80 protein-coding genes are annotated in these 82986 nt (G+C 52.2%); 45 read left to right on the plus strand and 35 right to left on the minus strand.

Annotated elements, in window-relative coordinates:
- Positions 1-167: 167 nt before the first annotated feature.
- From ACLQ3M_RS02145 to ACLQ3M_RS02160, 4 genes are all read right to left on the minus strand, one after another.
- Positions 168-1685 carry an ABC transporter substrate-binding protein gene (locus tag ACLQ3M_RS02145; protein ID WP_411676064.1) on the minus strand — a complete coding sequence of 506 codons (1518 nt, stop codon included), beginning with the start codon at positions 1683-1685 and terminating at the stop codon, positions 168-170.
- Positions 1686-1734: 49 nt separating this feature from the next.
- Positions 1735-2673: a carbohydrate ABC transporter permease gene (locus tag ACLQ3M_RS02150; RefSeq protein WP_411676065.1), complete on the minus strand. Its 939-nt coding sequence runs from the start codon at positions 2671-2673 to the stop codon at positions 1735-1737.
- A gap of 58 nt (positions 2674-2731) precedes the next feature.
- A complete protein-coding gene (locus tag ACLQ3M_RS02155; RefSeq protein WP_411676066.1) occupies positions 2732-3748 on the minus strand; it encodes an ABC transporter permease in 1017 nt (338 codons plus the stop codon).
- Between the two features lie 98 nt (positions 3749-3846).
- Positions 3847-4860, minus strand: coding sequence for a LacI family DNA-binding transcriptional regulator (locus tag ACLQ3M_RS02160; protein ID WP_411676067.1), 1014 nt, complete (start codon positions 4858-4860; stop codon positions 3847-3849).
- A gap of 460 nt (positions 4861-5320) precedes the next feature.
- Between ACLQ3M_RS02160 and ACLQ3M_RS02165 the strand changes: the two genes are divergently transcribed.
- The 10 genes from ACLQ3M_RS02165 to ACLQ3M_RS02210 all read left to right on the plus strand — a co-directional run bounded on the left by ACLQ3M_RS02165 (position 5321) and on the right by ACLQ3M_RS02210 (position 15574).
- Entirely contained in the window at positions 5321-7756 is a 2436-nt protein-coding gene (locus ACLQ3M_RS02165) for a GH36-type glycosyl hydrolase domain-containing protein (protein ID WP_411676068.1), read from the plus strand.
- Positions 7757-7886: 130 nt separating this feature from the next.
- Entirely contained in the window at positions 7887-8189 is a 303-nt protein-coding gene (locus tag ACLQ3M_RS02170; RefSeq protein WP_411676069.1) for a hypothetical protein, read from the plus strand.
- A gap of 23 nt (positions 8190-8212) precedes the next feature.
- Positions 8213-8413: a YwbE family protein gene (locus ACLQ3M_RS02175; protein WP_411676070.1), complete on the plus strand. Its 201-nt coding sequence runs from the start codon at positions 8213-8215 to the stop codon at positions 8411-8413.
- An 18-nt stretch (positions 8414-8431) separates the two neighbouring features.
- Positions 8432-9376: a peptide-methionine (R)-S-oxide reductase MsrB gene (gene msrB / locus ACLQ3M_RS02180; protein WP_411676071.1), complete on the plus strand. Its 945-nt coding sequence runs from the start codon at positions 8432-8434 to the stop codon at positions 9374-9376.
- Between the two features lie 197 nt (positions 9377-9573).
- The gene (locus ACLQ3M_RS02185; RefSeq protein WP_411676072.1) at positions 9574-10302 is read left to right on the plus strand and encodes a sulfite exporter TauE/SafE family protein; all 729 of its coding nucleotides are present in this window, start codon (positions 9574-9576) and stop codon (positions 10300-10302) included.
- Positions 10303-10548: 246 nt separating this feature from the next.
- Complete coding sequence (locus ACLQ3M_RS02190) at positions 10549-11328, plus strand: ABC transporter permease (protein WP_411676073.1); 780 nt, start codon at positions 10549-10551, stop codon at positions 11326-11328.
- Positions 11310-12095, plus strand: a complete 786-nt coding sequence (locus ACLQ3M_RS02195) for an ABC transporter ATP-binding protein (protein ID WP_411676074.1) — start codon at positions 11310-11312, stop codon at positions 12093-12095. Before ACLQ3M_RS02190 ends, ACLQ3M_RS02195 begins: the two co-directional genes overlap by 19 nt.
- Positions 12096-12115: 20 nt before the next feature.
- The gene (locus ACLQ3M_RS02200) at positions 12116-13168 is read left to right on the plus strand and encodes an ABC transporter substrate-binding protein (RefSeq protein ID WP_411676075.1); all 1053 of its coding nucleotides are present in this window, start codon (positions 12116-12118) and stop codon (positions 13166-13168) included.
- Between the two features lie 137 nt (positions 13169-13305).
- Entirely contained in the window at positions 13306-14832 is a 1527-nt protein-coding gene (locus ACLQ3M_RS02205) for a sensor histidine kinase (protein ID WP_411676076.1), read from the plus strand.
- Between the two features lie 52 nt (positions 14833-14884).
- A complete protein-coding gene (locus tag ACLQ3M_RS02210; RefSeq protein ID WP_411676077.1) occupies positions 14885-15574 on the plus strand; it encodes a response regulator in 690 nt (229 codons plus the stop codon).
- A 53-nt stretch (positions 15575-15627) separates the two neighbouring features.
- Here the strand turns inward: ACLQ3M_RS02210 and ACLQ3M_RS02215 are convergent, their stop codons facing one another.
- The gene (locus ACLQ3M_RS02215; protein WP_411676079.1) at positions 15628-16668 is read right to left on the minus strand and encodes a LacI family DNA-binding transcriptional regulator; all 1041 of its coding nucleotides are present in this window, start codon (positions 16666-16668) and stop codon (positions 15628-15630) included.
- Positions 16669-16816: 148 nt separating this feature from the next.
- Here ACLQ3M_RS02215 and ACLQ3M_RS02220 point away from each other — a divergent pair, with 148 nt between their 5' ends.
- The 4 genes from ACLQ3M_RS02220 (at position 16817) to ACLQ3M_RS02235 (ending at position 21647) form a co-directional block, all read left to right on the plus strand.
- A complete protein-coding gene (locus tag ACLQ3M_RS02220; protein ID WP_411676080.1) occupies positions 16817-17974 on the plus strand; it encodes a class II fructose-bisphosphate aldolase in 1158 nt (385 codons plus the stop codon).
- A gap of 16 nt (positions 17975-17990) precedes the next feature.
- Complete coding sequence (locus ACLQ3M_RS02225) at positions 17991-19151, plus strand: diphosphate--fructose-6-phosphate 1-phosphotransferase (RefSeq protein WP_411676081.1); 1161 nt, start codon at positions 17991-17993, stop codon at positions 19149-19151.
- Positions 19152-19212: 61 nt separating this feature from the next.
- Positions 19213-20166: a triose-phosphate isomerase family protein gene (locus tag ACLQ3M_RS02230; RefSeq protein ID WP_411676082.1), complete on the plus strand. Its 954-nt coding sequence runs from the start codon at positions 19213-19215 to the stop codon at positions 20164-20166.
- A complete protein-coding gene (locus ACLQ3M_RS02235) occupies positions 20163-21647 on the plus strand; it encodes a lactate racemase domain-containing protein (protein WP_066645339.1) in 1485 nt (494 codons plus the stop codon). Before ACLQ3M_RS02230 ends, ACLQ3M_RS02235 begins: the two co-directional genes overlap by 4 nt.
- 109 nt (positions 21648-21756) lie before the next feature.
- Here the strand turns inward: ACLQ3M_RS02235 and ACLQ3M_RS02240 are convergent, their stop codons facing one another.
- The 6 genes from ACLQ3M_RS02240 to ACLQ3M_RS02265 all read right to left on the minus strand — a co-directional run bounded on the left by ACLQ3M_RS02240 (position 21757) and on the right by ACLQ3M_RS02265 (position 29104).
- Complete coding sequence (locus tag ACLQ3M_RS02240) at positions 21757-22887, minus strand: anaerobic sulfatase maturase (RefSeq protein ID WP_411676083.1); 1131 nt, start codon at positions 22885-22887, stop codon at positions 21757-21759.
- A 6-nt stretch (positions 22888-22893) separates the two neighbouring features.
- Positions 22894-23973 (minus strand): hypothetical protein, encoded by a 1080-nt coding sequence (locus ACLQ3M_RS02245; RefSeq protein ID WP_411676084.1) that lies wholly within the window; start codon positions 23971-23973, stop codon positions 22894-22896.
- A 131-nt stretch (positions 23974-24104) separates the two neighbouring features.
- Positions 24105-24920: a hypothetical protein gene (locus tag ACLQ3M_RS02250; RefSeq protein ID WP_411676085.1), complete on the minus strand. Its 816-nt coding sequence runs from the start codon at positions 24918-24920 to the stop codon at positions 24105-24107.
- A 51-nt stretch (positions 24921-24971) separates the two neighbouring features.
- Positions 24972-26237, minus strand: coding sequence for a glucose-6-phosphate isomerase (locus ACLQ3M_RS02255; protein WP_411676087.1), 1266 nt, complete (start codon positions 26235-26237; stop codon positions 24972-24974).
- A 41-nt stretch (positions 26238-26278) separates the two neighbouring features.
- Positions 26279-27619 carry a sulfatase gene (locus ACLQ3M_RS02260; protein ID WP_411676088.1) on the minus strand — a complete coding sequence of 447 codons (1341 nt, stop codon included), beginning with the start codon at positions 27617-27619 and terminating at the stop codon, positions 26279-26281.
- Between the two features lie 123 nt (positions 27620-27742).
- On the minus strand, positions 27743-29104 hold the full coding sequence (locus ACLQ3M_RS02265) for a sulfatase (RefSeq protein ID WP_411676089.1): 1362 nt from the start codon (positions 29102-29104) through the stop codon (positions 27743-27745).
- A 97-nt stretch (positions 29105-29201) separates the two neighbouring features.
- Between ACLQ3M_RS02265 and ACLQ3M_RS02270 the strand changes: the two genes are divergently transcribed.
- A complete protein-coding gene (locus ACLQ3M_RS02270; protein WP_411676090.1) occupies positions 29202-29420 on the plus strand; it encodes a hypothetical protein in 219 nt (72 codons plus the stop codon).
- Positions 29421-29581: 161 nt separating this feature from the next.
- Here ACLQ3M_RS02270 and ACLQ3M_RS02275 read toward each other — a convergent pair whose 3' ends face one another.
- Positions 29582-30592: a LacI family DNA-binding transcriptional regulator gene (locus ACLQ3M_RS02275; protein ID WP_411676092.1), complete on the minus strand. Its 1011-nt coding sequence runs from the start codon at positions 30590-30592 to the stop codon at positions 29582-29584.
- 295 nt (positions 30593-30887) lie between these two features.
- Between ACLQ3M_RS02275 and ACLQ3M_RS02280 the strand changes: the two genes are divergently transcribed.
- The 14 genes from ACLQ3M_RS02280 to ACLQ3M_RS02345 all read left to right on the plus strand — a co-directional run bounded on the left by ACLQ3M_RS02280 (position 30888) and on the right by ACLQ3M_RS02345 (position 45732).
- Positions 30888-32345 carry a sulfatase-like hydrolase/transferase gene (locus tag ACLQ3M_RS02280; RefSeq protein WP_411676093.1) on the plus strand — a complete coding sequence of 486 codons (1458 nt, stop codon included), beginning with the start codon at positions 30888-30890 and terminating at the stop codon, positions 32343-32345.
- A gap of 16 nt (positions 32346-32361) precedes the next feature.
- The gene (locus ACLQ3M_RS02285) at positions 32362-33399 is read left to right on the plus strand and encodes a LacI family DNA-binding transcriptional regulator (protein WP_411676094.1); all 1038 of its coding nucleotides are present in this window, start codon (positions 32362-32364) and stop codon (positions 33397-33399) included.
- 62 nt (positions 33400-33461) lie between these two features.
- A complete protein-coding gene (locus ACLQ3M_RS02290; protein WP_411676095.1) occupies positions 33462-34496 on the plus strand; it encodes a tripartite tricarboxylate transporter substrate-binding protein in 1035 nt (344 codons plus the stop codon).
- A 103-nt stretch (positions 34497-34599) separates the two neighbouring features.
- Entirely contained in the window at positions 34600-35043 is a 444-nt protein-coding gene (locus ACLQ3M_RS02295; RefSeq protein WP_411676096.1) for a tripartite tricarboxylate transporter TctB family protein, read from the plus strand.
- A 12-nt stretch (positions 35044-35055) separates the two neighbouring features.
- Complete coding sequence (locus ACLQ3M_RS02300) at positions 35056-36585, plus strand: tripartite tricarboxylate transporter permease (RefSeq protein ID WP_411676097.1); 1530 nt, start codon at positions 35056-35058, stop codon at positions 36583-36585.
- A 346-nt stretch (positions 36586-36931) separates the two neighbouring features.
- Positions 36932-37720 (plus strand): IclR family transcriptional regulator, encoded by a 789-nt coding sequence (locus ACLQ3M_RS02305; RefSeq protein WP_411676098.1) that lies wholly within the window; start codon positions 36932-36934, stop codon positions 37718-37720.
- 40 nt (positions 37721-37760) lie between these two features.
- A complete protein-coding gene (gene ilvD, locus ACLQ3M_RS02310) occupies positions 37761-39440 on the plus strand; it encodes a dihydroxy-acid dehydratase (RefSeq protein ID WP_411676099.1) in 1680 nt (559 codons plus the stop codon).
- Positions 39441-39470: 30 nt separating this feature from the next.
- Complete coding sequence (locus ACLQ3M_RS02315) at positions 39471-40370, plus strand: dihydrodipicolinate synthase family protein (RefSeq protein WP_411676100.1); 900 nt, start codon at positions 39471-39473, stop codon at positions 40368-40370.
- A 20-nt stretch (positions 40371-40390) separates the two neighbouring features.
- Entirely contained in the window at positions 40391-41431 is a 1041-nt protein-coding gene (locus ACLQ3M_RS02320; RefSeq protein WP_411676101.1) for a mannonate dehydratase, read from the plus strand.
- Positions 41432-41484: 53 nt separating this feature from the next.
- Entirely contained in the window at positions 41485-42504 is a 1020-nt protein-coding gene (locus ACLQ3M_RS02325; protein WP_411676102.1) for a tripartite tricarboxylate transporter substrate binding protein, read from the plus strand.
- 141 nt (positions 42505-42645) lie between these two features.
- Positions 42646-43110, plus strand: a complete 465-nt coding sequence (locus tag ACLQ3M_RS02330) for a tripartite tricarboxylate transporter TctB family protein (protein WP_411676103.1) — start codon at positions 42646-42648, stop codon at positions 43108-43110.
- A gap of 83 nt (positions 43111-43193) precedes the next feature.
- The gene (locus ACLQ3M_RS02335; protein WP_411676104.1) at positions 43194-44627 is read left to right on the plus strand and encodes a tripartite tricarboxylate transporter permease; all 1434 of its coding nucleotides are present in this window, start codon (positions 43194-43196) and stop codon (positions 44625-44627) included.
- A complete protein-coding gene (locus ACLQ3M_RS02340) occupies positions 44624-45361 on the plus strand; it encodes an iron-containing alcohol dehydrogenase (protein WP_411676105.1) in 738 nt (245 codons plus the stop codon). The genes ACLQ3M_RS02335 and ACLQ3M_RS02340 overlap by 4 nt, the downstream gene beginning before the upstream one ends.
- Entirely contained in the window at positions 45292-45732 is a 441-nt protein-coding gene (locus ACLQ3M_RS02345) for a hypothetical protein (protein WP_411676106.1), read from the plus strand. Before ACLQ3M_RS02340 ends, ACLQ3M_RS02345 begins: the two co-directional genes overlap by 70 nt.
- Before the next feature lie 202 nt (positions 45733-45934).
- Here ACLQ3M_RS02345 and gatB read toward each other — a convergent pair whose 3' ends face one another.
- The 7 genes from gatB to ACLQ3M_RS02380 all read right to left on the minus strand — a co-directional run bounded on the left by gatB (position 45935) and on the right by ACLQ3M_RS02380 (position 54207).
- Complete coding sequence (gene gatB, locus ACLQ3M_RS02350; protein ID WP_411676107.1) at positions 45935-47353, minus strand: Asp-tRNA(Asn)/Glu-tRNA(Gln) amidotransferase subunit GatB; 1419 nt, start codon at positions 47351-47353, stop codon at positions 45935-45937.
- The gene (gatA, locus tag ACLQ3M_RS02355) at positions 47350-48816 is read right to left on the minus strand and encodes an Asp-tRNA(Asn)/Glu-tRNA(Gln) amidotransferase subunit GatA (RefSeq protein ID WP_411676108.1); all 1467 of its coding nucleotides are present in this window, start codon (positions 48814-48816) and stop codon (positions 47350-47352) included. Before gatA ends, gatB begins: the two co-directional genes overlap by 4 nt.
- A gap of 10 nt (positions 48817-48826) precedes the next feature.
- Positions 48827-49105: an Asp-tRNA(Asn)/Glu-tRNA(Gln) amidotransferase subunit GatC gene (gene gatC, locus ACLQ3M_RS02360; RefSeq protein ID WP_411676109.1), complete on the minus strand. Its 279-nt coding sequence runs from the start codon at positions 49103-49105 to the stop codon at positions 48827-48829.
- Positions 49106-49124: 19 nt separating this feature from the next.
- On the minus strand, positions 49125-50876 hold the full coding sequence (gene aspS / locus ACLQ3M_RS02365) for an aspartate--tRNA ligase (protein WP_411676110.1): 1752 nt from the start codon (positions 50874-50876) through the stop codon (positions 49125-49127).
- Positions 50877-51082: 206 nt separating this feature from the next.
- Complete coding sequence (locus ACLQ3M_RS02370) at positions 51083-51592, minus strand: GNAT family N-acetyltransferase (protein ID WP_411676111.1); 510 nt, start codon at positions 51590-51592, stop codon at positions 51083-51085.
- Positions 51589-52812 carry a peptidase T gene (gene pepT, locus ACLQ3M_RS02375; RefSeq protein ID WP_411676112.1) on the minus strand — a complete coding sequence of 408 codons (1224 nt, stop codon included), beginning with the start codon at positions 52810-52812 and terminating at the stop codon, positions 51589-51591. The genes ACLQ3M_RS02370 and pepT overlap by 4 nt, the downstream gene beginning before the upstream one ends.
- A gap of 18 nt (positions 52813-52830) precedes the next feature.
- On the minus strand, positions 52831-54207 hold the full coding sequence (locus ACLQ3M_RS02380) for a PLP-dependent aminotransferase family protein (protein WP_411676113.1): 1377 nt from the start codon (positions 54205-54207) through the stop codon (positions 52831-52833).
- 118 nt (positions 54208-54325) lie between these two features.
- Here ACLQ3M_RS02380 and ACLQ3M_RS02385 point away from each other — a divergent pair, with 118 nt between their 5' ends.
- From ACLQ3M_RS02385 to ACLQ3M_RS02395, 3 genes are all read left to right on the plus strand, one after another.
- Positions 54326-54853 carry a TIGR04002 family protein gene (locus ACLQ3M_RS02385; RefSeq protein ID WP_411676114.1) on the plus strand — a complete coding sequence of 176 codons (528 nt, stop codon included), beginning with the start codon at positions 54326-54328 and terminating at the stop codon, positions 54851-54853.
- 27 nt (positions 54854-54880) lie between these two features.
- Entirely contained in the window at positions 54881-55447 is a 567-nt protein-coding gene (locus ACLQ3M_RS02390; protein ID WP_411676115.1) for an ECF transporter S component, read from the plus strand.
- 81 nt (positions 55448-55528) lie between these two features.
- Positions 55529-56851: a lipopolysaccharide biosynthesis protein gene (locus ACLQ3M_RS02395; RefSeq protein WP_411676116.1), complete on the plus strand. Its 1323-nt coding sequence runs from the start codon at positions 55529-55531 to the stop codon at positions 56849-56851.
- A 54-nt stretch (positions 56852-56905) separates the two neighbouring features.
- Here the strand turns inward: ACLQ3M_RS02395 and ACLQ3M_RS02400 are convergent, their stop codons facing one another.
- A complete protein-coding gene (locus ACLQ3M_RS02400; RefSeq protein ID WP_411676117.1) occupies positions 56906-57751 on the minus strand; it encodes a YitT family protein in 846 nt (281 codons plus the stop codon).
- Between the two features lie 164 nt (positions 57752-57915).
- On the opposite strand from ACLQ3M_RS02400, the gene ACLQ3M_RS02405 reads away from it, so the two are divergent.
- The 3 genes from ACLQ3M_RS02405 (at position 57916) to dcd (ending at position 59706) form a co-directional block, all read left to right on the plus strand.
- Positions 57916-58314 (plus strand): transcriptional repressor, encoded by a 399-nt coding sequence (locus ACLQ3M_RS02405; RefSeq protein WP_411676118.1) that lies wholly within the window; start codon positions 57916-57918, stop codon positions 58312-58314.
- Positions 58315-58733: 419 nt separating this feature from the next.
- Entirely contained in the window at positions 58734-59012 is a 279-nt protein-coding gene (locus tag ACLQ3M_RS02410; protein WP_411676119.1) for a zinc-ribbon domain containing protein, read from the plus strand.
- Positions 59013-59178: 166 nt separating this feature from the next.
- On the plus strand, positions 59179-59706 hold the full coding sequence (dcd, locus tag ACLQ3M_RS02415; protein ID WP_411676120.1) for a dCTP deaminase: 528 nt from the start codon (positions 59179-59181) through the stop codon (positions 59704-59706).
- 38 nt (positions 59707-59744) lie between these two features.
- Here the strand turns inward: dcd and ACLQ3M_RS02420 are convergent, their stop codons facing one another.
- The 6 genes from ACLQ3M_RS02420 to ACLQ3M_RS02445 form a co-directional block, all read right to left on the minus strand.
- Entirely contained in the window at positions 59745-60437 is a 693-nt protein-coding gene (locus tag ACLQ3M_RS02420) for an anaerobic ribonucleoside-triphosphate reductase activating protein (RefSeq protein WP_411676121.1), read from the minus strand.
- Entirely contained in the window at positions 60434-62530 is a 2097-nt protein-coding gene (locus tag ACLQ3M_RS02425; RefSeq protein WP_411676122.1) for a ribonucleoside triphosphate reductase, read from the minus strand. The genes ACLQ3M_RS02420 and ACLQ3M_RS02425 overlap by 4 nt, the downstream gene beginning before the upstream one ends.
- A gap of 121 nt (positions 62531-62651) precedes the next feature.
- Positions 62652-63077 (minus strand): Fur family transcriptional regulator, encoded by a 426-nt coding sequence (locus tag ACLQ3M_RS02430; RefSeq protein WP_411676123.1) that lies wholly within the window; start codon positions 63075-63077, stop codon positions 62652-62654.
- Positions 63078-63106: 29 nt separating this feature from the next.
- Complete coding sequence (locus tag ACLQ3M_RS02435) at positions 63107-63925, minus strand: metal ABC transporter permease (protein WP_411676124.1); 819 nt, start codon at positions 63923-63925, stop codon at positions 63107-63109.
- A complete protein-coding gene (locus ACLQ3M_RS02440) occupies positions 63926-64705 on the minus strand; it encodes a metal ABC transporter ATP-binding protein (protein WP_411676125.1) in 780 nt (259 codons plus the stop codon).
- On the minus strand, positions 64702-65598 hold the full coding sequence (locus ACLQ3M_RS02445; protein ID WP_411676126.1) for a metal ABC transporter solute-binding protein, Zn/Mn family: 897 nt from the start codon (positions 65596-65598) through the stop codon (positions 64702-64704). Before ACLQ3M_RS02445 ends, ACLQ3M_RS02440 begins: the two co-directional genes overlap by 4 nt.
- A gap of 276 nt (positions 65599-65874) precedes the next feature.
- Between ACLQ3M_RS02445 and ACLQ3M_RS02450 the strand changes: the two genes are divergently transcribed.
- Positions 65875-66084 carry a DUF378 domain-containing protein gene (locus ACLQ3M_RS02450; protein WP_066645265.1) on the plus strand — a complete coding sequence of 70 codons (210 nt, stop codon included), beginning with the start codon at positions 65875-65877 and terminating at the stop codon, positions 66082-66084.
- An 81-nt stretch (positions 66085-66165) separates the two neighbouring features.
- Here ACLQ3M_RS02450 and ACLQ3M_RS02455 read toward each other — a convergent pair whose 3' ends face one another.
- Positions 66166-66933 (minus strand): type III pantothenate kinase, encoded by a 768-nt coding sequence (locus ACLQ3M_RS02455; protein ID WP_411676127.1) that lies wholly within the window; start codon positions 66931-66933, stop codon positions 66166-66168.
- A 172-nt stretch (positions 66934-67105) separates the two neighbouring features.
- Between ACLQ3M_RS02455 and ACLQ3M_RS02460 the strand changes: the two genes are divergently transcribed.
- Positions 67106-68005: a hypothetical protein gene (locus ACLQ3M_RS02460; protein ID WP_411676128.1), complete on the plus strand. Its 900-nt coding sequence runs from the start codon at positions 67106-67108 to the stop codon at positions 68003-68005.
- Between the two features lie 6 nt (positions 68006-68011).
- Here ACLQ3M_RS02460 and feoB read toward each other — a convergent pair whose 3' ends face one another.
- From feoB to ACLQ3M_RS02475, 3 genes are read right to left on the minus strand one after another with little or no spacing between them, the layout of a single operon-like run.
- Positions 68012-69853 (minus strand): ferrous iron transport protein B, encoded by a 1842-nt coding sequence (feoB, locus tag ACLQ3M_RS02465; protein WP_411676129.1) that lies wholly within the window; start codon positions 69851-69853, stop codon positions 68012-68014.
- 1 nt (position 69854) lies between these two features.
- On the minus strand, positions 69855-70376 hold the full coding sequence (locus ACLQ3M_RS02470) for a spore maturation protein (RefSeq protein WP_411676130.1): 522 nt from the start codon (positions 70374-70376) through the stop codon (positions 69855-69857).
- Complete coding sequence (locus ACLQ3M_RS02475) at positions 70369-70956, minus strand: nucleoside recognition domain-containing protein (RefSeq protein ID WP_411676131.1); 588 nt, start codon at positions 70954-70956, stop codon at positions 70369-70371. The genes ACLQ3M_RS02470 and ACLQ3M_RS02475 overlap by 8 nt, the downstream gene beginning before the upstream one ends.
- 175 nt (positions 70957-71131) lie before the next feature.
- On the opposite strand from ACLQ3M_RS02475, the gene ACLQ3M_RS02480 reads away from it, so the two are divergent.
- Positions 71132-71395, plus strand: coding sequence for an AbrB/MazE/SpoVT family DNA-binding domain-containing protein (locus tag ACLQ3M_RS02480; RefSeq protein WP_411676132.1), 264 nt, complete (start codon positions 71132-71134; stop codon positions 71393-71395).
- 77 nt (positions 71396-71472) lie between these two features.
- On the plus strand, positions 71473-71949 hold the full coding sequence (locus tag ACLQ3M_RS02485) for an HD domain-containing protein (protein WP_411676133.1): 477 nt from the start codon (positions 71473-71475) through the stop codon (positions 71947-71949).
- Between the two features lie 80 nt (positions 71950-72029).
- On the opposite strand, the gene ACLQ3M_RS02490 is transcribed toward ACLQ3M_RS02485, so the two are convergent.
- The 3 genes from ACLQ3M_RS02490 to ACLQ3M_RS02500 are packed head-to-tail and all read right to left on the minus strand — an operon-like array spanning position 72030 to position 73790.
- Entirely contained in the window at positions 72030-72239 is a 210-nt protein-coding gene (locus ACLQ3M_RS02490) for a hypothetical protein (protein WP_411676144.1), read from the minus strand.
- Positions 72217-72564: an isochorismatase family protein gene (locus ACLQ3M_RS02495; protein ID WP_411676134.1), complete on the minus strand. Its 348-nt coding sequence runs from the start codon at positions 72562-72564 to the stop codon at positions 72217-72219. The genes ACLQ3M_RS02490 and ACLQ3M_RS02495 overlap by 23 nt, the downstream gene beginning before the upstream one ends.
- A gap of 47 nt (positions 72565-72611) precedes the next feature.
- Positions 72612-73790, minus strand: a complete 1179-nt coding sequence (locus ACLQ3M_RS02500) for a DegT/DnrJ/EryC1/StrS family aminotransferase (protein ID WP_411676135.1) — start codon at positions 73788-73790, stop codon at positions 72612-72614.
- 296 nt (positions 73791-74086) lie between these two features.
- On the opposite strand from ACLQ3M_RS02500, the gene ACLQ3M_RS02505 reads away from it, so the two are divergent.
- The 6 genes from ACLQ3M_RS02505 to ACLQ3M_RS02530 all read left to right on the plus strand — a co-directional run bounded on the left by ACLQ3M_RS02505 (position 74087) and on the right by ACLQ3M_RS02530 (position 80732).
- On the plus strand, positions 74087-74668 hold the full coding sequence (locus tag ACLQ3M_RS02505) for an acyltransferase (RefSeq protein WP_411676136.1): 582 nt from the start codon (positions 74087-74089) through the stop codon (positions 74666-74668).
- Positions 74668-75795, plus strand: a complete 1128-nt coding sequence (locus ACLQ3M_RS02510) for a DegT/DnrJ/EryC1/StrS family aminotransferase (RefSeq protein ID WP_411676137.1) — start codon at positions 74668-74670, stop codon at positions 75793-75795. The genes ACLQ3M_RS02505 and ACLQ3M_RS02510 overlap by 1 nt, the downstream gene beginning before the upstream one ends.
- A 22-nt stretch (positions 75796-75817) precedes the next feature.
- Positions 75818-77137 (plus strand): nucleotide sugar dehydrogenase, encoded by a 1320-nt coding sequence (locus tag ACLQ3M_RS02515; RefSeq protein WP_411676138.1) that lies wholly within the window; start codon positions 75818-75820, stop codon positions 77135-77137.
- A 167-nt stretch (positions 77138-77304) separates the two neighbouring features.
- Complete coding sequence (locus ACLQ3M_RS02520) at positions 77305-78405, plus strand: Gfo/Idh/MocA family protein (protein WP_411676139.1); 1101 nt, start codon at positions 77305-77307, stop codon at positions 78403-78405.
- A 12-nt stretch (positions 78406-78417) separates the two neighbouring features.
- Positions 78418-79509 carry a non-hydrolyzing UDP-N-acetylglucosamine 2-epimerase gene (gene wecB / locus ACLQ3M_RS02525; RefSeq protein WP_411676140.1) on the plus strand — a complete coding sequence of 364 codons (1092 nt, stop codon included), beginning with the start codon at positions 78418-78420 and terminating at the stop codon, positions 79507-79509.
- Positions 79506-80732, plus strand: a complete 1227-nt coding sequence (locus ACLQ3M_RS02530; RefSeq protein WP_411676141.1) for a glycosyltransferase family 4 protein — start codon at positions 79506-79508, stop codon at positions 80730-80732. Before wecB ends, ACLQ3M_RS02530 begins: the two co-directional genes overlap by 4 nt.
- Before the next feature lie 45 nt (positions 80733-80777).
- On the opposite strand, the gene ACLQ3M_RS02535 is transcribed toward ACLQ3M_RS02530, so the two are convergent.
- Both ACLQ3M_RS02535 and ACLQ3M_RS02540 read right to left on the minus strand, forming a co-directional pair.
- The gene (locus ACLQ3M_RS02535; protein WP_411676142.1) at positions 80778-82058 is read right to left on the minus strand and encodes a LysM peptidoglycan-binding domain-containing protein; all 1281 of its coding nucleotides are present in this window, start codon (positions 82056-82058) and stop codon (positions 80778-80780) included.
- 144 nt (positions 82059-82202) lie between these two features.
- Positions 82203-82646 (minus strand): hypothetical protein, encoded by a 444-nt coding sequence (locus ACLQ3M_RS02540; protein WP_411676143.1) that lies wholly within the window; start codon positions 82644-82646, stop codon positions 82203-82205.
- Positions 82647-82986: the final 340 nt, after the last annotated feature.

An 82986-nucleotide genomic window follows, 5' to 3' on the forward strand; every position in this document is an offset into this window, starting at 1 on the left:
TGGAAGTGGCGGGATCGTCATTCTTCCGGCTTTATGTTGATTTTTCGTTTTCTATTTTCTCTTCACGCAAATTGTAAAAAGAGCCCATCCTTCGCTTAACGCGTCAGGTGGGTTCTTCGACAATCTGTGCCGGTGCCGTTTAACGGCACCGGCAAATTATTGAGAAGCTATTTACTCTTTACCCATGCGTCGTACTGAGACTGAACGTCGGCAAGCAAGGTGTCGATGCCGGCTGTTTTAAATTCATTCTTCATTTGAGCAACTGTGGAATCGACGTCGCAGGTGCCGTAGAAGAGCTGCGGATAATACTTGGTAACTACAGCTTGGCAGGCCGCGTATTCCGTCTTGCATTTTGATGTGTCATAAACAAAGCCGAGGTCGTCAAGAACCTTTGCGCTTTTGTTATATGCTTCAATGTCCGTGAACAGGGTCGGGGACTGCAGGTCGGTCAGATAATTGTTAAATTCATTGCCCATAATCCAGCCACCGGCGGAAGTGAAGTCTGAATCCTTGCTGACTGTGATCACATTGTCCGATTTCTTTGTGTAATCTGTTCCTTCAACACCGTAGGTCATCAGGTTAATCAGAGTCTTATCCGTGTAAAGCATCGAAATAAATTTGAAGGCTTCGTCCGGATGCTTGGAGGAAGAAGGAATCGCCAACAACGCGCCGAGAGTTTCGCGGTTTGTTTTTTCAACCGGCGTAATGTCGATCTGAGTCAGGTCAAGTTTCAGCGACGCGGATTCCGTCTGAGCTTTGCCCGGCATTACAGACCAGGATCCACAGAAATACTTTCCGGTTGCCATATCGGTTTCCTGACCTTTTGAAGTAAGAACGTCAGGGCTGAAATAGCCTTTGTCATGCCATTTTTTCATTTCTTTATAGAATGCGATTGTTTTGTTTGCCGTAAACGGGTTTACGATTGTTTTCTCGTCGTTCGGGTCAAAGGCGAACGGAGAATTATCGGCGTCAAAAGCATCCCAGTCAAGGAACTTGTAGGGGCTATCCATTTGAGCCGCGCAGACCGGGATTAGACCGTCGGCCTTAACCTTGTCAAAGTATTTTGCCAAATCGTCCATCGTTTTAATGGACGACGGGTCGATGTTCAGTTTCTTGAGCTCTGCGGTCTGGCAGAGGAATCCGAAGTTGTGAGCCTTTTCCTTATTGGTCGGCATTCCGTAATATTTGCCGTTGACTTTGGTACCGTCAAGGAAATCTTTTCCGATGATATTGACGACGTCCTGATACTGAGAGTCGTTGACATACTTTGTGATATCAGTGAATTCACCTCTCTGGCAATGCGCGACATAACCCGGCGTAATCCAGCTTGAGGTGTTCATGATGTCGGCTTCCTGTCCGGTCTGAAGCATTGTGGCTGTTTTCTGCTTCAGATCATCCCAGGAATAGGTTTCCCAATCGATCTGGAGTCCGGTATTCTTTTGCGCCAGATAATCGTTAACCGCTTTTTCCACGCGGTCAAGTCCCTGAATCTTCTTGTCACCGGTCATCAGCTTTAATGTTACCGTTTCTTTCGGAGCTGCGCTGCTTTCCCCGGAAGCTGCGCTTGCGGTACTGCTGCTTTGTGTTGCGTCAGCTGGAGCCGGTTTTGTGCAGCCTGACAGCGTGAACGGAACAACAGTGGCCAATGCCAGAGTAAAACTCAGGATTTTTTTTACACCATGCATAAAAATTGCCTCCCCATAATTTAAAATTTTACTAACCGATTTCTCGGTATTAGCCTTTTACAGCACCGACAATGATGCCTTTGACAAAAAATTTGCGGAAAAACGGGTAGGAAAATACAACGGGTCCAACGGCAATCACAGCAAGAGCCATCCTCGCGCCTTCACTTGGAAGATTCCGCCGGGCTTCCGCCGGAACATTGGGACTTGTCAGAACGTAATTGATATTGTCAAGCATGGAGTATAAATAGTATTGAATGGTATAGAGATGGTGGTCATTAATGAAGATTAGTGAAAGGTAATAGTCGTTCCAGAACTTGACAAGGCAGAACAGGAAGATGGTCGCGAGCCCCGCTTTACAAAGCGGAAGGGCCACGCTGAAAAAGATTCTGAATTCGCCTGCCCCGTCGATTCTTGCGGCCTCAACGAGGTCCTCCGGGACCGACTGCTTCATAAAGGTGCGCATAATGATGATCCACCAGGCATTCACCAAATAGGGGATAATCAGGATCAAAAGTGAATTGTTGATTTTTAACAGCTGTGCGTAAACAAATACCCAGGGGACCAAGCCGCCGCCGAAAATCGTGGTGAAAAATGCGAAAAACGCAAATCCGTTTCGATGCTGGAAATTGCTTCTGGAAAGAGGATATGCATACAGGGCGATAATCGATGTTGCGGTAATGGAACCGATGCTTGTGACAATGATGGAATTCGAGTAGGAGTGGATCAAGTCATAGCTGTATTTAAAAATGTACTGATATGCTTTTAAATCAAAAGCCGCCGGCCAGAACTGATAGCCGTATGTATCAAGGGACTCCTTTGAACTGAAAGAAACCATGACTACAAGAATCAATGGCGCAAGGAAAAGGATACAGATCAATACGAAAATCAAGTTTATGGTAAAATTGGAACGCGCAGTGACTTTATTAAATTCGTAATTTTTTGATTTTTCCAAGAAATTCAAATGTTTCTTGTTAATTGCATTAACCATTGCCAACCTCCCTGCCGCACTCATGCAGCGAATATAAAATCCGGATCATGATCGATTGTTAAAACAATGCGGAATCCGGGTCGGCTTTTCTGACGACGAAATTGCACAGGAACACAATGACACAGCCAACGGTCGCCTGGTACAAACCTGCCGCAGCGGACATTCCGATATCGCCCAGATTAATCAGCTCATTGTACACAAATGTGTCGATGATACTGGTGGTGCTGTAAATCTGGGGAATGTTTCTGGGTACGTTGTAGAAAAGGTCGAAGTCGCCGTTGAAAATGCGTCCCACCGCGAGCAGCGAAAGGATGATGGCGGTTGTTTTGAGCATGGGCAGCGTCACATAGCGAATCTGCTGCCATTTTGTAGCTCCGTCCAGCGCTGCGGCTTCGTAGTATTCGCTGCTGATCCCTGAAATTGCGGCAATATAAATAATCAGATTATATCCGGTGTAATGCCACAAATGAAAGAAAATGATGATCGCCGGCCAATAACCGGGCTTTGTGTAAAAATCGATGTTCTGCATGCCAAACAGCGGCAGCATGGTTTTGTCGATAAAACCGGCGTTGCACAGAAAGGCGTAGGCCACGTAACTGACTGCCGACCATGAGATAAAATAAGGCAGGAACATCATTGTCTGGTAGGTGTTGGCCTTTTTCTGGTTCCACATTTCGGACATGCATATCGCGAGCGCAATTGGCACAATCAGGTCAAGCGCAATAAATACGAGGTTGTAAACCACCGTGTTTACCGTTGCTGTAATACAGTCGACGGATTTGAATAGAAATTGAAAATTTTGAAAACCGACGAATTGGCTGGTAAATAAACTTTTGAAGAAACCGGCGTTTACATTATACCTGTAATCTTCAAACGGGATTACTACCCCAATCATCGGAAGATAGTTGTTGATGACTAAGATAAGAACGCCGGGCAGGAGCATCAGGTAAAATGCAAGATCCCTCCGCCTTGCCCCTTTGCTCTTTTTCCTTAAACCGACAGCTGCATCTGACGGTTTGCCAATCCTGCCGATTCGTTTGCCTGGTTTTGTGCCGGCGGCTTGTTCTGCTGCCATTTTGCAAATCCCCCTTTGCTTACTTTAGTGGATTGTTTTTATTGGCTTCTTATAAGAATTGTAATAAGACGTTTGATTTCTCATCGGGCAGGCAAAAATCATATTTCCGCAACGGACTGCCCGTGAATCAGCGTACCTGTCAGGGTTACGGATTCTACGATTGTGGTCAGCGGGTTTTCAATCTGAGCGATCAGCCTTCTGGCGGCTTCGCGGCCCATGCGATCCGTATCCTGCTGCAGCGTGGTCAGCTGGGGCTTGATGACCTGAGAAAGCGCAATGCCGTCGTAACCCGCGATGGAGATGTCTTCCGGGATTTTCAAGCCGGCTGCTTCAATTGCTTCAATCCCGCCCAAAGCGGCGTAGTCATCCGGCATGACAATACAGGTCGGACGGTTCGGCAGCTCCAAAAGTCTTCTGACGCAGTCCCTGGTGGTTTGTGTGTCGTGATAGGCGGAAAGAACAAGGTATTCGGAAGGAACCTCCACGCCCAGTTCCATCAGCGTTCTGCAGAAGCTGGTAACGCGCTGTTCCGTGACGGCCGACTTCTTGCCGTGGACATATGCGATCTTCCTGTGCCCCATTTGATATATGTAAGTTACCAGGTCCCGCATTCCAATCACGTTGTTGGAGTTTATGTTGGTGCGGTTGTTAAAAATATGGTCGATCGTCACAACCGGGAGACTGCCGTTAATCAGCTCCAGAACTTCCGGCTGAAGAAAATTAACGCAAGCGATGCAGACTCCGTCAACATTCCGGTATTTGCAGTGCTCCAGATAGGACATCGGATGGCTGCCGGCATTCATGTTGTGGTTGATGAACGTGATATCGTAAGAGCGGGACTCTGCCTCTTCCTTGAAACCGTTCAAAACAGCGGCGAAATAATCCTGCTTTAAACCGCTGTTGGCTTCGTCCGTAAATAAGACTCCCAGGTTGTACGTCCGGTTTGTTTTCAGAGCGCGGGCGAGCGAGTTCGGGAAATAGCCGAATTCTTCGGCAACTTTCAGGACGCGCTGTTTAGTAGAACTGCTGACGTCGCTGTAGCTGTTCAGGGCCTTGCTTACAGTTGAAACGGAGAGTCCGCATTTTGCCGCAATGTCTTTGATGTTAGCCACAGAAATTCCTCCGATTGTTCCTAAATCGTTTTCGCATTCTTAGTATAATCTACAATACACAATTTTGCAAGATTAAATTTCAAAAAAATATGTAATTTAATTTTTTGAAAGCCATATTATAAAAATAATGTGCTTTTACTGCGGACAATGATCAGAATATTTTCCTTAATTTATATTATTAACGAAAATGTTTTCGCTAACCTCGGCAAGTCAATGCAGGTTATTGAAAAACGAAAAAAGTGGGCGGTGTCAAGAGAAATCTTGGTTTTATTACCTACAAAACAGAAAAGAAATCCTTGTGTGAATTGACAAATTTATAAAATGTACTTGATTTTGGGGCGAAATACATCTAAACTAAAAAATGCTAAGTAATAAGGAGTAGTACGCCTTTAATTCGAAAACGTTTTCGGTTTAAAGACTGTTTAACCTAAATTTCTGGCGGAAATGAGGAAATATTTTTATGAAGTTCGGTTATTTTGACGATGTTCAAAGGGAATATGTCATTGAAAGGCCGGATACTCCCTATCCTTGGATCAATTACCTTGGGAATGAAAAATTCTTTTCCCTGATCTCTAATACGTCCGGCGGCTATTGCTTTTACAGAGACGCCCGGCTGATGCGCCTGACGCGGTACCGGTACAATTCCGTTCCGACCGACGCGGGCGGAAGGTATTTTTACCTCCGTGACGGGAATGATGTCTGGAATCCAGGATGGGCGCCGGTGAAAGCGAAGCCGGACCGTTACCGCTGCCGCCATGGGCTGGGATATACCGTCATTGAATCGGAGAGAAATCAACTTACGGCCCGCCAGCTTTCCTTTGTCCCGATCGGCGCGGACTGTGAAGTCCACAGGGTAACGCTGAAAAATCAGAGCGGCGCGGTGAAAGAAATCAAGCTGTTTTCCTTTGTGGAGTTTTGCGTTTGGAACGCCTACGATGACATGACGAATTTCCAGCGCAATTTTAATACCGGGGAAGTAGAAATCGATGGCAGCGCCATTTACCATAAGACTGAGTACCGTGAGCGCCGCAACCATTATGCCGTCTTCAGCGTCAACGCGCCGATTCAGGGCTATGACACGGACCGCGAAAGCTTCCTGGGCCTGTATAACGGATTTGACCGCCCGGACGCCGTCTTCAACGGCAAACCGGGCAATTCGGTCGCGAGCGGCTGGTCGCCGATCGGGTCGCACTGCCTTGGGGTCACGCTCGCTCCCGGCGAGGAAAAAAGCTACATTTTTGTGCTTGGCTACTGCGAAAACCCGGAGGATCAAAAATGGGAAGCGCACGGAGTGATCAATAAAGAACCCGCGCGCAGGCTGCTGGACCGTTTCCATACGGACCGGCAGGTGGAAATTGCCTTTGATGAACTGAAAAATTACTGGGAGGGGCTGCTTTCACGCTTTTGCCTGCAAAGCGAAGACCCGAAGCTGGACCGCATGGTCAGCGTCTGGAACCAGTATCAGTGTATGATAACGTTCAACATGTCCCGCTCAGCGTCCTATTTTGAATCGGGAATCGGTCGCGGCATGGGGTTCCGCGACTCCACTCAGGATCTTCTTGGTTTTGTACATTTGATTCCGTCGCGGGCCAAAGCGCGGATTCTTGATATTGCTGCCACGCAGATGGCGGACGGCAGCGCCTATCACCAGTACCAGCCGCTGACCAAACGCGGAAACATGGAGGTTGGCAGCGGGTTTAACGACGATCCCCTGTGGCTGATTTTCGGCGTTACCGCTTATTTGAAGGAGACGGGGGACTGGTCCATTCTGAAGGAATCGGTTCCGTTTGACAATGATGAGAAAAAATCGGCTTCCCTGCTGGAGCATCTTCGCCGCTCGTTTGGCCATGTGCTCGACAATCTTGGTCCCCATGGCCTGCCGCTGATCGGCCGTGCCGATTGGAACGACTGCCTGAACCTCAACTGTTTTTCAAAAAAGCCGGGAGAATCCTTTCAGACGGTGGAAAACAGGGAAAGCGGTGTGGCGGAATCCGTGTTCATTGCGGGAATGCTTGTGTACATAGCGCCTTCTTATGCGGAGATTTTGCGCCGCGGCGGTCTTACGTCGGAGGCGGAAGTCGTTCTGAAAGCGGCAAAGGATATGGAGCAGGCGGTGATTCGTTACGGATGGGACGGCGAATGGTACCTGCGCGCGTATGATGCGATGGGAAACAAGGTGGGCTCCAGAGAATGCGATGAGGGAAAATTGTTTATTGAACCGCAGGGGTTCTGTGCAATGGCCGGAATCGGAATGGATCAGGGCCTGCCGGAACGCGCGCTTGATTCGGTGAAAGAGCATCTGGATACCAAATACGGCATTGTTCTGAACTGGCCGTCTTACACGACTTACCGCCTGAATCTGGGAGAGATCTCTTCTTATCCGCCCGGATATAAGGAAAACGGGGGTATCTTCTGCCACAACAACCCGTGGATCTCCATTGCGGAAACCATGGTCGGGCACGGAGAACGCGCGTTTGAGGTGTACCGCAAAACCTGTCCGGCGTATCTGGAAGACATCAGTGAAATTCATCGCACGGAGCCATACGTGTACGCACAGATGATTGCGGGCCGGGATGCGCCGCGCTTCGGCGAAGCGAAAAATTCCTGGCTGACCGGTACGGCGGCCTGGACGTTCTATGACGTTTCCCAGTTTATTCTGGGAATCCGTCCGCAGTTTGACGGGCTTCAGATTGACCCGTGTGTTCCCTCCGCTCTGAAAGGCTTTACGGTGACCCGGCGTTTTCGCGGGGCGGATTATGTGATCGAGGTCCGGAATCCGGACGGCGTTGAGAAGGGCATCAAGACGATGACGCTCGACGGGATGCTGATCACGGGCAATCTTTTGCCGGACTGCTCCGACGGAAAGACGCATCGGGTGGTAGCGGTAATGGGCTAAGGATTAAATTTCAACCTTGCAGGACGGGACGGACGCGGAATGGCGTCCGTCCCGTTTTGTCTGCGGAGCCTTCCTTGACATCCATTTCAAAATTCATTACAGTAGAGGAAGAACCAGAGGTGAATTAAGAATGAATCAGGCAAATCGAAGGAAAATATCCATGAGGCTGCTTCAGCTTGCGGCGGCGGTTTTCGGTTTCGTCACGCTGGCGGAGCTTGCTGCCGCCGGAATTCTCGCGGTTCGGCAAATGAACTTTTTGCGGGGATCGGCTGCGGTCATCGGCGGGGCGGACGTGCCGACGGCAATTTATGTTACGTCGAAATCGCCGTTGACAATTCTGGTGCCGCTTGTTTTCGCACTGCCGCCGGTTTTTACGGCGGTGACACTCTTTTTGCTGCATCGGCGAAAAAAGAGAAAAGCCGACGAATCATAGCGTCAATACGGGAGGTAAGACCGATGAACGGTCAAACAAGAAGCAAGATCAAGATCGGCGCGCTGGTCGATATCGTACTGAAAAGAGACCAGCCGACCGGCAAACTGACGCGCGGGCATGTGAAACGGATTTTGACGAAAAGCCCGACGCATCCTCATGGAATTAAGGTGATGCTGGAGGAGGATGACCAGGTCGGACGGGTGCAGAATATTGTGGAAGAATAAGACGTCGGAGGAACTAAAATGGCTGAAATTTTTTTGGCGGGCGGATGTTTCTGGGGAATGCAGAAATACATCTCGTCCGTTCACGGGGTAACGAAAACCGAAACAGGCTATGCGAACGGGCCGACCGATAGCCCGACTTATGAACAGGTATGCGGAAATTCCGGACACGCGGAGACGGTTCGCGTGGAGTATGATTCCAATGAGGTCTCGCTCGGTTTTTTACTGCGCCTTTATTTCGACGCGATCGATCCGACAGCGGTGAATCGTCAGGGCGGGGACAGCGGAATTCAATACCGTACCGGAATTTATTACACGGAGGAATCGGATTTGCCGGTGATTCGCTCCGAAATCGACCGGCTTCAAAAAACACTTTCAAACCCGGTCGCGATCGAAGTCCTGCCGCTTGTGAATTTTTATCCGGCGGAAGAGTACCATCAGGAATATCTGGACAAAAACCCGGGCGGCTACTGTCATATCAGCCCGGCGAAAATTCAGAAAGCCGCACAGGCGTCCGATCCGGCCGTGCGGTTCTCCGCGCCGGACGCGGTGGCACTGAAAGAAAAACTGACTCCGATGCAGTTTGATGTGACGCAGAACGCGGCGACGGAACCGCCGTTTGAAAATGAATACTGGGATTCGGACCGACCGGGCATATATGTGGACGTAACCACCGGAGAGCCGCTGTTTACGGCAGAGGATAAATTCGATTCCGGCTGCGGCTGGCCCAGCTTTTCAAAGCCGCTTTCTCAGGAGTTGGTCACGGAACGCAGGGATATGAGCCACGGGATGATTCGCACGGAAATACGCAGTAAGAAAGGAAACGCCCACCTGGGGCATGTGTTTCCGGACGGGCCGCGGGAGCGCGGCGGCCTGCGGTACTGCATCAACAGCGCGGCGCTCCGGTTTATTCCGAAAGAGGATATGGAAAAAGAGGGCTACGGCGAGTGGATTGACCGGGTCTGAAAAAAGTTGGATGATCCGTTGCCCAGATCCAGCGGCCTGTTTTAAGCAGTGACGGGGCGGTTGCTTTCAAGAGCAACCGCCCCGTCCGTCTTTAGTTCAGGCTTGGCGGCCTTCACAAAGTTGCAGGTTGCCCGGTGGCATGCTAAGATTAAAAAGCTTATCATTCTTTAATTTTTGAAAATGGGGTTATTAAGAGGATGCAATTCAATGTTAATATCCTGCTGGTTCTAATTGCGCTGCTTGCTTCTATTCTCCAGGGAAGTACCGGCTTTGGCTATTCCATTTTGTCGATGTCTCTGATGCCGCTGCTTTTGCCTTACAGAACCGCGGTGACTGTCACGGCCACCAGCGGCGTCGCAATCATGCTGTTGTTTGCAGTCAAACTGCGCAGGCAGATTAATTTAAAGTTGATGCTTTATCCTTTCCTTTCCTCGACTGCTACCAGCCTGGCGGGCATCGTTCTTTTGATGGCGACGCCTGACGTGTGGATGCGCCGGGCTTTGGGAGGGGTTCTGTTTCTGCTGTCCCTGTACTTTATCTTTTTCAGCAGCCGTCTCCGGATCGCGCGGTCGCGCAAGAATGGCCTGATCGCAGGGGCGGTCAGCGGATTGATGAGCGGGCTGTTCAATCTCGGCGGCCCGCCGATGGTGGTATACTTCCTGTCGGCGGCAGAGGATAAGCTGGAATACCACGCTACTCTGCAGTGCTATTTTGCCGCCAACGGTATTCTGATTCTGCTGCTGCACGCCTTGATCGGCGACTATAATCCGGAGGTCTTCCGGTTCAGCTCCGTTTCTCTGGCGGGGGCGGCGGTGGGATGCCTTGCCGGGTATGCCCTTTTTCGAAGGATGACCATGAATATGATCCGCCGGCTGGTCTATTTCTTCATGGCGGCGTTTGGAATTTATCTGCTTCTGGGAGGGTGAACGGAAAAAATCGATGGAAACCGGAGAGTAAAAGTAGGATAAAAAATCATACTAGCGAAAGTGCTTTTTCAATAGTATGATTAAACCAAAGCTCATTGAACAAGATGTGAGAAATGATAAAACGCGCTGAGCCATCTTATCGTCGTATCAGCCGGATAAGATGTTGGCAAAACCGGTGAAGGCAGCGAAAACGGGTTTGAATAACGAATCAATTACATTTCTGAGAACAGGAGTAAAACGCAATCTATGAAACAGAAGAGAATTCCGAAAGTGAAAAAGGTGAGCGGCCGTATCTGGCTGTTGGTTTCTTTCCTGCTCGCTTTGGCGGTTTTGCAGCTATTGTCCGCTCTTCCTTCCACCTCAATAGTCTTTTCCTCTCCGGCGCAAGTCGTTCAGTCCTTTGCCTCAAAAGCCGAAAGCGGAGTGATCTGGCTCAATACCGGAATGAGTCTTTTCCGTGTTCTCTGCGGCTTTCTGCTTGGATTTTTAATCTCAATTCCGGTGGCTTTTCTGATGAGCTGGTACAAAGTGTTCCGGAACCTGGTTGAGCCGTGGATTCAGTTCATCCGCAATATTCCGCCTCTGGCCTATATCCCCCTCGTGATCGCCGGGGTGGGAGTGGGAGAATCCGCGAAGGTCGTTGTCATTTTCATCGCGACTTTTCTGGTTAATGTTATTACCGTCTATCAGGGGATACGCGATGTGGATGTGACGCTCATTAAAGCGGCAAGGGTTCTCGGTGCGAACGACAAAGATATTTTTCTAAAGGTAATCATTCCCGCTTCCGTTCCTTTCCTGTTGGTCGGCATGCGCCTGGGGCTTTCGACTGCCCTGACCACCCTGATCGCGGCGGAGATGACGGGTGCTTCCAGCGGGCTTGGAATGATGATTACGGCGGCCGGCGAATATTACGACATGCCGACGGTCCTGATGGGCATCCTCGTTATCGGTGTGATCGGGCTTATGTTTGAGCAGATTGTAAAATTCCTTGAAAGGAAATTAACCTCATGGCAGGAAACGCAGTAAAAGTAAAAATCGACAATGTCAAGAAGTCTTTTTCGGGGGTAAAAGGGGAAACAATAGCCCTGAACGGGGTAAGCATGGACATTGCGGAAAACGAATTTGTCTGTGTGATCGGCCCCTCCGGATGCGGAAAATCCACCTTGCTGAATTTGATTGCAGGATTAAAGGAGCCCACTTCGGGGAAAATCTATCTTGACGGAAGGGAAATCACCGCCCCCGGCCCGGAGCGCGGCGTCGTATTCCAACAATACGCGCTGTTTCCGTGGCTGACTGTCCGTAAAAACGTTGAGTTTGGGCTGAAACTAAAAGGTATGTCAAAGTCTGAGATGGGCGCGGTGGCGGACAAATATCTTCGGATGGTGGAGCTGCAGGATTTTGCGGACAATTTTCCAAAAGAGCTTTCGGGCGGGATGAAACAGAGAGTCGCGATCGCGAGAGCCTATGCGATGAATCCGGAGATTTTGCTGATGGATGAGCCCTTCGGTGCGCTGGACGCGCAGACGCGGGCACAGCTGCAGGAGGATCTGTTGGAAACATGGGAGAAAGAACAGAAAACCTGCTTCTTTATCACGCATGATGTGGAAGAAGCGATTCTTCTCGCGCAGACTGTCGTGATCATGAGCGCGCGCCCGGGACGCATCAAGGAGAGCGTTGCAATCGACATTCCTTACCCGCGCAATCAGGCGACCAAGATGATGCCTGAATTTATCGAGCTGAAAAATTACATTTGGGGAAAAGTTTATAAGGAGTATCTCGAGGTTAAAAAATAAAACATTAGGAGGAGTACTTTATGAAAAGGTTTATCAGCACCATGGTCAGTGTTTTGATGATCGCGGCCGTGTTTACGGGCTGCGGTGGAAACAGCGCCTCCCAGGCGGGCTCATCCGGCACGGCGGCAGGCTCGTCCGCCTCATCGGCGGCTCCGGCCATTACCATGCGGGTGGCGTACATGCCGAACATGAGCAGCGCGGGAGCGGTAATCACCGGTATCCAAATGGGCTATTTTAAGGAACAGGGTATCAATGTTGAGACGGTAAAGTTCTCGAAGGGACCTGATGAAATCGCCGCCATGGGCAGCGGGAACATCGACGTTGCCCAGATTGGTACCGGCGCTCACGTGCTTTGCGCCAAAGGCCAGGCCAAAATTTTCGCTTACGATGATTCTTCCATTAACGATGAGGTAATGGTGAACAAGGAAAAGGGAATTACAAAGGCCGCAGATTTGAAGGGCAAGACGATTGCCGCAACGCTGGGCACGTCGAGCGAACAGATTTTGAAGCTTGTTCTGGAATCGGCGGGGATGACGGAAAAGGATGTCAAAGTCGTACAGATGGATGCTTCCGCCGCCGCCACCGCCATGATCAGCGGTAAAGTGGACGCCTGCGCAACATGGTCGCCTTCCACGATTACCATTCAGGAAAAAATGGGAGACAAAGTCATGGTCCTCGCAAATAATAAGACATTTGCAGACAAAACGACATCTCCGTCCAGCTTTATTTGCACCAATGATTACTACGCAAAGAATCAGGATAATCTTGTTCGGTTCACAAGAGCTCTTTTAAAGGCTCAGGATTACAGGGCCAATCACTTAAAACAGGTGGCTGACTGGGTTGCGGACCTGATCCAGCAGGATAAAGCAACGATTGAAAAGACAACCGGCGACAGCGAATGGTCGACCGCGGAGCAGATTTACAGTGAGGCAAAGAGCGGAAACATGAAGAAGATGTATGAAGTTCAGCAGAAAAATTTTATTTCCAGCGGCTCTTTGGCATCGCCTGTGGATGTGGATAATTATTTCAGCCCGGACATCATAATCAAAGCGTACGAAGCAAACAAGAAATAAATCGGTTAGAATCAAAATTATTAAATATTTGCGCAGAACGGCCGGAAGTTTTCTTTCAGCCGTTCTGCGCATATTTGACGTTGAATCTTGGAAAAGGTATAGTAAGATTTGACATCATCTGTTAAAAGGAGTTTCGTATGCTGATACTCATACTGGTGATTTTGTTTTTGGATTCCGTGATTCTGGCCGTTATGAGAAAAAATGTCCATTCTTTTCTGTTCCTCGGCCTTTGCACCAGCCTGGTTCTCATGCTTTCGGGGATCATTCTGTATACGGCAAAAATCGGCGGACTCAGCCATGCTCAGTATATCTTTCTGTTTTTGTCGGTCCGGATTCAGACAAGATTGCAGTATGCCCTCATCACGCTGGACAAACTGGGGTATATGATTGCCGTCGGACGCTATCTGTTTCCCTATTTTCTGCTGATGATTTCCATCAAATATTCTACGATCCCGTTTGTTTCCCGCAACAGGAAATGGATGAATCTGTTTTGTTTGCCGCCCGCCGCCTCACTGATACTCTATTATCCGCAGGTGTTTTATGTGGTTGTCTGCAATCGGTTTGCTCTTCAGACCTTACTGATGACGCTCACGCTGGTCTGGATTCTGCTTTACCTTGCGGCTGGCATACTTCTGATGATCCGCGAGTATTTTGCGACCCCGGTTGCCTATTTTCGCAGGCAATTTCGCAATATCCTGTTTCTGCACATCAGTCTGGCGTTCCTGTATGGGATCGACTGCTTTCAGGACCCGATTCAGATCTATCAGCTTTACGGTTCGGAATATCTCTGGGTCAGCGGATTTTCTTACTCCAACCCGGCGATGCCCCTCTTCGGATGGGTTCTGCTTACGGCCGTCACCATCGTTTCCTCTTTTATAGGGCTGTGGAACCTCATCCGCTACACGCAGATTAATTATCAGTTGAATCTGGAAGACGTAGTGCTGCAGCGAAAATTCGAGATTACTAACGCGGGAATATCGGTCTTTGTGCACAGCATTAAAAACCAGATTCTTTCCTGCGGCGTGGTGCATAAAAGAATCCAGAAGATTTTAGATTCAGATTCCCCGGACCTCGCGGCTCTGCGGGAAAATTTTGATTTACTCAGAAAGCTTAATGAAAACATGCTGACCCATATCAACCGGCTGAACGCGAATACAAAGTCGCACTCCATTGTTTTGCGGCCGGTCGCCGTGGAACACATCGCCGGGCTTGCAGTGCAGCGGTTTCACGGCAAATATCCGGAGGCCGAGGTCCGGATGGACCTCGTTCCCCAAATGCTGATTCTGGCGGACGAGGAGAGCCTTTCGGAGGCCCTGTGCAACCTGCTGATGAACGCGCAGGAGGCGATCCTTGCCGTTGGCAGAGGACCCCAGGGTAAAATCAAACTGAAAACGTACAACGGGAGAATTTACACATTCTTTGAAGTGGACGACAACGGCGGCGGTATTCCGAAGAACGAACAGAAAAAAATAGTGGATCCGTTCTACACAACGAAGAACACAAATTACAACTGGGGAATGGGGCTGCATTATGTCAAACGGATTGCCAAGAGCCATTTTGGCATGCTCCGCTTCGAGAGTTTTCCCGGACAGGGAAGCAGTTTTTTCCTGGTCCTTCCCCGGTACGAGCCCCGCGCGAGAAAAGACTATTTTCCATTGGATTGAGAATCCGCAGAGTCGGTGGTTTCCTGCATAAAATACAAAGGAGAGAAACGCCATGGCGGACAAAATCAGAATCGCAATCGCGGAAGATTTTAAGCTGCTTTGCGATGATTTGGGCGAATTTATCAACGGGCAAAGAGACATGACCGTTGTCGGCACGGCGCATTCCAAAGAAGAAATCGTGAAACTTTCTGAGCGGATTGATTGCGACATTATCTTAATGGATATTGAGATGGAAACCCTGAATTCCGGAATTGAAGCGGCTGAAATTATTCGCGACAAAAAGCACGATCAGAAAATCATTTACCTGACCGCGCACGACACGGACGACATGATACTGACCGCCATGGGTACCGGAGCCGTCGATTACGTTGTCAAGGGACAGGATTACGAAGAGCTTTTGAGACACGTCCGGGCGGCTTACCGCGGAGAGCCAATCATGGAAGTGAATATCCAGCAAAAAATTATAGGGGAGTATTCCAGGCTCCGCCGCTCCGAGCGCAGCCTGCTGTTTTTTATTAATAATATCGCACAGCTGACTCCGGCAGAGCGGCAGCTCATTCAACTGCTGCTCAAAGAAAAATCGGTCAGGGAAATCGCGGAGATTCGCTGTGTCGAACTGGTTACGGTGAAGACCCAAATCAAAAGTTTGCTGAGAAAGTTCCAATGCAGAAGAACGAAAGAAATCGTCAAGCTCATCAATGAACTGAATATCGGGTATCTTTTCGATTCGGAGCCGATTTAGGAAAATGGCGGAAAAATTAAGTAAAGACTTGAATGGAGCCTATACGTGGCCCGTCAGTGCATTGGACTCGCACAGCTTTCGCGGGTAACCAGAGTAAATGGTATTTCAATTTTCATGGGAAGGGAATGTCCGCCCTCCATGCGGTCAATCAGTATTTTTGCTGCGATTTTCCCCAGCTCGTCCTTCGGAATGTGAATGGCAGTGAGCATGGGGGAGGTGAACTGGCAGATCTCGGTGTTATCTATGCTGATAATGGAGATTTCTTTTGGAACCCGGACTCCTTCCTCGTGAAATGCCTTCATAACTCCCATGGCGGTACTGTCGTTTGCGCAGAAGATTGCGGTCGGTCTTGTTGCAACGAATTCGGATGAGCTATGCACGGCTGTCAGAATTCTTTTTCCGCCCAGGTATCCGCCCTGCATGGTTTGCTCCGCCTCAACAATGTGCTCCCGCCGCAGCGGAAGACGAAGCTCCTGAATCGCGTCGTAGTATCCGCGGTAGCGGATTTCATCCGACTTTTCCCCCAGATAACCGATGCAGGTATGCCCCAGCGTGTGAAGGTAACGCACGGCGGCCTTTGCCGTTTCGTAGCCGTCACAGATGATCTGATCGTAAGGGTCGCAGATGGGGTTTAGACCGGTATACACGATGTTTTTTGAGCATCTTTTGATTTGGTTCATCAGGGAACGGGAATACCTGCCCAGCACGACGATCCCATCGTAACGGATATCCGAAAGGCTCTGAACGGTGCTTCTCAGATTCAGGGCGGTGTAGACGCCGGTCATTTCATACCGGTTTTTCATGCACTCATATTCGATTGAACGGAAAATCTGAGAAAAAAAGGGGTCGGATTTTCCATTCGGCGTGCGTGCAAAAATGCAGGCGATATGCCGCCCGGCCTCCGTTTGAGGAGGCCGGTTTCCGAGCTTCAGATTCTGTGCGGACCGGTTTGGAACGTAGCCCGTCTGCCGCGCCAGGTCCCAGATTCTGTCACGGACTTCTTTGCTTGCGACGCTGGAATCGTTCTTGTTGACGACCCGTGAAACGGTGGAGATGGAAACACCGGCAAGCTGAGCAAGATTTTTTAAAGTCATCACTTGGCCTCCTTTCATGAAATTTATCATACCATAGTGTTTTTAGTAACGCAAACGTTTTAGTAAAATTAGCGTTTAAAGAGATGAAACGGTGGTAAAATTTAAGTAATCAAAGGACGTTTTCGTCTGAAAAGAAAGGGTGTTTTGTGTGGCACTGGTTCCATTACGGCCCGTGTTGGAGGTAACAAAAAAATATGGGTACGCTCAGGGAGCGTTTAACGTCAATGCGGTTTCACAAGCGAAAGCGGCCATCGAGGTGCATGAAATGTTCCGCTCCGCGGCGATTTTGCAGGGAGCCGACCTCGCCAACGGCTTCATGGGAGGTCGCACGGACTTCATGAATGCAACTTTGGAGGATAAAAAGGCCGGAGCAAAACGGATTGCCGACGCGGTGAAAAAATATGGGCAGGATTCCCCGATTCCGGTCGTTCTGCATCTGGACCATGGAAGGGATTTTGACTCCTGCAAGGCCGCGATTGACAACGGCTATACCTCCGTTATGATTGACGGTTCTTCGCTTTCGTTTGAGAAGAACATGGAACTGACGAGGGAGGTTGTCAAATACGCTCATGAAAGAGGCATCACCGTCGAAGGTGAACTCGGGGTTCTCGCCGGCGTGGAAGACCATGTTTTTGCTCAGAATTCCACCTATACCAACCCGATGAAAGTGGTTGAGTTCGTGAAGAAGACCGGTGCTGACTGCCTGGCAATTTCCTACGGAACGATGCACGGCGCTTCCAAGGGTAAAAACGTTAAGCTGCGTAAGGAAATTGCGATTGCGGCGAATGAATGCCTGATGCATGAAAACCTCTTCGCCGTTCTGGTATCCCACGGTTCTTCCACCGTGCCACAGTATATTGTCAACGAAATTAACGAGCTGGGCGGGAACGTTCAAAACGCTCATGGAATTCCGATTGAGGAGCTGAAAGCGGCCATTCCGTGCGGGATCGGCAAGATTAACGTGGACACGGATATCCGACTTGCGGTTACCCGGAACATGAGAGAGCTGTTTTACAACAGACCGGAACTTCGCGAAAGTAAATCAATCGGTTCGGTCTGGAAAATTCTGGAAGAAAAGAAAGGCCAGTTCGACCCGCGCGTTTTCTTCCCGCCGGTGATGGACACCGTAATGTTTGGTACGATTCCGGATCAGGATGTCGCCGTGCTGATGGACTGCGTCGAACGCGGAGTCAAGGAAGCTATCGGCACGCTGATCGTTGAGTTCGGCTCCGTGGGCAAAGCTCCGCTGGTCGAGCGTGTGTCGCTGGATGAAATGGCCGAGCGGTATCGGAAAGGGCAGTGCTAAGAAAGGGAGAGAAGACATGAGTGAAAATTTGCTGATCCTCCATGGCGGCGGCCCGACGGCTGTAATCAACGCATCCCTTTACGGTTCTGTGATGGAAGCAAAAAAACATCGGGAAATCGGTGCGGTTTACGGTGCGGTAGGAGGGACGGCCGGGCTTCTGGCGGAGCGTTTTGTCGATTTTTCCAAAGTGCCGGCGTCCGAGCTGGAATTGCTCAAGCAGACGCCCGCGAGCGCGATCGGAACCTCGCGAACCCACCTTCAGGAGGATGATTATCTGAAGATGGTCTCTATTCTCAAAAAGCACCATATCCGTTATGTGCTGCTCAACGGCGGAAACGGAACCATGGATACTTGCGGAAAGCTTTATCGCGCGGCGCGCAGCGAAGATATCCGCGTGATCGGTATTCCCAAAACGGTGGATAACGACATCGCCATCACGGACCACTGCCCGGGTTACGGCAGCGCCGCGCGCTTTTTAGCGCAGACTACGGCGGAGATCGTGCAGGACGTGCGTTCCATGCCGATCCATGTCTGCATTATTGAGGCTATGGGCCGCAACGCGGGCTGGATTACCGCCGCTTCTGTCCTGGCAAGACAAAAAGGGCAAAAAGGACCGGATCGGATCTATCTACCGGAATTCTCTTTCGACGAAGAGGCGTTTCTTGCGGATACTCAAAATCTGTTTACAAAGCACGGCTGTGCCGTTATCGTGGCAAGCGAGGGACTCAAAAAGGCGGACGGCTCCCCGATTGTTCCCCCAATTTTGCAAAGAGGCAGGGACACCTACTTCGGCGACGTTGGCGCTTACCTAGCGGAGCTGGTGATTAAAAAGCTTGGCATCAAGGCGAGAAGTGAAAAGCCAGGCATTCTCGGCAGAGCCTCGGCGCTGTGCCAGTCCACGGTTGACCGCGACGAGGCGGTTCTGGCGGGCGAAATGGCGTGCAAAGCGGCTCTGGAGGGCAGGACGGGAATCATGATTGGATTTGAACGGGTCGAAACCTCGCCCTATTCCATCCGGGTCATCGAAATCCCGGTGGAGGAAGTCATGATGCATGAGCGCCCCATGCCGAAAGAGTTTATCTCCGAAGAGGGGCTTGGCGTTACCGATCGGTTTATTGAGTGGTGCCGGCCGCTGATCGGCGGGGATCTGCTGGATTTTGCCTGGTTCGGCGACTGATACCGCGGCGAAGGTTGTGCTTAGGCCCGCTTCACGTGGCAATACTGGAAGGAGACAAAGAATGAGAGATATTTTCATTAACCTGAAACGGTTTGACGTCCCCAGAGAAAAGGGCGGCGTTTGCCCCTCGGAACAGCCGGGGAAATGGATCGAAGGAGTCATGAAAGACAGCGTGGAACTCGGAATCGGCTCTTTCCCGGGCGTAAACGTCGTTTATTTCGTGCCGGAGGCGTTAATCCTGCCGGCTCAGGAGGCGCTTGGCTGCTTCCCGGCGGAACGGCGGGGCCGGCTCTCGGTCGGCTGCCAGAGCGTGTTCCGCGACAATATCAAAAAGGGTAAGAATTTTGGCGCTTTCACGACGAATCTGCCGGCGGCCAGCGCCTATCAGATGGGATGCCGCTGGTCGATCATCGGGCACTCCGAAGAGCGGCGAGACAAGCAGGAGATCATCGGGGCTTTTCAGCCGGATTGGAATCAAAACGAATCTTCCCGCGAAAAATGCGCGGCGGCGGTGGATGGACTGATCAACCGGGAAGTCCTTTCCGCAATGGAGCAGGGGATGGACGTACTGCTCTGCATGGGAGAAACGGCCGAAGAGCGCGGCGGCGGCAGCATGGAGGAACAGCAGGACCGGGTCCGCGCGGTTTTATCCGCCCAGCTCACGCACGGCTTGAAAGGCGTTGCGGGTTATCTGCCGAAGCGGAAGGTCGCAATCGGTTATGAGCCGATCTGGGCAATCGGGCCGGGAAAGACGCCTCCTGGGGAAGAATATATCTCGTATGTATCGTCAATGATTAAAAGAATCGTGCGGGAACAGTTCGGCTTTGAGATTCCCGTGGTGTACGGTGGCGGTCTGAAGGAAGAAAACGCCGAGATACTCGGCGGAATCGAAAGCGTCGACGGCGGACTGGTGGCTTTGACCCGTTTTTCCGGTGAAATCGGATTTTTCACCGAGGATTTGAAAAAAATCGTGGAAAAATATCTTTCTGGCAACAGGAAAGGAGAAACAGCATGAAACTTGATTTTGAATATGGACAGGGGCTTATGTCCGCGAATTTACCGGATGATACGGACGTATTCATTCCCGGCGTGACGGTGCCCGACCCGCCGTATATCCCGGAGGACAAGCTGGTTGAGGCGACAAGGGAATCCATCCTTCACCCGATCGGCATGGAGCCACTTTCAGAGCTGGCCCATAAGGGCTCCAAAGTGACCATCGTGTTCCCGGACCGCGTCAAGGGCGGCGAGCAGCCGACCGCGCACCGCAAGGTCTGCATTCCAATCATTCTGGACGAGCTTTACAAAGCGGGCGTGGAGAAGAAGGATGTCCTCCTGATCTGCTCAAATGGACTGCACCGCAAAAATACGCAGCAGGAAATTTACAACGTGCTGGGGCCGGAGATTTTCCACCAATTCTGGTATACCCACCAGATCATCAACCACGACAGCGAGGATTACGACCATCTGGTCGACCTGGGCACCACGGACCGCGGCGATCCCGTTTTAATGAACAAATATGTCTATGACTCCGACGTCGCGATTCTGATCGGCCATACGCAGGGCAACCCGTACGGCGGCTATTCCGGGGGTTATAAGCACTGTGCGACCGGCATTACCCACTGGCGCAGCATCGCTTCCCACCATGTGCCGGAAGTCATGCACCGCGCGGATTTCACCCCGGTGAGCGGTCATTCGCTGATGCGCACCAAGTTTAACGAAATCGGCATGTATATGGAAAAATGCATGGGCAAAAAGTTCTTCTGCTGCGACGCGGTGCTGGATTCCAAATCCCGCCAGATCGAAATCAACAGCGGCTATGCGAGGGAAATGCAGCCCATTTCCTGGAAGACGGCGGACAAGCGCACTTATGTTAACTGGGCGGAGAAAAAGTACGATGTGCTGGTGTTCGGCATGCCCCAATTTTTCCACTACGGCGACGGCATGGGGACCAATCCGATCATGCTGATGCAGGCGCTGTCGGCTCAGGTGATCCGCTTCAAGCGTATCATGAGCGACCACTGTGTTATCATCTGCTCCTCCATCTGCAACGGATATTTCCACGAGGAGCTCTGGCCGTACCTGCCGGAACTTTATAAAATGTTCCAGCACGACCATATGAACACGCTGGCCGACATGAACCGCTACGGCGATTATTTTGCGACCAATGAGGAATATATCCGCAAGTATCGCTTCTGCAACGCTTTCCATCCGTTCCACGGCTTCTCGATGATGAGCTGCGGGGACATCGCGGAGCAGAACACTTCCGCCATCTACCTTGTGGGGGCGCAGGAGCCGGGCATCGCAAGGGGAATGGGGCTAAAAACCCGCGCTACCTTTGAGGAAGCCCTTGCCGACGCTGAGAAGAAGTACGTCGGCGGCCATCCGAATATTCTGGCGCTCCCGCAGACGTTCAAGATTGCTTCCGTCCATCTCTGCATGAAGGATGAACCCTATGATGGGACCAATGGACATGCGGACTGCGGATTTAAGCTCTAAGAACTGATCTGGCAAAAATTTTCTTTTTAAAGAGGACTGCCTCCCGCGTCAAACGGGAGGCAGTCCTCTTTGCGGTTTATTAGCGGGCTGACCCTTTAATGGTCGTGCCTTAAATTCCGCCGCGGTAACTTGCTTCCGTATGGGCTATTTCCGACAGCCGTGGGGCGGCATACTCGAAGAAGCGGCGTAAACCCTCGCAGTAATAATTTTCCAGACGACCGTCGACTGTCTGCCAGTCCCGTTTGCATCCGCCGAAACAGATTGGAAGCCATTTGCATTCCGCGCAGGCGTCCGGTTTTTTTCGTCCGTCGCTCTGAAACCGCTCTGCAAGAGCGCACTGACCGGCGTCGGCCAAAGAGATGTCGACCAATTTTCCCAGCCGCCACTCGTCCAGAACATAAAAGTCGCACGGGTACAGGCTGCCGTCGCTTTCCACTACAAAGTAGCCGCCGCAGGAGCCGGAGGTGGCGCAGGAGCCGGAAGGCAGCCCCATCATCAGATGAACGTAGTCGTCGAAGAGCCGGATGCTGACATACTGCCCGCTTTTCCAATCCAGGTACCAGGCGTCGAACAGGCCGCAGAGGAATTTGCCATAGGCTTCCGGCAGGAGCGAATAGGGAGCTTTTCCCCTCTCCTTTTTTAACGGATCGAGGCACGGAATGAATTGAAGATAATTTACTCCAAGCTTTTTCAGCGTATGGTAGACTTTTTGCGGACTGCGGGCACACTGCCCCGTCACAACGCAGAGAAGATTGACCTCCACCTGATTTTTTTGCAGGAGATGCAGAACCTTTGTAACCCGGTTCCAGGTCCCTTCGCTTTCACGGTCTTTCCGGTACAGGTCGTGAATCTCTTTGATTCCGTCCACGGAAAGGCCGACCAGAAACTGATGTTCCCGAAGAAAAGCCGCCCACTTCTCATCTAAGACCATTCCGTTGGTCTGGATTGCGTGACTGACCCGGATGCCGGGCCGCGCGTATTTCTTTTCGGCAGCCACAAATTTTTGAAAAAAGTTCAGGCCTGCCAAAGTAGGTTCTCCACCCTGAAAGGCGAAGGAAATTGCTCCGCCCGGTCCCACGGCCTCGAAGGCGGATTGGATCAGGCGCTCCGCCGTTGCCTCGGACATGAGCCCCATGCTTTTGACGGAACGGTTCCCGGAGACGTCGTCGTAAAAGCAGTAGCGGCAGCACAGGTTGCACAGGCTGGAGGCGGGTTTGATCAGCAAACTGACGTTTTTCAAAGCGAATTACCCCTTTGCGTTTTGAACCAGTGATTGAATTTCAGAAATGTTTTCCATGCTTGAAATGGTAAGGATCAGATTTTGGTTCAAGTAGATTGCCGCGCCGCCGGGGATTCTGCGGACGGCCTTCATATCGGAAAGCGGGAAGGAGATGCAGTAAACCGAACCGACCGCGACCATTTGCCCTTTGGCTTTATCGAGGTATATTTTGATTTTTCCATCCGGGAAATACGGACGAAGCTCCCGTGCGTCCCTTCGGATACGCCGACCGATCAAAGGGGAGAAAATCCGAATGTAGTGAAAGTTTAACAGGACAGCCGCCGCCACGGCCGTCAGAATGGAAAGGACACGTCCGCTTGATATGGCGTAAGCGAGAAGAAAACAGGAGGCGGCGAGCAACAGGATGGTCAGCGGCGTCCATGCCAGCTTCGTCGTGAACATCCGCCGGAATGCGCTTTGCTGGTCTTTTAGGTAGGAGTCTTCGTCATAGGAAAATTCCGCAAGGACCCGCGCGTCGGGGGGAATCGAATCACGGACGGCTTCGCTGCCGCGCAGACTGACTTGAATCGCCGCTTGGCGGAGCCTTTCCGCAAACCCTGCGCGCTGCGGTTCGCTTCCGAACGCAGAATAGGGGACAATATCGAAAACCGATTGACTTTTGCCCAAGGATAGAAGATAAGCGTTGGTCTTGTTGTCAGTTACCCTGATCTGTGTGATTTCGCAGGAATTTGAATAGGAACCGAATTGTATGGAGATGGTTTCATCTTCTAGCTTCAGGGTGTGGAGCTTCCAGAATTCCTCCGAAATCCTTCCTTTGGAACGAAGCATGGAAAGGTATTTTTTGGCGCGGGGACGCGTGCTGAAAAAATTAAGCAGGGAGAGCCCTGTCAGAGAAACGGACAAGACCAGCAGACCGGCAATACCTGCCGCGGAAGGTGTGGAGGACAGAAGCAGATAGATGACGAACAACGTTTGTCCAGCCGTGCTGAACAAAAACAGAAACAAGGGAACGGGCCTTTTCCGTTTTTGCTTTAGCTGTTGTTCCAGAACGGTAATATATTCTTCTTCAGAGACTTTATAGTTCATCAGAGCCTGTTATCCTCCAATTAAAAAAATTGCCGTATTCCCCGTTCTCATTCGGAATACGGCGTTTATCTATATTCTATTATATATAAAAGCTTTCCCGAGTGCAAGATGTGAGACTGCACCGGGATTTTTTAGAAAACAGGGAACAGGATTCTCTGTGTGCGCTGAAGAGCTTCCCGTGAGGGAAGAAGGAGAGCTCCCGGCCTTTTGGCCGGATCATGCCCCGGACCGGAGCAGCCGGTCCAGGGTTCGATGCACAGAAATCCCGGAATTCCGGGTTTGCTCCACAGAAGGAGATAGGGCGAGTCCTTTGTCTCTATGCGGATGAAACGCCCGGTTTTTAAATCCTCAAGCTGGACCCACTCGGATTTCAAAGGGTGAAAAAGAGCATTGCCGTTTTCAAACGTATGCTCCGCGAGGCGAAAAAGAGAGCCGCCGCCCGGCAGTTCAGGTTGCTGGAAGCGGACCGCATAATCCTCTGTCCTTTCTCCGGGAGAGAAAGGGCAGCGAAATCCGGTGTGGAATCCGAGCTGAACGGGCATGGGGCGCTCACTCAGGTTTACGGCTTTACAGGTGACGGTTACGGCGTTTTCTTCCAGTAAATAACGAGTCTCAAAAGAGAATCCCCAGGGCCATCGCTTTTCGTCTTCCCGCCAGCTTAGTCGGAACGTAAGAGACCTTTCACTTTGGTCAACCAGCTCATATTCCAGATCCCGCACAAAGCCGTGCTGATCCGCTTGGTATCGCCTGCCCCTGTCCTCAAACCACCCGCCTTCGATTTTTCCGCACCAGGGAAAGCAAATCGGCGAGCGCCGGGGCCAGATTTCCGGCGCTCCGTCCCAGAGGTAATTGCTTTTGGAATCCGAAGGGCTTCGAAGCGACCAGAGTTCTGCGCCGAGGGAGTTTACCGAAAGGGTAAGTTTTTCATTCTGAATGGTATAAAGCATGATATTTCCTCGTTTGCCGCATTTTAGAATGGCCCGTCTGCAAGACGGTGCTTATTTGCCGAGAATGCGGAACATTTGATTTTTATAGGCTTCCACGCCCGGCTGGTCAAACGGATTGACGCCGAGCATCTTGCCGGAGAGATAGCAGGCGAACGGGAAGAAATAAAAAAGCTGACCGAAGGTATCCTCGTCCAGGGCGGGTATGCTCAGGACCCCACAGGGAAACCGTTCGCTGTGGGCGGACACGGTGGCCTGAAACGCGGCCCGGTTGATCTCGTCGAAGTCCTTGCCGTCCAGGTAGCCGAAGGCATCGTCCACTTCGTCGGCCGGAAGAGCCGGGGAAGCTTCCCGCTTGCGCACCTCGAGAAAATTCTCGAACAGCACGGGAGTACCCTGCTGAATGAATTGGCCGATGGAATGCAGATCCTCGGAGAAACTGCCGATTACAGGATAAAGTCCTCTGTTGTCCTTTCCTTCACTTTCCGCAAAAAGCTGGGTCCACCATTTGGCGAAGCGGAATAGCCTTGGTTCGAAGAAAGACAGCATCTCGATGCGATATCCTTTCCGGTACATCCAATTCCTTACGGCGGCAAAGCGCAGCGCCATGTTGCTTTCAGCGGGCTCGTGCAGAAGCCGCTCTCTCATCCGATGCGCTCCTGCCGCGATGGCGCGCAGATCCAGCCCGGCAACTGCCGCCGGGAACAGGCCGATGGGGGTAAGAGCGGTGTAACGGCCGCCGACGTCCTCTGGGAACGGCAAAAACGTAAAGCCGTGTTTTGTGCAGAGCTGCTCTAAGTGACTGCCGCGTGTGCCTGTCGCGATCACCCGCTCCGCGTATTTCTCTCCGTACTGCTCTTTCAGAAAACTTCTAAGCGCGCGGAAAGCGATTCCGGGCTCAAGCGTTTCAAAGTTCTTGGCGATCACGTCGATATAGACCGATTTCCCCCTTAAATGGTTCAGCACTTCCTTGACACTGTGTGCGGAAATCGTATTCCCCGCCCAGATAATTTCCGTTCCGCTTTTGCTGCCCATTGCGCTCACCATGGCGCGGGCCGCCTGATTCGATCCTCCGATGCCGACGACGACAAGAGCGTCCGCATTGCGGTTCACTTTGCGGGCAAGTTCCTCATAACGGGCCAGCCAGGCGTCTCCGGCCCATTCGTCCACATCCAGCCAACCAAGGCTGTCTTTGTACTGCTTTTCACCTTTCCGGACGGCGTCCAGAATCCCTGCGTTTTCGCGCAGATAGGACGTCAGCTCCGCTTCCGGGAGCATTCCGCTTTTGTTGACAAGAGAATACGTAATTGTTTGGTCCATAGGTTTTTTCCTCCTTACTGTGGGCTTGTAACTTTATTTTGTCAGTGAAGTTCATCAAAATTCCGGATAAATACTTTTTCCTTAGCGGACATACTGTCGGGATAATTAACCAGAGCCGTTTCCGGCGGGATCATCACGCCGAGGCGAAGGGGGTCTTCGGTTCTTTCCATCCAGCCGTCCAACCGCCGCGCGAGTTTCTCCGCCGTTTCGGCAAAATCGGGATTCCCCATCAGGTTAATTCGCTCCATCGGATCGCAGACCAGATCAAACAGAAGCTCTCTGGGCTGGGGACGCTGGTAGTATCCCGCTTCGGTTCGAAGAGATTTGTCGGGGGAATCGTCGGTATTGGAGGGCATTGGCTTTTCATAGGAGCTGTACCTGCGGATGTACTTGAATCGTTCGGTGCGCACACAGCGTTTTGGTTCGTAGGCCACATGAAAGTTGACTTCCGAATAAACGCTGTCCCGGATGCTTTCCTTTTTGCCGTTTAAAACCGGAAGGAGGGAAATGCCCTGCAGCCCTTCCGGCTTTGGAACCCCGGCCAGCTCGCACAGAGTCGGGTACAGGTCCAAGTGGGAAACGAGGCAGTCCAGCGCGCGGCCGGCCATTTGATTTCCCTGATATTTCATAATCAGGGAAACTCCGATGCCGGTGTCGTAAAGGGTGCATTTCATTTCCGAAAACGCGATGCCGTGATCGGTCGTAAACAGAACCAGAGTATCCTTCTCCCGCCCGCTTTCCCGCAGAGCATCCAGCACAATGCCGGCAGCCTCATCGGCAATTTTCAGGCTTTCAATAAAGGCTGCCATGTCCATCCGATTTTCCGGCGTGTCGCAAATCGGAGGCGGAACCTGTACATACTGTGCTGCTTTCGGGTCGGGCACTTCGGGAAATACCCGGTGGGTGTTGAACAGCCCCATGGAAAGGAAAAACGGCTTGTCATGCGTGCCTTTCAGATAATCTGCCGCCGCGTGTGCATTGCCGAGATCGAAGACCTTCCAGTCCCGCTTGCACTTTCCCATAGAATAGTTTGCGTCACCCAGAATTTTCTGGTAGCCGAAAGCACGGGGATTCTCTCCCTCGTGCTGGATTCCGCACAGAGCGGTCTCAAAGCCGTTGATTCCCAGCCAGGCCGCCAGATGGTCTTCAGGGTGAAATAGCGAAAATCCGCGGTGCGCAAGACCCCACATGCCGTTGGTGTGGGGCATTTTTCCGGTTAGCAGGCCCGCCCGGCTGGGCGAACAGGTGGGGCAGGTGCAGTATGCCTGACGGAACAGAGTCCCTTCCTCTGCCAAACGCTGCAAATTGGGTGTAGGGAGTCCGCATCCATACGGCTGAATAAAACGTCCGGTATCATGAGTATGGAGATACAGTATATTCATTTATAAAATCCTTTCGAAGGTATCCTTACTGTTCGGTTAAAGTGAACGCCGCCGCTTTCAAAAGTGCGGCGGCGTTGATTAATCGCGATTTGTTTCTCCAAGGCTTTGTCGTGTTCCGGGTGGTTAGTCCCCGAAAACAAATTTGCGGTAAGCAGGCAAAACGGGATCCTTTGTTTCCTCCATGGATTTGAGAAGGTCCGCACGGAATTTCCCAATCTGCTCCCGATATACCGGATCGTTAATCAAATTATACAGCGCATTCGGATCCTTTGTAAAGTCATAGAATTCCTCGCGGCAACGGTAATCAAAGAAGCGTACCCGCTCGGCCACTTTGGAATCCGTTTCTCCGGCGGCTTTCATCGCCTTGTAGGTCAGGCCGGATTTGGATTCGTTCTTGTAAAGCCTTTCCCCGTTGGCCCAGGCGTTGAAAATGTAGCCGAAGTGCCGGCTCTGTATGCAGCGCATGGGGAAGGAATCTTTCGCATGCGTTGTGTTGAACTGGGTAAAGACCGTGTCGCGGTTCTCCTGCTCTTCTCCCAGAAGAAGAGACAGGTAGCTGCAGCCGTCCGTTTTCAACTCTCCCTCCAAACCCAGAGCTTCCAAAATGGTAGGAGTATAGTCGATACCGGAAATGTAATCCTTACGGTTCCATTCGCCGGCTTTGAAGTGTCCCGGCCAGCGTGCGATCAGCGGAGTCTTCGTGCTGTTCAGGTAGCAGTTGGCTTTGGAAAACGGAAACGCCATGCCGTTATCACTCATAAAAATGATTAGCGTGTTGTCCGCCTGGCCTGCCTCGTCCAGAGACTTGAGAACATTTCCCATCGTCTCGTCGCATCGGTGGCAGCTCGAATAGTATTGTGCGAGTTCTTTGCGCACATCGGGCAGGTCTGGCAGGAATCCTGGAACCCACGCTTCCTCCGGCCTGTAATAGCGCGACGCATAGGTGTGGTAGCCGTAGAACCGCGTCAGCTCGTCATCGCTCCCGGCGAAGGGGCGGTGCGGGTCGTGGGAATTGGCCATCAGGAAGAACGGTTTCCCGCTCTCCTTTGCGCGGCGGAAGAATTCAGCCGAATCACGCCCGTAAATGTAGGGGCTTCGGCCGTTGCCGTTCTGCGGATTGAAGACGTCGTCGCAGAAATCCCAGGCAAATTTGTACTCCGGCTGACAGTGTTCCACTTTGCCGATAATGCCGTTGTAATATCCATGTTTCCGCAAGATCTCTGTCAGCGTTGTCACGTCCTCGCGGATCGGATCGAATCCCAACGCGCCGTTGTGGTGAGGATAAAGTCCGGTCAGCAGGCACTGCCGCGACGGTTGGCAGACCGCAATAGTCACATGCGCGTTGTCGAACCGGATTCCTTCCGAAGCCAACCGGTCCAGGTTGGGGGAGATATTGTCCACCGGGCAGCCGAAGCACCCGATGGTGTTATAGTTCATGTCGTCCGCCAGCATTAAAAGAATGTTAGGTTTTGTGTTTGTATTCATGAGTGGGTTCCTGTTCCTCCTTTGTGTTGCGTTTTTCGTTATTTTTTGAAAGAACAAATATTGCAATTAAAATAAGAAGAAGGGCAACACAGACCGGGTGTTGAAAAAATCCGAGCCAGTTGCCCTTCAGCACAACCATGCTGTTCCTCAGATAGGCTTCTGCCATGGAACCGAGTATCATGCCGAGCAAGCTGTGAAAGAAAGGATCATTGCTGCTGTAAGTGCAAGGGATAATATTCTTTCATTGATTTCCTCTCCTTTTTTCATGAAATATGAAAACGTTTTCATTGTTAACTTAAAAGGTTTTTATCGCTAATAATAGTATAAACTTTTCAATATCTTGATGTCAATTACTATAAACGTTAATATAATAGAAAATTTTTGCACCAAATAACTAAATAAATCGTAAGTATTATTAGATTAAAAATAGAAACGTTTTCATAAAAACTGCAATACTTCTTATTAAAAGATAAAAAGCTACCTTCCATCTTCGAGATGATAAACCGGCGGGACGCAGATCTTTTCTTGCCCGTTGGAGTCAATCTTGCCGTTGATTTTTTTGTAGAGATGTTCCGCCAGGATGATTCCGATTTTTTTAGAGTCCCGGATCATGCACGGGATGGAAACACCGAGCTTATTCAGCGTATCCTGCTCCGCAAAACCGACCATATCCACTTGATGGAGCAATTTTCTGTCGCGTTTATTCATCAACATGACGGCAGATTCGAGAAAATTTGCTCCGTAGAAAATTAACGCCGGGTGCTTTCTGTTTCTTATGTCTTCCTGAATCTTGTGAATCGTGCGGTCCATATTGTCGATGACGGCACAGTTGTAAACATGGTGAAGGTCAGAAGCGTCGCGCCCCGCGTCTTCGAAGGCCTGCTCGGTTCCCTTGGTCATCATCTGAATACTGGATGCCTGTTCAAAACCATACATGGCATAAAGTGGACGGCATTCGTATTTTTTTACGGCAAAGCTGATGAGAGTATACGCGATCTGATCATAGTCTCCTGTGATCACGGCATCGCAGCCGATGTCATAATACCGGTCAAACAGAACTATGTTTTTGAAATTCTGGGCGACGGACCGCAGATAAGCGGTATTCTGGCCGATCGGCGCTATAATCAGCCCGGCGACTCCCTGACTGAGCAGTTCCCTGACGATAAACCGTTCCTTGTCTCCGTCGTTGTCACTCCTGCAAATAAAAGTGACATATCCGCGCTCATAGAAATAGTCGCTGACAACCGCGCAGACATCACCAAAGAAAAATTCCGTATGAGGGATGACGATTCCGATATTTTTCGAATGCCCGCGTTTTAGACTCTGGGCAAAGACATTTGGCTCATAGTTCATTTCCCGAATTGCATTCTTAATATTGTAAGCAGTCAGGGGGCGGACGCTTTTGGGGTTTTCCAGGTACCGTGACACGGTACTGATAGAGACCCCCGCTGCGGAGGCAACTTCACGAATTGTTACTTTTTTAGACAAAATATCACGTTCCTTTTCTTTCGAATGCAGCAAATTTTCATTTCCAATCCCTATTATTACTCTTCCTGGGCACTGCTGTCAACCGGAAAGGCCTGTACACTGCGTCGTGTTAATGATAACGCAAATTAGTTGTTATAATACATAAAAAATTGCGTTTATTAATAGAAAAACTTGCAAAAATTTTAAAATGATCTTGACGAAACCCCTAGAATGGCATAAACTCATGTTAAAAGAAGTGTTAACATTAACGCAATAGAAGGGATGGAGCAAATCGATGCCGGAGGCACAAACTGAGATGGATGGTTTTGAGGTGCTGATTTTTTGCAGCGATCAACATACGGCGGGCGTGGCGGGTTTTATGGGGGATCGCATAGCCCGCACGCCACATTTGGACGCCATAGCCAGTCGTGGCATCGTTTTTGAAAATGCCTATACGTCCTGCCCGCTCTGTGCGCCGGCCCGTGCTTCGTTTATGACAGCCAGGGTCCCTTCCCGGATTGGAATGTTCAATAACTCCTGTGATTTTCGCAGCAGCGAAGTCACCTTTGCCCATCTTCATGCGATGAAAGGGTACGACTCGGTTTTGATTGGGCGGATGCACTTCAATGGGATGGATTTTTTTCACGGCTTCACCAAACGAGTCAGCAAGGATATTACCGGCAGCTACTGGGGATTCAGCGCTGAAAACCGTGCCGATCTGAAAAATTATGCCAGAAGTATGCGGCAGGAGAGCTGCCTGGAACTGCTTGGAAGCGGAGACACACCGGTACGGGAGTATGATCGCCGGGTCGTTGCCAACGCGATGGAGTACCTTGCGCATGACTATGAAAGACCTCAGCTTATGGTAGTCGGAACCTATGGTCCCCATTTTCCCTATGTGGCCGATGGCGCCCGGATGGAGAAATACAGGGAGGCCCTGCGCGGGGTATACCGGGAAAGCAGGCCGGATTTTACAGTTCCGCCCCTTCTGAACCGGGTGCAAAAAGCGTCAGCGGAGGATATTATTGAACTGCGTGCCGCTTATTATGCCCTGGTGGAAGAGATGGACGATGAAGTCGGGCAAGTCTATCTAGCGTTTCAAAAATATCTTGTACGCCGGGGCAGACCAGGAATTTTTATCTATATGTCGGACCACGGGGATCAGCTCGGATATAAGGGACTGTACGGGAAACAGACTTTTTTCGAAAGATCAGTGAAAATCCCCCTCGTCTTTTCTATGAGTGGCGTTGGCCCTCGAAGAGTGCGGGAGTCAGTCAGCATTATGGATGTCGGGCCGACCCTGTGCAGCTTAAATGGAACGGAGAATTATCCGGATGCGGACGGGAAGAGCTTTGCTGCCGCTCTGGACGGAATCGAGATGCCCGGCCGCTCGGCGGTGTCAGAATTCTATGATATGCAGGACAATCGGTGCCTTGTTGGCCGAATGCTTCACCGCGAACACCGAAAACTGATTTGCTACGATGCGTATCCGGAACAGGATATGCTTTTGGATACGGAACAAGATCCGGAAGAAGAAGAAAATCTGGTTTCCGTGGAACCGGGGCTTTATCGGGAGATGAAAGCAATTTTGGATTCCTCTCCTGTGGCACCGGACAATAGAGCTGATTTCCGCGATTGCCTTTTAAAACACCGGATCCTCGCTCAATTGGGAGCGAAGCACCCCGAATGGAATCCTTATACCTATATCGCATCGGAAGCGGTGCGGGACATCTCAAGTTCCTGTAAACGCTCCGGCTTAAAATCAACAAAGTGATGGCAGGAGGAAGGAAATGTCACATATAACGATCAAACAGATTGCCGCTGAAGCCGGTGTTTCCATCGGAACCGTGGACCGCGTCCTGCACAACCGGGGGCGGGTGTCAAAGGAGAAGGCGGAATTAATTTTGAATATCTGCAGGCAATGCGGCTATGAGCAGAACGTTGTGGGCAGAGCCATGGCAATGCAGAGAAAGCAACAGACGGTCGCGGTTGTAATTAATTCCAAGGACAGGAACAGCTTTGCCGCCAAGGTTTATGAAGGAATTGAAGCAGCAGAGGAAAAAATTAAAGATTATAACGTTACTTTTCTTTATCGCGATGTGGTCCAGAATACGGTAGAAGAACAGATTGCAATTTTGAATTCTCTTGAAGAAGAGAATCTGGCGGGCTTGATCATCAAGCCGATCGATACGCCGATGATCCGCTTTCGGCTCAGCCGCTTTGCCGACAAAGGCACTCCGATTGTTCTGTGTACATCAGATATGGAATCGGTGAAAAAGCTCTGCTATGTGGGTCAGAATCACTATCGGGACGGCAGGCTGATGGCAAATACCCTGTCGAAGCTGTCTGGGGAAGCACTGCACATCCTTATGATTGTTGGCCCTCTTCAAACCAGTGCCCGCCGAGCCAGAATTGACGGCTTTCTTTCCTATATGCAGGAGCATCAAAGAAATTACGAGATTAGCGGGGTTTGTGAAGTCAGCTATCAGCAGGAAGAAGCCTATCGAATGACTCTGGAAACCCTGAAAAAATATCCGATGGCAAATGCTTTGTATATCAATTCGCCGGATGTTGCAGTCTGCTTAAAGGCACTGAAGGATTACGGAGAGTTTCGCGGACTGCGGTTCAGCTTTGGGCATGTGGAAAAAGTCGGGCCGTTCATTCAAAACAGGGAACTGGATTTTGCAATCAGGGAGGTTCCGTTTCAGCATGGGTATCGGGCGGGCGAGGCCATGTTTCGGTATTTGCTCAATAAGGAAATTCCGGCCATGGAAAGCTGTGTATTCAGAGGGGAAGTCCTCTTTGAAGAGAACAGCAGTCTTATTTAGAACTCTGGCGTGCGTTTGCGCGTTAGAATAGACCATTTTTTTCATTAAAGGAGGAGTTTGGATTGAAAAAGAAATTTCTTGCACTGGCACTTGCGTTTTGCTGCACCCTGGGTTTGTCCGCCTGCGGCGGTACCGGATCTGGGTCCGGAGCGTCGCAAGCAGCTTCCGGTAGCGGCGCTTCATCCGCTGTAAAATACCCTTCCGGAAATACCCTAAACCTCATTATTCCGGTGAAAGCCGGCGGAAACATGGATATATTGGGCCGCACGGCGGCCAAATATCTAGGCGATGCCATGGGGGTTAATGTTGTCGTTTCGAATATCGCGGGAAATGGCGGAGTCGTGGCGGCGACCCAATATCTTGGCGAAAAGGCGAATACCAATACGGTCATTTTCCTTCCGGCCAACATTTTTACCGTTTCTCCACTTTACAGCAAGGTAAAGTACAGCCTCGATGACTTTGCTCCGATTGCCGCCTATAATTCCGAGAAAAACGGAGTATTCGCGATGTCGGGCGGATTGATCAAATCATTTGACGATCTAAAAAAGTGGGCTCCCGACAAGACGCTTCTTTTCGGCAGCGGCGGACAGGGAGTTGCAAACTATCTGATGCAGGCTTCCCTGTATCACGATCTGGGACTCAAAGCTAAGACAGTTCCTCACAATTCCGCTTCCGAAGGGTTGGTCAATGTGATTGCCCACACGACAAACCTGACGCTTTCCTCTTTAAACCTGGCGGAACAGTATGTGAAAAAAGGTTCTTTGATTCCGCTGTTCACCTACGAAAAGGAAGACTATACTTATGCGAATGGGACGGTGGTCCCCTCACTGTACAAACTGACAGGGAAGGACTACGACATTCCCAGTCTGCAATTCTTCGCGGTGCGTGCCGGGACCGACCAGAAAATTGTGGACTATCTGCATGAAAAATTCCAGGAGGCTTTCTCAAACCCGGATTTTAAGAAGGAGTTCATAAAGGACGGAGGGGACGCGGATAAGCTCAAGGAGCTGTCTGCCATGTCCGGCAGTGATGTAAAGTCTATGATTGATACGAATGCGAAAGTGGCTAAATCCCTGTACGAAAAGTCCGCAAGTTAATCCGGCGTCTTAATGATACCTGATCCCTTAGAAAGGATTTCGGCTGAACACCGGCTCAGGGAATAAACTTTGGGCCGGTGTTCCCACTTTGGAGGAATTACATGTGAAAATCAAGGTACATACAAACCTGTGGGCTGGAATTCTCAGCGTCGCGTTTGCACTGGCAATTTGGATTGCCATGCCGTACCAGATTGCGGCGGGCGGGGACTCTGTAGCCACGAATCCCAGACTGTTTCCCCAGATCTTTTGCGTCTTGATCGGAATTCTGGGAGTCATACTGATTGTAAGCAGTCTGGCACTGCACCGGGAAGATGTAAAGGAATACGATCTGAAAATTGAAGGCAAGCAGCTTTTATACTATGGAATGATCGTAGTTTACGTTTTATGCATCAGTCAGTTTGGATTTCTAATTCCTTCCGGCGCATTCGCCCTGCTTACGCTGATCTATTACAGGTGCCGTAAGCCGTTATACTACATCATTACCATCAGCTTCGCCGTGGCCCTGTATCTGATTTTCACCTATGTGCTCGGCGTGCGTTTCCCGTAAGGAGGAGTTGGAATGGAAGCAATTCTAGCAGGTCTGAGCCAGGCTTTTTCAATTGGCAACTTTATCTCCATGGCCATCGGTATGGCGGCGGGCATCGTCTTTGGCGCGGTCCCGGGGCTTAACGCCAATATCGGCATTATTCTGTGCCTGCCCTTTACTTATGGAATGCAGCCGATCCCGGCGATGCTCCTTCTCTTAAGCGTTTTCTGCGGCGCCAGTTTCGGCGGATCGATTTCAGCCATCTTGATTGGAACGCCGGGGACCAACAACGCGGCCATGACCGTGCTGGACGGTTACCCCATGGCACAGAAAGGGCAGCCATTCCGCGGGATCGTTACCGCGCTGGTGGCATCAACGATCGGCGGGGTGGTAAGCGCTCTGGTCCTGCTTTTGGCCGCGCCGTTTGTTTCTGCCGTGACCATCAAGTTTGCGCCGCCGGAGTTGTTCACCGTTTCAGCTTTCGGCCTTTCGATCATTGCTGCGATCAGCGGTAAAAACTTCTGGAAAGGTCTTCTGAGCGGCAGCGTCGGCGTGCTGGTTTCCTTGATCGGATTGGATTCCCTGACTGGTAAATCCAGATTTATTTTTGATGATTTCAGCCTTATGAACGGACTGAGCCTGGCTTCTGTGCTGATGGGCATGTTCGCCCTGGTGGTGATCCTTGAAAAGGTGAAAGATATCCTGAGCGCGGACGCAGCGGATGCGGGTCAAAAGGCCGTTCAAATGAAGAAAAGCAAGACTGACAGGTTTACTGGTGCGGATTTTAAACTCTGCATGCCGCATATTATCCGTTCCACGCTGCTCGGCATCGTCATTGGCGCAATCCCCGGAGTGGGGGGTGGCGTGGCTTCCGTTATTGGCTATGACACTGCCCGGCGCACCAGCAAAAACCCTGAGGAATTCGGCACCGGGCGCATTGAGGGTGTGGCTGCCTCCGAAGCGGCCAACAATGCCGTTACCGGTTCGGCTCTGATTCCAACCCTGACACTTGGTGTTCCCGGCGCTCCGGCAGCGGCCACGCTGATGGCGGCTTTCATGATTCACGGCCTGACCCCCGGCCCTTTGCTTTTCAGCGAGGACGGGCCCACGGTCTATGCCATCCTGATCGGCTTGGTGATTGCTAATCTTCTCATGCTGGTGATTGGCCGTGCTCTCAATTCCGCGTTTATCAGTATTATAAAAGTACCGCTGGAGATTCTGGTTCCAGCGTTGGCAATGACCTGTATCGCGGGCGCCTATTCTGATTCAAACAGCATGGTAAACGTGTATACCCTCATGATTTTCGGCCTCCTTTCCTACATTTTCTCACTGGTTAAAATTCCGTCGATTCCGCTCATTCTGGGCTTTATCCTTGGCCCGCTGACCGAATCTAATCTGCGCAAGTCCCTTGTGATGTCGGACGGCAGCTTCATGATCTTTCTTCAGCGCCCCATTTGCGTGTTCTTTATCCTACTGACAATTGTCTTTGTGATTTGCCTGAAATTTGATGTAAAAGATTTTATGAAATCGTGCTTTAAGAGAAAAAGAAGTGCTGTTCAGTAATATATCCATTATGTAAATGATGAAATGCTGATGATGGAGTTATAAAAAGGCTTCACAAAGCGTTGTCTGGAAAATAGAGTACCCCTTTCTGTAGTTTTTTTCTACTGAAGGGGGTGCTTTTTTGATGTGCTGTTATTGGCGGATTTGCGTGAATTCACTTCGTGCCGAATTATTTCAGTTCCTAGTAAACGTAATCCGACAGAAATTCAACAGTCTAATTTCACAAATTTCGAAAGTAGATTGGTCAAAATAGTCCAATTGACAACCATAAAAACGTGTGATATAGTAATTTCAACATAAATTTTATATATAGAGTATAAATTCTATATATGGAATAGAGGTGCACATGATGCTGTCAAAACAACAACAGGAACTTCAAAATAAACTTTCTTCTTACAGTTCGATGAAAGTTTTACAAATTTTACTTGCGCTTTCCGCCACCAATAAATATATGGGGATCAGCGAGGTAACGGATATCACCGGCCTCAGCGGAAGCACGCTGCACAGAATTCTTCAGGAGCTTTTAGAGTGCGGCTTTGTGACAAAAGACGAGCAGCAGAAAAAGTACCGGATCGGCTTTGAATCCATGGCTTTAGCCGAGCATATGAAAGCTGCGAATTATCTGCTGGAGGCGGCCAAAGATGAAATGCACCGTCTGAATGAGATAACGAAAGAGACGGTCAATCTAATTGTCCGGGACGGCTGCCAGGCGGCTTATATTGGAAAAATGGAAGCGAAAAACCAGATCGCAATGCGTTCCAAAATCGGGTGGAAAATCCCTCTGTATTGTACGAGCGGCGGGAAACTCCTGCTGGCTTATCAGGATGAAAAGTGGCTGGAAAATTATTTAAGCTCCACTCCGTTGGAGAAGTATACCGACTATACGATCGTGGACAAAGCGGCCTTGATGCAGGAGCTTGTCAATATCCGGAAGGAAAACTTTGCGATTGATAATCAGGAGCACAACCCGGACGTGATCTGTATTGCCGCGCCGATTTTTTCCGATAACCATGAAATTCTCGCCACCATTGGCGTTGCGGCACCGAATTACCGGTTTTCTCTCGAAAAAGCCCTTTCTTACAAAGAGGCGGTCATTAACGCGGGAAATGCGGTTTCTGAAAAAATAGCAAAATAATGTTTCCCATTTTTGAAGCTTGCACAGGGAGGAAAGAACGATGGATTTAACTTACAAAGATTCCAAATACCGCAGTGCGCACGTCGTCAACGGTATCAGTATGGCGGGGCCGCGGGCACATTTGCGCGGAATGGGACTTCTAAACGAAGAACTGGCCCAGCCGTTTATCGGAGTTATCAATACTTACAATGAAATGCATCCGGGCCACGTGCATCTCAACCGGATCGGTGAATTTGTAAAAGCGGGGGTGCGTTCCGCCGGAGGAGTTCCGTTCGAAATCAATACCATCTCAATCTGCGACGGGTTTGCACAGGGCCATGTCGGAATGTGCAGCGTTCTTCCAAGCAGAGAAGTCATTGCAGATTCCATTGAGGTTTATGCAAACGCCCACCAGTTGGATGGTCTGGTGCTGATCGGCGGTTGTGACAAAATTGTTCCCGCCATGCTGATGGCGGCTCTCCGTGTTAATATTCCGGCAATTATTGTAACTGGCGGACCGATGCTTCCCGCCGAATACAAGGGGAAAAGCTATGCCACTTATGAGCTGAAAGAAATGGCAGGGCAACTGATGCGCGGTGAGATTTCGAAAGAAGAGTACGAATACATGGAAGGACTGATGTCGCCGGGGCCCGGTTCCTGCGCCATGATGGGGACCGCGAACAGCATGTCGATCGTCGCGGAAGCGCTGGGCCTTACCATGCCGGGATGCGCCTGTGCCCATGCGGTTATGGGGAAAAAGAACCGGATTGCAAAACAGAGCGGGTATGAGATTGTGCGGCTGGTTGAAAACAATATCCGCCCGAGAGACATCGTTACGCAAAAAATGATGGATTTAGCCGTAACAGTCGCAATGAGCGCAGGCGGATCAACCAACCTGAGCCTTCATATGCCGGCAATCGCACGGGAAGCGCATCTGCATATGACGCTGGAAGATATTGAACGGATTTCCTCATCCACTCCGTATCTTGCTAAAATAAAACCTTCCGGCAGCTATACATTGCTGGATCTGGACCGTGCAGGCGGAGTCGGCGGCATGATGAGGGAACTGGAACCGCTGCTGGATTTGGAGCAGATGACGGTAAACGGCAAAACACACCGTGAAAATGTTGCACAGGTCATGGAACGTGACAGCAACGTGATACATACGATTGAAAACGCTTACAGCAAACAGAGCTCGCTGGCTGTTCTGCATGGAAACCTCGCTCCGGATGGATGTGTGGTCAAACAGACCGCGGTGAGCCCAAAAATGCGCCAGCATACCGGGCCGGCGCGCTGCTTTGAATCGGAGGAAGACGCCGTCAAGGCAATTTATGGGCAAACGGTTCAGCACGGCGACGTGATCATCCTCCGCAATGAAGGTCCGCAGGGAGGACCCGGAATGCGGGAGATGCTGACCGCTACGGCTGCTCTGGTGGGCATGGGGTATGCTGAGTCGGTCGCACTCGTAACGGATGGACGTTTCTCCGGCGCAACGCGCGGGCCATGCATCGGGCACGTTTCTCCGGAAGCCTCCCGCAGGGGGCCGATCGCTGCTGTGAGGGACGGCGATATCGTCGAAATTGATATCGCGGCCCGGACGATTAACGTCAGGCTGAGCAAAGAAGAGATTGCGCAAAGGCTGGCTCAGCTTCCGCCATACACGCCGAAAATCACCGAGGGGTATCTCGCACGCTATTCGCGAGAAGTCTCATCCGCTAACGAGGGAGCAATTTTAAAATAGTTTGCTTGATTAATATAAGGGGGAAATGCATTGGCAAAATCCGTGACTATGCGTGGAATAAGCGCACCGGTTCTGACTCCGTTTTACAAAGACGGCACCGTAAACTGTGAAGAGTATAAGAGGTTAATCCGCTACATTACTACGAACGGCGTCGATGGGGTTTTCATTTGCGGCACTACGGGAGAATTCGTGAACCTTACGATCCGCGAGCGCAAGCAGCTGCTGACCGCCGCGATGGAAAGCGTTAAACCGGAGACACATGTTCTGTTCAATACTACGGCGATGAACCTGGAGGAAACGAAGGAACTGCTCGATTGGTCGGCAAAATGCGGAGCGAACGCGGTTTCGTTTACAGCTCCCTACTATCATAAATATGATCAGAAAGCTTTGATTTCATATTTTCAGAAAGCCACGCGGCTTGCGGGGGAACAGCCCGTTTATTTATATAATATGGCTGGAATGACGCATAACCCGATTACTCCGGCCGTTCTTAAATCTGTCGCGGAAAGCTGCCCGAATCTTCGTGGCATTAAGGACAGCAGCATGGATTTTATGGTTCTGCTTAATTATCAGTGCGCGATTGAAGACAGTTCCTTTGAAATTATTACCGGAAACGACGCGCAGGTGCTGACCGCGCTTCAGGCCGGCGCTGCCGGCGGCGTAATTGCCGCGGCGAGCGTGTTCCCCGCGCTTTGCGCCGAGATTTGGGACAAGTTCCAGAAAGGCGACTTGGAAGGCGCGCGCCGGGCGCAAACGAAAGTGCTGAAGCTGAGGGAGCTTTTCCGGGCCGTCATGCCGGTCATGTCCCATAAGAAAGTTCTGGAGATGCAGGGGTTCCAGATGGGGCCCGCCCGTTACCCATTCCGTGATCTGACGGAAGAGGAAAGCAAGCGGGTTGAACAAACCATACATAACTTGGGTCTGATGTAAGCTTCAAGGGGGAGACCGCAATGCAGTTTACATTCCGTTGGTATGGCCGGGACGACCCGGTTAAACCGGAAGATATTCGGCAGATTCCCGGGGTATCGTCCGTGGTCAGTGCTTGTTATGACGTCCTTCCCGGAGATGTCTGGAATGCAAAAAGTATCGAGACAATCCGAAGCGATGCGCTGGATTACGGCCTTGGATTTGAAGTCGTGGAAGGGCTGCCGGTTCATGAGAGCATTAAACTGGGGGATTCCTGCAGGGATCGGTACATTGAAAACTATATTAAAAATTTACGCATGCTTTCGGAGCATGGCATCCGGGTGATCTGCTACAACTTCATGCCGGTCTTCGGGTGGATTCGGACTTGCCTGGACAGACGTCTCCCGGATGGTTCCCGGACGCTGTCTTTTTCAGAAACTGAACTGAAGACGATTGATCCGGCTCAAAAAGAGCTGAGCCTTCCCGGATGGAGCTTTTCCTCACAAAGAGAAGAAATGGCTTCCTTGATGGAACGTTACCGCACGTTGGGGGTACAGGGGATGTGGACAAACCTCCGGTATTTTCTTGAGGCGGTTGTTCCAGAGGCGGAAAAGTGCGGAATTGCTCTGGCAATTCATCCGGACGATCCCCCGTTGCCGGTTTTCGGTCTTCCGAGAATTGTGTCTTCGGAGGAAGATATTGAGTGCCTTGCGTCTTTGGTCGACAGTCCCTGTAATGGCATTACTCTTTGCACGGGTTCTCTGGGCAGCGGGCGTCAAAACAACCTTGTGAAAATAGCGTACCGCTTTGCTTCGGAGGGCAAAATCAAGTTTGTCCATGCGCGCAACGTCCTTTTTGAAAACCAGATCGATTTCGTGGAAGTCGGGCATCAGACGGGAAGCGGCAGTTTGAATATGGCTGAGATCCTTACCGCGTTGCACCGAGGCGGCTTTGACGGCTATTTGCGTTCGGATCATGGAAGAATGGTTTGGGACGAGCAGGGCCGACCGGGTTATGGGCTTTACGACAGGGCAATGGGAATCACTTATTTGGAAGGACTTTGGGAAGGCATCTCCACTCAATAGATTTTATGCCGTTAAACGGCATAATATAAAAACTTTAGGAGGAAGAGTTACTTATGAAAAAACTTTTATCACTTCTGCTGTGTGCAGGTCTTTTGCTTACAACAGCCGCATGTTCTAATTCGACCTCGTCCGGTTCGGCATCGTCGGGATCTTCAGTTCAGGCGGGATCCTCCGCAGGAACTGCTTCGGGACAGAAACCGGCGAATTTCCCTAAAAAGCCGATTACCTTTATTGTTCCCTGGGCGGCGGGCGGCACTTCCGACGGGCAGGTACGCGCGATCGCAAATCTGGGACAGAAGTATTTCGGCGTTTCCTGCTCGGTTGTAAATCGTGATGGGGCGGGCGGAACGATTGCCACGACCGAATTTGCCAACACAAAGGCTGATGGTTACACCGTTTGTCTGGAAGCCTGCGGCGTATTCACCACCCAGCCCTTTATCAAAAGCAATATCAAGTACAGCATGGACGACTTCAAGCCCATAATCGGCACGACCATCGAGCCCATCGTTATGGTGGCCAGCAAAGTCTCCGGAATCAAGTCCCTTGACGATCTGAAGAAAAGGGGCGGCACCATCAGCTACGGCTTTTCCGGAGCGGGCAGTCTGCCCCAGCTTTCTCAGCAGAAATTCTTTGAGATGTCCGGGATCAAGTCCAGTCCGGTTCCTTTTGGCGGCAGCGCCCCGACAATCACGGCACTGCTCGGAAGCCATGTTGATGTCGCTGCGGCACATCCGGGTGAAATTGCACAGTATGTCAAATCCGGCGATATGATCCCGCTCGGCATTTTCTCACCGGAGCGCGACTCCAGAGAAAGTCTGAAAAATATCCCGACATTTAAAGAGCAGGGCTATGATATCGACATGAGCGTCTGGAAATTCCTGATGGTTCCGAAAGATACCCCGGACGACATTGCAAATTACCTGACGGATACCCTTACCAAGCTAGAAAAGGACCCCGAGTTTACAAAGTACTGCGAAAACAATACGCTCGCGATTTCCGGATACCAGCCGGATGAGATTGTCGAAAAAATCAAGGATGAGGCAGCCGTCAACAAGGAACTGCTGAAAAAGTAGGAAGATGGGGCGGAACCGCTTCCCTCAAGACGGAATGCGGTTCCAATTGCCTGAATGAGCCGGATTGAAAACGGCGAAACGGATCATGATGAAAGGAGTAATGGCCGGTGCGGTTTTGTTGCGCGGTCATACACAGTCCCAATGAGCGATTATAAAAAGAATTTGCTTTCTTCTCTGATTTTTTTGGTTCTGGGGATCGCCCTGATAATTTTTATCCCAATTACGATTCCCCTCAGCGAGGCCACTGTGATCGGTCCCAGAGCATTTCCGTATTTCATTTCGACTGCGTTGATCCTGCTGAGTGCGGTCCTTCTGATCTCCACTTTGCTCCAGCGAGGAAAGCAAGGGCTTCGGGAGGAAAAAACCGAAGAAAAAGAGCCGCGTTACCTGCAGAACGAACTAAGGGCTCTGGCTCTGATCGGGATTACACTTTTATATATTATCTTATTCGATAAAATCGGATACTTTTTTTCCACCTTGCTTGCTTCCACGCTGATGCTGCTGCTTTTCCGGGTAAAGAAGATCTGGTATTATCTGATCGTTTACGCCGTGGGCGCCGGAGTTTATTTTGCGTTCACCAAACTGCTGTTCGTCACGTTACCCTAGCTGGGTTCAGAGGGAGGAATAAGTAGATTACTATGGTTTTAACTGTACTGGCCAGCTTATTTACTTGGGAAAACATTCTTTTTTTGAACATTGGACTTGCCGCAGGCATCATTGTGGGAGCCCTGCCCGGCCTTACGGGGACGATGTGCATTGCGCTTTTGCTGCCGATGACCTACGGACTTAATTCCCTCACAGGGATGATTTTGCTTCTGGGCGTTTACTGCGGAGGCATTTACGGCGGTTCCGTTACCGCGATTCTGATCAATACCCCTGGAACGCCGGCATCCGCTGCAACAGTGCTGGATGGTTATCCGATGGCGAAAAAGGGTCAGGCGGGCCACGCGCTGGGTCTGGCGCTTTCCGCTTCGGAAATTGGCGGCCTGTTCAGCGTTGCCGTTTTAATCGTAGCTGCTCCGCAGATTGCGAGAGTCGCGCTGGATTTTGGACCCGCTGAGTATTTTGCGCTTGCGCTGTTTGGGCTTACCATTATTGCCAGTGTGGGCGGTTCTTTACTCAAGGGGCTGATCATGGGCCTTGTCGGTTTGTTTGTCGCCACGATCGGTATGGACCCGGTCGGGGGAACGGACCGGTTTACATTCAATATTACCGAGTTGTCCAGCGGGGTAAATATTATTCCCGCCCTGATCGGTCTGTTTGCAATCACGGAGATCATGTACAAGGCAAGGGATATATACAAGCCTGCCGGCGATGTCATAGAGGTTAAAAGCAATGAAAAGATCTCATTCAGGGACGTTCTGCAATATAAAGCCACTCTATTAAAATCATCCATTATTGGCACGTTTATCGGCGTTGTACCCGGGACCGGCGCGGCAATTGCCTCATTTTTAAGTTACAATGAGGCCAAGCGAGCCAGCAAGCACCCGGAATTGTTCGGAACGGGTTATGGAGAGGGAATCGTCGCCTCTGAAGCGGCAAACAATGCCGTTACCGGCGGTACGCTGGTTCCGCTGCTGACGTTGGGTCTCCCCGGTGACACCAACACGGCGGTTCTGCTCGGCGCACTGACCATGCAGGGAATTATTCCCGGTCCGCAGCTTTTCGTGCAGCAGAGGCAGTGGGTTTACAGCATTATGTTCGCACTAATTATCGTCAATATTTTCATGTACATTCAGGGCCGGTTTTTTATCAAGTTCTTTGTAAACGTAACAAAGGTGCCCACGCAGGTACTCGTTCCGATTCTGATTACCCTTTGCATTATTGGCGCTTACGCGGTAAACAACACGACGTTCGACGCGTTGCTGATGGCTTTAATCGGGTTGTTCGGTTACTATATGAAAAAGCTGGATTTCCCGTTGACCCCAATGGTGATCGCGATTGTTTTAGGGCCTCTCGCGGAGTCGAATATGCGGCGCGCGCTGATTATTTCGCAGGGAAGCGCTCTGATTTTCTTCCAGAAGCCCATCAGCTGCTTCTTTATTCTTCTTGCAGTCTTTATGCTGTTCTTTCCCTTGGTCAAAAAGCATCTGGAGAAAAAGAAAGGTGCGGCAGCGGCATGACGGAAAACAAGGCGGTACAAATCAGCAGCGGACGCTATTACCAAGGTCGAGGCGCGCTGGCTGTCTTTCCAGAAGAGGTGCAAGCGCACGGGGAATCCGTCTTGATCATAACGGACCGTACGGTGTACCCGAAGGTGAGGGAGCGCGTGGAACCCGCGCTCCGGAAGGTGGGAATCCGGTTTGAGATTTTTTGGTTCGACGGCTTTTGCGCTGCCGGAAACTACGAAGCGGCCGCACGGGCGGCAAGGCGGATGAAAGCGGCGGTGGTCGCCGGAATCGGCGGCGGCCGCATCATGGATGCCGCAAAAATCGCGTCAGATCTGTGCCGGGTCCGGTCCATCACGGTTCCCACTTCGGCCGCGACCTGCGCCGCCACCGCTCTGCTGGCGGTTTACTATACCGACGACGGACATTTTCTGGGGAACTACTGGCCCGCTTATGTCCCGTCGACCACGATCGCGGATCTGGATGTCATTGTGTCGGACTGTCCCGTGCGCTACAATGCTGCGGGAATCATCGACGCGATGGCAAAAATGCCGGAAATAACTATAACAGGCGCTATACCAAATTCTGGAGTGGAAATCTCTATTCCGGCCTTGCCTGCGCGGGGGCGGGTGAGACCTACCGTTTCTTGTTGGAAAACGGGCCGCAGGTGCTGGAAAAAATGCGGTCGAAGATTTGCGACCAGCAGGTGGAGAACTCGGTCTGCGCGGCCCTTTCCGCCACCGGGCTAATCTCCTGTCTGGCAAGCGGCGGGAAACAGGCTGCAATTTCGCACTGTCTTTACAGCTTTTTCTGTGACTGCCATCCGGAGTTAACACATGATTTTTTACATGGTGAGCTTGTTGGGGCCTCTCTGACCTGGCAGATCATGGTAAACGGAGAAGAAGAAAGGCAAGCGAAGGAGCTTTCCGGATTTCTTAGAAAAATGGATCTGCCCGCCTGCCTGGATGACCTCGGTTTTCGGCCCGATTCTGCGGAGCTGAGGGAACTGTATCACTATCTTCAAATGAAAATGCCGATTGAGGACGATTCGGCTCTGCAGCGGTTAAGAGCTTTTGAAGAGGTGCTGCTGCATGGATTCGCTTCTCAGGGGGAGAGTTAAGATACTCCGCATGTAAAAAGGCGTCTCTTTCTGTCGCTGATTCCGGCGCTTGCCAGTCCATCGGAACAGGAAGACGGCATGATTTAATTAGAGCGGGGACCTCCGGTTTTGCCGGTGATCCCCGATTTGTTATAGTACGAAAAAATGAGAGACTGTCATGAAGGCAGTTTCTCATTTTGTATCTTGAAGCGTTTCGTGAAATCTATAAACGCCGAATAATGTCCGCCAGCAGCTTTTCTGCTTCCTGGGGATTAGCCCTTCCGCGCGTTGCCTTCATGACGGAGCCGAGAATCGCCTTGAGCGCTTTTTCTTTCCCGGCGCGGTAATCTGCGGCGGCGGCTTCGTTTTCCGCAACCGCTTTTTCGCAGATGGCTTTCAAATCGTCCGCGCTCATCCCGGCAAGATCCTGTTCGCTGAGAAATTCCTTTGCCGGCTTGCCGGTGTCCAGCATCTTTTCGAGCGTGGATTTCACCAGATTCATGCGGATTTCTCCGGAGTCCAGAAGCAGAATCAGCTCGTGAAGCTGTTCGGGAGTAACAGCAACTTCGAATTGCTCCTTTTCCGCTTCCGTGCCAAGACGGGCAAACATCTGCCCTAAGATGCAGTTGGCGGCGGCGCGGGGATTTTTGGTGCCTTTTGCGGCTTTTTCAAAGTAATCCGCGATGCGGCGGTGTTCAATCAAAAGACGGGCATCCGCTTCCGGAAGATCAAAGTCCGAGACAAAACGCGTCAGGCGCTTTTGCGGGTCTTCCGGCATCAGCGCGCGGATGGATTCCCGCATCCCGTCGGAAACAAGGATGGTGACAAGGTCCGGTTCCCGGAAATAGCGGTAGTCGTCCGCGTCCTCTTTGCCGCGCATCCCTTCCGTACAGCCGAAGCCTTCGTCGAACCGGCGGGTTTCCTGAACCACTTCCTCACCGCTTTGAATCAGGTCAACCTGACGGTCAAATTCGTATGCAATGGCCTTTGCCATGTACGCAAGCGAGTTCATATTTTTAATTTCGGCGCGGGTTCCGAATTCTTCCTGCCCAACGGGGCGCACGGAGACGTTGACGTCGCAGCGCAGGGAGCCCTCCTGCATTTTGCAGTCGGAAATGCCGATATAACGCAGAATCATCTGAAGCTTTTCCACATATTCCTGCACTTCCTCAATGCTCCGCAAATCCGGTTCCGTTACAATCTCGATCAGCGGAACGCCGCCGCGGTTGTAATCGACAAAGGTGTTTCCTCGGTCGTGCACCAGCTTGCCCGCGTCCTCTTCGATATGAATGCGGTTCAGCCGGATGCGGCGTCCGTTTGAAAGCCCGACCCAGCCGCTTTTGCACAGCGGCATGTCATACTGGGAAATCTGGTAGGCTTTCGGCAAATCGGGGTAGACGTAGTTTTTGCGGTCCATTTTGGAAACCGGGCTGATTTCGCAGTTTGTCGCGAGACCGGCCATGACGGCGTACTCCACGACGGCCTTGTTCAGTTTGGGCAGCGTGCCCGGCAGGCCGATGCAGATCGGGCAGCAGTGCGTGTTCGGCTCGCCGCCGAATTCCGTCGTGCAGGAGCAGAAAATCTTCGTCTTTGTGGAAAGCTCCACATGGGTTTCGAGTCCGCAGACCAGTTCGTAATTCATAGCGCGACCCCCGTTTCGACAGCACGGAATACGTCTCTCCGCGCTGCCTGTTCATACTGGAACGCGGCGTTTAAGAGGGCCGGCTCTGAAAAACGGGCGCCGATGAGCTGCAGCCCGACCGGCATCGAATCACTTCCGAAGCCGCACGGCACGCTGATGCCCGGCAGGCCGGCGATGTTCACCGGTACCGTGCAGATATCGGTCAGATATGTTTCCACCGCGTCCTGCGCGGTGAAGTTCAGCGGAAACGCGGTCATCGGGACGGTCGGGGCGGCAATCACGTCGCAGTGTGCAAACGCGTCTTCGAACGCCCTGACCAGCGTGCCGCGCAGGTTTTGCGCTTTTTTATAAAACGCGTCGTAATACCCGGCGCTTAAAACATAGGTGCCGAGCAGGATACGGCGTTTTACCTCCGCGCCGAAGCCTTCGCTGCGCGTCTTGCAGATCATTTCGTCGCGGTCTGCGTAATGCTCCGTGCGAGCGCCGTAGCGGATGCCGTCGTAGCGCCCCAGATTGGAGGAAGCCTCCGCGCAGGCGAGAATATAGTAAACGGGAAGGCTGTATTTAATGGACGGCATTGAAAATTCCACAATTTCCGCCCCAAGGGATTCATAAACCTTCAAAGCGTTTTGCAGCGCGGTATTCACGTCTTCGCGCACGCCGTCAAAGTATTCTTTCGGAACACCGATTTTCATACCTTTGATGTCTTTTCCCAGAGAAGAGAACGCGGGCTGAGATTTTTCGCTGCTGGTGGAGTCCATCGGATCGTATTTTGCGATCGCGTCATACACCAGCGCGGCGTCCTCCACACTCCGGGTGATCGGGCCAATTTGATCGAAGCTGGAGGCGTACGCGATCAGCCCGTAGCGCGAAACCGCGCCGTAGGTGGGCTTCAGGCCGACAATGCCGCAGAAGCTGGCGGGCTGGCGAATCGAGCCGCCGGTGTCGGAGCCAAGCCCGAACGCGGCGAGGTTGCCCGCCACGGCCGAAGCGACGCCGCCGCTGCTGCCGCCCGCGACGCGCTCCGTATTATGCGGGTTTCTTGCTCCGCCGAAGCAGGAGGTCTCACAGGAAGAGCCCATCGCGAACTCGTCCATATTTGCCTTGCCGATGAGTACGGCGTCCTGCCTTTTTAAAATATTCCAGACGGTCGCGTCGTAAATCGGGGTATAGCCCCGCAGAATTTTTGAGCAGCAGGTCGTTTCGATTCCGTTTGTGGAAATGTTGTCTTTCAGCGTCATCGGAATGCCGGCGAGCGGAGAGAGCTCTTCTCCCGCCGCGAGTTTGCGGTCCACTTCCGCGGCGGTTTTCAGCGCGGCTTCCGGCGTCAGCTTCACATAGGCGTTCAGGCGCTTGTTTTCCGTTTCGGCGGAGTGCAGATATTGTTTCGTCAGCTCCGTGCAGCTGATTTCCTTTGAGCGCAGGAGCTTTCCGATTTTAGGGATGATTCCGTATGGTTCCATCGGGCCCCTCCTACATGCGGCGGCGAACCAGGAAATAGCCGTTTTCCTGATTCGGCGCGTTTTTCAGAATTTTCTCCCGGTCATAGGAGGGAACAACCTTATCCTCGCGGAATACGTTTGAAAGGCTGTTGCTATTGTCAAAATCGGAATCCTCCGCGGCAACCGAGTTAACGGCGTCGGCGAATTCGATGATGCTGTTCATGTCCTTGGTCAGGCTGTCAAGCTCCTCCGGCGCGACGGAAAGCTTCGCCAGACGCGCGATTTTCAGGATTTCTTCGTGGGTGACCATGTTCCAGACTCCTTCCGGATTATTTTCTCAGCCGGATATGCACTTCCCGCAGCTGCTGCTCCGTGACCTCGTTCGGCGCTCCCATCATCACGTCCTGCGCGTTGGAATTCATCGGGAACGCGATGACCTCGCGGATATTGTCCTCGCCGGTCAGCAGCATCAGCATGCGGTCGATGCCGGGCGCCATACCCGCATGCGGCGGCGCGCCGAACTGAAACGCGTGGTAAAGGGAGGTGAATTTGGTTTCCAGCTCTTCTTCGGTGTAGCCCGCGATTTCAAAGGCCTTTTTCATAATATCGACGCGGTGGTTGCGCACCGCTCCGGAAGAAAGCTCCACGCCGTTGCAGACAATGTCGTACTGGTAGGCCAGTACCTCTTCCGGCTTCTTCGTAAGCAGTGCTTCCATCCCGCCCTGGGGCATGGAGAACGGGTTGTGCGTAAAGACCGTCTCGCCGGTTTCGGGGTCGAGCTCGAACATCGGGAAATCGACGATGAAGCAAAGGTCGAAGCGGTTTTCGTCGATCAGGCCCAGCCGGCGGCCCAGCTCCATGCGAATCTGTCCTGCAAGCCCCGCGACCGCGTCGGTTTCGTCGGCAATGAAGAACACAACGGTTCCGGGTTTCAGCTCCGCGCGGCGGGTCAGCTCATTGCGTTTCTCGTCCGGAAGATATTTGTTGATCGGCCCCTGATAAGCGCCGTCTTCCGCCACTTTGATATAGCCAAGGCCCTTCATGCCGATGCTTTCGGCAAATTTCAGCATGCCTTCAAAAAAGCTCTTCGGCTGTTTTCCGCAGTCCTGCACGCTGATGGCCCGTACAATTTTATTTTGAAACGGCTTGAAGGCTGTTCCCTCAAACAAATAGGTAATATCCTGAATCAAAAGGGGGTTGCGCAGGTCCGGCTTGTCGGAACCGTATTTCAGCATGGATTCCGCATAGGGAATGCGCGGGAACGGGGCTTTGGTCACGGCTTTCTCCGAAAACTCGGAGAACGTTTCCCCAATTACTTCTTCGGCGACCTTGAACACATCCTCCTGGGAGGCGAACGCAAGCTCGAAATCCAGCTGGTAAAATTCGCCCGGAGAGCGGTCGGCGCGCGCGTCTTCGTCCCGGAAGCACGGCGCGATCTGGAAATAACGGTCAAAGCCGGAGACCATCAGGAGCTGTTTAAACAGCTGGGGCGCCTGCGGCAGCGCGTAAAACCTGCCGGGGTGCCGGCGGCTGGGAATCAGATAGTCCCGCGCGCCTTCCGGAGAAGAAGCGGAAAGGATCGGCGTCTGAATTTCCAGAAAACCGAGGTCGGTCATTTTCCTCCGCAGAAACGAGATAACCTTTGACCGCAGCACGATATTCTCGTGGACCTTCGGGTTGCGCAGGTCGAGAAAACGATATTTCAGGCGGACGTCCTCCTTGGTTTCCCGGGAGAGGGGAACCTCGAACGGAAGGCTTTCCAGAACCTCTCCGAGCACGGTGAGTTCGCTCACCTTTACTTCGACCGTTCCGGTCGGAATTTTGGGATTGACGGTTTCCTCGTCGCGCAGAACGACAGTGCCGGACGCGGTCAGGCTGCATTCGCGGCTGACTTCCTTTAAGAGGGCGTCATCGTAAACGACGATCTGGACCACGCCGGAATGATCCCTGATATCGAGGAACTTGATTCCGCCGTGGTCCCGGATATTTTCGACCCATCCCGCGACGCGGACTTCCTTCCCGATTTCCTGTTCGCTGACTTCTCCGCAGAACTGCGTGCGGTACTGGTTCACTAGATTCATCTTCCGTTAATCCCCTTTAACTGCAATCTTTAAACATCAATTATAGCATGTAACAAAGTACGATTCAACCAGTCATCGCTTTATTGTAACAAAGCGGTGCTTTTTCCGGCCTGATGCGGAAAGAACGGCCGTCCAAGTACCGATTCATCATACCACATTTTTGCATAAAATGCGATACATTATTTCAAAAGGAACGGTTGGGGCGGTTACAGATCCACCCAGTAGCGCTGAGTGATTTTACCGTTCAGACAAAGTTCATTTTCCAGCCTGCCGCCGTTGTGCAGAATTGTTTTGGCGGAGCCGATATTTTCTTTCTTGCAGGTAATCAAAGCTTTGACAATCCCCAGTCCTTTTGCAATCGGAAGCGCCAGCGCCAGCATCCGCACCGCGTAGCCTTTCCGGCGCTCGGAGGGGCGGACCCCGTATCCGATATGGCCGCCGCATTTCAGCAGTTCGCTGTTCAGTTCATGGCGGATGTTGATAGCGCCCAGAATCCTTCCGGTTTCATCCGTCAAAAAAAACGTGTGCGCGCAGACAAAATTTTCCGGGGCTTCCCGTTCCATTCGGCAGGCGGAGGCGAGCCATTCCTCATAGCTCTGCCCCAGCAGCCGCGCGGAATAGGGCGTGATTTCTTCCCCATGATCCTCCCAGTCTTTTATGAAAGAGAGGTATTCTTCTTTTTGCTCCAACGAAGGGTGTTTCAGTTCCAGCTTCATGATTTCTGTTGCTCCGCTTTCACAAGATTGATCAGGACCTCGACCATTTTGTCCATCGACTGAATGGAAATAAATTCAAATCTGCCGTGAAAATTCTGCCCGCCGGTCGGCAGGTTCGGACAGGGCAGCCCCATGAACGACAGCCGGGCTCCGTCCGTGCCGCCGCGGATTGCAACGGCACGCGGCGCTACGCCGGCTTCTTTCATCGCCCGTTCGGCCCGTTCTATGATTTCGGGATGCTTTTCGATTTCCTGCTTCATATTATAGTAAGAATCGGAAAGTGACAGCTCAAACGTTCCGGCGCCGTATTTGTCATTCAGATAATCAGCGATTCTGCGCACGGTTTCCTTTCTCGACTCGAATTGACTGCGGTCATGGTCGCGGATAATATAGCGCAGTTCCGCCTCTTCCGCATCGCCGGAAATCCGCGTCAGGTGGTAAAAGCCCTCGTACCCTTCGGTATGCTCCGGGGTTTCCGCCGCCGGGAGCATGGAGTGGAATTCCATGGCAAACTGTGCGGCGCTGCGCATCCGGTTTTTCGCGTCGCCCGGGTGAACGCTGACTCCGTGAACGGTCACGACGGCTCCGGCCGCGTTGAAGTTTTCGTACTCCAGCTCGCCCAGCGTACCGCCGTCCACCGTATAGGCAAAGTCGGCGCCGAAGCCCTTGACGTCGAAGCGGTCCGCGCCGCGTCCGATTTCCTCATCCGGGGTAAAGGCGACGGCAATTTTTCCGTGCGGCGTATGATGCTTGTTCAGTTCTTCCACAGCAGTCAGAATTTCCGCTACGCCGGCCTTGTCGTCCGCGCCGAGCAGGGTGGTGCCGTCGGTGACGATCAGGTCGTCCCCGACGTAATCCGAGAGGTTCCGGTAATCCTTCGCGCGCATCACGATGTTTTTCTCCTGGTTCAGAACAATGTCGCCGCCGCCGTAGTTTTTCACGATTCTCGGCTTGATTCCCGCGCCCGGCGCGGCTTCGGAGGTGTCCATGTGGGCGATCAGGCCGATGACCGGCGCGGCCGTCTCACAGTTTGCGGGCAGTGTGCCGTAGACATAACCGGAATCATCCCGGCGGACGTCCGAGAAGCCGAGCGACTTCATTTCTTCCGCCAGCGCGTCCGCAAGAACGAGCTGCCCCGGCGTGCTGGGGCAGCTTTCGCTGTCCTCGCTGGACATGGTGTCAAACGACGTGTAGTGAATCAGTCTTTCAAAAGCTTTCATGTTGTTTTCGTCTCCTTTTTATGATAAAACGTCTTTCCAGGCCGTTTTCAGGCATTGGACCGCGTTTTTGATCTGTTCCGACGGAATCCCGGCGAATCCGAGCAGGACTTTTTCGCCTCCAGAGGTGGTTCCAATGCGTACCCCTTGCCGGAGAGCCAAATCGCGCAGGGTTTCCGCGTCGGTGTCCGCGTGTACGGTCAGGATCATGCTCAGCGGCGTCTCCTGAAGCAGAATTTCCACGCGGCTGCCGAACGCCGATTTCAATTCGTGCGACAGAAGATCGCATTTGGAACCGTAGAGCTTGCGCAGCCGCCGAAGGTGGCGCTCCATCTGTCCGCTTTTCATATAGTTGGCGAGCGCGAGCTGTTCGATTTTGGAAGCCGTCTGATTGTAGTTTTCGGCTCTCCGGCGGTAACGCTTCAACAAATCCGGCGTCAGTGCCATGTACCCGATGCGGACCGACGGCAGAAGCAGTTTGGAAAACGAACCGATGTAAACGACGCTTCGTCCGGCGCCCATTCCCTGAAGGGCGGGAATCGGCCGCGCGCGGTAGCGGAGTTCGCCGTTGTGGTCGTCCTCGATGATAATTCCGCCGTTTTCCCACGCCCACCGAAGCAGCTCCATCCGACGGCTGATCGGCAGGCTTGTTCCGGTGCGCACCCGGTTCGACGGGCTGACAAACAGGAGTTTTGCCCCGCTTGACGCAAGCACGTCCATCCTTGGCCCGTCCTCGTCACCGGGCAGCTTTAAAACAGAGAACCCGCAGTCGGAAAAAACCTGTTCCGCCTGCCGAAAACCGGGTTCTTCCATGGCGACGGTTGTTTCGCCGCCGTTTAAAAGGCCGCATAGAATAGATAACAGCGGCTGCGTTCCGGCACCGATGACAATCTGGTCCGGGGAGGCAAGCACGCCGCGCGCGCCGTAGCTGTAGGAGGACAGCGCTTCCCGCAGCGCGTACTCCCCCTGATGATCGCCGTAAGAGGCGATAAGCTCCTGCCGATTCAGCACGTCCCGAATCTGCCTCCGCCAGATTTTTAAATCCATGTTATCACTGTCAACACAGTCGCTGCTGAAGTTGTAATCGGCGTGCGGTCCTGCCGGACGAGGCAGCCGGGACGGCACAACGGTTCGCACCGGTTCCGGGCGGCGTGCGTCCAGCACGAAATATCCGCGCTGGGGACGCGCCCGGATGTAACCCTCCACGCAGAGCTGCTGATAGGCGCTTTCCACCGTTGTGCAGCTAATATTCAGCCCGTCCGCCAGCGAACGAATCGATGGCAGGCGTTCCCCAGCCTTTAGATGCCCCGATTCCACCGCACGGCGTATGGAAGAATAGAGCTGCTGATACAGCGGAATCGGGGATTTTTCGTCCAGCTGCAGATAGTCGTAAGTCATAAGTCTCCTCAACTGTACTGAAAGAATTTTTTCAAACTGTATATTTCAATAGAAACAGTTATTCGCTATTATTATACCAACGTAATTTTTGCAAATCAATCCTATTGGAGGTAAAAGCATGAAAAAAACAGCATCGACGGGCCTGATTGTTTTCACGGCGCTGTTCGCCGCGCTGATATTTGTCGTTACCGCGTACCTGTTCCATATTCCGACCCCGGTCACCGGAGGATATATCCATCTGGGGGACGCGTTCCTATACCTGGCGGCAAGCATTCTGCCTCTCCCTTACGCGGTGGCCGCGGGCGGCATCGGCGAGGCGCTGTCGGACGGCCTGACCGGCAGCGCCGTCTACGTGCTGCCCACGCTTTTGATTAAATCGGCGATGGTTCTGTGCTTTGCGTCGGCGGCAAAATCGATTGTCACCAAGCGGAACCTGATTGCCTGCGCGGCGGCGGGAGGAATCTGCGTCGCGGGGTATTATCTGACCGAAGCGGTTCTGCTCGGCAACTTTGCGGCTCCTGTGGCGGAAATTCCGGGGAATCTGATTCAGGCGGCGGCAAGCGCGGTTATTTACATTCTGGTTGGCCGCGCTTTCGACCGGATGAAGCTGAAAAGCCGCTTGGCCGTGATGGTAAAGCAGCATTAGCTTGAGAAAAGCAGGAGGGAATGCGATATGAGAAGTAAAAATCAAACCGTCAATCTCGCGCTGGCGGGGCTTATGGGTGCGCTTGTCTTTGTCGCGACGGTATTTTTTAAGGTTCAGATTCCCGTCGGCGGAGACAAAACGATGATCGGGTTTGCCAATGTGTTCTGTATTCTTTCCGGGCTGCTGCTCGGCCCGGTTTACGGAGGACTGGCCGCGGGGGTTGGTTCCTTTTTGTTTGACATTACGAACGGGTGGGCGTCCAGCGCGCCGGTCACGCTTGTGACCAAATTCGCGATGGCCTGGATCTGCGGCCTGATCGCCTGGGGTGGGGATGGCCGCGGAAAAAAGCTGTCCCGCGTCATTGTGGGGGCCGTGGCCGGCTCGGTTTCTTACAGCGTCCTGTATCTGGCCTACTCGGCGGTGAAAGAGTTGGTTTTGGGCGACGCGGCGCAGACGGTTCAGATGGTCTTGCTGTCGAAACTGGGAGCGACCGCTACCAACGCGCTGTTCGCGGACATCATCGCGGTGCCCCTGTATTTTGCCGTTCGCAGAGGCTTGGCGCGCAGTTTTCCGGAAGCACGCGGCAGCCGGTGAAAATTCGGTTGTGATTCTGCTGAGATAATGCTATAATGACTCCGTTCCAAAAAACTGGCAGGACGGAGTCGTTAATTTGCGATGAAACAAAAAAGAGAAAAAAAGATACAAAGTGCAGTGGTGCGCGATTCGGTTAACACGTTCGGGACCAATTTGTTCGGTTCTGTCATTACCCTGTTCTCGCAGCTCATCGTCCTGAACCGCGTGGAACCCGAAATCAGGGGATATTTCACACAGATGCAGCAGTGGGGAGAAGGGTTCTTCACAATCCTCGGCCTCAGCGTTACATCCGCCGTCATCTATTACGTCGCCCGAAACTCGATCCGAAACACCCGGCATGCGATCGGGCGGCTGAGCATAAGCATTGCTGCGGCAATTATCGTACTTGGCGCCGCAACCCTGTTTTTTCTGCGCAGGAGCTCTTTCTTCACTTCGACGCCGGGGCAGTTTTTGGTCGCGATCGTTATTTACAGTGTCCTTTCTTTTCTGTTTAACATCTGCACATCAATCCTTCGCGGTGAAAACAAGTTTAAATCATATAATTTGGTCAACCTTGTCCAGCGAATCCTGATGGCGGCGCTGGCAGTCGCGGTCTTTTTGCGCCCGAATGTGTTTTTCTGGGTTTGGGGCGCGATAGCAGTTTCACTTGTGACTCTGCTTCTTGCGCTCTGGGGGGTCGTGCGCTGGAACGGCCCGATGCAGGAACCCGCGCCGGAAAATGACCTGCCCGTCGGTGTTGGGAGCATGATTGGATACAGTCTGAAGGCTCACGTGAGCAACGTGATGACCTACCTGAACTCATATCTGGGCGGATATATTGTCCAATGGGTTTCCAGTATTGCCAATTTCAGCATCTATAATTTGGCGGTTACGATGATGCGGCAGGTCTGGATTTTGCCGGATGCCGTTAGTCAGGTTATCCTGAGCAGAATCTCAGGAATGACGCAGATGAAGGACAAAGTCCGTCTTACTTTGCTTTCCTCCAAGGTGGTTACCTACATCACGACGCTTGGTGCCGTTGCACTTTATTGGGTCGCACGTTTTCTGGTACCAATTGTGTTTCCGATGTATGTGGGGACGCTGGGTCCACTGCCCTATCTGATGATCGGTTCCGTTTTTTATTCCTATTCCAAGGTCCTTGGAAACTCCATTGCGGGTTATGGGCATCCGGAGCTGAATATTATCCCTACAGCGCTTGGAATTATTATAAATATTATTTCCAGCCTGATTCTTCTTCCGCTGATGGGCACGAACGGAATCGCTCTGGCTACGTCGATTTCGATGACGGCGCAGTCCGTTTCCTGCATCGTAATTTTCTGCCGGTTTTCCCACACGCCGTTTTACCGGCTCCTGATTCCAAACCGGGAAGAGATCGCGATGGTTGCGAGAGCTTTCCACAAATAAACGGTATTCTGTCGAAAAGAAGCCGGACGGCATTGCCGCCCGGCCCTATTGCTTTTATTCGCTGTGAAAGCCTCTGCCGATGATTTCGCTGGTGTTGCAGATGAGAAGGAACGCCTCCGGCTCCACCGAGCGGATATACCTGCGCAGCTGTGCCGCCTGAGAGCGGTTCATCACCGTGAAAATGATATATTTGTGATGGTGGGAGTAGGCGCCGACCGCGTCGCATACCGTCGCGCTGCGGTTCAGCTTTTTGACGATATACTCAAGGATCGGCTTCGGTTCGGAGCAGATCACATTAAAATATTTATTCAGGTTAATGTTCTCAATCACGCTGTCGACAATCAGCGATTTCGCAAGAAGCCCCAGAAAAGAGAACAGCGCCGTTTTGATGCTGAAAACCAGAAAAGACGAGAGAGTAATCAAAAGGTCGCTGAAAAACAGCGCCCGGCCGATATCGACGCTCGTGTATTTTTTCAAAATCATCGCGACGATGTCCGTGCCGCCGGAGGAAGCGCCGGAGTGAAACAGCAGCGCGGAACCGAAGGCGGGCAAAAGCACCGCGAAAACGAGCTCCAGCATCGGATCATCGGTCAGCGGATGTTTCATCGGAACCAGCTGTTCCAGTACCCAGACGGTACCGGAAAGCAAAAAGCTGGCGTAAACTGTTTTGACTCCGAAGCTCCGCCCCAGAAAAATGAAACCGCAGACAACAAGCAGGGCGTTCAAAACGAAGTTGACACTCGCGGGCGAAAGCGGGGTCACATATCCCAGAACCACGGAAAGACCCGACACACCGCCGAATGTAAAATTATTGGGAAATTTAAAAAAGTAGATGCCAACCGATATGACGAGTGTACTCAGCGTAATCAGGGCAAATTCCCTTGCGGAGTCTTTCTTCATAACAAATCCTTTCTTATGTTTCATTTCGCACACAATTATAGCATTATTTTGATTTGACTGAAAGGTTGATCAAAAAATTTTGAGAAGACCTTTACAAATGATAGGATAAGTGCTAAAATAAAAACAGTAGGAATTATTGTTTTTGTAAATATCAGAGGTGACCTATGGAAAAGCGACGAAACTACAGCCGGAAACGGGAGGCAATTCTGAATGCCGTGCGTTCCACGAGGACTCATCCGACGGCGGACTGGGTTTATGAAAAGCTGAAACCGGAATATCCCGATTTGAGCCTCGGCACGGTTTACCGGAATCTGGCGCAGTTTAAACAGGACGGCACTATTATCAGTGTCGGTGTGGTCAACGGTCAGGAGAGGTATGACGGGAACGTGAAACCCCACACCCATTTTGTCTGCTCAAAATGCGGCTCCGTGATTGATATACCGGATGACTATATCGGCGCGGACCGGATTGAGCAGGCGGAACGAAAATACCGTCTGCAAATTGATTCGACGGATATTCTGCTTCGGGGTGTTTGTCCCGATTGCCTGAATAAAGCAAAGTAAAAAGGCAAATTCGAGACATCTGCGGCTTGCGACTCTGAAAAGTTAGCGATTTTTACAGCTGTCAAAATATGCCGGGCCGGCGGAATTTTTCGCCGGTCTTTTTTGCGTTTTTCTGTCAAACGCGGGCATAATCCTTTTGCTCCCTGAAAATATAGTGTTTCTCTCTTAATCGTCAATATATCCGAAAAAAAATTGATATTTCATGACTAACTAGAAAGTATTTTAAATATTTTTCACTTATTCAAAAATAACGCTTGACAATTTTATCATTCTGGTATAATCTATGTTGCGTAGAGGTGAGAAATCACACTCGTTATAGATGCCCCAGTAGCTTAACGCAAGAGCATTTGGTAAATTCCAAAGGTTGTCGGTTCAACTCCGTCCCAGGGCAAAAAATTATCACAAGTGAGGTAAAAAATATGTTTGAGGACAAAACGTTAGTCTGTCAGGAGTGCGGGAAGGAGTTTGTCTGGACTGCCGGTGAGCAGGAATTTTACTCTGCGAAAGGGTTTACCAATGAACCGAAAAGGTGCCCTGAATGCCGGAAAGCCCGCAGGATGAGCCAGAAACCGCAGAGAGAGATGTTCGACGCTGTCTGCGCCGCATGCGGAGCTCCGTGCAAGGTTCCGTTCCAGCCGACGGAGGGTCGTCCGGTTTACTGCAGCGAATGCTTTGCGAAGATGAAAGAAGAAGTCTGAACCTGAGAATACAGGAAGGCCGGAGCCGATGCGCCGGTACTGTTTCTTGTAATTCGGTCGGAAAGTGAATTATGTACGATAAATGCGGGCAACCGCATTTATCGTATTTTTGTATCGGGGGTCCGGTCATGAAGATTTGTCCTTTATATGGGAAAGGAAGCAAGCTATGATCCTGTCGGGCAGGGAAATTCTTCGTCGCATGGGCGGCGATATCGTCATAGAGCCTTTTGATGAGAAGAAAATTAATCCGAACAGCTATAATCTGTCTTTGCACAACGAACTGCTCGTTTATGAGAAAACCGTTCTGGATATGAAAAAGCCGAATCCGGTTCAGAAAATTCTGATTCCCGAGTCCGGCCTCCGGCTGGAACCCGGGCGGCTGTATCTGGGCAGAACGGCGGAATACACGCGCACCGAGCGCTTGGTGCCTATGCTGGAAGGGCGTTCCTCCGTCGGGCGGCTGGGTTTATTTATCCATATCACCGCGGGATTCGGCGACGTGGGCTTTTCCGGGTACTGGACGCTTGAAATGTTCTGTACGCAGCCGATTGTAATTTATCCGGGGGTTGAAATCTGCCAGATTTATTACCACACGATCGAGGGGGACTACGACCCGTACCGAAGCGGAAAATACCAGAACAACAGCGGGATTCAGCCAAGCCTGCTGTACCGGGAATTTGAACCGGAAGAATAAAGCGAGCCGCCTTTTCTGTGAGGAAAAGGCGGCTCGTTTTATTTTGCCAGGTTCATGTTCGGCTGCACGGAAGCCATTTTGCGGGCAAAGCCGGCGATCTGTTCCTGCGTCCACGGCACGGCGCAAATCCGTTCCTCGTCGCAGGGCTTGTACGGCGACGGTTTTCGGTAGCGGTTCAGCGTCCACCGGGGGACGGCGGGAAGCTCTGTGGCCATTTGCATCAGGTCGGATTCCAAAAGCTGAGGAATAACGGTTGTGCGAACCTCGAATGGCGCCCCGCTGTCCAGGAGAAGCTCCACGGTTTCCCGCACGGCCGCGGCGTCGGTTCCGGTGCCGCAAATTTCCTCATAGCGCGCGGACGGCGCCTTGTAATCCACCGCAAAATAGCTGCACGCGCCGCTTTTCAGCACTTCCGAGACCGCTGCGGGATTCGAGCCGTTCGTATCCAGCTTGACCCGGTAGCCGAGGGACTTAAATTCCAGCAAAGTATCGGTCAGCTCGGGCTGCAGGGTCGGCTCCCCTCCGGTTACGACCACGGCGTCGAGCAGGCCCGCGCGCTTTTTCAAAAACGCAAGGACGGTGTTCGGGTCAAGAATTTCATGCGGGCCGGCGAGCAGGGAACGATTATGGCAGTAAAAACAATCGTAATTACAGCCGGGAACGAACAGCACGCAAGAAACAAGCCCCGGATAGTCGACAAGCGAGCTCTTCTGAATCCCCGCGAAAATCATATGGCCTGTTCCTTGATCACATATTTTTTGCGTTCGCGGTATTCTTCCTGTTTGCCGCGGTTAAAGTTCTGAACCGGGCGCAGATACCCGACGACACGGCTCCAGACTTCGGCGGGCTTTCCGCAGTGGGGGCAGGTGAAATGTTCGCCGGCGAGATAGCCGTGGTCGCTGCAGATGGAGAAGGTCGGGGTCAGGGAAATATAGGGGAGCTTGTAGTTGGTGAAAATCTTTCGGATCAGGCGCTTGGCGGCCTCGGTGTCGTGAATTTCCTCACCCAGATAGAAATGCAGAACCGTTCCGCCGGTATAAAGAGACTGCAGCTCATCCTGAAGATCAAGCGTTTCAAAAATATCGTCCGTGTACCCGACGGGCAGCTGGGTCGAATTCGTATAGTAAGGCTCCTGTTCCCCCGCGGTGATGATGTCGGGATAGCGGGCCTTATCCAGCCGGGCAAGGCTGTAGCTGGCGCCTTCCGCGGGCGTCGCTTCCAGATTGTAATAGTGGCCGGTCTCTTCCTGCAGGTTCAGAATGAAGTCGCGCATGTAGTTGAGCGTGTCGACTGCAAATTTTTGCCCTGCTTCCGTTGTCAGGTCACAGTCTTTGCCGTACAGGTTCATGCAGGCTTCGTTCATTCCGATCAGGCCGATCGTGTTGAAATGATTGTACCAGTAATCCCCGGTCTTTGCCTTGACGTCTTTGAGATAATTGCGGGAGTACGGATACAGTCCGCGCTCGGTCTGCTCCTCAATGACCTTTCTCTTGATTTCGAGGCTTTCCTTGGCGATAGTCATTTCTTTCCAAAGGCGCATGCGGAATTCGGAGTCCGTTTTGGAAACGTAGGCGATGCGCGGCAGATTGACGGTTACAACGCCGATGGACCCGGTCAGAGGATTGGAACCGAACAGGCCGCCCCCGCGCTTGCGCAGCTCGCTTTTGTCGATTCTCAGGCGGCAGCACATGGATAGCGCGTCTTCAGGGGAGAGGTCGGAGTTGATATAGTTGGAGAAATAGGGAATTCCGTATTTGCAGGTGATTTCCATAAAACGGTTGACGACGGGGCTGTCCCACTGAAAATCCTTTGTGACATTGATGGTTGGAATCGGGAAGGTGAACACGCGTCCCTTGCTGTCGCCTTCCATCATCACGTCGCAGAACGCGAGGTTGATGATGTCCATTTCTTTCTGAAAATCACCGTATTTTTCCGACATCACGGCTCCGCCGACCGTTACGTTCTGGTCGCGCAGCGTGCGGGGCACAACAATATCGAACGTTAGATTTGAAAACGGGCACTGAAAGCCGACGCGGGTCGGTACGTTCAGGTTAAAAATGAACTCCTGAAGCGCTTGCTTGACCGCTTGATAATCCATATGATCGTAGCGAACGAACGGCGCGCAGTAGGTGTCGAAGGACGACCAGGCCTGTGCTCCAGCGGTCTCGCCCTGGGTTGTGAACGTGGAATTGACAATCTGCCCCAGGAAAGAACGCAGGTGCTTCGGCGGTTTGGATTCCACCTTGCCGGACACGCCGCCGAATCCGCCCTGAAGAATCTGCCGCAGGTCCCAGCCTGCGCAGTACGGGCCGAAGAATCCGAGGTCGTGAATGTGAATGTCTCCCGACAGATGCGCATCGCGGATTTCCTGCGGATAAATCTCATGCAGCCAGTAGTTTTTGGTAAACGCTTCGCGAACATAATTGTTCAGTCCGTTGATTGATTTCTGCGTGTTGGCGTTCTCGTTGATTTTCCAGTCCCTGTCGTTCAGATATTCGCCGAACATATTAATCGTCGCGCCGATCAGCGCGTTGGATTCGCGCGCGGAGCGCCTTTTTTCGCGGTACAGGATATAAGCCTTGGCTGTTTTTGCGTGTCCGTTTTCAATCAGGACCTTTTCGACGATGTCCTGAATTCCCTCAACGTCGGCTACGCCCTCCGGGTATTTTTGCGAAGCGATGGAAATAACCTGATCCGCCAGATGTTCCGAAGTGGCGAAATCATCTCCCCCGACCGCGGTCGCGGCCTTAAAAATCGCCCACACGATTTTTTCCTTTTTAAACAGCGCTTTGGTCCTGTCCCTTTTGATAATATGTGTCAGCATGAACATTCCTCCCGCATACCCTTTCAAACAGGGCAATATATAGTCTGTTGTTTTACTGCGAATACTATATATACTAATATCTATGGGGGGATTTGTCAATAGAACGGGAGGGAAAAGAGTTTTAGCCTTGCCGTTTGCCGCGGCAGTCCCGGCAATAGCCGTAAATTTCAAGGCTGTGGCCGGTCACGTCAAAACCGGTTTTGTCGGTCAGTTCTTTTTCGTAGGATTTTAGCGGGCAGTCGTCCAGCGGGAACATCCTGTGGCAGCCAAGGCAGACCAGATAGTGGCGGTGCTTGTCGTTCAGCTCAAACAGGGTGCCGCATTCTTCCACCGTGTTCAGCCGGCGAACGGCTTTTTTTTCAACCAGAAGCTCCAGAACGCGGTAGACGGTGGATAGACTGACGGTTTCCCCCTGCTCCCGCAGCCCGAAAAAAATACCTTCTGCCGAAACAGGCCGGCCGCTTTGCTCAAGAATCCCGATGATCTCCCGGCGCTGCCGGGTGTTTTTCAGTCCGCAGCTTTTCAGGCGGCCCTTGCTGTCTTCCATGATGTTCATTCCTCCCGGGTTCAGAATTTTTAGGAAACACGGCCCTGTTCCCGGTCCCGCAGACTATACACAATCAGATAGCTCACGGCGGAAAGGATTACAATGCAGGCCCCCGAGGCGATATTCAGCGTATAGGAGAGCCAGAGCCCCGCGAGGCAGAAAACCGCCCCGAAGAAAATGGAGTAGCAGATCCGTCTGCCGAAGCTGTTCGTCAGCAGGCCCGCGACAGCCGCGGGCGCGGTCAGAAGCGCCAGCACAAGAATGATGCCGACCACCCGGATCAAAACCACGACGGTCATCGCGACCAGAATCAGCAGAAGATAATTGAGGCGCGCGGTATCGACTCCCATCACGGCCGCGAATTCCTCGTCGAACAGGTAGGCTTTCCAGGTGTCGTAAAAAACGGCTACGGCGGCAAGAACCAGAACCGTGAGGCATGCCATCAGAAGAAGATCGCCGCGCGTCACGGAGAGAATGTTTCCAAACAGATACGAGGTCATGTCGGGCGGGTAACCCGGAGTCAGCGCGACGAAAAGGATTCCCAGCGCCATGCCGAACGACCAGAACAGGCCGATGACAACGTCGGAATGCGTTGTCTTCCTGCGGCTGATTTTCCCGATGGCGAGCGCGCCGCCGACCGCAAACAGAAAAGCGCCGAGAATCGGCTCGAATCCCAGCAGGTACCCAAGCCCCACGCCTCCGTAAGAGGTGTGCGCGATTCCGCCGCTGAGCATGACAAGCTTTTTTTCGATGACGATGACGCCAATGATGCCGCAGACAATGCTGGAAAGCAGGCCCGCGGCCAGCGCGTTCTGAAGAAATTGATATTGAAACAAAGCGGAAATCATTTATCGGTCCTCCCCGTGCGTTTTTAAAACCCGATGCGGCACGCCGTGCGCGATCAGGTCGACCGGGCAGCCGTAAAGGGCGTCGACCGTGTTGCGGTCGAGCTCCGGCTCGCCGTGATAAACCAGGCCCCCGTTGAGACAGGCGAGCCGGTGGACCCGGGAAGATACCGCCATCATGTCGTGCGTGACAAGCAGAATCGTCATTTTACGGTTCAGTTCCCCCAGCAGGTCATAAATCTGTCTGCGCGATTTAGCGTCGACACTTGCGGTCGGCTCGTCCAGCAGAAGAATTTTCGGGTTTTCCGCAAGGGCGCGGGCGACGAGCATCCGCTGGAATTCTCCGCCGGACAGGCCGGAAATCTGCCGGGAGGCGAGATCTCCGATGCCGACTTCTTGAAGCGCGGCGTCGGCGGCCGCGCGGTCCGCTCCGGAATACCGGTGAAAGGGAAGGCGGCTTCGTGTCAGCCGTCCGGTCAGGACGACTTCGCGCACCGTGACCGGGAAGCTGCGGTCAATATTCGCAAACTGTGGAACGTATCCGACCAGCGTGCCGGTTTTGCCCGGGGCTTTTCCGCAGATCGAAATGCTTCCTCCCGAAATCGGCACAAGGCCCAGAATGGAACGGAGCAGGGTGGTTTTTCCGCCCCCGTTCGGCCCGATGATCCCCAGATATTCCCCCTGAGTGACGTCAAGGCTGACATCATGCAGGGCGGTGAACGCCCCGTACCGGACGGTTACGTGACTGATTTCTACGACTTTTTGACCGGGCTCTGCCGTCATTTCATAGCCTCCACCATGGTATTTGCCATTTTTTTCAGATTTTCCACATAATCGGGCGCAAGCGGGGAAAGTTCTACAGTTTTTCCGCCGATTTCCTCCGCGAAGGCCTGCGACTGCTTGCTGTCGATTTCCTCCTGATAGAAAATTGCGCGGATCTTTTGCTTTTTCGCCAGATCAACCATTTCCTGCAGATGCTGCGGAGTCGCTTCCTTGCCCTCCTCCTCAAGCGAATACATGGTCAGGCCGTAGTCTTCAGCCAGGTAACCGAACGCAGGGTGAAAGACAAGAAAGTTTTTATTTTGCATGTTGGAAAAAATGTTTTTCAGATCGGAATCCAGCGAATCAAGCTGCTTTGCATAGTTCTGAGCATTCTGCCCGTACTGCGCTTTGTGCTGCGGATCCACCGTTTCACATTCCTGAGCAATGGTTTCCACCATTACCTTTGCGCGCTTAGGGGAAAGCCAGATGTGCGGGTCGCGTTCCCCCGACGGGAACGTGCGGTCGGGGTATTCTTTTGAAACCGCATTCTGAAGACGGATGACTTTCATGGTTTTCAAATCGGCCAGAGCCGGGAGAATGGACGATTCCTCAACGGGTACACCCACCGCAAAATAAAGGGCCGCGCGGCTGAGTTCTTCTTTTTCTTTGGGTGTCGGCTCATAGGTTTCCGGGCTGTATCCGGAAGGGACGGCGGTAATTACCTCCATATAGTCGCCGCAGACAGCCTTGGCGAAGGTTGCCTCCGGGACAACGGTTACGGCAATAACAGGTTTCTGACCCGATTTTGCCGGCGCGGACGAAGATGCCTGCTGCACGCCGGCGGACGAGGCGCATCCCGTCAGAACCAGTGCAAAGGAAATCAGTATTCCAGTTAGAAAATTAAATCGTTTCATAACAGTTCACTCCATTCTAAATGCAAATAATTTGCATTTGCATTAAGCATTCTATCATAGAAGAATGGATTTGTAAATGTTTTATTTTATGAAGAAAGGGACAAAATATTTTCAACCGGCCCATAAAGTCGCGCAAACGCAAAAATACACGAGCATTTTGCTTGCGGTGTTGGCCGCACCCGCAAATCCCGGCCGCACAAAAAATATAAAAATATGATTCTTTCATGAATAATAGGAATGTCTTCGGTAAAAATACTTTTTGAAAGGGGTAATATCATGCTTGATAAAATTGCTTTGATTCTGGTCATTATCGGCGGACTGAATTGGGGGTCCATCGGACTTTTCGGGTTTGACATTGTCGCCTGGATCTTTGGCGGGCAGCTCACGGCCGGCAGCCGCATCGTATTCGTCGTGGTAGCCATTTCCGCACTGTGGTGCCTGAGATTTCTGTTTCGTGACGATGAAGAACCTGTTCACAACGCGTAGACTTTTTTTAACCTTAAAATAGCCGTCGTTCCAAACTTTCAGGAACGGCGGCTTTTTCATGACAAATCAGGCACTTTGTGTTTACGGTTTGTTTTTCTCATAAATAATCCGCAGGCCCTCCAGAAGAAGCGTGTCGCAATAGACGATATCGCGTTCACATTGCTGAATAATTTCTTTGGATAAACCGCCCGTGGCCACAATGCTGCATTTTTTGCCGAGCTCCTGTTCCATGTGGGCGCACATGCCGTCGATCATGCAGGCGGTTCCGTTAATCAGGCCGGAACGCATACATTCGGTGGTGCTCCCGCCGATAAAATGTTTGGGAGCCTCCAGACTGACGGAAGGAAGCTGGGCGGTGCGGTTCGTCAGCGCATCCAGCGAAATTCCGACCCCGGGGGCAATCGCCCCGCCGAGCATCCGTCGGTTTTCGTCCAGAACGACAAATGTCGTGGCCGTTCCCATGTCAAGAATAATGCAGGGGCCTTGAAACAGCTCCGCGGCGGCTACGCAGCCGACGATCAGGTCAGCGCCCACGGCTTCGGAATTATTCAGGTCGATGAAGATGCCTGTTTTGGTTTCAGGCCCCACGCAGAGAGGTTCCGTTCCGGTCAGGCGGTAAATCGCCCGTTTCAGGTAAAGATTGACGGACGGAACGACCGAGCTGATTGCCGTTCCCTCAATCTGCCGAAAAGAAACGCCGTGAATATCCAGAATTTCTTTCAGTTCGATTGCGTACTGATCTTCCATCCTCATGCGGTCCGTCGCCATGCGCGAGACAAAAAGCAGCTTTGTGCCCTCGTAAACGCCTAAAGTGATATTTGTGTTGCCGATGTCCAAAACCAGAATCATTCGAAATCCGCTCCCGCCGCGGAAACAGGAATTTCCCCATTTCCATTTTATCAAATACAGTTATTATAGCAAAGAGAGTTTTAGAATTCAATGCACAAAATAAAAAGAAATGAATTGGTTTTTTTCATATTCTGATTTATAATACAAAAAGAATGCAATGAGGAGGGATACGATGGAGAATACAGTTTACCCCGGGCGAAAGCGTAGGCGCGGCGACCGCCATGACTCGTTCCGAATCCGGAAAGAGGACCCCTTTTTCTCGGTGGTGCCCCATTTGATGCGGAACAGAACGGGAAGCATGGTCTTTTTTGAAGAAAAAATCGAGATTACCCGTTTGGAGCAGTTCATCAGGCGGATGCGCAGGGAATCCGGCATGACGGACCTGAGCACCCTTCACGTCGTCATGGCGGCGGCGGTGCGCCTGATCGCTCTTCATCCGGGCCTGAACCGTTATGTTTCCGGCAGAAAACTCTATGCCAGAAACCATATCGCCCTCTCCATCGCAGTTAAGAATACGATGAGTGAAACCGGTCAGGACACAACGCTGAAAACGCTGTTTTCCCCGACGGATTCGTTGGAGGATATCTGGAAAAAGCTCCACGACGGGATCACGGCGGTCAAGAATTCCGCGCAGAACAACGGTACATACCAAACGGCGGAAATTTTAAGGCGCCTGCCCGTGTGTTTGCTGCGCTTTGTTGTGTTTGCGCTATGGCATATGGATGAGGCCGGCCTGATGCCGAAAGCGATTCACCGCGTTTCTCCTTTCCATACAAGCGCCTTTGTCGTGGATATCGGTTCTACCGGAATCGGTTCCGTCTATCACCATCTTTATGATTTTGGGACCTGCCCGATTTTTATCTCCGTCGGAAAAAAGGAAACCACGTTCCGAATGAGCCGGCATGGCATAGCGAGACCCGTCAAAACGATTAATTTCCGCTTTGTTGTGGACGAGCGTATCTGTGACGGTTACTATTATGCCAGGGCAATGCGCCACTTTCGACGGATTCTGAAAAACCCGGACGTTTTGCTGACGCCCCTTCCGTCGGCAGTGCCGGACCCCTGGCTTTAGCAAACGCTACGAAAACAGCCTTTGAAACAGCAGGGCGAGTTGATAGAACAGTGCGGAAACATACCACGCTGTGGCAAACTGATAGACCGCGCTGAACAGCGCGAACCGAAGCCCCGTTTCCCGGCGGATCGCGGCGAGCGCGGCGGAGCAGGGGGTATACAGAAGAATGAAGATCAGGTAGGAGCAGGCGCTGACCGGGCTGAACAGTTCCCGCAGGCCGGCGGCGGGGTTTCCAGCGCAAAGAACGCCGTAGGCCCCCACAATCGCTTCCTTTGCGACGAGTCCGGTCAGGAGCGCGACGGTTTGCCGCCATCCCCCGAATCCGCACAAAGTAAAAATCGGGGCGACGGCCTGCCCCGCCGCCGACAGAAGGCTGCGGGAGCTGTCGGAGGTCATATGGAGATCCGTCGAGACGGACTGCAGCAGCCAGATCAGCACAGTCGCAAAAAAGACAGTCGTTCCCGCGCGCTGAAGAAAATCCCGAACCCGTCTGCCGACATGTTTCCGGATATTGTTCAGGGTTGGCAGGCGGTAATCCGGCAGCTCCATTAAAAATGGGGCCGGTTCCCCGCGCAGCACGGTGCTTTTGAGAAAGACAGCTGAAAAGAGCCCCATCAGTACGCCAAGCAGATAGATCAGAAACATGGCGAGCGGCTGGCGTTGTGCGAAGAAAACCCCCAGAAATAGGGTGTAAACGGGCATTTTTGCGCTGCAGGATAAAAAAGGGGTAATCAGGACGGTCAGACGCCTGTCTTTTTCACTTTCCAGAATTCGCGTTCCCATGACGGCCGGAACCGTGCATCCGAAGCCCATCAGAAGTGGCACGAAAGAGCGGCCGGAGAGGCCGATTTTTCTCATGGGAGCGTCCATGATAAACGCTGCGCGCGCCATGTAACCGCTGTCCTCCAGAAAAGAAAGCAGAAGAAACAGAAGAACAATCTGCGGCAGGAATTTCAGCACCGCGCCGACACCCGCGAGAATTCCGTCCAGAATCAGACTCTTAATCCAGACGGACGCGCCGCAGGCTGACAGAAAAGCGTCCAGCGCGGAGGCAGCGGAATGAATCAGAAGCTCCATTGCGGAGATCATCGCGTCCCCGACGGAACCAAAGGTCAGCGCGAAAATCGCGAGAACAATTAATAGAAAGAGCGGAATGGAACAGTAACGGTTTGTAGCAATCCGATCGATTTGTTCGGTAATCCTATGTGTGCTTTCCACGCCCGAAACGGTTCTGGAGGCGATGGTGTGAATATAGCGGTAACGTGTCTGTGCCGCGTCCAGATCCGGGTCGCCGCCGTCTGCGGCATGATTTGCGAGCCGAAGCGGCTTTAGGGGTTCCTTCAGGGCCCCGGATGCCGTTTCAAGCAGGGCTTCCATCCCGATTCCATGCGTCGCGCAGACCGGGACTACCGGAATTCCCAGAAGAACGGAAAGCAGGCGGCAGTTTACTTTTCCTCCGCGCCGGTTGAGCGCGTCCGTCATGCTGAGGACCGCTACGACGGGAATTCCCAGTTCCAGCAGCTGGGTGGTCAGGTAAAGACCCCGCTCCAGACAGGTAGCGTCAATCACATTCAGAATCAGGTCCGGTTTTTCACGGTGTAAAAAATTGCCCGCAAGGGCCTCTTCCGGAGTATAGGGTAGCAGCGAATAAACGCCGGGAAGATCGACAATGCGGGCCTTGCCGCCGTTCCAGCGGGCAAAGCCGCTTTTCTTTTCAACCGTTACGCCCGGCCAGTTGCCGACGGTCGCGCTCGACCCGGTCAGCCGGTTAAACAGCGTCGTTTTTCCGCAGTTGGGGTTTCCCGCAAGGGCATAAACCGGAACGGTTTTCAAAATCGGCTTTTCCATATTAAGAAAAAAACAGCCGCACCGTCAAAGCCGAAATAACACAGACGGTCAGGTCGGCCGTCAGCGCGGCGGGTATGGTGTGGCGGGTCTTTTTGATCCCGACAGCCCCGAAATAAACGGCGATTGCGTAAAACGTGGTTTCGGTTGAGCCGGACATCACCGAAGCGACACGCCCGACGAAGCTGTCGGGCCCGCAGTCCTGGAAAATCTGGGTCAGGACGGCGGTGGAACCGCTGCCGGAAACCGGGCGGATCAGCGCGAGCGGCATCGCTTGCTTCGGCAGGCCGATCAGACTGGCGACAGGGGCCAAAAAAGACGAAAGAAGGTCCAGAGCGCCGGATGCGCTGAGCATGGAAACGGCCATAATCAGGCCGATCAGCGACGGGAGAATCGAAACCGTGGAGTGCAGGCCTTCTTTGGCGCCGGCGACAAACGTATCGAAAACCGGAACTTTGCGAAGAAACCCGAACAGGACAATGCAAAGAACAACGGCCGGCATGATATAAATTCCAAGTTTATCCACTGAGAAGGCCCTCCATCAGTTTCGCCGCGGTCAGGCCGACGATGACGGAGCAGACGGAAGTAACCCAAACCGCGGGCAGAATCTCGAACGGAGCGGCGGAACCGTACTGAGCCCTTAAAATTCCAAGAGTTGTGGGAATCAGCTGAATGGAGGCCGTGTTCAGAACAACAAAAGTTACCATGGAATTGTCCGCGGTCTGCGTCGGGTTGTTTTTTTTCAGTTCCTGCATGGCGGCGATGCCGAGGGGAGTGGCGGCGTTGCCTAAGCCGAGCAGATTTGCGGTGATGTTCATGCACATCGCTTTCACGGAGGGACCGCCCGGCTTGCATTCCGGGAACAGGCGGCGCATCAGCGGATTCAGCCCTTTGGCAAGAAGCAGCGTCAGTCCGCCTTCATCCGCGATTTTCATCAGTCCGGTCCAGGCGCACATCATTCCGGTCATCGACAAAACCAGCGTCACCGCGCCGGAAGCGCCGCTTAACACAGCGTTTGAAAGCGGCTCCATTCTGCCGGTGACGGCGGCGCAGAAAACGCTGAGCAGGATCATTCCCGCCCAAATGTAATTTAACAGTTTGTTCATCCCCTTTTTTGAAATTGACTGTATAATTACTATTCGTGACCAAAATTCAATATTATTGATATGTTAAAAGTTTTTCACATTTTAAGTGTAACCGATTGACAAATATGGAAAATTATACTATAATCGATCCGATCAGAAGAATAAAGAGCCTTTTTGGTGAAAGGAAGTACTTTTATTGAAATCAACAGGAATTGTAAGAAAAGTTGATGAACTTGGTCGCATTGTATTGCCGAAGGAGTTGAGAGTAACCTTAAATATAAATGAAAAGGATCCTCTCGAAATATTCGTTGATGAAGACAATCGGATTGTTCTTCAAAAATACGAACCGGCATGCGTCTTCTGCAATGGAATGAACGGCATCATCAATTTCGGAGGCCACAACATCTGTCGCGACTGCCTTGTAAAGCTGGCGGAGAAAGCGGCGGAAGGGACAAAATAAGCCGATCTTGCCCGCCGGCGCCGTTGCCGGCAATTTTTATTGCCTGCTCTTACATAAAGAAGAGGCGAAACCGGAATATGCGACTTACCCAAAATGAAAAAATATTTTTCAGCGAATGTGTGTCTGATTTAATGGATTCGGACCAGGTGCGGCGGATGAACCTTTTTATCCAGCACGCGGACGTTTCCTGTCTGGACCACTGCATTTCCGTTGCCCGCACAAGCCTTTGGCTGAGCAGGCGGCTGGGAATTTCCGTTGACCGCAGGAGCATGATCCGCGGCGCTTTACTGCACGATTTTTTTCTGTACGACTGGCATGAAAAGAGCGACAGAAAAGGTCTGCACGGCTTTACGCATCCCAGAACGGCTCTGGAAAATGCACAGCGTGAGTTTGAGCTGAACGACCGGGAAAGGGATATCATTCTTCGGCACATGTGGCCGCTGACTCCGGTTCCGCCGAGGTACCGGGAAGGCTTTATTGTGAGCTTTTCCGATAAATATTGCTCCGTACTGGAAACGCTTCGATTTTACAAACCTGGCCGGACGTTGGATTAGCAAGGCAGCAAAAAAAGGGTTTTCCCGCCGGGAAAACCCTTTTTTATGGAATCCAGGCTTGGCCTGCCGGGAAGAAAAGCTCAGGCTGAGATCAGTTTTGCCAGATCTTTGAAAGGAATAACGGACGCAAAACGCCGGTTCCAGATCCGGCTGGAATAAAATTCGCACAGCTCGGCGGCGTCCAGCGGACCGTTGTCAAAGGTCGTAAAGGTCCCTTCCGGAATTATAACCCCGAACCCGAGCTCAAAAGCCGTCTTGCAGGTGGAATCAATGCAGTATTCGGTCTGCATCCCCACAAGAATGATCTCCCGAATTCCTTGTTTGGGTCAGATAATCCTTTAAACCTGTCTTGAGGAATGCGCTGTTATATGTTTTTGTAAAGATATTTTCATCGCTTTGGGGAGAAATCCGCGCGCAGATTTCAAATCCTCTCGTACCCGGTTCCAACTCGCTGCCTTTTCCGCCGTCGTGCCGAACGTAGACAACCTCCACTTCATTCTCTCTGCAAACGGGAATGAGAGCTTCTATGTTTTTCAAAACCTGTTCTCCCTGATAAGGGCCTTCATCCATCAGCCCATTCTGAACATCCACCACAAGCAAAGCCGTGTTTTTCATGTGACGCCTCCGTATTAAAAATCGGAGCGGTTTCCCGCTCCGATTTCCTATTTATGATAAGTCTCCACAATATTGCGAACGGCTTCAACCACGTAATCGGACTGCTCGTCTGAAAGCGTCGGGTACAGCGGCAGTGAAATGATGCGTTCGAAATGCTTTTCGGTATTCGGAAAATCTCCTTTTTGGAACCCAAACCGCCCGGTGTAGGCGCTCATGTCGGTAACCGGGATAAAATGGACGCTGGTGCCCACGTTGCGTTCGTTCAGTTCGACAATGAAGCGGTCCCGGTCAATGGTGAGCTTTTCCGGAACGATCCGCAGGACATACAGATGCCAGGAGTGGGTTGCGTAATCCGGGACAAGCGGCGGTTCCACCGCATCGATTTTTGAGAATTCACGTTGGTATTTTTCCGCGATCGCGAGGCGTTTTGCCTGCATTTCCTGAATGCGGGAAAGCTGAACCAGGCCTAGCGCGGCCTGAATATCGAACATATTGTATTTGAATCCGGGCTCGCAGATGTCGTATTGCCATGTGCCGCCTTTTGCGTAACGGTTCCAGGCGTTGCGGCTCATGCCCTGCCCGGCCCAGATGCGCGCTTTCGCGTCGATTTCATCGTCATCCGTCACGAGCATGCCGCCTTCGCCGGTCGTGAGGTTCTTCGTCGCGTAGAAGCTGTAGGAAGCGGCTCCTTTCAAGCTGTTCCCGATCAGCCGGCCCTTGTAGCGGCTTTCAAACGCGTGCGCGGCGTCCTCCGAAACGAAGAGGCCGTATTTGTCCGCAATCTCATAAATGCGGTCTAGGTCACAGACCTGTCCGCTGTAATGAACCGGCACGACGGCTTTTGTCTTTTTCGTTACTTTCTTTTCAATTTCGTCCGGGTCGATGCAGCCGGTGCTGTAATCGATATCCGCGAAAACCGGCTTTGCGCCGCAGTGGATGATGGTGTTCGCGGTGGATGCAAACGTCATCGGAGTCGTGATGACTTCGTCGCCCGGTCCGATTCCCGCGGAAAGCAGCGCCACGTGGAGCGCCGCCGTGCAGGAATTCATGGCGACCGCGTGCTTTGCGCCCAGATAGCCGGCAAATTCCTGCTCGAACTTTACGGTGCGCGGGCCTTTTGCAACCCACAGGGATTTGAGGGTTTCTTCCACTTCCCTGATTTCCGCTTCGGTCAGATCGGGAAGGTTATATGGAATAAATGTATCTCGTTTCTGAAAATTCTTCATACTGTTCCTTTCATTTTCCCTGTTATTTTTTCTCGGAAATTGGTTTATCATGCCGGGAAACTCAAAAGATATAAATAAATATAGTACCATTAACCGATAAAGTCAATCAAAAACAGATTCCCGGCCGGCGGTGATTGACTCCGGGGCCGCTTGGGGCTATAATATACGGGTTAAGGCGGCATGCCGCCGCAGACACGCCCCGCCGGACGGAACAAAACGAACCGAAAACAAGGTTTTGGCGGGGAAGAAAGAGAAAATTCCCGGCTGTATTTCATAATAGAAACGGTGGCTTTTCTGTGAAAGAATCTGACAAATATTTCGCTCACCCGAGTGCCTGTGTGGATGAGGGGGCCGAAATCGGAGAGGGGACAAAAATCTGGCACTTCTGCCACATCAGCGCGGGCTGTTCTGTTGGCAGCGGATGCACGATCGGCCAGAATGTGTTTGTCGCCCCGGGCGTCAAAATCGGAGACAACTGCAAAATCCAGAACAACGTGTCCGTATATGAGGGCGTGGAACTTGGAGATTACGTTTTCTGCGGGCCGTCCATGGTGTTTACCAACGTGCAGCGGCCGCGCTGCCGCTATCCGCAGCGGGGAGCGCAGTTTTACGCGAAAACCCCGGTGGGGGACGGCGCCAGCATCGGAGCGAACGCGACGATTGTCTGCGGACACCGGATCGGCAGAAATTCTTTTATTGCCGCGGGAAGCGTCGTGACAAAGGACGTGCCGGACCACGCGATCATGATGGGAAGTCCTGCCCGCCGGAGCGGATGGGCCTGCGAGTGCGGCGAAAAGCTGAACGAAGAACTTGTGTGCCCCAAATGCGGCAGAAGATATGTGCAGGGCGAAAACGGCCTGAAGGAGGTACAAAAATAATGCAGAAACTTGCGTTTAACGACCTTGGCGCTCAGTATCGCCATTTAAAGGAAGAGATCGATGCCGGGATTGCCGGAGTCATTGAAAGCTCCCATTTTATTTCCGGCCCGCAGGTGGAGCAGCTGGAACAGGAGCTTGCCGCCTATGTCGGCAGGAGATACTGCGTTTCGGTCGGCAGCGGCACGGACGCCCTTTTGATGCCGCTGATGGCGGAAAAAATCGGTTCCGGCGACGCGGTGTTTGTTCCGGCGTTTACTTTTTTTGCAACGGCGGAGGTTGTCAGTCTGTGCGGCGCAACTCCCGTGTTCTGCGATTCCGACCCGGATACGTTTAATCTGAGCCCCGAATCACTGGAAACCCAGATCGAAAAAACGCTTGCCGCCGGAAAGCTGAAGCCGAAAGCTGTCATTGCGGTCGACTTGTTCGGACAGCCGGCGGATTTTCCTGCCCTTCAGAAAATCTGCGACCGGTACGGCCTGATCCTGATGGAAGACGCCGCGCAGGGCTTTGGCGGCGCAATCGGTGAAAGAAAGGCATGTTCGTTTGGAAAATATGCGGGAACCAGCTTCTTCCCCGCGAAGGCCCTGGGCTGCTACGGAGACGGCGGCGCGATCTTTACAGACGACGAGCAGGACTACCGGCTTCTTTTATCCCTGCGCGTGCATGGAAAGGGAAGCTTTAAATATGAGAACGTGCGCCTGGGGCTGAATGCCAGACTTGACACCCTTCAGGCCGCGATTCTTTTGCCGAAGCTGCACGCGTTCGACGAGGAAAACGCACACCGTAGACGCGCGGCGGCCCGATACGCCGAAATCCTTGGCGACCGGTTCCGCGTTCCCGTTATTAAAGAGGGATTCTCTTCCGGTTTTGGATATTATACGCTGAAGGCGGAAAACCTGAAAGAAAGAACGAAAATTCTTGACGGTCTGAAAGCGGCGGGAATCCCGGCGATGGTCTACTATCCAAAGCCGCTCCATCTGCAAAAGGTGTACGAGCCGCTGGGGTACCGGCCGGGCGATCTGCCGAACGCGGAACATCTCTGCGATACTGTTTTCAGCCTGCCGATGCACGGATATATCACGGATGAAGAGATTACCATGGTTTGCACGGCGCTTAAAAATCTTTAAATGCTGAAGCGAGGAAAGTAAAATGTCGAATTTAAAAATGGGACTGCTGGACAAAATAGAAAAGAAAACGGCCGTAGTCGGCATTGTCGGCCTCGGTTACGTCGGACTGCCGCTTGCCGTGGAATTTGCAAAAGCGGGTTACCGGACGATTGGTTTCGACGTTCAGGCTAAAAAGGTGGAGTCCGTGAACGCCGGGCACAATTATATCGGCGATATCGTAGGGGATACGCTGAAAGAGATGGTGGAAAGCGGCAGGCTCTCCGCGACCTCCGACTTTTCGTTCATTCAGGGAGTGGACGCCGTCGCGATCTGCGTGCCGACCCCGCTTGATAAATATCAGCAGCCGGATATCAGCTATGTAAAGGGATCCGCCGAGTCCGTCGCGAAATTTGCGCACAGCGGCATGGTGGTCATTCTGGAGTCCACCACATACCCGGGAACAACGGAAGAGCTTTTAAAGCCGATTTTTGAAGAAAACGGGCTCACCTGCGGCGAGGATTTCTACCTTGCGTTTTCGCCCGAACGAGTCGATCCCGGCAACAAGCAGTATAAGACAAAAAATACGCCGAAAGTGGTCGGCGGCGTGGGTTCCGATTCCACAACGGTCGCGGCCGCGCTGTACCGCAGCGTTCTTGCCGGCGGCGTTTATGAAGTTTCCTGCCCGGCGGTCGCAGAAATGGAAAAGCTGCTGGAAAACACCTACCGCAACATCAACATCGGTCTGGTCAACGAAATGGCAATTATTTGCCACCGCATGGGAATCAACGTCTGGGAAGTGATTGAAGCCGCGAAGACAAAGCCCTACGGTTTTCAGGCGTTTTATCCGGGCCCCGGTCTTGGCGGGCACTGTATCCCGCTCGATCCGTTTTACCTGACCTGGAAAGCCCGCGAATTCGATTATCACACCCGACTGATTGAAACCTCCGGCGAAATCAACACGGGCATGCCGGAATATGTGGTTCAGCGCGCAATGGAAGTCCTGAACCGCGACAAAAAGGCGATGAACGGCGCGAAGGTGCTGGTTCTGGGCGTTGCCTATAAATCCGACATCGACGATTACCGTGAGAGCCCGGCGCTCAACGTGATTGATCTTCTGATTGCGAAAGGGGCCGACGTAACGTTTTTCGACCCGTATATTCCGCAGTATCGCCACAAGGGAAAAGTGCACGACGGTGCAAAAGAATTGACGGACGATCTGCTTCGAGGAGCCGACATGGTGCTTCTTTGCACGGCTCACTCATGTTTTGACTATCAGAAGATTCAGGCGCTTTCCAAAGAAGTGTTCGATACCCGCAACGCGATGAAGGACATTGAGAATCGCTCAAACATCGAACTGCTGTAACTTCCAATCCCCCCGTTTTCCGGCGAAAGCGGGGGATTTTTCGGGCAGGCGGAGCCTGCTTCGGCCCGCCGGCCGGGACGGGGGCGTCCGCGGGCGAAGCCTGTTTCCGCCGGAACCGGTGACTGAAGCAACAATGGATATCAATGAAAAGAACAGGTGGATGAATCATGAAAAAATACCGTTTTATGCTGATCGGCTGCGGCCGAATCTCCAAAAATCATATTGCCGCGGCGGCGGCTAACCGGGACATCATGGAGCTTGTCGCCGTCTGCGACCCGATGACCGAAAAGGCGGAGCAGAAGGCGGACGACTGCAGGAACGCGGCGGGATATCGCCCCAAAGTATATGGGGATTACCGGAAAGCTTTAGCCGAACTGGAAATCGACTGCTGCTCCATTGCGACCGAAAGCGGTTATCACGCGCAGATCGCGCTTGACTGCATCCGCGCGGGCAGGAACGTGCTGGTGGAAAAGCCGATGGCTCTTTCCACAAAAGACGCTGAGCAAATGCTCAGCGAAGCAAAGGCGCATGGAGTGACGGTCGGTGTCTGTCACCAGAACCGTTTTAATGCTCCTGTTCAGGAATTGCACAGGGCGCTGAACGACGGCCGATTCGGCAAGCTCGTCAGCGGAACGGCGCGGATTCTGTGGAACCGCTCGATGCCTTATTATGAGCAGGCGCCGTGGCGCGGAACCTGGGCGCAGGACGGCGGCACCCTGATGAATCAGTGCATTCACGGCATCGACCTGCTTCAGTGGAACCTGGGCGGCGAACCGGATACCATTATGGCGATGACCGGGAATTATCTGCGTGACATTCAGGCGGAGGATTTCGGCGCGATTCTGATCCGCTTTAAAAACGGCGCGGTCGGCATTGTGGAAGGAACCGCCTGCGTCTATCCGAAGAATCTGGAAGAGACGCTTTCCGTATTCGGCGAGACCGGCGCCGCCGTGATCGGCGGCCTCGCGGTCAACCGCATCCAGACCTGGAACTTTTCTTCTCCCGCCGCGCAGGATTCCGAAGTGGAAAAACTGGTGGGAACCGACCCGAAGGATGTTTACGGAAGCGGCCATAACGCGCTTTATCAAAACTATATTGAAGCGATTGACAGCCACACCGAACCGCTTGTCAGCGGAGCGGAGGGCATCAAGGGAATGAAAATTATTCTGGCAGCTTACAAATCGCAGAAAACAGGCCTGCCGGTCAAATTTGATGACCTTGAATTTTCTACGCTCGACATGACGCATGAAGACGTCCGGGTCAATTAAGGGGAGTCGATCATGAAACTGATAACCGTAGTCGGCGCGAGGCCGCAGTTTATCAAAGCCTCGGTTGTGTCAATGGCCCTTGCCCATGTCTGCGACGAGGTGATCGTGCATACCGGGCAGCACTACGACCGCAATATGTCCGACGTCTTTTTTGAAGAACTGAAGATTCCGAAGCCGGCCTATCATCTTGGCGTCGGAAGCGGCACGCACGGAAAGCAGACCGGCGAAATGCTGATCAAAATCGAAGAGGTGCTGCAGAAGGAAACGCCGGATGCTCTGCTGGTTTACGGGGATACCAACTCCACCCTGGCGGGCGCGCTGGCCGCGGCAAAGCTGCACATTCCCGTCCTGCACGTGGAAGCGGGCCTGCGTTCCTTTAACCGCCGGATGCCCGAAGAGCTGAATCGTGTTTTAACGGACCATATCTCCGATTCGCTGTTTTGCCCGACGCAGACCGCCGTGCAAAACCTGAAAAGCGAAGGCATCACGGCGGGCGTGCAAAACAGCGGCGACGTCATGCTGGATTCCGTTCTTCACTTTTCCAAACTCGCGGGTGAAAATCCGAAGAAAACGGCAATATTTCAAAAGCTCGGGATTCAGCCGAAGCAATACCGTCTGGCTACGCTGCACCGCGCGGAAACCACGGACGGCGGACTTCCGGTGATCGAGCGCATTTTCCGCGCGTTTGAACGCCTGCCGCAGAAGGTTGTCATCCCGATTCATCCGCGTACCCGCAGCCTGGCGGAGAGCGCGATCGCGCAGTGCGGATTCCGGAATATCCAGCTGATCGACCCGGTCGGCTACCTCGAAATGCTTTTGCTGACTTCAAACGCCTGCCAGGTTTTAACCGATTCCGGCGGTCTGCAAAAGGAAGCCTGGTTTCTGGAAATCCCCTGCGTCACCCTGCGCAGCGAAACCGAATGGGTGGAGACGCTTGCCGGCAACTGGAACGTACTGTCCGCTCTGGAAACCGATGAAATTTACGACAAGGCGGTCAACACGAAAATCGACCCCGCCGCGCGTTCCCAAATGCCGTTCGGCAACGGAAACGCCTCCGGTAAGATCGCGGCTGCACTGATGCAGATGGGGGAGAGCGTAAAGTGAATATCCTTTACATCAATCACTATGCTGGTTCCCGTCTGCACGGAATGGAATTCCGCCCGTGGTTTATGGCAAAACGCTGGGTACAGGCGGGGCATACCGTTACCATTGCTGCTAGCTCCTATTCTCATTTGCGTACGAAGAATCCGGATCTGATGGGGAAAAAGTTTGAGGAGCAGACGCTCGATGGAATTCGCTATTTTTGGATTTCCGGCCCGGAATATCACGGAAACGGAATGGGCCGCATTAAAAATATGCTTTCGTTTCTCAGCGGACTATACCGTTATGGCTCAGAAATTGCCAAACCGGGCGCGCCGGATGCGGTGATCGCCTCTTCCACTTATCCGCTTGATATATACCCTGCGTATCATGTTGCTAAAAAATACGGAGCGTCATTGATTTACGAGGTGCACGATCTCTGGCCGCTCAGCCCGATCGAACTCGGCGGCATTAGCCCGAAGCATCCCTATATCCGGGTGATGCAGGCGGCGGAGAACTTTTGCTACCGGCACAGCGACCGTGTTGTCTCGCTGCTTCCGAATGCGAAGGAACACATGGTGGAGCATGGGATGGCTCCGGAAAAGTTTGTCTATGTTCCGAACGGCATTGAAAAAGCGGACTGGGAAAAGCCGTTTGGGAATCCGCCGGTTTACAGCGAACAGCTTTCAAGATTCCATGAACAGGGAGAATTTTTGATCGGTTACGCGGGCGCCCACGGAATCGCGAACGCGCTTGACAGTTTTGTGGAAGCGGGGGAACGTCTGCATGGCAAAAAAATCAGGCTTCTCCCGGTGGGGCCGGGCCCGGAGCGGGAGCGTTTGATTCAGAAAGCGAAGGATAAAAATCTGGAGGACGTGGTTACGTTCCTGCCGCCGGTCGGGCGCGGCCAGATTCCGGAGCTTTTAAGCCAGATGGACGCGCTTTATATCGGACTGCAGCGCCAGCCGCTGTTCCGGTTCGGCGTTAGCCCGAATAAGCTGATGGATTATATGATGGCGGGGAAGCCGGTCATCTTTGCGATCGACGCGCCGAACGATATGGTCTCTGAAGCCGGATGCGGTATTTCAATCCCGCCGGAAGACAGCCCGGCCATTGCAGAGGCCGCGGAGAAGTTGGCCTCCTGTTCCAAAGAGGATCTTGAAAAGATGGGGGAGCGCGGCCGGGAGTATATTCTGCGAAATAATGAATACGACGTTTTGTCTAAAAAATTTTTAGACGCGCTATAAAAGGATCCGCCCGGCACCGGCCGGGCGGATCTTTTTTTTCAGCCTTTACAGAACTTTTTTGACGTCAAACAGAGAAGACAGTACCAGCCAGTTTTGGGAAAAATAGCTGTTGGCGGTCCAGTAGCTGACACCGGCCAAACCGTATCGGTGTGCAAGCTCCAGTTTCGCGCGGATGCTTCTCGCGTCCTCAAACCAAACGGTATGTTTTTTGCCGTCCGAAGAAAAATAGTCGAAATGGGGCGACTGAGCCTCCTCGTCAAAAAGGATGCGGGCGCCGACCTGCGCGGCGAGCTCCACTGCGCCGGGATTTGTCAGCGAACGGGCCGACGAGCCGCGGATAAAGGGCAAAGTCCAGTCGTATCCGTAATTTGGAATGCCCATCAGGATTTTATTCGGGGGAATGACGGTCACGGCGTAGCGGATGACTTCCTCCACAAGATTCAGCGGTGCGACCGGCCTGGCCGGCCCATACGTATATCCCCATTCGTAAGTCATCAGGATGACATAATCCACCGCTTCCCCGTGGACGGGGTAGTCGTGCGCCTCATAAAGAAGCCCCTGTTGGCCGGCGCTGGTTTTCGGGGCGAGAGAGGTCGTGACAATGTAGCCGAGCGAATGCATTCTGGCCACCACTTTGCGGAGGAAATTGTTGTAATTTTCTCGGTCCCGCGGATAGATATACTCAAAGTCGATATTTAATCCATAATAGTTTTTCTGTTTCATCGTCGCTGTGATGTTTTCCAGAAGAGTATCCTGAACCTGCTGGTTTGACAGGATCGCGTTGGCAACTTCGCTGCTGAAACCGCCTTCGGGGCGCATATTGGTGACGACCATCAGCGGGGCGGTGTTCTGCGCGCGGGCCGCCGTGATCACCGTTTCGTCCTCAATCGGGGCAAGAGCGCCGTCGGCCCCCGCCATATAGCTGAAGATGCTGACAAAGCTGAGATAGGGCAGCGTGCGGTTCAGAGTGTTCCGGTTCACAGACGGGAAAACGTAGCCGTTGACCAACAGGGACCCGAGCTTTTGCGAGGTTACCGGAATGGTCAGAACCTGACCTGCCTGAATACGCGAGGGGTCCGTGATCTGCGGATTGGCTTCCAGCAGCTGATCAACCGAAATTCCGTACAACGCGGCGACGGAATAGAGCGACTGGCCGGATCCGACCGTGTGTTTTACACTGTCCGTCATCAGAACCAGAGCCTGACCTACCACAAGCTGCTGCGGGTCGCGAATTTGATTGTCTTCCATAATCTGCTGTTCGGGTATGCCGTAGAGCCGGGATAATTGATAGAGGTTATCCCCCGGCCTTACCCTGTAAATTACCATGCCGATTCCACCTTTTCGAGCATTTTGGCTTTTCTTTATTTATATGAACGGGCCGATGGAAGAAACACTGTTTTTGCAAAAAAATGCGAAAAAAATCGCCGTGCTCTTGTCCGAGGCACGGCGATTCCATTTATTTATACTCCGTTAATTCTGAAGAATCAGCTTTTTTGTTTTGCGGTCATTTTTCGTGACGGGGCAAATGTTATAGACCGTTCCGTCCTTCGCAACCATGGAAATCGGGATCCTCGGCAACAGTTTATGTATGATTTCCACAAATCCGTTTACAGGCGCTTCCGCCATCCCGGTAACGATGTGTGACGCATGAACACTTTTCGCATATCCAACAGCCATCAGCGGCGCATCGTCATGAAAATAGACGGACATTTCGGCATCCGCATTCTTTGCAGTTTGGCGAAGATACTCCAGCTCTTCACAGTCCGCGTCAAACCCGGAGGAAGTCGGCTGAACACACAACACCTGCAGAGGGATGGACTGACTGTCGGAGATCTTTTTTCCCGCGCGGATCAAACGGTCGCAGTCGCGCTGGCCGGTTACGCAAACAAGGACGGTTGCCTTGCTTTTTTTCAAATTTCTGCCTCCTTATTTAGCAGCATTCACAATACCATTATATCAGAATTGTTACTGTTTATGAGAACAGATTCTGCATAAAATCTGAACATATTGTGAACAAATTTTATGGCGTTTTTTGTCTGAATTTACTTACATGCACATTATAGCATAAATTAACTTTTGATTCAAATCATTTGCAAAAAAATGGGGGCTGTTGCAAAACAGCGCCGAAAAAAAGCCGGAACAACCATACCAAAAGGTATTGGCTGCTCCGGCTTTTTGCTTTAGAATTTAGTTGTGACACAAAATGAAAAGCTCTTAGAGCATAACAAATTCGAGCGAAAAAATCAACAGTTGA

It is taken from the genome of Caproicibacter sp., assembly GCF_046707225.1.
In the GTDB taxonomy this organism is placed as follows: Bacteria; Bacillota; Clostridia; order Oscillospirales; family Acutalibacteraceae; genus Caproicibacter.

Coding starts and splice junctions, on each gene's coding strand:
- ACLQ3M_RS02195 (WP_411676074.1), top strand. CDS start 11,310: ATGGCAGGAAACGCAGTAAAAGTAAAAATCGACAATGTCAAGAAGTCT.
- ACLQ3M_RS02535 (WP_411676142.1), bottom strand. CDS start 82,058: ATGGTAATTTACAGGGTAAGGCCGGGGGATAACCTCTATCAATTATCC.
- ACLQ3M_RS02155 (WP_411676066.1), bottom strand. CDS start 3,748: ATGGCAGCAGAACAAGCCGCCGGCACAAAACCAGGCAAACGAATCGGC.
- ACLQ3M_RS02210 (WP_411676077.1), top strand. CDS start 14,885: ATGGCGGACAAAATCAGAATCGCAATCGCGGAAGATTTTAAGCTGCTT.
- ACLQ3M_RS02405 (WP_411676118.1), top strand. CDS start 57,916: ATGGAAAAGCGACGAAACTACAGCCGGAAACGGGAGGCAATTCTGAAT.
- ACLQ3M_RS02225 (WP_411676081.1), top strand. CDS start 17,991: ATGAGTGAAAATTTGCTGATCCTCCATGGCGGCGGCCCGACGGCTGTA.
- ACLQ3M_RS02265 (WP_411676089.1), bottom strand. CDS start 29,104: ATGAATACAAACACAAAACCTAACATTCTTTTAATGCTGGCGGACGAC.
- ACLQ3M_RS02425 (WP_411676122.1), bottom strand. CDS start 62,530: ATGCTGACACATATTATCAAAAGGGACAGGACCAAAGCGCTGTTTAAA.
- ACLQ3M_RS02510 (WP_411676137.1), top strand. CDS start 74,668: ATGCAGAAACTTGCGTTTAACGACCTTGGCGCTCAGTATCGCCATTTA.
- ACLQ3M_RS02145 (WP_411676064.1), bottom strand. CDS start 1,685: ATGCATGGTGTAAAAAAAATCCTGAGTTTTACTCTGGCATTGGCCACT.
- ACLQ3M_RS02515 (WP_411676138.1), top strand. CDS start 75,818: ATGTCGAATTTAAAAATGGGACTGCTGGACAAAATAGAAAAGAAAACG.
- ACLQ3M_RS02330 (WP_411676103.1), top strand. CDS start 42,646: ATGAGCGATTATAAAAAGAATTTGCTTTCTTCTCTGATTTTTTTGGTT.
- ilvD (WP_411676099.1), top strand. CDS start 37,761: ATGGATTTAACTTACAAAGATTCCAAATACCGCAGTGCGCACGTCGTC.
- ACLQ3M_RS02430 (WP_411676123.1), bottom strand. CDS start 63,077: ATGGAAGACAGCAAGGGCCGCCTGAAAAGCTGCGGACTGAAAAACACC.
- ACLQ3M_RS02385 (WP_411676114.1), top strand. CDS start 54,326: ATGAAAAAAACAGCATCGACGGGCCTGATTGTTTTCACGGCGCTGTTC.
- ACLQ3M_RS02380 (WP_411676113.1), bottom strand. CDS start 54,207: ATGACTTACGACTATCTGCAGCTGGACGAAAAATCCCCGATTCCGCTG.
- ACLQ3M_RS02215 (WP_411676079.1), bottom strand. CDS start 16,668: ATGACTTTAAAAAATCTTGCTCAGCTTGCCGGTGTTTCCATCTCCACC.
- ACLQ3M_RS02205 (WP_411676076.1), top strand. CDS start 13,306: ATGCTGATACTCATACTGGTGATTTTGTTTTTGGATTCCGTGATTCTG.
- ACLQ3M_RS02495 (WP_411676134.1), bottom strand. CDS start 72,564: ATGAAAAACACGGCTTTGCTTGTGGTGGATGTTCAGAATGGGCTGATG.
- ACLQ3M_RS02460 (WP_411676128.1), top strand. CDS start 67,106: ATGGAGAATACAGTTTACCCCGGGCGAAAGCGTAGGCGCGGCGACCGC.
- ACLQ3M_RS02170 (WP_411676069.1), top strand. CDS start 7,887: ATGAATCAGGCAAATCGAAGGAAAATATCCATGAGGCTGCTTCAGCTT.
- feoB (WP_411676129.1), bottom strand. CDS start 69,853: ATGGAAAAGCCGATTTTGAAAACCGTTCCGGTTTATGCCCTTGCGGGA.
- ACLQ3M_RS02255 (WP_411676087.1), bottom strand. CDS start 26,237: ATGGACCAAACAATTACGTATTCTCTTGTCAACAAAAGCGGAATGCTC.
- gatA (WP_411676108.1), bottom strand. CDS start 48,816: ATGGAACCATACGGAATCATCCCTAAAATCGGAAAGCTCCTGCGCTCA.
- ACLQ3M_RS02305 (WP_411676098.1), top strand. CDS start 36,932: ATGATGCTGTCAAAACAACAACAGGAACTTCAAAATAAACTTTCTTCT.
- ACLQ3M_RS02165 (WP_411676068.1), top strand. CDS start 5,321: ATGAAGTTCGGTTATTTTGACGATGTTCAAAGGGAATATGTCATTGAA.
- ACLQ3M_RS02450 (WP_066645265.1), top strand. CDS start 65,875: ATGCTTGATAAAATTGCTTTGATTCTGGTCATTATCGGCGGACTGAAT.
- msrB (WP_411676071.1), top strand. CDS start 8,432: ATGGCTGAAATTTTTTTGGCGGGCGGATGTTTCTGGGGAATGCAGAAA.
- ACLQ3M_RS02410 (WP_411676119.1), top strand. CDS start 58,734: ATGTTTGAGGACAAAACGTTAGTCTGTCAGGAGTGCGGGAAGGAGTTT.
- ACLQ3M_RS02185 (WP_411676072.1), top strand. CDS start 9,574: ATGCAATTCAATGTTAATATCCTGCTGGTTCTAATTGCGCTGCTTGCT.
- gatC (WP_411676109.1), bottom strand. CDS start 49,105: ATGGTCACCCACGAAGAAATCCTGAAAATCGCGCGTCTGGCGAAGCTT.
- ACLQ3M_RS02190 (WP_411676073.1), top strand. CDS start 10,549: ATGAAACAGAAGAGAATTCCGAAAGTGAAAAAGGTGAGCGGCCGTATC.
- ACLQ3M_RS02300 (WP_411676097.1), top strand. CDS start 35,056: ATGGAAGCAATTCTAGCAGGTCTGAGCCAGGCTTTTTCAATTGGCAAC.
- ACLQ3M_RS02435 (WP_411676124.1), bottom strand. CDS start 63,925: ATGATTTCCGCTTTGTTTCAATATCAATTTCTTCAGAACGCGCTGGCC.
- ACLQ3M_RS02420 (WP_411676121.1), bottom strand. CDS start 60,437: ATGATTTTCGCGGGGATTCAGAAGAGCTCGCTTGTCGACTATCCGGGG.
- ACLQ3M_RS02345 (WP_411676106.1), top strand. CDS start 45,292: ATGCGGTCGAAGATTTGCGACCAGCAGGTGGAGAACTCGGTCTGCGCG.
- ACLQ3M_RS02230 (WP_411676082.1), top strand. CDS start 19,213: ATGAGAGATATTTTCATTAACCTGAAACGGTTTGACGTCCCCAGAGAA.
- ACLQ3M_RS02390 (WP_411676115.1), top strand. CDS start 54,881: ATGAGAAGTAAAAATCAAACCGTCAATCTCGCGCTGGCGGGGCTTATG.
- ACLQ3M_RS02280 (WP_411676093.1), top strand. CDS start 30,888: ATGGATGGTTTTGAGGTGCTGATTTTTTGCAGCGATCAACATACGGCG.
- ACLQ3M_RS02245 (WP_411676084.1), bottom strand. CDS start 23,973: ATGAACTATAAAGTCTCTGAAGAAGAATATATTACCGTTCTGGAACAA.
- aspS (WP_411676110.1), bottom strand. CDS start 50,876: ATGAATCTAGTGAACCAGTACCGCACGCAGTTCTGCGGAGAAGTCAGC.
- ACLQ3M_RS02175 (WP_411676070.1), top strand. CDS start 8,213: ATGAACGGTCAAACAAGAAGCAAGATCAAGATCGGCGCGCTGGTCGAT.
- ACLQ3M_RS02455 (WP_411676127.1), bottom strand. CDS start 66,933: ATGATTCTGGTTTTGGACATCGGCAACACAAATATCACTTTAGGCGTT.
- ACLQ3M_RS02200 (WP_411676075.1), top strand. CDS start 12,116: ATGAAAAGGTTTATCAGCACCATGGTCAGTGTTTTGATGATCGCGGCC.
- wecB (WP_411676140.1), top strand. CDS start 78,418: ATGAAACTGATAACCGTAGTCGGCGCGAGGCCGCAGTTTATCAAAGCC.
- ACLQ3M_RS02445 (WP_411676126.1), bottom strand. CDS start 65,598: ATGAAACGATTTAATTTTCTAACTGGAATACTGATTTCCTTTGCACTG.
- ACLQ3M_RS02440 (WP_411676125.1), bottom strand. CDS start 64,705: ATGACGGCAGAGCCCGGTCAAAAAGTCGTAGAAATCAGTCACGTAACC.
- gatB (WP_411676107.1), bottom strand. CDS start 47,353: ATGAATTACGAACTGGTCTGCGGACTCGAAACCCATGTGGAGCTTTCC.
- ACLQ3M_RS02235 (WP_066645339.1), top strand. CDS start 20,163: ATGAAACTTGATTTTGAATATGGACAGGGGCTTATGTCCGCGAATTTA.
- ACLQ3M_RS02485 (WP_411676133.1), top strand. CDS start 71,473: ATGCGACTTACCCAAAATGAAAAAATATTTTTCAGCGAATGTGTGTCT.
- ACLQ3M_RS02250 (WP_411676085.1), bottom strand. CDS start 24,920: ATGCTTTATACCATTCAGAATGAAAAACTTACCCTTTCGGTAAACTCC.
- ACLQ3M_RS02370 (WP_411676111.1), bottom strand. CDS start 51,592: ATGAAGCTGGAACTGAAACACCCTTCGTTGGAGCAAAAAGAAGAATAC.
- ACLQ3M_RS02395 (WP_411676116.1), top strand. CDS start 55,529: ATGAAACAAAAAAGAGAAAAAAAGATACAAAGTGCAGTGGTGCGCGAT.
- ACLQ3M_RS02325 (WP_411676102.1), top strand. CDS start 41,485: ATGAAAAAACTTTTATCACTTCTGCTGTGTGCAGGTCTTTTGCTTACA.
- ACLQ3M_RS02320 (WP_411676101.1), top strand. CDS start 40,391: ATGCAGTTTACATTCCGTTGGTATGGCCGGGACGACCCGGTTAAACCG.
- ACLQ3M_RS02490 (WP_411676144.1), bottom strand. CDS start 72,239: ATGCAGACCGAATACTGCATTGATTCCACCTGCAAGACGGCTTTTGAG.
- dcd (WP_411676120.1), top strand. CDS start 59,179: ATGATCCTGTCGGGCAGGGAAATTCTTCGTCGCATGGGCGGCGATATC.
- ACLQ3M_RS02475 (WP_411676131.1), bottom strand. CDS start 70,956: ATGAACAAACTGTTAAATTACATTTGGGCGGGAATGATCCTGCTCAGC.
- ACLQ3M_RS02260 (WP_411676088.1), bottom strand. CDS start 27,619: ATGAATATACTGTATCTCCATACTCATGATACCGGACGTTTTATTCAG.
- ACLQ3M_RS02400 (WP_411676117.1), bottom strand. CDS start 57,751: ATGAAGAAAGACTCCGCAAGGGAATTTGCCCTGATTACGCTGAGTACA.
- ACLQ3M_RS02340 (WP_411676105.1), top strand. CDS start 44,624: ATGACGGAAAACAAGGCGGTACAAATCAGCAGCGGACGCTATTACCAA.
- ACLQ3M_RS02150 (WP_411676065.1), bottom strand. CDS start 2,673: ATGGTTAATGCAATTAACAAGAAACATTTGAATTTCTTGGAAAAATCA.
- ACLQ3M_RS02285 (WP_411676094.1), top strand. CDS start 32,362: ATGTCACATATAACGATCAAACAGATTGCCGCTGAAGCCGGTGTTTCC.
- pepT (WP_411676112.1), bottom strand. CDS start 52,812: ATGAAAGCTTTTGAAAGACTGATTCACTACACGTCGTTTGACACCATG.
- ACLQ3M_RS02520 (WP_411676139.1), top strand. CDS start 77,305: ATGAAAAAATACCGTTTTATGCTGATCGGCTGCGGCCGAATCTCCAAA.
- ACLQ3M_RS02500 (WP_411676135.1), bottom strand. CDS start 73,790: ATGAAGAATTTTCAGAAACGAGATACATTTATTCCATATAACCTTCCC.